The following is a 93,344-nucleotide window of genomic DNA, read 5'->3' as shown; positions in this document are numbered from 1 at the left end:
GAGCGCAGCGAGAGAACGTTGCGTCAGCAACGGCCCGCAGGGCGAGCCACGCAGTGGCGAGTCATCCTCTATCACCGACCAAATTCAGAAACCCTGCTCAACGAGCAGGGTTTTTTGCATCTGAAGCCTGACGAGGATGAGAACCTCCGGGGGCAAGAGGTTCGACTCGAGCGCAGCGAGAGAACGTTGCGTCAGCAACGGCCCGCAGGGCGAGCCACGCAGTGGCGAGTCATCCTCTATCACCGGCAGGTTGACGCTCGCACCACCAGTTCAGGCATGATCCCGTCGCTGTGGCTGACCTTCTTGCCCGCCAGCAAATCAAATAATAGTGTGATTGCCTGTCGCGCCACCTCATCAAGATGCATATTCACTGCCGTCAGCGGCGGCAGCGATTCGCGCGCGCGGATACCGTCATAGCGGGTAACCACTCGCATTTGTTCAGGTATGGCGATGTCTTGTTCCTGAAAAGCGCGTACCGCGCCGCTGGCAAAGGTATCGATCAGCACCAGCACCCCGTCAACGTCGGGATGCGCCTGTAATAGCTGCTGCGCGGCCTGGTAGCCGGCATTTTCACCCTCGCTTTCATTGAGAGAGTAGACGACGGGGGCCTGGCGCCCCGCGCACCAGCGCTGGTAAGCCGCTTCGCTCTCCAGAACTGATGTTCGCCGTGTGTTACCGACAAATAACGCACATTTGCTGGCGCCGGAGGCCTCCAGATGCGTTAGCAGAAGCTGTGCTGTTGCCGCCGAGTGCAGCTCAACCCACGGCACAGGCGTGTCGGTGCCCGGCGTGCGGCCAATGGTGACGCAGGGAATGCCCGCTTGCGCCAGAGCCTGGAGCTGCGGGTCGTTCTCCGCCGGCTCAATCAGGATCGCCGCGTCAAAGCTGACGGCATCCAGTGGATTTGCCCCCGGCGGCACCAGAATCAGCGCATGCTGTTTTTCCAGCGCCATCATCGCGGACGTTAACGCCACCTCCATCATAAATCCCAGTCGTGACGCGCCGGAGGCAATTGCCAGCGGCACCGAAGAGAGCAAAGCAATGGTATTGGTTTTGCCGGTTCGCAACTGGCGGGCGCGAATATTCGGCGTGTAGTTGAGCGCAACAATGGCCTCTTCAATACGCCGTCGCGTCTGCGGCTCGACAAAGCGGGTGTTGTGCAAGGCATTGGATACCGTCCCTGGCGACACGCCTGCATGGCGGGCAACATCAATCAACTTTGCGCGTTTTTTATTTTGAACAGCCATCTGCTTCCTGACCTTCGAAAGTTTGCGCACAGGGTAGCATATTTACCAGACGGTAACGTTTGCTTTTTTTCAGTGAGGATCGTAAAAAACTCTTCATTAAAACGTTTTAATGGGGTATTTTGGCGCAAATTTATTCCTCAGGAGGCGATGTGGCACACTTAACTCAGGATTCGACTTTCACCCTTGGACGCCGTCCGGCGGGCCTTATCTACGCTGATAATGCGAAGAGCTTTGGCGGCTATACGCTTTTTGCGCCGCAAACCGCCGAAGGGCGGGTTTACCTGGTGGACGAGCAGGGCGAAGTCGCGCATCAGTGGCAGCTTCCGGTTCGCGCCGGGCGTGATGCGGTGCTGCTGCCGAACGGTAATCTGGGTTATAACGGCAGCCACCGCACTTCAGCGAACCTCTATCCGGCGTGGGATCTCTGGCACGGCGGCGACTTCTACGAAGTGACGCCGGATAACGAAATCGTCTGGCATTACGAAGATATTTACCATCACCATGATGCGCAATGGTTGGCGAACGGTAATCTGCTGTATACCGCCGCGTCGCAGTTACCTGCCGATATCGCCGCCCGTGTTACCGGCGGCGACCCGCGCCGCGATGCGCCGGACGGCGTGATTCAGAGCGACGTCGTCAAAGAGGTCAATCGCGACGGTGAAGTGGTCTGGGAATGGCGTGCCTGGGAGCATTTGAATCCGGAAGATTTCCCGATTCATGATATTTTCGATCGCCGCCACTGGCCGATGATTAACGGCCTGTCCGTCACCCGTGATGGCCTGGTGCTGATGAGCCTGCGCACTACGTCTGGCGTCATTGCCGTGGATAAAGAGAGCGGGAAGGTTATCTGGCATGCAGGGCCGGAAGTGGTAGCGCAGCAGCACACGCCGGTTGAGATGGAGAACGGGTCGATTCTGGTTTTCGATAACGGCAACCTGCGTCCCGGCGTCACCTCGCCGCATTCCACGGTGCTGGAGTTCGATCCGCAGACCAAAGCGATTACCTGGCAGTATCGCGATATCTTCCCGTCGGCGTTTTTCTCGCCGTATATGGGGAGCGCGCAGCGGCTGGCGAACGGCAACACCTTTATCTGTGAATCGGCGTTTGGCCGCCTGTTTGAAGTCACCCCGGAAGGCGAAACGGTATGGGAATATATCATTCCGTTCTTTAATGAATATCCGGAGCACCTCAGTAAAGGCATTATTCCTGGAAAACAGAACAGCGCCTTCCGTGCGCATCGCTATGCCGCTGATGCCATTAGTTGGTTGAAATAATACAGACCGCCAGCCCGCGCTGGCGGTTATTTTTTTGATGTTTTATGGGAGTTAATCATGCCGCAACCTGGCCTTACTACGCCGGATAACGATGCATTACCCTGGCAAACCACCTTACTTTTGGCGCTTCAGCATGTGCTGGTCGTTGCCGCCACCCCCATTACCTCCGTCTTCCTGATCGCCAAAGCGCTCCACTTTACCGATACGGTGACCGCCTCGGTACTTAGCGCGACCTTTCTGATGTGCGGTCTGGGCGCTATTCTGCAAAGCCTGGGTGTGAAAGGGGTGGGCGCGCGTTTGCCGTTTATTATGGTACCGGGGGGCGCGCCGATTGCGATTTTCGTTGCGATCGCTTTACAGACCAATATCCAGACCGCGATTGGCGCCGTAATTCTGACCTCGCTGTTCTACTTTATCGCGTTGCCGATTTTCCGCCGCTGCCTGCACCATTTTCCCCCCTTTATCATTGGCATCATGCTGCTAATGGTGTCGATTAACCTTATTCGCCTGTACGGCGGGTTGATCATTGGCCAGCCAGGGAGCGCCGACTTCGCTCATCCAACCAGTATCATTTTATCGCTGGGGACTATCCTGATAACGCTGATTTTCGCGCTGGCGTTTAGCGGTATTTTGCGCCAGCTGGCGGTGATGTTCGGCCTTTTAGCGGGAACGTTGCTGGGAATGGCGCTGGGCAGCACCGATTTTAGCGGTGTTGGTCACGGGCCGCTGTTTAGTTTCCCACAGCTTTTGCCGTTCGGCTGGCCGATTTTTGATCTCTCCGCCTCGCTGCCGTTGCTGATTTACGCGGTCATCTCTATGGCTGAAGCAACCGGGCAAACGATTGCGACCGCGGAAATAGTCAATTCTACGCAAAATGTGCAGCAGGCGATTCCACGCACCATTCGTGGTGATGCGGTAATGTCGCTGCTGGGGGGGATTTTTGGCACCTCCTTAATTATCACCTCCGGCGAAAATATTGGGGTGGTACGCACCACTAATGTGAAATCGCGTTTCGTGACTGCGGCTGCCGGAGGGTTGTTAATCCTGATTGCCATATTCGCGCCGCTGGTACGTCTGGCGACCTGTTTGCCAGGTTCGGTGGTGTGCGGTACGGCGGTGATTGTCTTCAGCATTATCGGGGTCATCGGCATTGATATGATTGCGCGTGAGCCACTGCATACGCCGGGTAAAACCTACGCGCTGGCGATGGGGCTGGCCATGGGAATGCTACCTATACTGGTACCCGGCCTGTATCAGAATTTCCCGGCGGGCGTACAGATGGTCTTTGGCAACGGCATGGCAGCGGGGACGTTGACAGCGATTCTGGTGAACTCGTTGTTTAACTGGAGCGAAAAGCGCACGCAGGCCAGGGTCAAAAGTTAGTTTTTGTGATCGCGGTAGGCCGCACGACGGCCTACTTATTTACAATTTTGTGACATATTCGATGGTGTTTTTCAATGTCCGGATAACTCTTTTTTGCACACGGCTTATGGATAACCTCAGCATTTTCGCCTGTGCGTTTTAGCGTTAGTGGTATTAATCGCTCAGATAATCAACATATCGAAAGAAATTTTTCAATTAATGGCTAATTGTTAATCACTAACTGTTGCAAAATATTAAGTGAATAACTCTGCCTTTCTGCCCATAGCACAAATTTCCCTGCTGAAAATACCCTTCTGAACTTTTTTTAATCTTTGTTTGTTAATTCTCACCGTTGTTGTAAAAGCTGGTTACCTGTATTGACGTTTTGACATTCTATTGACAGATTGTAGGGAATGAGGGGCATTTTATGGAGAATCCGCACTGCAACTCAGTCGATTATGCGAACGGAATCCCCACCTCTCACTACTGACCTGACCAGGTAAAAAACAAAAAAGGCCGGGCGGTAAAAGCCTTTGCAAAGGGCAAAACAACATACATCACAATTATTGGAGCAGAAGAATGAGTATTTCCTTGAAGAAGTCAGGGATGCTGAAGCTTGGTTTGAGCCTGGTGGCCATGACCGTTGCAGCCAGCGTGCAGGCCAAAACCCTGGTTTATTGTTCAGAAGGCTCGCCGGAAGGCTTTAACCCACAGCTCTTTACGTCTGGCACCACCTATGATGCCAGCTCCGTACCTATCTATAACCGTCTGGTTGAATTCAAAACCGGCACCACGGAAGTGATCCCGGGTCTTGCTGAGAAGTGGGATATCAGCGAAGACGGTAAAACCTATACGTTCCACCTACGTAAAGGGGTGAAATGGCAATCCAGCAAGGATTTCAAACCCACGCGCGAGCTGAACGCCGATGATGTCGTGTTCTCTTTTGACCGGCAGAAAAACGAGCAGAACCCGTACCATAAAGTGTCTGGCGGCAGCTATGAATACTTTGAAGGCATGGGGCTGCCGGATCTGATTAGCGAAGTGAAGAAGGTAGACGATCACACGGTGCAGTTTGTGCTGACGCGTCCGGAAGCGCCGTTCCTTGCCGATTTAGCCATGGACTTCGCCTCTATTCTTTCTAAAGAATATGCTGACAACATGCTGAAAGCCGGTACGCCGGAAAAAGTGGATCTGAACCCGGTCGGCACTGGCCCGTTCCAACTGGTGCAATATCAGAAAGATTCCCGCATTCTCTACAAAGCTTTTGACGGCTACTGGGGCACGAAGCCGCAGATCGACCGTCTGGTCTTCTCCATCACCCCTGACGCCTCTGTGCGTTACGCCAAACTGCAGAAGAACGAATGTCAGGTGATGCCGTATCCGAACCCGGCGGATATTGCGCGCATGAAAGAAGATAAAAACATCAACCTGATGGAGCAGGCCGGTCTGAACGTGGGTTATCTCTCCTACAACGTACAGAAAAAACCGCTGGATAACGTCAAAGTTCGCCAGGCGTTGACCTATGCCGTGAATAAAGAGGCCATCATCAAAGCCGTTTATCAGGGCGCGGGCGTTGCGGCGAAAAACCTGATCCCGCCGACAATGTGGGGCTACAACGACGATATTAAAGACTACGGCTACGATCCGGAAAAAGCGAAGGCGCTGCTGAAAGAAGCCGGTCTGGAAAAAGGCTTCACCATCGATCTGTGGGCGATGCCGGTACAGCGTCCCTATAACCCGAATGCGCGTCGTATGGCGGAAATGATCCAGGCGGACTGGGCGAAGATTGGCGTTCAGGCCAAAATTGTCACCTATGAATGGGGCGAATACCTCAAGCGCGCTAAAGATGGCGAGCACCAGACGGTGATGATGGGCTGGACCGGCGATAATGGCGATCCGGATAACTTCTTCGCCACGCTGTTCAGCTGCGATGCCGCCCAGCAAGGCTCCAACTATTCAAAATGGTGCTACAAGCCGTTTGAAGACCTGATTCAGCCTGCGCGTGCGACCGATGACCACAACAAGCGTATTGAACTCTATAAACAGGCCCAGGTCGTGATGCATGACCAGGCGCCAGCGCTGATCATCGCTCACTCCACGGTTTATGAGCCAGTGCGTAAAGAAGTTAAAGGCTATGTGGTTGATCCATTAGGCAAACATCACTTCGAAAACGTCTCTGTCGAATAATTAAAAGAGCGCTGCGCCCCGGTGTTGTGTAGGCCGGATAAGCGCAGCGCCATCCGGCGTAATGCTTTATCCGCGATGCAGTTTGCGTGGGATAAGATTTGTGAGCAATACAGACTCACGGTTCCAGGCCGTGGGTCATGAGAGAGAATTCGGGTTATGTTGCAGTTCATTCTCCGACGTTTGGGACTCGTTATCCCGACGTTTATCGGTATTACCCTTCTCACCTTTGCCTTTGTCCACATGATCCCCGGCGATCCGGTGATGATCATGGCGGGTGAGCGAGGTATTTCCCCTGAGCGCCATGCTCAACTGCTGGCTGAACTCGGTCTTGATAAACCGATGTGGCAGCAGTACCTCCATTATATCTGGGGGGTGATGCATGGCGATTTAGGCATCTCGCTGAAAAGCCGAATCCCTGTGTGGGACGAGTTTGTGCCTCGCTTTAAAGCGACGCTGGAACTTGGCGTCTGCGCCATGATTTTTGCCGTCGCCGTGGGGATTCCGGTGGGCGTGCTGGCCGCAGTGAAGCGCGGTTCTATCTTCGATCACACTGCCGTTGGCCTGGCGCTGACCGGTTACTCTATGCCTATCTTCTGGTGGGGCATGATGCTGATCATGCTGGTCTCCGTCCACTGGAACCTGACGCCGGTTTCCGGGCGCGTGAGCGATATGGTGTTCCTTGATGATACCAATCCGTTGACGGGCTTTATGCTGATCGACACCGCTATCTGGGGCGAAGAGGGTAACTTTATTGATGCGCTGGCGCATATGATCCTGCCTGCGATGGTGCTCGGCACAATCCCGCTGGCCGTCATTGTGCGTATGACCCGTTCGTCGATGCTGGAAGTGCTGGGGGAGGATTACATCCGTACCGCACGCGCCAAAGGGTTGACCAGGATGCGCGTCATTATCGTCCATGCTCTGCGTAACGCCATGCTGCCAGTCGTTACCGTGATCGGCCTGCAGGTCGGGACGCTGCTGGCGGGCGCGATTCTGACAGAAACTATCTTCTCGTGGCCCGGTCTGGGGCGCTGGCTGATCGATGCGCTGCAACGCCGCGATTATCCGGTAGTGCAGGGCGGCGTGTTACTGGTAGCGACGATGATTATTCTCGTCAACCTGCTGGTAGACCTGCTGTACGGCGTGGTGAACCCGCGTATTCGGCATAAGAAGTAAGGGGCCATCATGTCACAGGTTACTGAAAATAATGTTAATGCCGCACCGGCGCCCATGACGCCATTGCGGGAGTTCTGGCACTATTTTAAACGCAACAAAGGCGCGGTCGTCGGGCTGGCGTATGTTCTCATCGTGATCCTGATTGCGGTGTTTGCCAACTTTATTGCGCCGTACAACCCGGCAGAGCAGTTCCGCGATGCGCTGCTGGCGCCGCCGGTCTGGCAGGAAGGCGGCAGTTGGGCGCATATTCTGGGAACGGATGATGTTGGTCGCGATGTCCTCTCGCGCCTGATGTATGGCGCGCGTTTGTCACTGCTGGTCGGCTGTCTGGTGGTCGTCCTGTCGCTGGTAATGGGGATTATTCTCGGCCTGGTCGCGGGCTACTTCGGCGGTCTGGTCGATAACATCATCATGCGCGTGGTCGATATTATGCTGGCCCTGCCGAGCCTGCTGCTGGCGCTGGTGCTGGTGGCGATCTTCGGCCCCTCCATCGGCAACGCTGCGCTGGCGTTGACGTTTGTGGCGCTGCCGCACTATGTCCGCTTAACCCGCGCGGCGGTTCTGGTAGAGGTGAACCGCGATTATGTGACTGCCTCCCGCGTGGCGGGCGCAGGCGCGATGCGTCAGATGTTCGTCAATATTTTCCCGAACTGCCTTGCGCCGCTGATTGTTCAGGCATCGCTCGGTTTCTCTAACGCCATTCTCGATATGGCCGCCCTCGGCTTTCTTGGCATGGGCGCACAGCCGCCAACGCCGGAGTGGGGCACCATGCTCTCTGACGTATTGCAGTTCGCGCAAAGCGCCTGGTGGGTCGTGACCTTCCCGGGGCTGGCGATTCTGCTGACGGTACTGGCATTTAACCTGATGGGTGACGGTCTGCGTGACGCGCTCGATCCCAAACTGAAGCAGTAAGAGGTTCGAGATGGCGTTATTAAATGTAGATCAATTATCGGTGCACTTCGGCGATGAAGGGACACCGTTCAAAGCCGTCGACCGCATTAGCTACAGCGTGAAGCAGGGTGAGGTGGTCGGTATTGTCGGCGAGTCTGGCTCCGGCAAATCCGTCAGCTCGCTGGCGATTATGGGGCTTATCGATTACCCAGGCCGCGTGATGGCGGAAAACCTGCTCTTTAACGGACAGGATCTGAAGCGCATTTCCGAGAAGGAACGTCGCAACCTGGTGGGCGCTGAAGTGGCGATGATTTTCCAGGACCCGATGACCAGCCTCAATCCTTGCTATACCGTTGGCTTTCAGATTATGGAAGCCATCAAGGTACATCAGGGCGGGAACAAGAAAACCCGTCGTCAGCGAGCGATTGACCTGTTGAACCAGGTGGGTATTCCCGATCCGGCTTCTCGTCTGGATGTCTATCCGCACCAGCTTTCTGGCGGCATGAGTCAGCGCGTGATGATTGCGATGGCAATAGCCTGTCGACCAAAGCTGTTAATTGCCGATGAACCGACCACGGCGCTGGATGTGACCATTCAGGCGCAAATCATTGAGCTGCTGCTGGAGTTGCAGCAAAAAGAGAACATGGCGCTGGTGCTGATTACCCATGACCTGGCGCTGGTGGCGGAAGCGGCGCACAAAATTATCGTCATGTACGCCGGGCAGGTCGTCGAAACAGGCGCTGCGCAGGATATTTTCCGCGCGCCGCGTCATCCGTATACCCAGGCATTGCTACGTGCGTTACCAGAGTTTGCGCAAGATAAAGCGCGTCTGGCGTCGCTGCCGGGCGTGGTGCCGGGGAAATATGACCGACCGACGGGCTGTCTGCTTAACCCGCGCTGCCCCTACGCCACGGACAGATGCCGTGCGGAAGAACCTGCTCTCAACCAACTGGACGATGGACGTCAGTCAAAATGTCATTACCCACTTGATGATGCCGGGAGGCCCACACTATGAGCACGCATGAGGCCACCTTGCAACAGCCGCTGTTGCGGGCTATCGACCTGAAAAAACACTATCCGGTGAAGAAGGGGATCTTTTCTCCGGAACGGCTGGTAAAAGCGCTGGACGGCGTGTCGTTTAATCTCGAACGCGGTAAAACGCTGGCCGTAGTGGGGGAGTCCGGTTGTGGAAAATCCACACTGGGCCGCCTGCTGACGATGATTGAAACGCCAACCGGCGGCGAGCTTTATTACCAGGGGCAGGATCTGCTCAAACACGATCCGCACGCGCAGAAACTGCGGCGGCAGAAAATTCAGATTGTGTTTCAGAACCCCTACGGTTCCCTGAACCCACGCAAGAAAGTGGGGCAAATTCTGGAAGAGCCGTTGCTGATCAATACCAGCCTGAGTAAAGCGCAGCGTCGTGAAAAAGCGCTGGCGATGATGGCGAAGGTGGGGCTGAAAACCGAGCACTACGACCGCTATCCGCATATGTTCTCCGGCGGCCAGCGTCAGCGTATCGCTATCGCCCGCGGTCTGATGCTTGATCCGGACGTAGTGATTGCCGACGAACCGGTCTCCGCGCTCGACGTGTCGGTGCGCGCCCAGGTGCTGAACCTGATGATGGATTTGCAACAGGATATGGGGCTGTCTTATGTCTTTATCTCGCACGACCTGTCGGTGGTGGAACACATCGCCGATGAAGTGATGGTCATGTACTTAGGCCGCTGCGTGGAGAAAGGGACCAAAGAGCAGATTTTTAACAATCCACGTCATCCCTATACCCAGGCGTTGCTCTCCGCCACGCCGCGGCTGAATCCGGACGATCGCCGTGAGCGGATTAAGCTGACCGGCGAGTTGCCGAGCCCGCTGAACCCGCCGCCGGGCTGCGCCTTCAACGCCCGCTGCAGCCGTCGCTTCGGACCCTGTACGCAGTTACAGCCGCAGCTTAAAGAGTACGACGGCCAGTTGGTGGCCTGCTTTGCCGTCGATCAGGATGAAAATCCGCAGAAACCGCTGAGTTAATTGCGTTTTATGCCGGATGGCGGCTGCGCCTTATCAAGCCTACACCGTACCTGTAGGCCTGGTAAGCGTAGCGCCACCGGGCATGGCTCTCCGGTACGACTTATTCAATCAATTTTAATAACGGCGACAGGCACAACAATATTCCATATAACAGAATAAGCCAGGTTTTCAGGCCGCGTAATTTTTCCAGTTGCGCTACTTTATAAATCAGGAAAAAGGGAATAATACACGCGACAATGCCATAAAGCGGACTGCCTAACTGGAAAAAGACCAATACTGAGACGCGAAACGAAACCCAAATAACCAGAGTCACCACGATAAAGACACAGATTCCAGATGTCAGTAACAGTGGGTTGACATTTTTGACATCCATAATACGACTCAATACATTCAGTACAATACCTTTAAGCGCTTCGTGAAAACCTAAATAAATACCAAAGAACGCGGTAAGTACGGCAAAAATATTGAGGATGGTAGAGGTAATGTGGATGATATGGCCAGGGATTACCTGAGCTGCCAGCGCAAGGGCGGAAATATTCTGCTCGAACGCTGATACCGCCTCTTCATGGCTAATCGAAAAGGTAAACGAGAACGAGAAAAAGAGAATAATGGCAATCAGCGTAATATAGCTAATGCGATGCGTGCGAATCGCCATCCGGGTGGCCAGCACACGGTCAGGTTCGCGCTTACGATAGGCGATGTTCATTGGGTTTAGTACCTGAATGAAGACCGCAGAAAAGAAGCAAAATGGGATAGTGAGCAGTACGTCGCGAAAGAAAACCGATGCGGCGGGAAAGGCGGAAATATTATCAAGATTCCAGTGTGGGATCATCGCAAAACCGAATATCAGAATGATCCCGACTTTTACCACCACCATCGGGCCGGAAATTTTAAATAATAATTTTTCCCCGCCGGAGGCAATCGCCACCAGCACGGCGAAAATCGCGACTTTATAGATAATAGACTGCGAAAGATCGGCCTCAGTAAGGCCGAAGGTTTTGATATAGGAGGCGCTATCAAACACCACCGACAGGGAGTAAATAAACACCCCGTGGATAATCATAAGAAAATAGATTACACCGAGGAAAACGCCCCAGTTTTTGCCAAGATAGTGACTGATAATATCCGTATAATCGTCACAGGTTTCGCTTTCAGATAACGTTTTTAGATAAATATCCTGCACAATATAGGTAGCGGGATAGGCGATGATAAAAGCGGTAATAAATACCCAGATCCCCTTGAGACCGATTTGCACTGGCATTAAGACGGTACCGGCGCCGATCGCCATACCGATACACAAGAGCACCCAGCCAAAATCATATTTTGTAAACGGTAATCTCGTTGAAAGCGGTGTGGTCGTAGCGTTACTGTTATTTAATGGTAATGTGTCGTCCTGCATAGAGCCCCCTGCCCAAAATATAGGCAGCTCTCTCATAAAGAATGCTGCCTATAACCAGGCTATAGTGCCTTGATACCCGATGCGGCAAACCGGTGACAGCGGTTCGCCGAGCAATCGTCAGAATGCTGCTTTTCTGCTGGCGCGTTCAAGGTCATGAATAATATCGTCGGGATCTTCAGGTCCCGCTGAAAGACGGATAAGTTCGTCGGTAATACCTGCTTTTAGCCATTCCTCTGGCGCAACAGGCGAATATGTCATAGACGCAGGATGCTGAACGAGGGTTTCGGTATCACCGGGACTGGCCGCGAGGAGGCATAATTTACAGAATTGAGCGGCTGACTGCCAGCCTCAGAAATGCTGAATGTATTCTGGCAAATAAAAGTAATCGTCTGCGAAGCGTCACGCAGATTGTACGTTAGCGCCGTGCCGGGACGGGGATTTTGCCGTAATATCAGCAGCAAGCCGGGTTTACCCGGTGAGGCGCAATGTTGCGGGGGCTTGATCCCCGGCGGCATTGGTTGCTGGAAAGAGAAAACCTCCGCACGTTGACTGGTATAAACCTGGCAACCTGACGGAGGCTAAACTTGATCCTCAACACATCAAGGATAGCCGCGAACGGTTGCCATTGCAACAAGGCGGCTATATGACGCTTACGCAGTTGGGCGTGGCCTTCTGGCACGATCTGGCGGCGCCGATCATTGCTGGCATTATCGCCAGTGTGATCGTCAACTGGCTACGTGACAGGAAGTAACGCGTTTTGAGCGTCTGTCCGCCGTAATGGCAACATGCGCCCGAACCAGGCCGCAGGGGAAACCTTGCGGCCTTTTTCGGTTACTGCGGGTAAGGCACCCAGTCGCCGCCATTCAGACGAACGTAGGGCTTACCCTGATACTGAATCACCACCGCATTAGCGTTTTCTGAAACCGGCGCGGTTTGCGGCAGATTGCTGGTCAGCTTGTTCCAGTTCACACTGTCTTCGGTAAAGAGCTTACCGTCCACGGCGCGTACGACCAGTTCGGAAATCGCCAGGTAGCTGCTCGGCTGGTTAATATCAATCGGCGCGCCCTCATGCGGGGCTTTCATGCCAAAAAATTTCACGCCCGCCGGGACGTTGGTGATGGAGGGGCTGGGAATATCGCGCAGGCCAGAGATCTGCATTCTGTCGCCCTTCAGCGCACCGCCGTGCTCCGGTACGACCACCACCATCACCTTACGCCCGGATTTCTCCAGTTCGGTAAAGAAGGCGTCCAGTTCATCGAACAGTTTCTGCGCGCGGATTTTATAATCCGCCGTTTTGCTGACGCCGGGGAAGTGGTTGCCATCGTGCAGCGGCAGCAGGTTAAAGAAAGTCGCGGAGCGGGAATTGGCTTCACGTTCTTCCCCTGTCAACCAGCGGTTCAGGACCGCCAGATCGTCATATACCGGCGAGCCGTCGAATGACAGCAGGGCGGTTGGCAGGCCGGACTGGTTCATCAGTTCGCTCTGCATACCGCCGTTTTCGCGAACTTCTTTCAGGAAGCCGCCAAATTCACCGTTATGATCCATCATCAGATGCTGAGTAAAGCCCAGTTTCGCCAGATTATCAAACAGATAACATTCGTTATCGGCTGGTTGATAAAGTCGGGTGTGCGAAGGTTGACCACAGCTGGCGCGCAGCAGACGAATGGCCGCCGGGCCGCTGTAAGACGTGCCGGAATTAAAGTGTTTAAACAAAATGTCAAAGTGCGACCATAGCGGATGTGACATCAGGCCTGCCGCTTCGACATCCGACCAGGAGAGCGAACAAATATTGATGACCAATAGGTCGAACGGCTGCGCATCAGGCGGAAGCTGCGCCGGGAACGTCGTTTTCCGCTTTTCTTCCGCGGCATAGAAGGTGTTCAACCAGGCGTTCAGATTCGCGGTCGTCGGCGGCGCGGTTTGCGCAGGCATATCGCCGATGACCGGCTTATCGCCCGCTGTCGCGACGGTAGCGGCTGCATTACCGCCAGTCGTCACCGTATCGGTTGGCTGGCCTGCCGGCCACAGCGTAAAAACCGGGCCGGTTAATGTCAGGACATTCAGCCATACCATGATGGCGACCACAAACACCGTGACCCGAATCCACTGTGATAAAAATAGCCAGGCAACCAGCAGTACGAAGATGGCGCCGATCATTTGCCAGTTAATAAAACGGGCGATCAGATCGAGCAGATAACCGGAGCTGAATTCCGCCACCTGCGTCCCCTGGCTCATAATGCTTTGCGGGCCGGGCAGCCAGGTATCGTGCCAGAACAGCGCGAAGCCGACGGGAATGGCAATCCAGTGGCGCAACTGGTGAAGGCGATACTTTGGTATTGGCATGAGCAGAAACGCCATGAATACCAGATTCAGTAAAGGATGAAAATTCAGATAGCCTGCCCACAGCAGGCCAAACTTGACCAGAAAATAGAAGTTCCAGCCGGAAAGACCGCGCCAGTATTGCCAGAGCGGAGAAGGCATTGATGGAGTTTGAGTATGCTGAGTCATTTTTTGTCTGCCTTGACTTTCGTAGCGCGGCGCAGAGTTCCGGCTGGTTTTACATAACGAGGTTTGGCAAATAGCAGCCGGGTTGTATCACTGATACGGCGTAGCGAATGACGCGCCAGATACCCCAGCGGAAAGAAAATCAGCGCGCAAAAAAGAATAATTTGCACGATATCGCTGATGGTCATCATGATGCACGCTCCGCGGTGTCGTCGAGCAATCGCAGGGGTTCAGGAATACGACGCCAGATGCGGCCATCGTGTTCGGCATTTATTACCGGGTCGGCGCGTTTTGCCAGCGGTAGCGGCGTTCCCCACAGTTCCGGCGACAATAAGCGCATCTGCACCAGCTCGGCGCTGATTTGTTTATCTTCGAACCAGACCATACGATTAGAGAAAATATCGCCCGTCGGCAAAGGGAAAATATGGTTTAACGCGGTATCCAGATCGTTGACCCGGCAGAATGATAAAAACAGCACCAGACGGTTGCCGCCGATGGTCATAATATCGCCGGTTCGGTTTGGTCGACATAATGTCAACGCCTGCTCAACCCGAATGCCCGGCACCGGGCGCAGCGCGACCAGAACGCCTTTCCCGTCGGCGGGGAGCAGGGTGTTGCTCATCATCGTATGGATGGCATCGCAGAAGGTATCCCACGGCTGAAAACCGCGCAGTTTCAACGGCTGCGTCATCGACAGTAGCGTGGTGATGTCTTCCGGTACGTAACGGCTGAACTGCTGCCCCTGCACGCTTTCAATAAGCGTCAGGCAGCGTGAAAGCGGGGCGTTCCAGGGAATGATCATATTCGCGCCGCAGCCCAGCAGCAGGCGCTCATCGGTGGCGCGCAAACTGGCGATATTTTCGCGCACGACAATTTTCAGCGCGCTTCCCCGCTGGCGCCGCAAAGTATGAATGCGACGAGCAAGCGGCTCGATTTGGTTGTTCTGTGTAAGCGAAAAAATAATTGTCGCGGCCTGCGCCGTGCGCGCGTCGTTGAATAGCGCTTCGTTATTGTCGAAAAGCGTCCAGTGTTCCGAGAGCGGCGGCGCGCCTTCAAGGACGGCGACGTGGCTAAGAATGCGTTTTTCGTCGCTACGCGGCTGAATTGCCGTCTCCTCCTGATGGGATAGCGTCCAGCGTTCGTCCTGCTGACACAGCAATAACTGCTGTCGGGCGCTGACGCCTTTTTCGTTACACCAGAAGGCAATATCGAACAAATGTTGGTCGCCCTGAAAACGTAAACTGGCGAGGCCGAAAAGTGAGCGATACTCGCCCATCAACAACGAGGACTGTTTATCGCTATTATTACAAGGGTTAATAACCAACAATGAACAGTGATGAAAACGAGTCCATTTATTCATTTTTTCCAGCCATTTATGCAGGCTTTCTGACGTTATATTCCGCCACGTGTTATTTGCACAAATAAGAATGAAAAAGTAATGCGTCGGGTTAACAGAACAAAGCAAATCGTGGGGCAAAAAGTATAGCCCTTTTTCTGAATCCGGCATGGTAAATAAGCGGATTTTCTCCGGACCGTGAGATTCATCTAATTTGATTACTTTGCCAGGATCGCCTTCCATGCCGATGACGGCGACATTTGCATTCTCCGTTTGTGACGCAATCGTTTGATTCACCAGGCTGATGGCATCTTGCTGGCGATCGGCGTTAACCCACCAGACGCCGCCGGTTGGCATATGGCGCAGTTCATCCCATAATGATGAGATGCCGAGAGAAAATACGGGGTCCACAGTGTCCCTCATGTCACTATTTTAACTGTTTATCAGTTTACTAGCGAAAGCACAGAAATAAACCTAACATTGAAATTAAAACGCATCAGATTTAGCATGTGAATCAATTTGTCCGGCAGGATGCCCTGTAACTCTGCGCTTTGCATTTTTACACATTATAAATGAAGTCACGGAAAGATGAAAAATGCGCGTTCTCCCGTATTGACGACGGGGCGTAATGCTGCCAGTGAGAAATATTTAAAAAGGAGCAACCAGAATGTATAACAATGAACCTGGCGCTCAGTCCGATCCAACGTTGGGCTACACTTTTCAAAATGATTTTCTGGCATTAAGCCAGGCGTTTTCACTACCCGAAATAGATTATACCGATATTTCCCAACGCGAACAGTTGGCGGCGGCGGTTAAAAGATGGCCACTCCTGGCTGAATTTGCGCAACCACATTCATTAAGGAAGCCATGAATGGCGATTCTGGGACTGCAGGGCGTGCGCGGCGGGGTGGGAACCACATCTCTCACCGCAGCACTCGCCTGGGCGTTACAAATCTTAGGGGAAAATGTCCTGGTGATTGACGCCAGCCCCGATAACCTGCTGCGCATGTCGTTTAACGTCGACTTTGTCCATCAGGGCGGCTGGGCGCGATCGTTGCTGGACGGCCAGGACTGGCGCGATGCCGGATTACGTTATACCTCACAGCTTGATCTACTGCCGTTTGGACAGCTCACCGCGCAAGAGCGAGAAAATCCGCAGGCCTGGCAGGAGACGCTGGGAGAGATCGGATCGGCTATCCAGGCGCTGAAAGCGAGCGGACGTTATAGCTGGATTTTACTGGACTTGCCCTACGGCGCGTCACCGCTGACACGGCAACTGGTGAGCCTCTGCGACCATACGCTGGCGGTAGCCCGGGTTGACGCTAACTGCCATATTCGCCTTCATCAGCAGGCGTTGCCTGCCGGAGCGCATATTCTGATCAATGACTTACGCATTGGCAGTCAGTTACAGGACGATCTGTACCAGGTCTGGCTGCAAAGCCAGCGCCGATTGCTGCCCATTGTGATCCATCGCGATGAGGCGATGGCGGAGTGCATGGCGTCGAAACAGCCGTTAGGCGAATATCGCAGCGATTCGTTAGCCGCCGAAGAGGTGTTAACGCTGGCGAACTGGTGCCTGCTGCATGATGCGGGCGACAAAACGTCCGCCGGGAGCCTGCGATGAGCGCCCTTTCCCGGTGGCTGCTTATCCCGCCGGTTAGCGCGCGTTTGAGCGAGCGCTATCAGGGTTACCGCCGCCACGGCGCGTCGCCGTTTAGCGCAGCGCTCGGCTGCCTGTGGATGATTCTGGCGTGGATAGTGTTTCCGCTTGAGCATCCGCGCTGGCAGCGTATTCGCGACGGGCATAAAGCGCTTTACCCGCATATTAACGCCGCCCGCCCGCGCCCGCTGGACCCGGCCCGTTACCTCATTCAGACCCTCTGGCTGGTGATGATCTCGTCGACTAAAGAACGTCATGAACCGCGCTGGCGGTCATTTGCGCGCCTGAAGGACGTTCGTGGACGTTACCATCAATGGATGGATACCTTACCGGAACGGGTGCGTCAAAAGACAACGCATCTGGAAAAGGAAAAAGAGCTGGGACATCTTAGCAACGGCGCCCGGCGTTTTATTCTGGGCGTTATCGTGACCTTTTCACTGATACTGGCGCTGATCTGTATTACGCAGCCATTTAACCCGCTATCGCAATTTATCTTTCTGCTATTGCTGTGGGGCGTTGCGCTGTTGGTACGACGTATGCCGGGACGCTTTTCCGCGCTGATGCTCATCGTGCTGTCGCTAACGGTCTCCTGTCGTTATATCTGGTGGCGCTATACCTCGACGCTAAATTGGGACGACCCGGTCAGTCTGGTGTGCGGGATGATCCTACTGTTTGCGGAAACCTACGCCTGGATTGTGCTGGTGCTGGGGTACTTCCAGGTGGTGTGGCCGTTAAATCGTCAACCGGTGCCGTTGCCGAAAGAGATGTCGCAGTGGCCGACGGTGGATATTTTTGTACCGACCTATAACGAAGACCTTAACGTGGTCAAAAATACCATTTACGCTTCGCTTGGCATTGACTGGCCGAAGGACAAGCTGAATATCTGGATCCTTGATGACGGCGGACGCGAATCATTTCGTCAGTTTGCCCGGCATGTCGGCGTGCATTACATTGCCCGCGCCACGCATGAACACGCCAAAGCCGGCAACATCAACAATGCGCTAAAACACGCGAAAGGCGAGTTTGTGGCGATCTTCGATTGCGACCATGTGCCGACACGCTCGTTTCTGCAAATGACAATGGGCTGGTTCCTGAAAGAAAAACAGCTGGCGATGATGCAGACGCCGCATCATTTCTTCTCCCCGGACCCGTTTGAGCGCAACCTGGGACGTTTTCGTAAAACGCCTAACGAAGGCACGCTGTTTTATGGACTGGTGCAGGACGGTAACGATATGTGGGACGCCACTTTCTTTTGCGGATCGTGCGCGGTGATTCGCCGTAAGCCGCTGGATGAGATTGGCGGTATCGCCGTTGAGACGGTGACGGAAGATGCGCATACTTCGCTCCGGCTGCACCGGCGAGGTTATACCTCAGCGTATATGCGCATTCCGCAGGCGGCGGGGCTGGCGACGGAAAGCCTGTCGGCGCATATCGGGCAGCGTATTCGTTGGGCGCGGGGCATGGTGCAAATTTTCCGCCTCGATAACCCTCTGTTTGGTAAAGGCTTAAAACTGGCACAGCGGCTGTGCTACCTCAACGCGATGTTCCATTTCTTGTCCGGCATTCCGCGTCTGATCTTTCTGACCGCGCCGCTGGCTTTTCTGCTGCTGCACGCCTATATCATTTATGCGCCTGCGTTGATGATTGCGCTATTTGTGATACCGCACATGGTCCACGCCAGCCTGACTAACTCGAAGATTCAGGGCAAGTATCGTCACTCTTTCTGGAGTGAAATCTATGAAACGGTACTGGCATGGTATATCGCACCGCCGACTCTGGTCGCGTTGATCAATCCGCACAAAGGGAAATTTAACGTCACGGCGAAAGGCGGGCTGGTGGAAGAGAAGTACGTCGACTGGGTAATCTCGCGTCCGTATATCTTCCTTGTCTTGCTTAACCTGCTCGGCGTGGCGGCGGGCGTATGGCGATACTATTACGGGCCGGAAAATGAAACGCTGACCGTCATCGTTAGCCTGGTGTGGGTCTTCTACAACCTGGTCATTCTCGGCGGCGCGGTTGCGGTTTCGGTAGAGAGTAAACAGGTCAGGCGCGCGCATCGGGTCGAGATTGCCATGCCGGGGGCCATCGCCCGCGAAGATGGACATTTGTTCTCCTGTACCGTACATGACTTCTCCGACGGCGGGTTAGGCATCAAGATCAACGGTCAGGCGCAGGTGCTGGAAGGGCAGAAAGTGAATCTGTTGCTTAAACGCGGGCAGCAGGAATATGTCTTTCCAACGCAGGTGGTGCGCGTAACGGGCAATGAGGTCGGACTACAACTGATGCCGCTCACCACCAAACAACATATTGATTTTGTGCAGTGTACCTTCGCGCGCGCCGATACGTGGGCGCTTTGGCAAGATAGCTTCCCGGAAGATAAACCGCTGGAAAGCTTGCTGGATATTCTGAAGCTGGGCTTCCGCGGATATCGCCACCTCGCGGAATTCGCGCCGCCTTCAGTAAAAGTAATTTTCCGATCGTTGACGGCGTTAATTGCCTGGATTGTATCGTTTATTCCGCGTCGCCCGGAGCGGCAAGCGGCGATACAGCCGTCGGATCGGGTTATGGCTCAGGCTCAACAATGATGATAATGCGATGAAAAGAAAATTGTCCTGGATGTGTGCGGCGGTAATAGGATTAAGCGCGTTTCCTGCTTTCATGACGGCGGCGGCGCCTGCTACGCCGCCATTGATAAATGCTGAACCCACCGAGCCTGCGCAGTCGCCCGCAACTGAGGCGCCCGTCGTGGCGCAGACCGCGCCTTCGCGCGAGGTCAAGCTGACCTTTGCGCAAATCGCGCCGCCGCCGGGTAGTATGGCGCTGCGTGGCGTTAACCCTAACGGCGGCATTGAATTTGGTATGCGCAGCGATGAAGTGGCGTCGAAAGCGGTGCTGAATCTGGAATATACGCCCTCGCCGTCGCTCCTGCCGGTTCAGTCGCAGCTCAAGGTTTATCTCAATGACGAACTGATGGGCGTACTGCCGGTGACAAAAGAGCAGTTGGGGAAAAAGACGCTGGCGCAGGTACCTATCAATCCGCTATTTATCACCGACTTTAACCGGGTGCGGCTGGAGTTTGTCGGCCACTATCGCGACGTGTGTGAAAACCCGGCCAGCAGTACTCTGTGGTTAGACATCGGGCGAAATAGCGCCCTGGATCTGACCTATAACATGCTGGCGGTGAATAACGATCTGTCCCACTTTCCGGTGCCGTTTTTCGATCCGCGGGATAACCGTCCGGTGACGTTGCCGATAGTGTTTGCTGACATGCCGGATCTGACGCAGCAGCAGGCGGCTTCTATTGTCGCGTCCTGGTTTGGCTCGCGGGCGGGCTGGCGCGGTCAGCGCTTCCCGGTGTTGTATAATCACCTGCCGGATCGCAATGCGATCGTGTTCGCCACCAACGATCGACGCCCCGATTTCCTACGCGATCATCCTGCGGTTAACGCGCCGGTTATCGAGATGATGAGCCATCCGGATAATCCGTATGTGAAGTTGCTGGTTGTGTTTGGTCGAGATGATAAAGACCTGTTGCAGGCGGCAAAAGGTATCGCGCAAGGGAATATTCTCTTCCGTGGTTCCAGAGTGGTGGTCAACGATGTAAAACCGCTGCTGGCGCGCAAACCGTATGATGCGCCGAACTGGGTGCGTACCGATCGCCCGGTCACTTTTGGCGAGCTGAAAACCTATGAAGAGCAGCTCCAGTCGAGTGGGCTGGAGCCGGCGCCCATCAACGTTTCTTTGAATCTGCCGCCGGACCTCTATTTGCTGCGTAGCAACGGTATTGATATGGATCTCAACTACCGTTATACCTCGCCGCCGACCAAAGACAGTTCACGGCTGGATATCAGTCTGAATAACCAGTTCCTGCAAGCCTTTAGCCTTAATAGCACGCAGGAAACTAATCGACTCCTGTTGCGCTTGCCGGTACTTCAGGGACTGCTGGATGGTAAAACGGATGTGTCTATTCCGGCGCTCAAACTGGGGGCGATGAACCAACTACGTTTTGACTTCCGCTACATGAACCCGATGCCGGGCGGGTCGGTGGACAACTGTATTACCTTCCAGCCGGTACCGAATCATGTGGTGATAGGGGATGACTCCACTATCGATTTTTCGAAATATTACCACTTTATCGCGATGCCGGATTTACGCGCGTTCGCCAATGCGGGTTTCCCGTTCAGCCGGATGGCCGACCTGTCTGACACGCTGGCGGTGATGCCGAAGACCCCAACCGAAGCGCAAATGGAAACGCTGCTGAATACGGTCGGCGCCATTGGCGGGCAGACCGGTTTCCCGGCAATTAATCTGACCATCACCGATGATAGCGCTCAGATAGCCGACAAAGACGCCGATCTGCTGATTATTGGCGCTATTCCGGGCAAGCTAAAAGATGATAAGCGTATCGATCTGTTGGTGCAGGCGACACAAAGCTGGGTAAAAACCCCGATGCGGCAGACCGCTTTCCCGTCGATTATGCCGGATGAGGCCGATCGTGCGGCGGATGCGCAGTCCACCGTCACCGCCAGCGGCCCGATGGCGGCGGTGGTGGGCTTCCAGTCGCCGTTTAATGATCAGCGCAGCGTGATTGCTCTGCTGGCTGACAGCCCGCGCGGCTACCAGCTACTGAACGACGCCGTGAACGACAGCGGTAAACGTGCCGCGATGTTTGGTTCCGTGGCGGTGATCCGCGAGTCCGGCGTTCACAGTCTGCGCGTTGGCGATATCTATTACGTCGGACATCTGCCGTGGTTTGAGCGGCTGTGGTATGCGCTGGCGAATCACCCGGTGCTGCTGGCGGTACTGGCGGCCCTCAGTGTGGTATTACTGGCGTGGGTATTGTGGCGTCTGCTACGTATTCTCAGTCGCCGTCGTCTCGACCCTGACCATGAGTAACGCATGATGACTATGCTGCGCGGATGGATAACGATGATCGTCATGCTGACGGCAATAAATGCGCAGGCGGCCTGTAGCTGGCCTGCGTGGGAACAGTTCAAGAAAGATTACATTAGCCAGCAGGGACGCGTTATCGATCCGGGCGATGCGCGAAAAATTACCACCTCCGAAGGGCAAAGCTACGCCATGTTCTTTGCCCTGGCAGCGAACGATCGACCGGCGTTCGCGCAACTGTTTAACTGGACGCAAAACAATCTGGCGCAGGGATCGCTGCGTGAACATCTGCCCGCCTGGTTGTGGGGGCAAAAAGATCCCGACACCTGGTCGGTGCTGGACAGCAACTCCGCGTCCGACGGCGATATCTGGATGGCATGGTCGCTGCTGGAGGCCGGTCGTCTGTGGAAAGAGACGCGTTATACCGAGGTGGGCACGGCGTTGCTAAAACGCATCGCCCGCGAAGAGGTCGTGAATGTGCCGGGGCTGGGCTCAATGCTGCTACCTGGCAAAATCGGCTTTGCCGAGGCGAATAGCTGGCGTTTTAACCCAAGCTATCTGCCGCCGCAGTTGGCGCAATACTTTAGCCGTTTTGGCGCGCCGTGGTCGACGCTACGGGAAACCAATTTGCGGCTTTTGCTGGAAACCGCGCCGAAAGGTTTCTCGCCGGACTGGGTGCGTTATGAAAGCAAGCAAGGCTGGCAGTTGAAAGCGGAAAAGACGCTGATCAGTAGCTACGATGCGATTCGCGTCTATTTATGGACGGGAATGATGCATGATGGCGATCCGCAAAAAGCGCGTTTACTGGCGCGATTTAAACCGATGGCGACGTTAACGATGAAAAACGGCGTTCCACCGGAGAAAGTGGATGTCGTCAGCGGGAACGCGCAAGGGACGGGGCCGGTCGGGTTTTCCGCCGCCTTACTGCCTTTCCTGCAAAATCGCGACGCCCAGGCCGTGCAGCGACAGCGGGTCGCAGACCATTTTCCTGGCAGCGATGCCTATTACAACTATGTGCTGACTCTCTTTGGACAAGGCTGGGATCAGCACCGTTTTCGCTTCACCGTCAAAGGTGAATTATTACCTGACTGGGGCCAGGAATGCGTAAGTTCACGTTAAGTCTCATGCACGCTTTTTTGCCGGCTGGCGGTCGAAATGCCTTACCTGGCAAAAGGGGCGTTTCTCGGGCATTGTTGGGTTTATCGCTTGGTATGGCGCTAACACCGCTTGCCGGCGCAGCGACCTCCGCGCAGCAACAGTTGCTGGAGCAGGTTCGGCTGGGCGAGGCCACGCACCGTGAGGACTTAGTCCGTCAGTCGCTCTATCGCCTGGAGCTGATCGACCCCAATGATCCACAGGTTATCGCCGCCCGTTTCCGCTATCTGTTGCGTCAGGGGGATAGCGACGGGGCGCAGAAGCTACTTGACCGGCTGGCGCAACTGGCGCCGGAGTCGACGGCGTATCAATCTTCCCGCACCGCGATGCTGCTCTCCACGCCGCAAGGACGCCAGTCTTTGCAGGAGGCGCGTTTACTGGCGACGACCGGCCATACTGAACAAGCGATCGCCAGCTACGACAAGCTGTTTAAAGGTTATCCGCCGGAGGGCGAACTGGCGGTCGAATACTGGACGACCGTGGCGAAATTGCCCGCCCGCCGTCACGAAGCGATTAACCAGCTACAGAAAATCAATGCCGTCAGTCCGGGTAATAACGCTCTGCAAAATGCGCTGGCGCAACTGTTGTTCGCCAGCGGGCGGCGCGATGAGGGATTCGCGGTGCTAAAACAGATGGCGAAATCCAGTACGGGACGCAGCGCGGCCTCCGCCATCTGGTACCAGCAGATAAAAGATCTCCCGGTGAGCGACGCCAGCGTAAAAGCGTTGCAAGACTATCTGACGCAGTTTAGCGAAGGCGATAGCGTGTCTGCCGCCCGCGCCCAGCTTAGCGAGCAGCAAAAACAGTTAGCCGATCCGGCGTTCCGCGCGCGCTCGCAGGGCATCGCGGCGGTTAATGCCGGAGAAGGCGGCAACGCTATTGCGCAATTGCAGCAGGCGGTAAGCGCCCGGCAGGACGACAGCGAGGCGGTCGGCGCGCTGGGGCAGGCATACTCACAGCGTGGCGATCGCGCCCGCGCCGTCGCGCAGTTTGAAAAAGCGCTGGCGATGGCGCCGCACAGCAGCAGCCGCGATAAGTGGGAGAGTCTGCTGAAGGTCAATCGCTACTGGCTGTTAATTCAGCAGGGCGACGCGGCCTTAAAAGCGAATAATCTGGCCCAGGCGGAGCGTTTCTATCAGCAGGCGCGAGCAGTGGATAACACCGACAGCTACGCGGTGCTGGGGCTGGGGGATGTGGCGATGGCGCGCAAAGATAATGCCGCCGCCGAACGTTATTATCAGCAGACGCTGCGTATGGATAGCGGTAATACAAATGCTGTACGCGGGCTGGCGAATCTTTATCGCCAGCAGTCGCCGCAAAAAGCCGCCGCGTTTATCGCTTCTCTTTCCGCCAGCCAGCGGCGCAGTATCGACGATATCGAACGCAGTCTGGAAAATGACCGTCTGGCGCAGCAGGCGGAAACGCTGGAAAGCGAGGGCAAATGGGCGCAGGCCGCAGAACTGCACCGTCGTCGGCTGGCATTAGATCCGGGGAGCGTGTGGGTGACGTACCGACTGTCACGCGATCTGTGGCAGGCCGGGCAGCACGCCCAGGCCGATGCGCAAATGCGCTCTCTGGCGCAGCAGAAGCCAAACGATCCGGAACAGGTCTATGCTTATGGGCTTTATCTTTCCGGCAGCGATCGGGACCGGGCGGCGCTGGCGCATCTCAATACCCTGCCGACCAGCCAGTGGAACAGCAATATTCAGGAACTGGCGGGCCGATTGCAAAGTAACCAGGTGCTGGAAAGCGCTAACCGCTTGCGCGATAGCGGCAAAGAACGCGAAGCGGAAGCGTTGTTACGTCAGCAGCCTCCCTCTACGCGCATTGAGTTAACGTTGGCGGACTGGGCGCAGCAGCGTGGCGATAATGCGGCGGCCCGCGCCGCTTATGACGCCGTTCTGGCGCGGGAACCGGGTAATGTCGATGCCATGCTGGGGCGGGTGGAAATCGACATCGCACAGGGCGATAACGCCGCGGCGCGCGCTCAACTGGCGGCGCTGCCTGCGTCGCAAATCACCTCTCTTAACATGCAGCGCCGCGTCGCGCTGGCGCAGCTCCAGCTTGGCGATATCACGGCGGCGGCGCGGACCTTCAACCGCATTACGCCGCAGGCAAAAGCACAGCCGCCATCAATGGAAAGCGCGATGGTATTGCGTGACGCCGCCGCTTTTCAGGCGCAAACGGGCGAGCCGCAGTGGGCGCTGGAGACCTACAAAGAGGCAATGGTCGCCGCGGCGATTACTCCGGTTCGTCCCCAGGATAACGATACCTTTACCCGCCTGACGCGCAATGATGAAAAAGATGACTGGCTAAAACGCGGCGTGCGTAGCGATGCGGCGGAGTTGTACCGTCAGCAGGATCTCAATGTCACGTTGGAGCACGATTATTGGGGGTCGAGCGGGACTGGCGGCTACTCCGATCTGAAGGCGCATACCACGATGCTTCAGGTGGATGCGCCCTGGTCGGACGGACGGGCGTTCTTTCGTACTGATATGGTGAATATGGATGTTGGCCGCTTCTCTACGGATGCGGATGGAAAATACGATAATAACTGGGGTACCTGTACGCTGGAGAAATGCAGCGGACATCGTAGCCAGGCCGATACGGGCGCGAGCGTGGCGGTCGGCTGGCAGAATGAGACCTGGCGCTGGGATATCGGCACGACGCCGATGGGCTTTAATGTCGTTGATGTGGTCGGCGGCGTCAGCTATAGCGACGATATCGGGCCGTTGGGTTATACCCTGAATGCGCATCGTCGCCCGATCTCCAGTTCGCTGCTGGCGTTTGGTGGGCAAAAGGACGCCAGCAGCAATACCGGCACCAAATGGGGCGGCGTGCGGGCCAACGGCGGCGGCGTCAGTCTCAGCTATGATAAAGGCGAAGCAAACGGTGTCTGGGCGTCGCTCAGCGGCGACCAGTTGAGCGGTAAAAATGTGGAAGATAACTGGCGCGTGCGCTGGATGACCGGTTATTACTATAAGGTGATTAACGAGAATAACCGCCGCGTTACCGTCGGGCTGAATAACATGATCTGGCATTACGACAAGGATTTGAGCGGTTATTCACTGGGTCAGGGCGGTTATTATAGCCCGCAGGAATACCTGTCGTTTGCGGTGCCGGTGATGTGGCGGCAGCGTACGGAAAACTGGTCGTGGGAGCTAGGCGGCTCGGTATCCTGGTCGCACTCCCGCAACCGTACCATGCCGCGTTATCCGCTGATGAATTTGATCCCGGCGGATTATCAGGAGGATGCGCGTGACCAGACCAACGGCGGCGGTAGCAGCCAAGGATTTGGCTATACCGCACGGGCGCTCATTGAACGCCGGGTCACTGCCAACTGGTTTGTGGGTACGGCTGTCGATATTCAGCAGGCGAAAGACTATACCCCCAGTCATCTGCTGCTGTATGTCCGTTATTCCGCGGCGGGCTGGCAGGGGGATATGGATTTACCGCCGCAGCCTCTGGTGCCTTACGCTGACTGGTAATCATTGCGTCAGGCCTACGAATTGACAGGCATCGTAGGCCTGAGAAGCGCAGCGCCATCAGACGCTATCATTAACCGTTATTCAGAAAAGTCCTTTTCAGATACAGCCTCTCTTAATGCCGCTGCAATCGGGTATACTCAGGCGGCAGTCCGGGATATCCAGGGAGAGTCAATTTGCGCGTCAGCCGCTCGTTAACAATTAAACAGATGGCAATGGTTGCGGCCGTTGTCATGGTGTTTGTTTTTGTCTTTTGCACCGTTTTGTTGTTCCATCTGGTACAGCAGAACCGCTACAACACGGCTACGCAACTGGAAAGCATCGCGCGATCTGTTCGGGAACCTCTTTCTTCCGCGATTTTAAAAGCGGATCTCCCCGGCGCGGAAACCATTCTGGAAAGTATTAAACCTGCGGGCGTGGTGAGTCGCGCCGATGTGGTATTGCCGAATCAGTTCCAGGCGTTGCGTAAGCGCTTCATTCCTGAACGCCCCGTCCCGGTTATGGTGACGCGTCTCTTCGAACTGCCGGTACAAATTTCTTTGCCGGTTTATTCGCTGGAGCGTCCCGCCAATCCGCAACCGCTGGCCTACCTTGTATTGCAGGCGGATTCGTACCGTATGTACAAATTCGTCATGAGCGCGCTCTCTACGTTAGTGACCATTTACTTACTTTTATCGCTGATCCTGACGGTGGCCATCGCCTGGTGCGTAAACCGCCTGATTGTGCATCCGCTGCGCAAAATCGCCCGCGAGCTGAACGACATTCCGCAGCAGGAGCTGATCGGACATCAGCTGGCGTTGCCGCGTCTGCATCAGGATGATGAAATTGGGATGCTGGTGCGCAGCTATAACCTCAACCAGCAGCTTATGCAGCGTCAACGCGAGGAGCAAACGGACAACGCGATGCGTTTTCCGGTTTCCGAGCTGCCCAATAAAGCCTTTTTAATGGCGCTGCTGGAACAGGTTATCACCCGCCAACAGACCACCGCGCTTATTATCGTGACGTGCGAAACGTTGCGTGACACGGCAGGCGTGCTGCAAGAAACGCAGCGGGAGATTCTATTACTGACGTTGGTTGAGAAGCTGAAGTCGGTGCTGGCGCCGCGCATGGTGCTTACGCAGGTCAGCGGCTATGACTTTGCCATTATCGCCCACGGCGTCAAAGAGCCGTGGCACGCCATCACATTAGGTCAGCAAATACTCACTATCATTAATGAACGACTACCCATTCAGGGTATTCAACTGCGCCCAAGCTGCAGTATTGGCATTGCGATGTATTATGGCGATCTGACCGCCGAAGAGCTCTATGGTCGCGCCGTCTCCGCCGCGTTTACCGCGCGCCGAAAAGGTAAAAATCAGATCCAGTTCTTTGACCCGGCGCAGATGGAGGCCGCTCAACAGCGCCTTACCGAAGAGAGCGATATCCTTACCGCGCTGGATAACCATCAGTTTGCCATTTGGCTGCAGCCGCAGGTCGAGATGCGCAGCGGCAACGTATTAAGCGCCGAAGCCTTGTTACGTATGCAGCAGCCGGACGGTAGCTGGGAATTGCCGGAGGGGCTGATTGAGCGCATTGAATCCTGCGGCCTGATGGTCACGGTGGGCCATTGGGTGCTGGAAGAGTCCTGCCGCCAGCTTGCCGCCTGGCAGGAGCGCGGCGTGACATTGCCGCTCTCCGTCAATCTTTCCGCGTTACAGCTCATGCACCCTGGCATGGTATCGGAGCTGCTGGAATTGTTAAACCGCTATCGTATTCAACCAGGTACGCTGATTCTTGAGGTCACTGAAAGCCGCCGTATCGACGATCCGCACGCTGCCGTCGCCATCTTACGTCCGTTACGTAATGCTGGCGTGCGTATCGCACTGGATGATTTTGGCATGGGTTACGCGGGGCTGCGCCAGTTACAGCATATGAAGTCGCTACCGGTCGATATCCTTAAAATTGATAAAATGTTTGTCGATGGGTTACCAGATGATCACAGTATGGTGACGGCGATTATCCTGATGGCCCGCAGTCTTAATTTACAATTGATTGCCGAGGGCGTGGAGAACGAGGCACAACGCGCGTGGCTGGAACAGGCTGGAGTCAACGTCGCGCAAGGCTTCCTGTTTGCTCGGCCCGTTCCCGCGGATATCTTTGAAGAACGGTATCTGTCGCACGAAAATCCTGATTACAAAAGTTAAAAAAGGTCGCGCTTGTGCGAGCCAGCTCAAACTTTTTAACATTTTTGTTTCAATTATGATCCTGGCGCATTTCTGTCATGTTGTGTGGGTGTTATTTTAAGGCCGCAGGTTACTCATAACCTTACAAGACCTGTGGTTTTTACTTCAAGGACACCCTATGAAAACCTCTCTGTTCAAAAGTCTTTATTTTCAGGTCCTGACAGCAATCGCCATTGGTATTCTCCTTGGCCATTACTATCCTGAACTGGGCGCACAAATGAAACCGCTTGGCGACGCGTTCGTTAAGCTCATTAAGATGATCATCGCTCCTGTCATTTTCTGTACTGTCGTGACGGGCATCGCAGGCATGGAAAGCATGAAGGCGGTGGGCCGTACCGGCGCGGTCGCGCTGCTTTACTTTGAAATTGTCAGTACGATTGCGCTGATTATCGGTCTTATCATCGTCAACGTTGTGCAGCCTGGCGCCGGGATGAACGTCGATCCGGCAACGCTGGATGCGCAGGCGGTGGCCGTTTATGCCGCACAAGCCAAGGAGCAGGGCATTATTGCCTTCCTGATGGATGTCATTCCGGGCAGCGTGATCGGCGCGTTTGCCAGCGGCAACATTCTGCAGGTCTTACTGTTTGCGGTGTTGTTTGGTTTTGCGCTGCACCGTTTGGGCAGCAAAGGCCAGCTCATTTTCAATGTGATTGAGAGTTTTTCACAGGTCATTTTCGGCATCATCAATATGATCATGCGCCTGGCGCCGATTGGCGCATTCGGCGCGATGGCCTTCACCATCGGTAAATACGGCGTCGGTTCTCTGGTGCAACTGGGGCAGCTCATTATCTGCTTCTATATCACCTGTATTCTCTTCGTGGTGGTGGTGCTGGGGACGATTGCACGGGTAACGGGCTTTAGCATTTTTAAATTTATTCGCTATATCCGGGAAGAATTACTCATTGTGCTCGGCACCTCCTCTTCCGAGTCAGCGTTGCCGCGTATGCTCGATAAGATGGAAAAACTGGGGTGCCGTAAGTCGGTGGTAGGGCTGGTGATCCCGACGGGGTATTCGTTCAACCTCGATGGCACCTCTATCTACCTGACGATGGCGGCGGTGTTTATCGCCCAGGCGACCAACAGCCATATGGATATCTTCCACCAGATAACGCTGCTGGTCGTGCTGCTGCTATCGTCAAAAGGCGCCGCGGGCGTGACCGGAAGCGGCTTTATTGTGCTGGCGGCCACTATCTCCGCCGTAGGCCATTTACCGGTTGCGGGACTGGCGTTAATCCTCGGTATCGACCGCTTTATGTCCGAAGCGCGCGCGCTGACTAACCTGGTGGGTAACGGCGTGGCGACGGTGGTGGTTGCCAAATGGGTGAAAGAGTTAGATCACCAAAAGCTGGACGATGTGCTTAATAATCGTGCGCCGGATGGCAAAACGCACGAAATTTCCTCCTAATCTCGCCACTTATGCCCGTAGTCCCTTCCAGGACTGCGGGTGTTTGCGCATAATTGACCCCTGCGCCCAAAGCATACAGCATGATGCTTAGGGATTATTTCACTTCTTCCGTGACATTTTTAGGTTCTCGCGGTCTAACACGAAGTGTTTTTACGTCATATTCAGGCATCCCTGCCGGGGCTGTCTTTTTATTACCAGGATTGTTGATCAGGGGTTCACATGCAGGGCACAAAAATTCGACTCTTAGCGGGCAGTCTGTTGATGCTGGCCTCTGCCGGCTATGTGCAGGCAGATGCGCTCCAGCCCGATCCGGCATGGCAACAGGGGACGCTGGCTAATGGGTTACAGTGGCAAGTGTTGGCTACGCCTCAGCGCCCCAGCGATCGTATTGAAGTTCGTCTCCAGGTTAATACCGGTTCGCTCACCGAAAGTACGCAACAGAGCGGGTTCAGCCATGCGATTCCCCGTATCGCGCTGACGCAAAGCGGTGGTCTGGATGCCGCACAGGCACGTTCTTTATGGCAGCAAGGGTTTGATCCGAAACGTCCCATGCCGCCCGTTATTGTTTCTTATGATTCCACGCTCTATAACCTCAGTTTACCCAATAACCGTAACGATCTGCTGAAAGAAGCGCTGACCTATCTGGCTAACGTCTCCGGTAAATTAACCATTACGCCAGAGACGGTGAATCATGCGTTAAGCAGCGAAGATATGGTTGCGACGTGGCCAGCAGATACTAAAGAGGGCTGGTGGCGTTATCGGCTGAAAGGGTCAGCGTTATTGGGGCACGATCCCGCGGAACCGTTAAAGCAACCGGTAGACGCAGCCAAAATTCAGGCTTTCTATGAAAAATGGTACACCCCGGATGCCATGACGCTGATTGTTGTCGGCAACATTGATGCGCGCTCCGTCGCCGAGCAGATCAATAAAACGTTCGGTACGCTGAAAGGTAAACGCGAAACGCCCGCCCCGGTGCCGACGCTTTCGCCGCTGCGGGCGGAATCAGTGAGCATTATGACCGATGCGGTGCGCCAGGATCGTCTCTCCATTATGTGGGATACGCCGTGGCAACCGATTCGCGAATCGGCGGCGCTGTTGCGCTACTGGCAGGCGGATCTGGCGCGTGAAGCGCTGTTCTGGCATATCCAGCAAGAGCTTACTAAAAATAACGCGAAAGATATTGGCCTGGGGTTTGACTGCCGGGTTCTGTTCCTGCGCGCGCAGTGCGCCATCAACATTGAATCACCTAATGATAAGCTCAATACCAATTTGAGCCTGGTGGCGAATGAACTGGCGAAAGTACGCGATAAAGGTTTGTCGGAAGAGGAGTTTACTGCTCTGGTGGCGCAGAAAAATCTCGAATTGCAAAAGCTGTTCGCGACCTACGCGCGTACCGATACTGACATTTTGACTGGACAGCGTATGCGCTCGCTGCAGAATCAGGTGGTGGATATCGCGCCGGAGCAGTATCAGAAGCTGCGTCAGAATTTCCTCAACAGCCTGACCGTTGATATGCTCAATCAGAATTTACGTCAGCAGCTATCGCAGGAGATGGCATTAATTTTGCTGCAACCGCAAGGCGAGCCGGAATTTAATATGAAGGCGTTAAAGGCGACGTGGGATGAAATCATGGTCCCGACTACTGCCGCCGCTGTTGAAGCAGATGAGGCGCATCCGGAAGTGACGGAGACACCGGCGGCACAGTAAGCTGCCGCCTGTCGGCCCGGTAAGCGCAGCGCCACCGGGCAAGAGCGAATGACTTACTGCGGCATCGCGTCGTGCGGAATAATGGCCCCACGGTACTGAATCACCGTGCTGGCCGTCAGGTGTCCGCGCTTCGCGGCATCCGTCGCGCTGCCGCCCGTCAAACGAACGGCCAGATAACCGGCGCTGAAGGAGTCGCCTGCGGCAGTGGTGTCTATCACTTTCTCTTTCGGCAGTTTCACTGCCGGAACGTCAATGAGCGCCTCGCCCTGAATCGAGACCAGGCAAGAGTCCGCCCCGCGTTTTACCACCACTTCCTGTACGCCTGCCGCATGGGTGCGGGCAATGACCTCTTCCACCGGTTGCTGGCCCCATAGCGCGTCTTCATCGTCCAGTGTCAGGAAGGCGATATCAGTACATTCCAGCATCTTTTGATAGACCTGCTGCGTTTCTTCGCGACTTGTCCATAAACGCGGGCGATAGTTATTATCAAAAATGACTTTCCCGCCGTTGGCCCGACATTCACGCAATAAAGACAGCAGCTTATCACGGCTGGTCGGGCTTAAAATCGCGAGGCTAATGCCGCTCAGGTAGAGATAATCGAAGGTCGCCAGCGCCTCGCAGATAGCCGCTGACTGCTCGCTCTCCAGCCAGAATTTCGCTGCCGCTTCGTTACGCCAGTAGTAGAAGGTACGCTCGCCAGTATCATCGGTTTCGATGTAATAGAGGCCTGGCAGGCGATTTTCCATCCGCTGCGTTAGCGAGGTATCCACATTTTCATGCTGCCACGCCTCCAGCATCTGTTGGCTGAAACTGTCAGTACCCAGCGCCGTCACATAGTGAACGGCCAGAGCGGCAGAATCGGCCTGACGGGCAATATAAACGGAGGTATTCAGCGTGTCGCCGCCGAAGCCGCGCTGAACATCAGCGCCTTTCTGCGACAGCTCAATCATGCATTCGCCAATCACGGCAATCTTTTTAGACATAGTCGTGAACCTGATCTGTAAAAATTAGCGTTAGTGTGCGCTGTGGATGTTTAGTGGTCAATAATATTAAAACATCGGTCCATTATTTTTTTGAGCAAGTGCGTATTTTTGACAAGTTTCGTGGTCTGTTTTTATTTTGCCAGGGACCGAGGGTAAAGTTCTCTGCCTGAACGCCGATAACCTTTGACGAGTCCGGACAGTCACACTCCCATTAACAGGACAACTGAGATGATAAAGCAGGTTATCCAGCAGCTACGCGTTCCTGATGCAGGTATAGAGAATTTGCAGGAACGGCGCTATTGGCTGCAATGCGAGCGTGCCTATACTTACCAGCCGATATACCAGACGGATGGCCGTCTGATGGCGGTTGAACTTCTCACTGTCGTCACCCATCCTGATAACCCTTCCAGACGTATTGCCCCGGATCGTTATTTCGCGGAGTTAGCGGTTCGACACCGCATTGACGTAGTGAAAGAACAACTTCATCAGCTTGAACAAAAAGCGGATTTTTTCACTCGCCATCACTTATTGGCATCGGTCAATGTCGACGGCCCTACGCTGATTGCCATGCGACGACAGCCGGACATTCTGGCAGCGATGGAGCGCTTACCCTGGCTGCGTTTCGAACTGGTGGAACATATTCGTTTGCCGAAAGACTCCTCTTTCGCCTCGATGTGTGAGTTCGGCCCGCTGTGGCTGGATGATTTTGGTACCGGTATGGCCAATTTTTCAGCGCTGAGCGAAGTGCGTTATGACTACATTAAAGTGGCGCGCGAGCTGTTCGTCATGCTGCGTCAGTCCCCGGAGGGGCGCAACCTGTTCATTCTGCTGCTGCAACTGATGAACCGCTACTGCCGCGGCGTTATTGTCGAGGGCGTGGAGACGCTGGAAGAGTGGCGCGATGTGCAGCGTTCGCCCGCCTTTGCCGCCCAGGGCTATTTTCTTTCTCGACCCGTGCCGCTGATATCGCTCGAAGAGGTGATTCTGACCCTGTAATGCCAGACTGTTCCCGTAATACGTGGTATTACGAGGCGCGGTCATCCTCCTTTTTCGTCTGGCTGAACTATCTTTAGGACAGGCAAGGGAAGAAGTGAGGAAATAACACATGACTAAAGCAGGCAAAATAACCGCCGCCATCACAGGGACTTTCTTGTTGTTGATCGCCATAGTGATTTTGTTGATCGCAACATTTGACTGGAACCGCCTCAAACCGACCATCAACCAGAAAGTCTCTACTGAATTGAACCGGCCTTTCGCTATTCGCGGCGATTTAGGCGTGGTGTGGGAACGCCAAAAACAGGAGACCGGCTGGCGAAGCTGGGTACCGTGGCCGCATGTTCACGCGGAAGACGTCATTCTCGGCAATCCGCCGGATATTCCGAAAGTCACGATGGTACATCTGCCACGCGTTGAGGCGACGCTTGCCCCACTGGCGCTCCTGACCAAAACCGTCTGGCTGCCGTGGATCAAACTGGTGAAACCCGACGCGCGTCTTATTCGCCTGTCTGAGAAAACCAATAACTGGACCTTTAACCTCGCGCAAGACAAGAATATGGACCCCAATGCTAAACCTTCCGCCTGGTCCTTCCGGCTGGATAATATTCTCTTCGACCAGGGGCGAATCGCGCTCGATGATAAGGTCAGTAAAGCGGATATCACTATTCTGATCGATCCGTTAGGCAAACCGTTGCCGTTCAGCGAAGTGACGGGAACGAAAGGCAAAGCAGACAAATCCACCGTGGGCGACTATGTCTTCGGCCTGAAGGCGCAGGGGCGTTATAACGGGGAACCGTTGACCGGTACGGGCAAAATAGGCGGTATGCTGGCGCTACGCAGCGAAAGTACGCCTTTTCCTGTGCAGGCCGATTTCCGCTCTGGCAATACGCGGGTGGCTTTTAGCGGCGTGGTGAACGAGCCGATGAAAATGGGCGGCGTCGATCTGCGGCTTAAATTCTCTGGCGATTCACTGGGCGATTTATATGATTTAACCGGCGTGCTGCTGCCGGATACGCCGCCGTTTGAGACCGATGGGCGATTGGTGGCGAAAATTGACGCCGAAAAGTCATCGGTATTTGATTATCGCGGTTTTAACGGGCGCATTGGCGACAGTGATATCCACGGCTCCCTCACTTATACCACCGGTAAACCGCGCCCTAAACTGGAAGGCGATGTCGAATCGCGCCAGTTACGACTGGCCGATCTTGGGCCGCTGATTGGCGTGGATTCCGGGAAAGACGCTGAGCAGTCGAAACGGTCTGAACAGCGCAAAGGCGAGAAGAATGTTCAGCCGGCGGATAAAGTGTTGCCTTACGATCGCTTTGAAACCGACAAATGGGACGTTATGGACGCCGATGTCCGGTTTAAAGGCCGACGTATTGAGCATGGCGGCAGTCTACCGATTAGCGATCTTTCGACCCATATCATCCTGAAAAACGCCGACTTACGTCTACAGCCGCTGAAGTTTGGTCTGGCAGGCGGCAGTATTGTCTCCAACATCCATCTGGAAGGGGATAAAAAGCCAATGCAGGGGCGGGCGGATATACAGGCGCGTCGGCTGAAGCTTAAAGAACTGATGCCGGATGTGGAGCTGATGCAGAAAACGCTGGGCGAGCTGAACGGCGATGCGGATATTCGCGGGACGGGCAACTCGGTCGCCGCGCTGCTTGGCAACAGTAACGGCAATCTAAAATTATTGATGAATGATGGATTGATTAGCCGCAACCTGATGGAAATCGTGGGACTGAACGTCGGCAACTATATTGTCGGGCAGATTTTTGGCGATGACGAAGTGCGGGTTAACTGCGCGGCGGCGAATCTCAATATTGCGAACGGCGTGGCGCGACCGCAAATTTTTGCTTTTGATACAGAAAATGCGCTGATTAACGTGACCGGTACGGCGAGCTTCGCCTCTGAACAGCTCGATTTAACCATTGATCCGGAAAGTAAAGGGATTCGTATTATTACGCTGCGATCGCCGCTGTACGTGCGCGGGACATTTAAAAATCCGCAGGCGGGCGTCAAGCCCGGCCCGCTGATTGCGCGCGGCGCGGTTGCGGCAGCGCTGGCGACGTTGGTAACGCCCGCCGCCGCGCTATTGGCGCTCATTTCGCCCTCTGAAGGCGAAGCCAATCAGTGCCGGACGATTTTAACGCAGATGAAGCAGTAACGTGAAACGTAGCGCCGGATGATGCCATCCGGCGTCCTATTACAACGCCTGATGACGCGTCTCATGGGTTAACAGCAGTGCAATCAGCGTCAGCGCCGCCATTGACGCCAGGTAAACCCCTACCGCCGCCAGCCCGTAGTGGCTTTGCAGCCATGCGGCAATATATGGCGCGACGGAAGCGCCCAGAATTGATGACACATTGTAGGAAAACGATGCGCCGGTATAGCGCACTTCCGTCGGAAATAGCTCCGGCAGCAGCGCTCCCATTGGGCCGAAGGTCAGTCCCATCAGGCTCAGGCCTAACAACAGGAATACGAATACCAGCGCTGGATTGCCTGAACCCAGCAGCGGGGTAAAGGCGAACAACGCGAAGAGAATGATGAGCGTGGTAATGATGACCATGCTTTTCCGACGGCCAAATGCGTCCGCCAGCAGGCCGGCGACGGGCACCATCACGCCGAAACCAATCACCGCCATCATCAGCATCCACAGTATTTCATTGCGCGGCAAGCCAAGCCCTACCGGCGCGGCGGCAGTGCTGTAAGTCATGGAATAGACGGTCATGATATAGAACAGCGTGTAGGTCGCCAGCATGATAAACGTGCCGAGAATGGTTACGCGGACATGCTTCGTCAGCAACGTGCCCAGCGGTATTTTTACCTGTTTTTTCGCTGCAGCGACTTTCGCAAACACCGGCGTTTCATGCAGCGACACGCGCACATACAGGCCAATAATCACCAGCACCGCCGAGAAGATAAACGGCACGCGCCAGCCCCAGCTCATAAACTGCTCGTCGGTCAGCAGCCAGGAGAGCAACAGGAAGGTGCCATTGGCAAAAAAGAAGCCGATCGGCGCGCCCAACTGTGGGAAGGAGCCATACAGCGCGCGTTTGCGCGGCGGCGCATTCTCCGTCGCTAATAACGCTGCGCCGCCCCATTCGCCGCCCAGCCCCAGTCCCTGACCGAAACGCGCCAGCGCCAGCAGCAGCGGCGCGAAAATACCTATCGTCGCGTAGCCCGGTAACAGACCGATAATGACCGTGGAGATCCCCATCGTTAGCAGCGAAGCCACCAGCGTGACTTTGCGGCCTACCCGGTCGCCGAAGTGGCCGAATAGCGCAGAGCCGATCGGACGCGCCACAAATGCGATAGCGAAGGTGGCGAGCGATTGTAGCGTTGCCGCAGTGGGATCGCCCTGGGGGAAGAAGATAAGGGGGAACACGATCACCGCTGCGGTGGCGTAAATATAGAAGTCGAAGAACTCAATCGCGGTGCCGATAAGCGAGGCAATAACGACTTTATTGCGTGAGTTTACCGGAACATGTTCCTGCTCATGGTCGAGTGTTGTGGCGGTTGCTTGCATACTATTTTCTTATTTTTAGCGAACGAATAGCCATATTACGCACAGCAAAAGTTATATTTCAATGTGTAACAAAAGCCAAAAATGGTCAAAAAAAGCGCAAAAAGGGGATAATGTTTAAGCCAGCCATTTTGCGTCTATGAAATGCTTCACATAATTTTAGAATTGGTGGATAAAACTGGTTTCGGGTTAAATAAAAGTTAATTACTGGATTTATATGCTGAAACAATGAGATGAGGCGGAAGGACGTGCCTGATTGTACCGCCGGGTACGCTTTGCTTGCCCGGCTTGGGTACACACAGCAGTAGGCCGAATGACGACGCCGTGCGTGCCATTCGGCAGCAAGCCGCAGACTAGCGTTGTGTTTTACCCGGCATTCGCGGGTCGTCCTTATATTCGGCGGTGGCTATCCAGGCCGCGCAGAATAACGTCAGGCGGGCAAAAAAGTAGAAGAATGCCATCAGACCGAGTACGGAGCCAAACGCCGCGCCGGAAGGCGATTTCACCAGTGACGGCAGCGTATAAGTCATAATGATTTTAATCACCTCAAAACCGATAGCGGCAATAAATGTCCCGCGAATCAACGCTTTTTTACGGGGACGATGGCGAGGCAGTCGCCAGAAAATCCAGAAGAAAAGCAGATAGTTGGCAAAAATAGAGATGGCCAGACCGATCAAATGCCAGGCCGGTTTTAACCATTCGATGCTGTCGAGATACAAGGCGGAGATGATCATCTGCTGGGCGGAACCGGCGATGGAAGTAATGGACAGCGTAATGATTAAAGCGATTAATAATCCAATCAGCGAGATAAAATCGCGCAGATATTTGAGCCAGATTTTCTCCTGATCCTGCGGCTTGCGCTCCCAGACGTCCCGTGACTGGGCGCGAATCGCTTCCCGCAGGTTGCCCATCCAGTTAACGCCGGAATAGAGCGCGATACCCAGTCCGACCAGCCCTACCGTGGTACGCTGTTGAACCGCCGTATTAATCGTATTTTTAAGCGTGGACGCCAGCGTAGGATCGCTCACATTCATCAATATCTTGCTGAAAATATCTTCCAGTAGATTAGGGTGCGAGGCGAGGATAAAACCTGCTGCGGCAAAGGACACCATCATTATCGGGATCATCGACAGAAACGAAAAGTAGGTGATAGCCGCGCCAAACTGATTACCCAGTCGATCGTTAAAACGTTCGGTCGCGCGAATGAGGTGGGCCACCATTGGTTGACGCTGAATTTTTTGCACCAGGGAGGTGACGGAATGCAACGCCTGATTTGCCTTTTCGTTTTTTTCCGGGGCGTCATGCGGCTGCGTTTCTATTTTTTGTATCGGGTCGTGCTCCAGTTCCTGAATAGGGCGTTTTACGTCATTTTCCTGCATCATCAGGTCGGTAGTCCTTCATCATTAATAGAATATGTCAGTATAGCTTCTCCCCGGTGGATACTGAAAATGCGGCTACTCTGCGGCCTCTTTAATGGTTTCAGTCAGCCATACCATAAACAGGTGTACCCGGCGGGAAAGATTACGGCGATGGGGATAATGCAGCGTCACCGGCAGTGGAGCGGCGCGATATTGCGGTAAAATTTCAATGAGCGTTCCGGCGCGTAACGCCTCCCGTACAGCAATGCGCGGCGTCTGAATGATTCCTAATCCTGCCAGACAGGCCGTATGCCAGGTCTCCGTACTGTTTACCGTTAGCATTCCGCCGGTTTTTACCCACTGCATACCGTGGGGAGTTTCAAAGGCAAAACCCGGTGAAGAGACTCCCGGCGTCAATGAATAATGCACCACCGCATGTGAGGCGAGGTCGTCAAGGTTTTCTGGATACCCAAAGCGCGCCAGGTATTGTGGGCTGGCGCAGTTCACCCTTCTCAGTTTGCCAAGCGGGCGCGTCAGTATCCCTGGCGCATGTAGCGGATCTGTACGCACCACGCAGTCGAAATCTTCCCGTAGTAAATCGACCTGTCGATCGCTACTACAAAGTTCCAGCGCAATGCCGGGATATTGATGCAAAAAAGTGGGCAGGCGCGGCATGATGAGGCTGTTTGCGAGACCTGGCGGTATATCTACCCGTATTTTGCCGCTGATACTGGCGGGATCAGGCTGGAAAAGACCTTCCAGTTCATCCAGGTTACTCAACAGATCTTTTGCCCGTTCGTAGTAAACCATTCCGTCCTGAGTAAGTTGTACCCGCCGGGTGGTGCGGTGGAGCAGGCGGATGCCCAGTTGATGTTCTAACGCTTGTATTTGCCGTGAGACGCTGCCTTTGGGAAGGCCGATATCCTCTGCTGCGCGGGAAAAACTTTCCCGTTCCGCCACGCGTACAAACAATTTCATTGCATATATTTTATCCATCATCAGGCTCTATTATTGTTTTTATTGAAACAGTGACGCTGAAGCGGCTGGTTTTATTGATTTTCTAGCATCTAATAAGCCCTTTCGCAATCATTGCTCGCGTGACGAATACGTCTGATCGCGTTGCGCGGCGGATTTATCGCCTTCCGGCCAGGCTTTTTAGCGCCAAAAAGCCGATAAACGGGACGAGAGCGGTAAAACACGCTGATAGCCGCGGGTGTAGTGGGAGAGAGAAATGCATGTACATACACGGTATTGTCATTGACCCATCGTCGCGGTTTTCAGGCGGATTGATTAATTTTTTTAACAAAATGTGCTACTTTATTTTTTGTAACACATCAGGTGAAAAGCAGATATTTCCTTTGTGACGCGCCAGGCGTACTCTTCATTAAATTAATATTCAAATTAGCCTTGTCTGTTTGTACTAATAAGATATTCCTTACTTTAAAACGCTAATTTTAGTGAATTCTGTAATCCCGATGTTGAAGCTGTAAATATTCATAACCTTTCCCTTCCTCAACCAATGACTATCGGTAAAATGGCCTATACCAAATGGCGACTTCTTATTTTACCCTACGGGTAATACCCTTCCTCATCTTGAGACTATTATCTTACCCAGGTGGAGAAAAGTAATGCAGGTAATCATGTTTGACAGGCAGTCAATATTTATTCATGGAATGAAAATCAGTTTGCAGCAGCACATTCCAGGAATAAGTATCCAGAGTGTCGGTCAGGCAGAAGAACTCTGGCAAAAAATAGAAAGCGCGCCGGATGCGCTGGTCATGCTGGATAGCGGCCTGGATGCTGAATTTTGCCGCGAGGTGTTACAAAGAATCGCGCAGCAATTTCCGGAGGTGAAGATTATTATCACGGCGATGGATGGCAGTCAAAAGTGGCTGCATGAAGTCATGCAATTTAACGTTCAGGCCGTGGTGCCACGCGATTCTGATGCCGAAACCTTTGTCCTTGCGCTCAATGCTGTCGCTCGCGGGATGATGTTTTTACCGGGGGATTGGTTAAATTCAACGGAGCTGGAGTCCCGTGATATAAAAGCGTTAAGCGCCCGCCAGCGGGAAATTTTACAGATGCTTGCCGCAGGAGAATCAAATAAACAAATTGGGCGGGCGTTAAATATTAGTACCGGGACGGTTAAAGCGCATCTGGAGTCGCTTTACCGGCGGCTGGATGTAAAAAATCGTACCCAGGCCGCCATGATGTTAAATGAATCGAATTAACGACGTTAAATTCGCAGTCCGCTTATTTCTGGCTGTGAAATATCACCCGTATTGATTAATGATAAAAAACGCTGATGTCCGATGCTGAACATCAGCGCAATAAGCGTTTCACGTTGAAACCGATCATTAAGTTCCGGCGAACAATTCTGTAGCAGCATATCGCAGCTATTGAGGTCATCCAGCAAGAATGCCTCCGCCTGGTCGGGCGTAATGAACGTCAGCGTCTCATCCGGCGTCAACACATGCCCGTAACCAATCACCCAGTTACCCTGCCGATCGCGATACTTTTCCAGCGACAGACCCTGCCACTGTTTAATAAACGCGATGCAGGCGGAGCTAAAGCGAGATGAAATGTGCGGCATGGCATCTTTCTCATAAAAATCGCGATTATAAAGTGTGCTGCACGCGTGGCTAGCGGTCAGACGGCCAAACGCAGGCAGGGAAAAGGTCTATGCCGTTCAGCGTCACGCCGCGTTGACAGAATGAAAAACTGATGTTTTTGGTTAGTAACCGATCTTCTTATAAATTTGCAATCATTAAGATTAAGTCACTGAAATGTGGCTAAATCTGTTATATCTATGAAAAAACATAATTAAAAGAAAACGAAGATCTCGTCGCGGGATCGTCTTTTTAGGGAAGATAATGACGAATAGCGCTTCGCAGGCGACACGCGCGCCTTTTGAACATAGCCTGGGGATTATCCGCCAGGCATCAATAGAAATCCTGCTGCTGCTGGGTATTCATACCACAGAGGGAAAAGAGCCCCGGTGGTTCATGGAACAACTTGAGCAGGCGCGTCTTAACCTGGGCGGTTGGGGCGCGGTGGCGAAAAAATTGCGGATAAATGACGCGCAGTTGAGCCAGTTTATGCTGCAACTGCGTCACCTTCAGCAGCATGTTCCCCAGTATGACAGCGGGCAAGAGGTGAGCGAAAATCAACTCCTTGCCGCGTTGCGTTTTGTCACCTCGCTGGAACATCTACGTCAGCAGCAGCCGCTACTGACGTATCAAACTGAGCTGGAAGAACCCGACCAGGAGGCGCATCTTGAGGCGCAGCGTCAGCTTCGGGCGATAGAACTGACGTTAAAAGCGCTTATTGCGCGCGCATGGCCGGATCGGGCGTCGCTGAATCACTACCTCAAGCAACATTTTGGCCCGGACCGTTTGCGCCAGTGGTTAAAACAGGGAGAAGATCAACATGCGCTGGAGGGCATGTTGTTCAGCGAACTGGCGCTTATGGTGGTCGATAAAAAATTGTTTGCCCGTCATTACGTCAGAATTTTTAATGACGCCTCAGCGTTAACGCTGTTCGCCGAGTCGCGCACCACCCTGCGTATGTTTCTGGATGATTGCCGCCTCGCGCGAAACGAGGTTATCGCCAGGCAGCCGCTCACCTCAGCGCAGCTTATGCTGCTAAACGTTCAGTATCAGCAAATCGTTCGGCCCATCCAGCGCGCCTATGCCGAAAAACGTACCCGCGTGAATCCCGCTTCGTTTCTGCTGGCGGATGAACGTGAATTGCGCCAGTTCTGGGAAACCGCGCGGCTTAAAGATCTGCAGGCCGGGGGAGATAAGCATGAGATTAGCGAGAGCATAGAACCACCGCGTAAGCGGCCTCCGCGTACGCCTGAAGAGCGTGAGCAACTTATTTCCGGCGCTTTGTGGGGCGCGGTTGGCGTCATGACGCTGGCGATACTGGCGGGCGCGTTCTGGCTATTTAGTTCGTCGTCGCCAGGCTCCGATAACGGGCAAGCTCCCGCAATGGCGCAGGATGAACCGCCGCGCGAGGCGCCTTCCGCGCGGGAAACGCTCAATCATATGGGGATTACCTGGGATGCGTTTACCATGCGGGCGGCGATAGAGCGCAATGATACGCGGGTGACGGCGCTGTTCCTCCAGGGCGGAATGAACTGGCAGCTCGCGTGGACGGAGCAGGCGTTTGCGGCAGGACATACCGAGGTGCTGCAACTGTTGTTGCGTTATCCCGCGCTGATGGATGAGGTCAAACCCTGCCGACGATTTATCACAACGTTAAGTCATGACATGTCGAGCGGCGCGCCGCTGACCGCGATGCATAAAACCTATTTGCAAACGTTTTGCACCGTTCCGGCTGTTGTGACGCGCCAGCAGCACGATACGGAGCAGGCCCGACTGCGCGCTCAGGCCCGGCCCAGCGCAGACAATAAAAAATGGCTGAAAATTCAGTCAGCCATTTATGATGCGATTCACTGAGGCCGGAGCAGGTTAAGGCTCTCCGTAAAGGCCAATCAGGCGGCGCACCACGCCATTGGTCCAGCCGAATCCATCCTGTAGCGGATACTCGCCCCCGCCGCCTTCGCGTGGCGTACCGCCGGAAATATGGTATTTCTCGATCAGTTTATGGTGCTCCTGATAAAAATGGTTCACCGTTTTTAACCAGTTATGGGCGATTTCATCGCCCAGCATATCGTCGCCATACAGTTTGAAGCCCTGAATCGCCATCCATTGCAGCGGTGCCCAGCCGTTCGGTTTATCCCACTGTTCGCCGGTTTCGTATTCGGTCGCCATAATCCCGCCGGGCGTTAACAGACGGCTGCGCACCACATTTGCCAGACGGTCGGCCTGCTCGTGGTTCGCCATACCGACATACAGCGGCACGATACTGGCGGCGGAAAAGAGCGCCATTTCTTCGCGTCGCCAGTCATAGTCCCGATAACAGCCGTTTTCATCATCCCACAGATAATGGTTTACGGCGGCGCGTCGGTCGCTGGCTTTCTGGCGAAATAGCGCCTCGGTGTCACGTTCGCCTTTCAGTGCTGAAATATTGGCGATAGCGCTCTCCAGTTTATACAGAAAAGCGTTCAAATCGATAGGGATAAACTGGGTCGTACGTATGCTGGCAAGCCGGCCCGCATCGCGTAGCCAGCGTGAAGAATAGTCCCAGCCGGACGCCGCCCCGGCGCGCAAATCCCGGTAGACTTCATTGGGTGGACGACCGGAATGTTTTGCGGTTTCGACATCTTCCAGCCAGGACTCGTCGCGCGGCGTGTCGCGATCGTCCCAGTAGCGGTTCAGCAGGGAACCGTCCGGCATCCGCACAACGTGCCGATAAGCCTGGTTGAGTGCCAGCGATTCGGCGCCGTCCATCCAGAAGGCGTATTCCATTTTGAGATGGTCGAGATAACGCCGTGCGCCGCGCACGCCATCTTCTTCGAACAGTTCAACCATCAGGGCGAAAACCGGCGGCTGCGAGCGGCTCAGATAATAGGTCCGGTTGCCGTTGGGAATATGGCCATAGTTTTCAATCATCCAGGCGAAATTATCCGCCATACATTTAAGTAAGTCTTCGCGCCCGCTTTCCGCCAGACCCAGCATGGTAAAATAAGAGTCCCAATAATAGGTTTCGCTAAAACGGCCTCCCGGCACGATATAGGATTGCGGCAGCGCCAGCAGCGAAGACCACGGAATATGATCCTGCGGTTCGCGCGTCAGTATCGGCCAAAGCTGGTCAATATGTTCTTTGAGCGAGTTTTCGGGGTTAGAGACATACTCGCTGGATAAGGTTTCCGGTAGCCAGAAATGGTTCTCGACGAAGCGGCGTAAGTCAAAATCACGGTGGCGTCTGACCTTACGGTAGCGGATCAGGATATCAAGCGGGTCCATCTTCGGCGCGCAGTCCGGGAACGTTTTACTGTCTGGAAACAGTTTTGTTGACTGTACATGCTCGAACAGTTCGAGATACCGATCGGCAGGGGTCAGGGCGTCAGAGGCGGGAAGCCCCTCGATCATCTCCGGCTCCGGTTCCGCCTCGATCATTTCATCCAGCTTTAACTCGCACGGGTCTGTTTCATAAAGCAGATCGACATCAATAGTCAGATCTTCAGAAGGCGTGGGGTTTAATTTCTGGTTGAGCATAATGACAAGGACCTCCGGCTTGCGTCGTAAAAGATACGGGTGTTGCCCGGCTGTCTATTAAGCGTAGACATTCGCTTCGATACCTGAGTGGCAAAGTGTGCGGTAGATCACATTTTGCAATTTACCCCCTCAAGAAAAACACTTCATAAATTACTGAATGATATTGCGAAAATCCTATTTTCATGGCGCCCGTCCCAGACCTAAAATCAGAACATTCGTTTCATAGCGGTATCACTACATCGCCGCATGGCGTGGATTCACAAGCAAAGGTAACGTAAATAGTTATAATACAAGCTATGGCACCATGATAATACAAATGGATACAAATGATCGAGCAACCCGACAGTAAAAGCGCCAAACCGCTTTATAAGCAGCTTGAAGCCGCCTTAAAAGAGGCCATTGCGCGTGGAGAGTATAAACCAGGCCAGCAGATCCCGACGGAAAATGAACTGAGCGCGCGCTGGCAGGTGAGCAGGGTCACGGTCCGTAAGGCGCTGGATGCGCTGACGCGTGAAAATTTGCTGACCCGTGTCTCCGGCAAAGGCACCTTTGTCTCTGGTGAGAAATTTCAGCGCAGCATGACCGGCATCATGAGTTTCAGCGAGTTATGCCAGTCTCAGGGACGTCGCCCGGGGTCACGCACCATCAAATCCGTTTTTGAATCGGTAGACGATGAGACAAAAGCGTTACTGAATATGAACGATGGCGAAAAAGCGGTCGTCATTGAACGTATCCGCTATGCCGACGATGTGGCGGTATCGCTGGAAACCGTACATCTTCCCCCACGTTTTGCGTTTTTGCTGGACGAAGATCTTAATAATCACTCTTTGTATGAATGCTTACGCGAGAAATACCATTTATGGTTTACCCACTCCCGTAAGATGATCGAACTGGTTTATGCCAGCTTTGAAGTCGCCCATTATCTTGGCGTCAACGAGGGTTATCCGCTGATCCTGATAAAAAGTGAAATGATTGATAACAAAGGAGAACTCTCCTGCGTTTCGCAACAGTTGATTGTCGGCGATAAAATACGGTTTACCGTATGATGTCAGCATTACGCTAACGAAGAGCAGGCTGAATCGGGATCCAGATCGCGGATCCCGATTTTTTTTGGTTTCCATCTTGATCAAATGTCTTTAAATGTCATATAAAAATAATAATACATTATGAGTCATTTATGGCGAATCCTCGCCTGTATCATTGATGGAACCAGAGGAAAGCATGATGGGTATGAAAGAGACAGTTAGCAATATTGTGACCAGCCAGGCAGAGAAAGGAGGCGTTAAACACGTCTATTATGTGGCGTGCGGCGGTTCTTATGCGGCGTTCTATCCGGCGAAAGCATTTTTAGAAAAAGAAGCGAAAGCGTTGACTGTCGGTCTGTATAACAGCGGAGAATTTATTAACAACCCGCCGGTAGCGCTGGGAGAAAATGCCGTTGTGGTTGTCGCCTCCCACAAAGGTAATACGCCAGAGACAATTAAAGCGGCTGAAATCGCCCGTCAACACGGCGCGCCGGTCATTGGTTTAACCTGGGTAATGGATTCACCGTTGGTGGCGCATTGCGACTATGTGGAAACGTACACGTTTGGCGACGGTAAAGATATTGCCGGAGAGAAAACGATGAAAGGCCTGCTGAGTGCGGTCGAACTGCTCCAGCAGACGGAAGGGTATGCGCACTACGACGATTTTCAGGATGGCGTCAGCAAAATCAACCGTATCGTCTGGCGCGCTTGCGAGCAGGTTGCGGAGCGTGCGCAGGCGTTCGCGCAGGAATATAAAGACGATAAAGTCATTTACACCGTCGCCAGCGGCGCGGGCTATGGCGCAGCCTACCTACAGAGCATCTGTATCTTTATGGAAATGCAATGGATACATTCCGCCTGTATTCATAGCGGTGAGTTTTTCCACGGGCCGTTTGAAATTACCGATGCGAATACGCCTTTCTTCTTCCAGTTTTCCGAGGGCAATACGCGGGCGGTGGATGAACGCGCGTTAAACTTCCTGAAAAAATATGGCCGCCGGATTGAAGTTGTCGATGCGAAAGAGCTGGGGCTATCGACCATTAAAACCACGGTTATTGATTACTTTAACCACTCTCTCTTTAATAACGTTTATCCCGTTTACAATCGGGCGTTAGCTGAGGCGCGCCAGCATCCGTTAACGACGCGCCGCTATATGTGGAAAGTGGAATATTAATTACATCAGGATGGATAAAAAAGCAGGGACGCTTTTTATTGTAAAGACAAACAAGGAATAATGATGAGCATCAGCGTATTGGGTATTGGCGACAACGTTGTCGATAAATACCTGCATTCCGGCATCATGTACCCCGGCGGTAATGCATTAAATTTTGCTGTCTATGCGAAATTAGCAGACATCCCCAGCGCGTTTATGGGGGCGTTTGGCAATGACGACGCCGCGCAGCACGTACAGGATGTATTACACCAGCTACAGATAGATATCTCTCACAGCCGCCATTATACCGGCGAAAATGGATATGCTTGTATCCGTCTCTCGCATGGCGATCGACAATTTGTCGCCAGCAACAAAAACGGCGTATTGCGGGAACATCCTTTTAGCCTGTCTGACGATGATCTTCGCTATATATCACAATTTACATTAGTCCATTCCAGTATTAACGGCCATCTGGAATCGGAGCTGGAGAAAATTAAACAACAAACCGTCTTACTCTCTTTTGATTTTTCCGGGCGCGGTACAGACGACTATTTTGAAAAGGTATGCCCGTGGGTAGATTACGGATTTATCTCCTGCAGCGGGTTATCGCCAGATGAAATCAAAATAAAACTCAATAAACTTTATCGTTATGGCTGTCGGCATCTTATTGCCACCTGCGGGCATGAAAAAGTTTATTATTTTTCCGGCGCGGATTATCTGGAGTGGCAACCTGTTTATATCGAACCTGTCGATACGCTGGGCGCAGGCGACGCCTTCTTAACCGGTTTTTTGCTTTCCATTTTGCAATCGGGTATGGCGGAACCCGATAAAGAAAGCGTGTTACGCGCCATGTGGCAGGGCGGGAAATCGGCGGCGCAGATTTTATCTCATTACGGCGCATTTGGTTTTGGTAAACCGTTTGCACAATAGGTTACGTCCCTCAATGTAAAGCGACACTCACTCCAGATAACCCAGGAGGAAGTATGTTTTGGACGGAATTATGTTTTATCCTTGTGGCCCTGATGATAGGAGCCAGGATCGGCGGCGTATTTTTAGGGATGGTCGGCGGGTTAGGCGTCGGCGTGATGGTTTTTATTTTTGGCCTGACGCCTTCTACGCCACCGATTGATGTTATTCTGATAATTCTTTCTGTTGTCCTGGCGGCCGCATCTTTACAGGCCTCCGGCGGGCTGGATTTACTGGTCAAACTGGCGGAAAAAATTCTGCGTCGCCACCCTCGTTACATTACGTTATTAGCGCCGTTTATCTGTTATATCTTCACGTTTATGTCAGGAACGGGGCATGTCGTTTATAGCTTGCTGCCGGTTATTTCTGAAGTCGCACGGGATTCAGGTATTCGACCGGAACGTCCTTTATCTATTTCTGTTATTGCATCGCAACAGGCGATCACCGCCAGTCCTATATCTGCCGCCATGGCGGCGATGATTGGTTTAATGGCGCCGTTGGGCGTCTCTATTTCAACCATTATGATGATTTGCGTGCCCGCCACGTTAATCGGCGTAGCGATGGGGGCAATAGCGACCTTTAATAAAGGAAAAGAGTTAAAAGACGATCCGGAATATCAACGTCGGCTTGCTGAAGGGTTAATTAAACCTGCGCAGAAAGAAAGTAAAAATACGGTGGTCACTTCGCGCGCCAAATTGTCGGTGGCGTTATTTCTGACCAGCGCGATCGTTATCGTTCTCTTAGGATTGATTCCGGCGCTTCGGCCCATGGTGGAGACAGCGAAAGGGCTACAACCGCTTTCGATGTCCGCCGCTATCCAGATTACGATGCTCTCTTTTGCCTGCCTGATTGTGTTGTTATGTCGGCCGCAGGTCGATCAGATTATCAGCGGTACGGTATTTCGGGCGGGCGCGCTGGCGATTGTCTGCGCCTTCGGCCTGGCCTGGATGAGTGAGACGTTCGTGAATGGTCATATCGCGTTGATTAAGGCAGAAGTGCAAACTCTATTGCAACAGCATACCTGGCTTATCGCCATTATGATGTTTTTCGTGTCCGCTATGGTCAGCAGTCAGGCGGCAACGACGTTAATTCTGTTGCCGCTGGGGCTGGCGTTAGGGTTGCCCGCTTATGCGTTAATCGGCTCCTGGCCTGCCGTTAACGGCTATTTCTTTATTCCGGTGGCGGGGCAGTGTCTGGCGGCGCTGGCGTTTGACGATACCGGTACGACGCGTATCGGCAAATATGTGCTTAACCATAGTTTTATGCGTCCGGGATTAGTTAACGTGATTGTTTCGGTCATTGTCGGGCTGTTAATAGGAAAAATGGTTCTGGCCTGATTGTTATTCATGTTTTTATAGCACACGTCACTTATTATTTTTAATTCAGAGGAAGAAAATGAAAATTAGAGTTTTCATGGCCACCGTGTTGCTGCTCATCAGCCACTGTGTATTTAGCACAACGTCACTACCGCATATTGTTATTCTCGCGACAGGCGGTACTATCGCCGGGACGGCAGCCAATAATACGCAAACCGCCGGATATAAATCCGGTGAACTTGGCGTGCAAACATTAATAAATGCCGTGCCGGAAATGAATAATATCGCTCGCGTTGACGGCGAGCAGGTGGCGAATATTGGTAGCGAAAATATGACCAGCGATATTATCCTGAAACTTTCACAGAAGGTGAATGCGTTATTGGTGCGGGATGATGTTGACGGTGTAGTCATTACTCACGGCACTGACACGCTCGATGAAACCGCCTACTTTCTTAATTTGACAGTGAAAAGCGACAAACCGGTGGTGTTTACCGCTGCAATGCGGCCCGCGTCGGCAATCAGCGCCGATGGCGCAATGAACCTGCTGGAAGCGGTCACGGTGGCTGCTGACCCGAATGCGAAGGGGCGCGGCGTGATGGTGGTTTTAAACGATCGTATTGGTTCGGCGCGCTTTGTAACGAAAACCAATGCCACGACTCTGGATACCTTTAAAGCGCCGGAAGAGGGCTATCTGGGGGTCATCGTTAATGGTCAGCCACAGTTCGAAACGCGGGTGGAAAAAATTCATACCCTGCGCTCTGTTTTTGACGTACGTAATATCAAAAAATTACCCAATGTGGTGATTATTTACGGCTATCAGGACGACCCGGAATATATGTATGATGCGGCGATCGCCCATCACGCGGACGGTATTATTTATGCCGGAACCGGTGCAGGTTCGGTCTCGGTACGTAGCGACGCGGGGATTAAAAAAGCGGAGAAAGCCGGGATTATCGTGGTGCGCGCTTCCCGCACCGGAAACGGCGTCGTACCGTTGGATAAAGGGCAGCCAGGGCTGGTGTCTGACTCGCTCAACCCGGCGAAGGCGCGAGTCTTGCTGATGACGGCACTAACTCAGACGCGTAATCCGGAACTGATCCAGAGTTATTTCAGTACGTATTAATCATGCAGGCTTGTGCGCCCACCCTCGAAGATGGGCGCGCAAGATATTAACGCATGGTCACAAACTCTTCCGATGCGGTCGGGTGAATGGCGACGGTATTATCGAAGTCTTTCTTGGTAGCGCCCATCTTCAGCGCCACTGCGAAGCCCTGCAACATTTCATCCATGCCGAAGCCGATACCGTGGATACCCACAATTTTTTCTTCCGGCCCGACGCAGACCAGCTTCATACGGCACGGCTGGCGGTGCGTCGTTACCGCGGTATACATAGCGGTAAACGATGATTTATAGACTTTCACCTGCTCGTCGCCGTACTGCTCGCGCGCCTGCGGCTCGCTTAATCCGACGGTGCCGATAGGCGGATGGCTAAAGACCACGGTCGGGATGTTGCTGTAGTCCAGATGCTCGTCCGGCTTGTTGTTAAACAGGCGTTCGGAGAGACGGCGACCGGCGGCGACGGCGACTGGCGTTAACTCCACTGCGCCGGTGTTATCGCCAACGGCGTAAATGCCTTCTACGTTCGTGTTCTGCCATTTATCAACGATGATGTAACCTTTTTCATTGGTTTTCACGCCCGCTGCCGCCAGATTAATATTGTCGGTCGACGGTTCGCGACCAATGGCCCAGATCAGGCAATCAACGGTTTCACTGCGGCCATCTTCCAGTTCCAGAGTCAGACTGCCGTCGGCGTTTTTCACCACCGCTTTCGGCACGGCGTGAGTATGCAGTTGCGGGCCTTCGGCGTTCATCACCTCAACCAGCGTTTCGCTAATCATCGGGTCAAAACTGCGCAGCGGCGCATGTTTACGGACAAACAGATGCGTTTTCGCCCCCAGCGCGTTGATAACGCCAGCCAGTTCAACGGCGATATAACCTGCGCCTACCACCGCGACGCGCTCCGGCAAGGCAGACAGCGCAAAGAAACCGTCGGAATCAATGCCGTATTCCACGCCTGGAATCTCAGGATGGCTTGGACGGCCGCCGGTAGCGATCAAAATATGGTCGGCGGTAATGGTTTCGCCGTTCACTTCAATGGTTTTGGCATCGACAAAGCGGGCAAAGCCTTTAATCACATCCACGTTATTTTTGCCCAGCACGTTGTCGTATGAAGTATGGATGCGGTCAATATACGCGGTACGGCTGGCAATCAGCTTGCTCCAGTCGAACTGATTAATCGTGGTGTCAAAACCGTAGTCCGGGCCATACAGATGAATCGCTTCACGAATCTGCGCGGCATGCCACATCACTTTCTTCGGCACGCAGCCCACGTTAACACAGGTGCCGCCCAGCTCTTTGGCTTCGATGAGCGCGCATTTCTGGCCGTACATAGCGGCGCGGTTAATCGAGGCGATACCGCCGCTGCCGCCGCCGATAGCGATGTAATCATAGTGTTTGGTCATGACCGCTCCTTTATGTTCGTTGTCGGACGGATAGATTCTGCGCTACCCGCCAAAATATTCGCGATTGTATACCTGAAGGTGAAAGGTTCCACCGATGGCTGTGATTACTCCGGCACGATCCAGCTTACCGAAGTGTGTCCGTGACCGTTTGGCGCCAACCTGCTGTGCAGCCACGGTAGCACGTTGTTCATCTGCTGCTCCAGTTTCCACGGCGGGTTAACCACGATCATACCGGACGCCGTCATCCCGCGCTGATCGCTGTCCGGGCGGATCGCCAGCTCAATTTGCAGGATTTTACGGATGCCGGTGGCCTCCAGATCATGAATCATGCGCTTAATTTGCTGGCGGAGCACCACCGGATACCATAGCGCGTATGTACCGGTGGCGAAACGTTTATAACCCTCGCTGATGCCGCTGACTACCGCCTGGTAATCGGTTTTCATTTCATAAGGTGGGTCAATGAGGATCAGACCGCGGCGGGAAACCGGCGGCAATTTGGCTTTCAGTTGCTGATAGCCGTCAGCGCGTTCCACGCGGGCGCGGTTGTCTTTTTGAAACTCCGCGCGCAACAGTGGGAAGTCGCTGGGATGCAATTCCGTGAGTTGCAGACTGTCCTGCTCACGCAGCAACTGGCGGGCGATTAACGGGGAGCCCGGATAGTAGCGAAACTGCCCGCTGCGGTTGAAATGTTTTACGACGCTAATATACGGTTCCAGTTCGGCGGGCAGATCGTCCTGCTGCCAGATACGGGCGATGCCTTCCAGATACTCTCCGGTACGTTCAGCATGTTCGCTGCCCAACTGATAACGCCCCGCGCCCGCGTGCGTGTCCAGATAGAGAAACGGTTTTTCTTTCTCTTTTAGCGACTCGATGATCAGGCTCTGAACGGTATGTTTAAGGACGTCGGCGTGGTTGCCAGCGTGAAAGCTGTGACGATAACTGAGCATGGATGCAGATATTCCGGGAAGTAAACAAGTTAGCCGATAGTTTACCGCAGATCCGCGCAGATTACCCCAGTACCGCCATGTTGTTTCGCGCGTTGTGAAAGTATTGCAAGACGTGTTCGTATCATCAAACCGTCAACTGCGCAGGCCAGCATCGCCTGTGGGCAAGGTAGTGGTTTTGATCTGGCGTTATTCTTAATGAAAGGAACCATAATGAAACTACACATTACTGTACTGGCGTCATCTCTGGCGCTGGCGATGCCGGCACTGGCGAAAGATATTCCCCTGTCCCAGGCGGAGTCGATAGCGAAAAGCGTGACGCCCGACTCGGCGAGCGTCGCCTTTAATGACCTTGAGGCTCAATGGCTGACACAGTTGCGTAAGGCATTACAAGGCGATACCGCCGCGTTGACTCGCGACGCCCTGGCTCAGATGCGACAGAATTCCATCCAGGCGGATAATGCCTGGTTACAGGCTAGCGGTTATGATTTTCATACTACTGAGAATCAACAGATGGGGATTACCCTACTTTCCGCCTTCAATACATTGCCGGAAGCAGTATTGAAAGACAATCTGGCGACGGTGACGGCGATTAATCACGATGCCGATGTTAATACCCGTCACCAGGCGCTGGCGGATGCGGAAAGCGTGGAGTATCTCTATTTCCTGAGCGACGCAATGGGGCCACGGCTGGGGCGGGCATTTCTCGCCGCTTATGATAAAGGTGAGTTGGGCAAAGCGGCAGCGTTGATTAAAGCCTCGGAAGTCAGCACCGGCGCGGCGAAAAAATATTTTCATTACCCGCGTCCTTACCAGGTGCCGGGTAATACTATCCATTTGACGCCGGATGATGTGGTGGTAAAAGATGGTCATCCTTATACCGCAGGTGGCGGTGCTTTTCCCAGCGGACACACGAATACCGGTTATACGGATGCGCTGTTGATGGCGGAAATGATCCCGGAACGCTTTGATGCGCTGGTGATTCGTGGCGCGCGTTATGGCTATTCTCGCCTGGTCCTTGGCGTACACTATCCGCTGGATGTGATGGGCGCGCGGATGGTCGCGCAGCGTAATGTCGCGCATTATCTTAACGATCCGTATTATCGTACGTTATTCAACGAAGCTCGCGCTCAACTGCGCGAGGCGCTGGTGAAAGAGTGCGGTACGACGATTGTCGAATGCGCGGCATCGGCCGGAAAAGACGATCCGTACCGCGATCCGGCCATGCATACCTTCTACCGCTTCACCATGACTTATAACTTGCCGCAACAGAAAGGCGAGCATCAGCCGTTGAAAATACCAAAAGGCGCCGATGTTCTGCTACAGACAGCGCTGCCGAACCTGTCGCCAGCGCAGCGTCAGGCGTTAATGGAAGAGACGGCGTTACCGGCAGGATATCCGTTGTCGGGCGAGACCGAGGATCAACAGTTCTGGCAGCGTCTGGATCTGTCCGCTGCTTACGAGATGGCGAGAAAAACGCGCTGACGTTGTCACCCGGCTTATAAAACGTAAGCCGGGATGATGTTAAAGGGGCGGCTTATTGCAGCGATACCCACGTCTGTACGCTGTCCATCATTGAAATTCCCCTTACTATCCCCCATTCTAGATCTCATCGCGAGAGCGCCAAAAGCGCGCTCCACTCACCTTCTTCTACAGGACTGCGCATATGACCAATCCATTACTAACGTCTTTTTCACTGCCGCCTTTTTCTGCAATTAAACCGGAGCATGTGGTGCCTGCGGTCACCAAAGCGTTGGCCGATTGCCGGGCGGCGGTAGAAGGCGTTGTGGCGCATGGCGCGCCGTATAGCTGGGAGAACCTCTGCCAGCCGTTGGCGGAAGCCGACGATGTTCTGGGGCGTATTTTCTCGCCAATTAGCCACTTAAACTCGGTGAAAAATAGTCCGGAGCTGCGTGAAGCCTACGAACAGACGCTGCCGCTGCTGTCTGAATACAGCACCTGGGTTGGGCAACATGAAGGGTTGTACAATGCGTACCGCGACCTGCGCGACGGCGATCATTACGCCACTCTGAATACCGCGCAGAAGAAAGCGGTTGATAACGCGCTGCGTGATTTTGAACTGTCCGGCATCGGTCTGCCGAAAGAGAAACAGCAGCGTTACGGCGAAATCGCCACTCGCCTGTCTGAGCTGGGCAACCAGTACAGCAATAATGTGCTCGATGCCACCATGGGCTGGACGAAGCTCATCACCGACGAAGCCGAGCTGGCGGGAATGCCGGAAAGCGCGCTCGCCGCCGCTAAAGCCCAGGCGGAAGCCAAAGAGCAGGAAGGTTACCTGCTGACCCTGGATATCCCGAGCTATCTGCCGGTCATGACCTACTGCGACAACCAGGCGTTGCGCGAAGAGATGTATCGCGCCTATTCCACTCGCGCCTCCGACCAGGGGCCGAACGCCGGTAAGTGGGATAACAGCCCGGTGATGGAAGAAATTCTTGCGCTGCGCCATGAACTGGCGCAACTGCTGGGCTTCGAAAATTATGCCCATGAATCGCTGGCCACCAAAATGGCGGAAAATCCGCAGCAGGTGCTCGATTTCTTAACCGATCTGGCGAAACGCGCCCGTCCGCAGGGGGAAAAAGAGCTGGCCCAGCTGCGTGCCTTCGCCAAAGCCGAATTTGGCGTTGAGGAGCTGCAACCGTGGGATATCGCGTACTACAGTGAAAAGCAAAAACAGCACCTGTACAGCATCAGCGATGAGCAGCTACGTCCGTACTTCCCGGAAAACAAAGCCGTGAATGGCCTGTTTGAAGTGGTGAAACGTATTTACGGCATCACTGCCAAAGAGCGTACTGACGTTGATGTCTGGCACCCGGAAGTGCGTTTCTTTGAACTGTATGACGAAAATAACGAGCTGCGCGGCAGCTTCTACCTTGACCTGTACGCACGCGAACACAAACGCGGCGGGGCGTGGATGGACGACTGTGTCGGCCAGATGCGTAAAGCGGACGGCACATTGCAAAAGCCGGTCGCTTATCTGACCTGTAATTTCAACCGTCCGGTGAACGGTAAACCCGCTCTGTTTACCCATGACGAAGTGATCACCCTGTTCCACGAGTTTGGTCATGGCCTGCATCATATGCTGACCCGCATTGAGACTGCCGGGGTCTCCGGTATCAGCGGCGTGCCGTGGGACGCGGTCGAACTGCCAAGTCAGTTTATGGAAAACTGGTGCTGGGAGCCGGAAGCGCTGGCGTTTATCTCCGGCCACTATGAAACCGGCGAACCGCTGCCGAAGGAGCTGCTGGATAAAATGCTGGCGGCGAAAAACTATCAGGCGGCGCTGTTTATTCTGCGTCAGCTGGAGTTCGGTCTGTTTGATTTCCGTCTGCATGCGGAATTTAACCCGCAGCAAGGGGCGAAAATTCTTGAGACGCTCTTTGAAATTAAAAAACAGGTCGCCGTGGTGCCGTCACCGACATGGGGCCGCTTCCCACATGCATTCAGCCATATCTTTGCTGGCGGCTATGCGGCAGGCTACTACAGCTATCTGTGGGCCGACGTACTGGCGGCGGACGCGTATTCCCGCTTTGAGGAGGAAGGCATTTTCAACCGTGAGACCGGTCAGTCATTCCTTGATAACATCCTGACTCGCGGTGGTTCTGAAGAGCCGATGGAACTCTTTAAACGCTTCCGTGGCCGTGAACCACAACTGGACGCGATGCTGGAGCATTACGGGATTAAAGGCTGATTTTACGTGCAAATCTGCTTAATGGATGAAACGGGCGCCACAAACGGCGCCTTATCTGTTCTGGCTGCCCGCTGGGGACTGGAGCATGACGAAGACAATCTAATGGCGCTGGTATTGACGCCGCAACATCTGGAGCTGCGCAAGCGCGACGAACCGAAGCTTGGCGGCATTTTCGTCGATTTTGTCGGCGGCGCGATGGCCCATCGACGTAAGTTCGGCGGTGGGCGCGGTGAAGCGGTGGCGAAAGCCGTCGGTATCAAAGGCGATTATCTGCCGGATGTGGTTGATGCCACGGCCGGACTGGGGCGCGATGCGTTTGTGCTGGCCTCCGTCGGTTGCCGCGTGCGGATGCTGGAGCGTAACCCGGTGGTTGCCGCGCTGCTCGACGACGGCCTGACGCGCGGCTACGCCGATGCGGACATTGGCGGCTGGCTTCAGGAGCGTTTGCAGCTGATTCATGCTTCCAGCCTGACGGCGTTAACCGATATCACGCCGCGCCCGCAGGTGGTCTACCTCGATCCGATGTTTCCTCACCGGCAGAAAAGCGCGCTGGTGAAGAAAGAGATGCGGGTGTTTCAGTCGCTGGTGGGGCCGGATCTCGACGCCGACGGACTGCTGGAACCGGCGCGTCAGCTAGCGACCAAACGCGTGGTGGTTAAACGTCCCGATTATGCGCCGCCGCTGGCGGATGTCGCGACGCCCAACGCCATCGTCACCAAAGGGCATCGGTTTGATATTTATGCCGGAACCCCTCTGACGGAGTAACGGATTGCCCGATGGCGCTACGCTTATCGGGCCTACGATTCTCAATTATTTGTAGGCCGGATAAGGCGTAAGCCGTATCCGGCACTGAGTATTACTGTTCGGTACCTGGCGTATTAATCATCCGGTTTAACCACGGCACCATAATGGCCATCACCACGGTGACCGCCAGCGTTACCAGACCAATTTTGCTAAAGACGCCGGTATAAATTGGCAGCGTCTGTAACGGATCGGTGATGTTTTCCGGTACGGCAGTGAAGGTCGCCACATAACCGCCGAGCAGGAAGGCGGCGGCCTGGGTCAGGAACCACATTCCCAGAATAAAGCCCATCAGATGCTGCGGCACCAGAGCGGCGACCATCGCCAGCCCCAGCGCGCTAATCAGCAGCTCGCCCAGACTCTGGAACAGATACACCAGCACGATAAACCACGGCGACGTCAATCCTTGCGCATCGGCAAACCACATCCCGGCGGCGGCGGCGGTCAGAAAACCCAGCGCGCAGAGGAACATGCCGAGCGTAAACTTCATCGGCATGGTCAGATCTTTGCCTTTGCTACCCAGTCGGGTGTAAATCGCTGCCAGTACCGGACTGGCGACGACCACCCAGAATGGGTTCAGCGCCTGAAAACTCACCGGGTTAATGGCGAATCCAAGAATTTCATGATGCACGTTATTAATCGCAAAGAAGTTCAGCGAGGTAGGCATCTGCGCATACAGAATGTAAAACAGCACGGCTTCAATCATCAGAATAAACGCCACGAACATTTTATTGCGGCCGGTTTTATCCAGACGAAACGCTTCGCGAAAGAAGAAAATAGTGACGACGATAGAAAGGACGATGAGCACCAGATTGGCAATCTTAACGTTGTGCATCAGCCAGGCGCAGAGGAAAATCATGACGACGGTGCCGAGCAGTACCAGCAGCAAATTGCGAAAACGTAGCGGTTTATGATCCGGTTCAGAACCGATATTTTTCACCATGCCACGGCAGGCGAAGTACACCAGAAGCGCAACAATTAAACCAGCGCCGCACAGATTATAGGTCACCGCATAGCCAAATTTATCGGCAATCACCGGCGCCAGCGATAGCGATAACAAAGAACCGATGTTAATCGACATATAAAACAGGGTGAAAGCGCCATCCAGCCGGGGATCTTTAGGCTGATAGCATTTAGAGAGCAGGCTGGCGGGATTGGCTTTAAATAACCCGTTGCCCACGGCAATCGTACCCAGTGCGATAAAAATCAGATCGGGATTTAATAGCGACATGCCGGTCATAAAATAGCCAATCGCCAGCACAATCGCGCCCAGGACCAGGGTGCGTTTAGTCCCTAACAGATGGTCGCCAACATAGCCGCCGATGGAGATCAGGCCATAAACCAGCGCCGCAAAAGCGCCAAAGGTAATAAAGGCCTGTTCCTGAGAAAAACCCAATTGTTTAACGAAAAAGACCGCCAGGATGCCCTGGACGCCGTAATAGCCAAATCGTTCCCATAATTCTACAAAAAAGATCATGAAGAATGGACGAGGTTGCTGCAGCAAGCCCGTAGGTGCAGTTGTATTCATATTCCTTCGCCTTTCAATGCCATCCCGAAACGTATGAACGCGTATATCAAAACGCGCCGAAAAGTCTTACCCTGATATAGACTGCGGTTATTAGCCTGATCAATAGGTTATTATACAAATGATACGCAAACTAATTAGTGGATCACACTAATTATGTTTGGTGTGATGGAATGATGTACTGAGTACTGCGAAGAAGGGGGGATAAACAAAACGCCCACATAAGCGGGCGTTGTTGTTGATAGCCGGAATTTGCCTGATGGTTCAGGCCAACCTGATTGACTATAGACCAGATGCGGTCTTAGCCGCCAGCCGGCACGGCAAGTATTACTCTTCTTCGTCGCGCAGTGGCACAATCAGCATGTCAACGTGAACGGTGTTGATCAGCTGGCGCGCAGAAGACATCAGTTTGCTCCAGAAGTCCTGGTGATGACCGCAAACGACCAGATCCATATCGTATTTCTTGATGGCGTCAACCAGCACCTGGCCCAAATCGCCGCTACCGCTCAGGGTTTCAGTGATAGGGTAGCCAGCGTTGGTAGACAGCTCGGTCAGCGCGTGGTGGGTTTCTTCGGAGATACGTTTCTGCATATCGCCCAGATTGACGTCAATCAGACCGGTGTACAGGTCTGAATAGTTCACATCAACGTGGATGAGGGAGATTTTCGCGTTGTAGGGGCGCGCCATAGAGACCGCTTTTTCAACCAGAACTTTACTTTCCGGGGAGAGATCAACTGCGATAAGAATGTGTTTATAAGCCATAGTGTTACTCCTTCCATAAGTTGTCGATGACCATTGAGCTACTGGCGTTTCTTATGCCGCCGCGTCACCCGCGTCCTGCGAACTCTATGCGCGGGGCTAGCTCAGCCGTTTACCATAACTATCCTTACATTATAGCGACCAGGATAATCCGTCAATCTGCCTTGCTTGCCAGTTAGTTAAACAAAATTTTCAGGGAATTGCATTGATAGTGATTAACCTTCTGGTAAAAAAATTAACTGATCTCCTACAATGTGTATAAGAGCCGTTCGAATGCGGAGCGCTAATATGGACGGCTTTCGTAGTACTCTTTCACTGATTGTCTGGCAGGGTATCGGGGAGCGGTAGTCCCGGAGAGGAACTCCGTGGGCGGGTCGCCGGGGAGGAGATATGATAAGCACCGTCTCACTATTCTGGGCTTTATGTGTCGTTTGCATTGTTAATATGGCGCGCTATTTCTCATCGCTACGCGCACTGTTAGTGGTACTTCGTGGTTGCGATCCTTTGCTCTATCAATATGTCGATGGCGGCGGCTTCTTTACCACGCATGGTCAGCCCAACAAACAGGTGCGCCTGGTATGGTATATCTACGCTCAGCGCTATCGCGATCATCATGATGAAGAATTTATTCGCCGTTGTGAACGCGTGCGCCGCCAGTTTCTGCTGACCAGCGCGTTATGCGGTTTGGTGGTGGTGAGCTTGATTGCGCTCATGATTTGGCACTGAATAAAAAAAGCGGGCCAGTTTCCTGACCCGCTCGTATTAGATAAGCCTCCCGGATGACAGGCTCGGCTGCCTGATGACGCCGCTTGTAGCGGCCTGTCAGGCCTGTGTCGTTTCATCCTGACAGGCCGGATTAGCGACAGCGCTATCCGGCCCATTTGGCTTAAATAATCTTCAGGGAAAGCCAGTACAGCACGCCGGAAAGAATAATCGCCGCCGGTAACGTAAATACCCAGGCCATCAGAATGCTGGTCACGGTTTTACGCTGCAACCCGCCGCCATCAACGACCATGGTTCCCGCCACTGAAGAGGAGAGTACGTGAGTGGTAGAAACTGGCATACCGGTGTAGCTGGCAAGACCGATAGAGACTGCCGCCGTCATCTGCGCCGACATTCCCTGCGCATACGTCATGCCTTTTTTACCAATTTTCTCGCCGATAGTGGTCGCCACGCGACGCCAGCCGATCATCGTACCAATACCCAGCGCCAACGCCACTGCCATAATGATCCACACCGGCGCATACTCAATGGTGCTTAACATATCGGTCTTCAGCTTTTTCAGCAGGCGCTGGTCATCGCTGCTTACGCCAGGCAATTTCACGACTTTATCGGTCGTGTCGGAAATGCACAGCATAATGCGACGCAACTGACTACGCTGTTCAACGCTTAACTTGTCGTAGCTTTCCACGTTTGCCAGCATCCCTTTCGCACGGTTAAGCGCGTTAATGGTGTTAGCCGGATGGCAGTGGAATTCAGTCGGTTCAGTCGCGCCCGGTTCCGGAGAGGGGATCAGTTGGTCAACGCCGGTGACGGCTTTCAGCAGGTCAGGACGCTGCTCAAAGTACGTTTCGACATTGTTGATAGCATCGCGCGTACGGGTGATTTCGTAGCTGGAGGCATTCATATTGACCACGAAACCCGCAGGCGCGACGCCAATCAGCACCAGCATGACCAGGCCAATGCCTTTCTGACCATCGTTCGCGCCATGCGAAAACGCCACGCCGATAGCTGAGAGGATTAGCGCGATACGCGTCCAGAACGGCGGCTTTTTCTTGCCGTCTTTCTTTTCACGTTCGGCTGGCGTCAGGTGGATACGGGCGCGTTTCTTAGTACCGCTCCAGTAGCGGCGCAGCAAGAAAATCAGACCGCCGGCGAATACCAGACCGACAATAGGGGAGATAATGAGTGAACCGAAAATATTGATAACTTTCGGGATGTTAAGCGCATCCACCACTGACGTGCCGGTCATCATCGCATTGGTTAAACCGATGCCGATAATGGCGCCAATCAGCGTGTGGGAACTGGACGCCGGCAACCCGAAATACCAGGTACCGAGGTTCCAGATAATCGCCGCCAGCAACATGGAAAAGACCATAGCGAGGCCGTGCGCGGAACCCATGTTGAGCAGGAGATCTGTCGGTAGCATATGCACAATGGCATACGCCACGCTGAGACCCCCCAGCAAAACGCCAAAAAAGTTAAACACCGCCGCCATGACAACCGCCAGCTGCGAACGCATCGCACGGGTGTAAATCACGGTTGCGACTGCATTGGCTGTGTCATGGAAGCCGTTAATCGCTTCGTAGAACAGCACAAAAGCCAGAGCAAGCAATAATAAAAGCCCGGTATGTAAATCCAGGCCAGCAAACAAATGTAGCATAGGACGTTACGCCATTTTGAGGACATGAACGCGGCGCATTATCAGTGACTTTGGCGGCGCGGGCAAAGTGAAATATAGACTTTTTTTGATGTACTTCGTGCTTTGTTTGATATCACTAAAGAATTATCTTATATATTTCAGATAAATACCATTTTCAGGCGCTTTTCGCGCTGGTGCGACCACTGAGGAAACTTTACAATTCCCGCCCGAATTTGAGAGAGGAAGGCGACGTGGAAAGGTTTGATGCCGTTATTATAGGCGCTGGCGCAGCGGGCATGTTTTGCGCCGCGCAGGCAGGACAGGCGGGTAGCCGCGTGCTGCTCATCGATAATGGCAAGAAGCCAGGACGTAAAATCCTCATGTCCGGCGGTGGGCGCTGCAACTTTACTAATCTTTATGTTGAGCCTGCTGCGTATTTGAGCCAGAACCCCCATTTTTGCAAATCAGCATTAGCCCGCTATACCCAGTGGGACTTTATCGATCTGGTCGGCAGGTATGGGATAGCCTGGCATGAGAAAACGCTGGGACAGCTTTTTTGCGATGATTCCGCCCAACGCATTGTCGATATGCTGGTTGCCGAGTGCGACAAAGGCGGCGTAACGATGCGCCTGCGTAGCGAGGTACTGAGCGTCGAGCGTGATGAGTCGGGTTTCGTACTGGCGTTGAACGGCGAGACGGTGACTACGCAAAAGCTGGTGATTGCCAGCGGCGGCCTGTCGATGCCGGGGCTTGGCGCATCGCCGTTTGGCTATAAAATCGCCGAACAGTTTGGTCTCAAGGTGTTGCCGACGCGCGCCGGGCTGGTGCCCTTTACGCTGCATAAGCCGCTGTTAGAACAGCTCCAGACGCTGTCTGGCGTCTCTGTGCCCTGCGTGATTACCGCCCGCAATGGCACGGTATTTCGGGAAAACCTACTTTTTACCCATCGTGGGCTGTCCGGCCCCGCCGTTTTACAGATTTCCAGCTACTGGCAACCGGGCGAGTTAGTGAGCATTAACTTATTGCCGGACCTCTCGCTGGAAGACGTTCTCAATGAACAGCGTAACGCGCACCCGAACCAGAGTCTGAAGAACACGCTGGCGATGCATCTGCCGAAACGGTTGGTGGAGTGTTTACAACAGTTGGGGCACATCCCGGATGTATCGCTCAGGCAGTTGAACGTTCGTGACCAGCAGGCGTTGGTTGACACGCTTACGGCCTGGCAAGTGCAGCCTAACGGCACCGAAGGCTATCGGACAGCGGAAGTGACGCTGGGCGGCGTGGATACAAACGAACTATCATCGCGGACTATGGAAGCGCGCCGCGTGCCGGGTCTCTATTTTATCGGCGAAGTGATGGACGTCACCGGCTGGTTGGGCGGCTATAACTTCCAGTGGGCGTGGTCGAGCGCCTGGGCCTGCGCGCAGGATTTGGCGGCAAAACGCTAAGTACCATTACAAACAATAAGCGAATAGACATCCCGGACAGAGGTGTTAGTATCGATTTATAGCAGTTATGAGTATGCGTGTTTCATTTACGGCCAGGAACGCTGATGATGACAACATTACTCCCTCTTTTCCGGGTACCTACATCATTCACTCCCTTTGACGGCGAGCGCTTCATCGGCGTCTGTTCGTCGTCTGGCCCCTTTTCTTTTTTCATTCTTATCCCGAATGGAAACCCCCGCTGAGCGCACGCCCGGCGGACTTTGTGACACGCATGGTTAGACAACAGGGATTACGGCGGGTCGATTATGGACAAAATGAAGCGTCATCTGGTGTGGTGGGGAGCGGGGATTCTTGTGGTGGTGGCCGCGATAGCCTGGTGGATGCTGCGCCCTGCGGGAATACCGGAGGGGTTTGCCGCCAGCAACGGCAGAATTGAAGCCACCGAAGTGGATATTGCCACTAAGATTGCCGGGCGTATTGATACCATCCTCGTTTCGGAAGGGCAGTTCGTTCGTCAGGGCGAGGTGCTGGCGAAAATGGATACCCGCGTATTGCAGGAGCAGCGGCTGGAGGCGATCGCGCAAATCAAAGAAGCCGAAAGCGCGGTTGCCGCCGCCCGTGCCTTGCTGGAGCAACGCCAGAGTGAAATGCGCGCCGCGCAGTCGGTCGTCAAACAGCGGGAAGCTGAGCTGGACTCCGTCTCTAAACGTCACGTGCGTTCCCGTTCGCTGTCGCAGCGTGGCGCGGTATCTGTACAACAGTTAGATGACGATCGCGCGGCGGCGGAAAGCGCGCGCGCCGCCCTGGAGACCGCCAAAGCGCAGGTATCTGCGGCAAAAGCGGCGATTGAGGCGGCGCGTACCAGTATTATCCAGGCGCAAACGCGCGTGGAAGCGGCGCAGGCGACCGAGCGGCGTATTGTCGCCGACATCGACGACAGCGAATTAAAAGCGCCGCGCGATGGACGCGTGCAGTACCGCGTTGCGGAGCCGGGCGAAGTGTTATCGGCTGGCGGCCGGGTGTTGAACATGGTCGATCTCAGCGACGTTTATATGACATTTTTCCTGCCGACCGAACAGGCGGGGTTGTTGAAGATCGGCGGCGAAGCGCGACTGGTGCTGGACGCCGCGCCGGATCTGCGTATTCCGGCGACGATCAGTTTTGTCGCCAGCGTGGCGCAGTTCACACCCAAAACCGTGGAAACCCACGATGAACGGTTAAAGCTGATGTTCCGCGTCAAAGCGCGTATTCCGCCAGAGCTGCTGCGACAGCATCTGGAATATGTCAAAACCGGTTTGCCGGGAATGGCATGGGTTCGTCTGGATGAGCGCGTGCCCTGGCCTGACGATCTGAACGTGAGGTTGTCGCAATGACGTCGCTGACGCTGGTGCCTGTTCCTCCCGTGGCGCAGCTTGAGGGGGTGAGCCAGCATTACGGAAAAACGGTCGCGCTGAACAATATCACGCTGGACATTCCCGCCCGTAGTATGGTCGGGCTGATTGGTCCGGACGGGGTGGGTAAGTCGAGCCTGCTGTCGCTGATTTCTGGCGCGCGGGTGATTGAGCAAGGGAACGTTATCGTCCTGGGCGGCGATATGCGCGATGCGAAACATCGCCGCGACGTCTGTCCGCGCATCGCCTGGATGCCGCAGGGGCTGGGGAAAAACCTTTATCACACGTTATCGGTTTATGAGAACGTCGATTTTTTCGCTCGCCTCTTTGGTCATGACAAAGCTGAACGCGAAGCGCGTATTACCGAGCTGCTGAACAGCACCGGCCTGGCGCCATTTCGTGACCGTCCTGCCGGGAAGCTGTCCGGTGGGATGAAACAAAAGCTGGGGCTGTGCTGTGCGCTGATTCATGACCCGGAATTGCTGATTCTTGATGAGCCTACCACCGGCGTGGACCCGCTCTCCCGCGCTCAGTTCTGGGACTTAATCGACAGTATCCGCCAACGGCAGACCAATATGAGCGTGTTGGTCGCAACGGCCTATATGGAAGAGGCGGAGCGTTTTGACTGGCTGGTGGCGATGAATGCGGGCGAGGTACTGGCAACCGGCAGCGCGCAGCAACTGCGGGCAAAAACCCATAGTGCGACGCTGGAGCAGGCGTTTATCGCCCTGTTGCCAGAAGCGCAGCGCCAGGCGCATAAGCCAGTGGTGATCCCGCCGTATCACGCTGAGCAGGAAGAGATTGCCATTGAGGCGAAAGATCTGACCATGCGCTTCGGTAAGTTCGTCGCGGTTGACCATGTTAATTTCCGCATTCCGCGCGGCGAGATTTTTGGCTTCCTTGGTTCAAACGGTTGCGGCAAATCGACCACCATGAAAATGCTGACCGGTCTGCTTCCCGCCAGCGAAGGCCAGGCCTGGCTATTTGGCCAGCCGGTAGACCCGAACGACATCGATACCCGTCGCCGGGTCGGGTATATGTCGCAGGCTTTTTCGCTCTATAACGAACTCACCGTGCGGCAGAATCTGGAACTTCATGCCCGCCTGTTTCATATTCCGCCAGCGGAGATCCCGGCGCGCGTCGCGCAGATGATCGAACGCTTTATGCTAACGGAGGTGGAAGATACGCTCCCCGCTTCGTTGCCGCTCGGTATCCGCCAGCGTTTATCGCTGGCGGTAGCGGTGATCCATCGCCCGGAAATGCTGATTCTTGATGAGCCAACGTCCGGCGTTGATCCGGTCGCCAGGGATATGTTCTGGCAGCTTATGGTCGATCTTTCGCGTCAGGATAAGGTGACGATTTTTATCTCGACCCATTTTATGAACGAAGCGGAACGTTGCGACCGAATGTCATTGATGCACGCCGGTAAAGTGCTCGCCAGCGGTACGCCGCAGGAATTGGTGCAACAGCGGGGTGCGGCCACTCTGGAGGCGGCGTTTATTTCCTGGCTACAGGAAGCTGCGGGAGCGGCGCCTGAAACCCCAATACCGCCATCCCAGACGCCCGCCGCGTCAGGTAAACCGTCGCGGCAGGGATTGAGCTTCCGGCGTTTGTTCAGCTACAGTCGCCGCGAAGCGCTGGAGCTACGCCGCGATCCGGTACGCTCGACGCTGGCGCTGCTGGGAACGGTAATTCTGATGCTGATTATGGGCTATGGCATCAGTATGGACGTGGAGAACTTGCGTTTTGCCGTACTCGACCGCGATCAAACCGTCAGTAGCCAGGCATGGTCGCTCAATCTGGCGGGATCGCGCTATTTTATCGAACAGCCGCCGCTCGCCAGCTATGACGAGCTTGACCGGCGGATGCGTTCGGGAGAGTTGGCGGTTGCCATTGAGATCCCGCCTAATTTTGGCCGCGATATTGCTCGCGGTACGCCAGCGCAGATTGGCGTCTGGGTGGATGGCGCCATGCCCAGCCGCGCCGAGACGGTGAAGGGGTACGTTCAGGCGATGCACCAAAGCTGGCTGCAGGAGGCGGCAAGTCGTCAGCCGAACCCGGTTAAACAGACCGGGCTGCTCAACATTGAAACGCGCTATCGTTATAACCCGGATGTGAAAAGTCTGCCCGCTATCGTTCCGGCGGTCATTCCGCTGCTGCTCATGATGATCCCGTCAATGCTTAGCGCCCTGAGCGTGGTGCGGGAGAAAGAGCTGGGGTCGATGATTAATCTGTACGTAACGCCGACGACGCGCAGCGAATTTTTGCTGGGTAAACAACTGCCGTATATCGCGCTGGGTATGCTGAACTTCTTGCTACTGTGCGCGCTGTCGGTCTTTGTGTTCGGCGTGCCGCTGAAAGGCAGCTTTCTCACGCTTACCCTCGCGGCGCTACTTTACGTCATCATCGCCACCGGTCTGGGGCTGCTGATCTCTACGTTTATGAAGAGCCAAATCGCCGCTATTTTTGGGACGTCGATTATTACCCTCATTCCGGCAACACAATTTTCCGGCATGATCGATCCGGTGGCTTCGCTGGAAGGACCGGGAAGATGGATCGGCGAGATCTACCCGACCAGCCATTTTCTGACGATCGCGCGCGGGACGTTTTCCAAAGCGTTGGATCTGTCCGATCTCTGGCCGTTATTTATGCCGTTACTGATTGCCGTCCCGGTGGTGATGGGTCTGAGCATTCTGCTGCTGAAAAAACAGGAGGGGTAATGCGCGGATTACGTAATATTTATAACCTCGGCGTCAAAGAACTGCGCAGTCTGCTGGGCGACAAAGCGATGCTGGCGCTGATCGTCTTCGCCTTTACGATTTCGGTTTACTCCTCCGCTACCGTCCTGCCCGGTTCGTTGCATCTTGCCCCTATCGCCATCGCCGATATGGATCAGTCGCAGTTGTCGAACCGTATTGTGAATAGTTTTTACCGCCCGTGGTTTCTGCCGCCGGAGATGATTACGGCAACGGAAATGGATGCCGGACTGGATGCCGGACGCTATACCTTTGCGGTCAATATTCCGCCGAATTTCCAGCGTGATGTGCTGGCCGGACGTCAGCCTGATATTCAGGTTAACGTCGATGCGACGCGCATGAGCCAGGCGTTTACCGGCAACAGTTATATCCAGAATATTATTAGCGGCGAGGTCAACAGCTTTGTGGCGCGCGCGCGGGGAGATAACGTTCAGCCGGTGTCGCTGGAGATTCGGATGCGCTTTAACCCGAATCTGGACCCGGCGTGGTTTGGCGGCGTGATGGCGATTATCAACAACATTACCATGCTGGCGATAGTGCTGACCGGATCGGCGCTGATCCGCGAGCGAGAACACGGCACGGTAGAGCATCTGTTGGTGATGCCGGTCACGCCCTTTGAGATCATGATGGCAAAAGTATGGTCGATGGGGCTGGTCGTGCTGGTGGTTTCCGGTTTGTCTTTGATGCTGATGGTGAAAGGCGTACTTGGCGTACCGATTGAAGGATCGATCCCATTGTTTATGTTGGGCGTAGCGCTGAGCCTGTTCGCCACCACTTCAATTGGGATTTTTATGGGCACCATCGCCCGTTCGATGCCGCAACTGGGGTTATTAATGATTCTGGTACTGTTACCGCTACAAATGCTTTCCGGCGGTTCCACGCCGCGCGAAAGTATGCCGCAGGCGGTGCAGGATATTATGCTGACCATGCCGACGACGCATTTTGTCAGCCTTGCCCAGGCTATTCTTTATCGCGGCGCAGGTTTGAGCATCGTCTGGCCGCAGTTCCTGACCCTGCTGGCGATAGGCGGCGTGTTCTTCCTGATAGCGCTGTTACGCTTCAGAAAAACGATTGGCACGATGGCGTGAACACTATTGCCGGAGGGCGGCTGCGCCTCATCCGGCCTACAAACGACGACGTGCGAGCGTAGGCCGGGCAAGCGAAGCGCCCCCGGCAAGGCGCTGGGGCGTTAGTCTTCTTTCGGCAAACACTGCAAGTGGCCGTGGCGCACGCCGCGCTGGGCGATAACATCATCGGCAAAATGCTGTACGTCGCCCATATCGCCCTTCAGAACGGCGATCTCCAGACAGTCATCGTGGTTGATATGGACGTGCAGCGTGGCGACGGATAAATCATGATGATGATGCTGGGTGGAGACGATGCGGCTGGCTAAATCCCGTTTCTCATGTTCATAAACATATGAAAGTACCGCGAAACCCTGTGTACCGTGTTCCTGGGTGGCCTCCTGCGCCAGAGCGCCGCGCAAAATATCACGGATCGCTTCGGAGCGGTTGTTATAGCCGCGTCGCTGGCTCAGGCTGTCCAGCGTTTCCAGTAAATCGTCATCGAGGGTGATGGTGACACGTTGCATCTGACTTAAACCTTTTGGTATGGCGCGTCGGCGCATGGGAAGCTCCGCATTTTGTAACACACGTCCGCCGCCAGAGGGAAAAATTAATGTGTCATAACGCTTTTGTTATCGTCTGCGGCGTCAGCGTAAACGGTGTGGGGGTACAGACTGCCAGACTGAGCGTATCGAGCTGACACTGGCTGACCGACAAGGCAGAGGGCAACGTGCTGTCCACGCTGACGATTTGCCAGGCGCTGCCGCCGCGTTGTTTTACGATGGCTTCTTTACGCGTCCAGATACGCCAGAAGGCCGCCAGTTGTCGCTCCGGACGTTCCGCTTCCATTTCAGCATGTTCGCCGAGGCTGAATACCGCATTTGCCAGCGAACGCCAGTTATCGCGCGGGCGGATCACTTCAATATCGCAGCCGACTTCACCTTCGTCGCTAAGCAACAGAGCAATAGTGTCGCCGCTATGGCTGAGGTTAAACCACAGCGGCGTTCCGGCGGAAAAAGCCGGTTTACCCTGTTCGCCATACACCATCTCCGGTAGCGGCGAGAGCGCACGGGAAAGCAGCACGCGCCCGGCCAGCCAGCTTGCCCGGCGAACGCCCTGCGGTGCCTGAGCGATTAACGCGTCGGGCAATTGACCTGCGCTTAATGTTGACACTTTTCCCAGAACGATCTGGTACATATCAGGACCAACGTTGCCTATGAAGAAGAGGAGATTGTAGCATCTGTCGCCTCATCCCGGTAAACGGCTTTTCGGTCGGCCTGGCCCCAGCAAGATCGCCAGTTTGCTGCCGCCTTTAGTAGTTTCCATCCAGATTTTGCAGACGCTGGTCAAAGGAACGGACAAGAGCATCCCGACCGGGCCTAATAGCCATCCCCAGACCAATAACGAAAGAAATACCACCAGCGTGGACATTCCCAGACGATGGCCCATCATGCGTGGCTCCATAATGTTGCCAATCACCATATGGACCACCAAAAAGAGCGCGCCGACCAGTACGCACTCGTAAAAACCGTTAAATAACAGCGCCTGAATCATGGGGGGAACGGCGGAAATCACCGAGCCGATATTAGGAACGTAATTGAGCAAAAAGGCCAGTACGCCCCACATTAGCGCAAACTGAATATCCATTAACGCCAGTCCCAGCCAGATAATCGCGCCCGTCCATAAACTGAGCAGCGTTTTCAGCGCCAGATAATGCGAGACGCCTTTCAGGGCGCGGTGCAGGCCGGCAATATGGATTTGTGGATTGTTTAGCGCGAAACGTAATTTATAAGGCACGTGACGCACCTCAAACAGCATAAAAACCACGGTCATCACCAGCAGCACAATGCTTGCCATCGCGCCCGATACGCCGGTCATTAATGTTGTGGTGAAGAGCATGATTTTATCGGAATCCATCCCGCGGAGCATACGTTCCGGCGACATATGTAAATTCAGGAAGGGCATTAACTCCTGAAGGTGTAAGACCTTACGCGTCAGCTCCTTGCTGTATTTAGGCAGCATAGCGATAAATTCATTAAGCGATGCAGCAAGCACACCCACCAGCGCGGTAAGCACGATCAGCATGACGACCACCACGATAGTAATCGCCAGCGGTCGCTTCACGCCCCGGCGAATAAACCAGGTCACTAATGGATTAAGAACAATGGCGAAAAAGAGCGCCAGCAAGAGTTGTACAATAATATCCGCCGCGGCATGAATCCCGGCGAGAATAATAACCAGGGAGGCCAGTTTCAGCAGAATATGCATACCCGTTTTGTCGGGTTGAGCGGTTGCCATGAAGTTTTCCTTGTTGTGTTTTTTTCTAAGTGTAGCGGCTGCCCTGATACCGATAATCTGAATCTCACTACTGATTTTCACCGCGCGCCATGATAGAAAAGAAAACATGTTGTAAAAATGCGGTGATACTCATGCCCGAACCCGTCGCTGAACCGGCGCTAAACGGATTGCGCCTCAATCTGCGTATTGTCTCCATTGTGATGTTTAACTTTGCCAGCTACCTGACCATCGGCCTGCCGCTCGCCGTCTTGCCAGGCTATGTGCATGATGCGATGGGATTCAGCGCGTTCTGGGCGGGGCTTATTATCAGCCTGCAATACTTCGCCACTCTGTTAAGCCGTCCCCATGCCGGGCGGTATGCGGATGTATTAGGGCCGAAAAAAATCGTTGTCTTTGGCTTATGCGGCTGTTTTTTAAGCGGACTCGGCTACCTGCTGGCGGATATCGCCAGCGCCTGGCCGCTGATCAGTTTGTTGCTACTGGGGCTGGGTCGCGTGATTTTGGGGATTGGGCAAAGTTTTGCCGGCACCGGTTCGACACTGTGGGGCGTCGGCGTCGTCGGGTCGTTGCATATTGGTCGGGTTATCTCTTGGAACGGTATCGTCACCTACGGCGCAATGGCGATGGGCGCGCCGCTGGGCGTGCTGTGTTATGCCTGGGGCGGGTTACAGGGGCTGGCGCTAACGGTGATGGGCGTGGCGCTGTTGGCGATACTGTTAGCCCTTCCACGTCCGTCGGTGAAGGCGAACAAAGGCAAGCCGCTGCCGTTTCGCGCGGTGCTGGGGCGTGTCTGGCTGTATGGTATGGCGTTGGCGCTGGCCTCGGCAGGGTTTGGCGTCATCGCGACGTTTATTACCTTATTTTATGATGCTAAAGGCTGGGATGGTGCCGCCTTTGCGCTCACGTTATTTAGCGTCGCGTTTGTCGGCACGCGTTTGCTGTTCCCTAACGGTATCAATCGTTTAGGCGGGTTGAATGTCGCCATGATCTGCTTTGGCGTGGAGATTATTGGTCTGTTACTGGTGGGAACGGCAGCCATGCCGTGGATGGCAAAAATCGGCGTTTTACTCACGGGGATGGGGTTTTCGCTGGTCTTTCCGGCGCTGGGCGTGGTGGCCGTCAAAGCCGTGCCGCCGCAGAACCAGGGCGCGGCGCTGGCGACCTATACCGTCTTTATGGATATGTCTTTGGGGGTTACCGGGCCGCTGGCGGGGCTGGTGATGACCTGGGCGGGCGTGCCGGTGATTTATCTGGCGGCAGCCGGGCTGGTAGCGATGGCGTTATTGCTGACCTGGCGCTTAAAAAAACGGCCTCCGTCTGCACTGCCGGAGGCCGCATCATCATCGTAAAGGTTACTTAATAACTAACGTATTGATGATGTTTTCAGCCGTGGTTTGCGCTTTTTGCTGATTGTCCGCAGGCAGCGTGACCTGAATCGTCAGCAATTGGTTATCCACTTTGCCCAGCACGATGGAAGAGTACGCCGTCTGGCCTTTCGCGGAGATAATGCTGTCCAGTTGTTGCAACGTATGGCCTTTGAGCTCAATAGACTTATTGGTGACGACCTGAAGCTGCGGGTCGCGGCTACGCTGTTGCTCAAGCAGGCGGTTCGCCAGCACCGGCAACGCTTCATCGGTATTATCGCCGACGATAACAATCACCGCTTTCTGGCCCGTCGGGTCAGAATAAACGTGCATATTATTCGCCTGGGTGCCCAGCTTACCGCTTTGATCGGTCATATCCGCCGGCAGTGAGAAACTGAGTTTGCCATCCATCAGGCTGATGGGCTGACCGGAGGCCTGGCTTTCTGCGGCGGCGCTTTCTGCCGACGCTTTTGTATCGTTGTTATCACAGGCCGCAAGCCCCATAACCAGCAGGCCAATACCGGCATATTTAACCAAATTGCGCATTGACTTCTTCCTTTCGATAAACGGCCATAACGGCTCATTCGCTCATCTTATCACAACTCGGAAAACGAACCTTTAACTTGCCGGTAATGGGGAAATTTCAGATTTATCTGCCAGCTTTTTCAGCAACATATTCAGTAGAACGCCGTACATCGGCAGGAAGAAAATAATGCTGATGAGCACCTTAAAGCAATAATCCACTAGCGCAATTTCCATCCAGTGCCCGGCCATAAAGGCATCGGGGCTTCGCCAGAACGCAATGAAGAAAAAGGCAAGGGTATCGCTGATATTGCCAAACAGCGTTGAAGCGGTCGGCGCCAGCCACCAGCGACGATTTTGGCGCAGGCGGTTAAACACATGGACATCAAGGATCTGTCCCAGCGCGTAGGCCATAAAGCTGGCGGCGGCGATACGGGCGACAAACAGATTAAAGTTCGCCAGCGCGGCGAAACCTTGCCAGGCGCCCATATAGAACAGCGATGACACCACATACGACACCAGCAGCGCGGGGATCATGACGGCGAAGATAATGCGGCGCGCCAGCGGTGCGCCAAAAATACGCACGGTAAGATCGGTGGCGAGAAAAATAAAAGGAAAACTAAACGCGCCCCAGGTCGTGTGGAAACCAAAAATAGTGATGGGGAGCTGCACCAGATAGTTACTGGAAATGATCACCAGTAAATGGAATAGCGATAGCCAGAACAACGCTTTTACGCGCTGTGATTGTGTAAACGGAGTCATATTGTGACCTTTTTGTTGGATGGGGTGAGGGAACCCAATAAAGAACCGCCGCATAATACTGTTTTGCGCTGGCATTGCAATGGCTAATTTTCACGCAATCGTTAACCTGCCTGGCTTACTGACGAAGATGGGCGTAAAATATCGCCGTTTTTCTACCATTGAGACGAAGATGAGCGATCTGTTTTCCTCCCCTGACCATACGCTTGACGCCCTGGGGCTGCGTTGCCCTGAACCGGTAATGATGGTGCGCAAAACGGTGCGCAACATGCAAACTGGCGAAACATTGCTGATTATCGCCGACGATCCGGCGACGACGCGTGATATTCCGGGGTTCTGTACCTTTATGGAACACGATTTGCTGGCGCAAGAGACGGAGGGTCTGCCGTACCGCTATTTATTGCGTAAAGCGCATTAACCGCACGGCAGATAGCATTCTGATTAGAAGCTTTCCCAGTTCGCCTGTTCTGCGGCGGGCTGTGGCGTTAAGCCTTTGCTTAACGGCGTCGGCGACGCCTCCCGACGAGGCTGTTTTTGGATGCGGAACGCGGCGACCGCCTGACGAAGTTCGTTAGCCTGATCTTCCAGCGCCGCCGCCGCTGCTGCGGATTCCTCTACCAGCGAGGCGTTTTGCTGCGTCACGCTGTCCATTTCCGATACCGCCTGCGCCACCTGCTCAATGCCTTTGCTTTGCTCATCGGAGGCAGAGGCGATTTCGCCCATAATATCGGTTACGCGGGTCACGGCGTTGACGATCTCTTTCATGGTTTCTCCCGCTTCGCGTACCTGCGTAGAGCCGGTATCAATGCGCGACACGGAGTTTTCAATCAGTACTTTGATCTCTTTGGCGGCCTGCGCGCTACGGCTGGCCAACGTGCGTACCTCTCCGGCGACGACCGCGAATCCTCGCCCCTGTTCGCCGGCGCGGGCGGCTTCTACCGCGGCGTTCAGCGCCAGGATATTAGTCTGGAAGGCGATACCGTCAATCACGCTGGTGATGTCCACGATTTTTTCCGAGCTTTCGGCGATATCGTTCATGGTGCTCACTACGTTATCCACCACGCGTCCTCCTTTACGCGCGGTTTCTGATGCGGTTTTCGCCAGACCCGTCGCCTGTCGTGCGTTATCGGTGTTTTGCCGTACCGTGGCGGTTAACTGTTCCATGCTGGCGGCGGTTTCCTCCAGCGCCGAGGCCTGCTGTTCGGTACGGGAAGAGAGGTCGCTGCTACCGGCGGAAATTTCGCCTGCGCCAGTATAGATAGAGTCTGCGTTATCGCGCACCGCGCTGACGGTACGGATTAACGACTGCTGCATCGTTTTGAGACCGGCGGCCAGTTGGCCCATTTCACTGCGTCCTTCGGCCTCTATCTCATGGGTAAGATCGCCGTCGGCGATAGTTTGAATGTGCGCCATAATCCGTTGCAGCGGGCGGAGTAGAACGCGTTGCAGCCCCAGCCAGATAAACGCCAGCACGATGAGTACGATAAGTAGAATTATCCCCAGCGTCCATTGCATCTGGGTAAAACTGCTCTGATTCTGATCGCTGGCTAATTTTATTAATTGCGCATTTTGAGAGAGCCACTGGTCATATACCTGCTCCATGTCATCCTGCGCTTTTTGCGCGTCAAGGTTGCCATAGGCGGCGTAATTATCGGCTTTAAGATAGTGGATAGACTGCTGCAAAACGTCATACATCTGCTTAAAGCTGGCTTCGGCCTGGGCATCCAACGCCGGATCTTTGCCCGCGATCGCTTCGGAGTTCACGTAGTTGTTGAAATGCTTTTCCGCTTCGTTGAGCGACGCGCCAGCGTTGGTTAACAGCGTGTTCATGGCGTCCAGTGAGGCGGGATCGCGCTGATTTTTTAACATGCGTATCGCCACGCGGTTAATGGTGACGCGGGTTTCGATCAATGTCTGAAAACTGCCGCCCAGTTCCTGTTGTTGGTAACTCAGCGCGCTCGCATTCTGGAAATTCAGCCGATCGCTGCTGACGGCGGAATAAAACAGTATTCCTGTCACCAACAATAAGGCGCTAAATATGCCCAGCGTCGCGATAACGCCGGTGATGACTTTGATATTTTTCATAGTGCCTAACATTCCTTATTTTGTAGACGGTATGATCAATATCGGTTGGATAAAAATTAACCTTACATCAAATCACGCTATTTCTGATTAATGTTTTGATAAGTAATAGAAAATAAATAATTTTCGCGTGAATAATATGAACAAAGAAAGGAATATCGCGGGATAACCCGGCGACACGACGCCGCCGGGTGGGAGAAGATTAGTTTTTACGCAGCAAACGTAGCGCATTGGCGGTCACCAATACCGTGGCCCCCGTATCCGCCAGGATTGCCAGCCATAGCCCGGTAAAACCCAGTAGCGTCGTCACCAGGAAAATAGCTTTCAGCCCCAGCGCAATGGTGATGTTCTGCCGGATATTCGCGTGGGTAGCGCGCGCCAGCGTAATCATCTGCGCTAACCCGCGCAGATGATTATGAGTAAGGGCGGCGTCAGCCGTTTCCAGCGCGACGTCAGTACCGCTGCCCATCGCAATTCCGATACTGGCGGCTTTCATCGCGGGCGCATCATTAATGCCGTCGCCCACCATCGCCAGCGGCGCTTGTTGGTTAAGGGCGGTGACTGCCCGCACCTTGTCTTCCGGCAGTAGTCCGGCTTTAAACGCCAGATCCAGCTCGCCGGCAATCGCTGCCGCCGCCCGTGGGTTATCGCCGGTCAGAATCACGCCGTTAACGCCTAACTGATGCAGTTCGCGGATGGCGTCGCGCGCATCGTCACGCAACGTATCCTGGAGGGCGAGGACGCCAAGTACGGTCTCGTTACGCAGCACCAGAACCACCGTCTGCCCGGCGTTTTCCAGTTCGCTAATTTGCCCGGCAAACGCTGCCGCAGGCTGTTTTCCCGCCGCGCAAATCAGAATTCGTTCGCCGTTAACCTGCGCTTCAATCCCGGTGCCGGCCAGCGTTCGCTGCGATTCCGCCGTCGGGAGCGCCAGATCGCGTGTCTGCGCTTCGCGGACAATAGCCTGCGCCAGCGGGTGCGTAGCGCCTTGTTCTACGGCTGCCGCCAGCGCCAACAGTTCAGCTTCGCTGATACCGCTTGCCGGATGAATCGCCGTCACCCGTGGTTTACCGATGGTCAACGTACCGGTTTTATCAAAGGCGACCTGCGTGATACGGCCCAGTTGCTCCAGCGCTGCGCCGCCTTTAATCAATGCGCCGCGCCGTGCCGCCGCTGCCAGCCCGGAGGTAATGGCCGCGGGCGTGGAGATCACCAGCGCGCACGGGCAACCGATGAGCAGCAGCGTCAGCCCTTTATAAATCCACTCCTGCCAGCCGCCATCGAACATCAGCGGCGGAATAAGCGTCACCAGCAGCGCGATGACCATAATGACTGGCGTATAGATGCGGCTGAAACGGTCAATAAACCGCTCAATGGGCGCACGGCGCTCTTCCGCCTCTTCAATCAGCGTCAGGATACGGTCAATCGCGCTGGCGCCAGGTTCAGATAGCACCTCCAGGGTGACGAGACGGTCAACGCTGGTCGCGCCTGCCGGGACTTTGTCGCCCGTTGCGCGCTCCACAGGGATAGACTCGCCGGTGAGCGCGCTTTCATCAAAGCTGGCGAAACCGGAAACCAGTTTACCGTCGGCGGGTAAACGCCCCCCGGCGGCGACTTCGATAATATCGCCCGGTCGCAGGGTATTAATCGCGACCTCTTCCCGCACGCCGTCGCGCAGACGGGTCGCCGTTTCCGGTTTAAGCGCCATTAACGCGCTGACGCCTTTACGGGCGCGGCTGGCGGCCCATCCTTCCAGGCGCTCGCCGATGAGGAACAGCAGCAATACCATTGCTGCTTCCGCCGTCGCGCCAATAAACAGCGCGCCAATGGCGGCGACGCTCATCAGCGTTTCAATAGCGAACCAACTGCCGCTTTTCATCAGCCGCAGCGCCTGGCGGGCAATAGGATACAGACCGACCAGAGTGGTGACGATAAAGGCCAGTTGGCCGAACGGGTGGTTAAATTGCTCCAGCCCCCAGCTTATCGCCATCATAATGATCAGCGTAATAAGCGGCAGGTTCTCTTTAAGACGAGATTCAGGCGCGGCGTCGCGCGAATCTTCACTACGCAAGGTATAACCCGCCTTCTGTACGGCGCGTTCAATTTGCGCGCGGAGGTCGGCGTCGGCATCGACCACTAACTTTTCGGTGGCGAACAGCACTTGCGCCTGGTTGACGCCGCGAATTTGGCGGACCGCATTCTCCACTTTTCGGGCGCAGGCGGCGCAGTCCATGCCGGAGATTTTCCAGGTATAGCGCGTGCCTGCCACGGCAGTAGAAACAGGCGCGCTGGACGCGCAATGTTCTTCGCAGCAGCAGCTATCGGCCTTCTGTATTGCCGGGGCTAATCTGAAGGAGGTAAAGGGCGGGACTTTTTTGCCATCGGTATCAGGGGTCGACATAACGTCCTCCGGTTGATGATAATTTTCTCATTAACCGGAGGATACACTCTGGAGTCGACTCCAGAGTCAAGCGCTATTATTTACAGGTACAGCGAGCGAACAATCAGGAAGTGTCCGGCAAAGTAGCAGGCGGCGGCAATCGCGTTATCCGCCCGGAAACGGCGGCGGTAATGGCTACCCAGCCAGACGATATTGCCGATGAACAGCAGCGTCGCGCCGGTAAAGGCCGAAAGGGCTGGCGCCGTTGGGCGGAAGAACCACAGTTCGCCCGCCAGCCAGACCATGACCAGCGTCATGGCGATAAAAGTACATACCGGCCAGCGTAGCTCCTCCAGTCGCGTCCAGATAACGGCGATAAGCAACGCGCCGACTATCAGTAACGCCAGCGGCAGCGGCCAGAAGAACGACAACGTCATTTGGCTGGCAAAGTAAATGGTGTAGAGCAGATGCGATAAGAAAAATGCCCCGACGGCGTACAGCAGGCGTTGACGCGGCAAGAGCGTTAACGCATCGCCGACCAGCGAGGCGCACAGCCCGGCCAACACAAGATAACTGATGGCGTCAAACATCGGCGCTTGCCAGGCCAGTAACAGCAACAGTAATAACGTGACGGGCTTAAAAACCCAGCGTTGCCAGGCTGGCCCGCGATAGGAGGCGTCCACATACAGCCATGCGGACAGGCAGACAGCGATAAACGACCAAAGCATCTTAATTCCTTGAATTCGTTATTTTTTCGCAAACGGTATGCTTGCGGCTCTATTATTCAGTGTAGAGGCCGTGACGGTCAGATGACAACACTATAACGGGCAGGGTATGCTTATTTCCGCATTTTCTGACAGGTTAACAGTATGAGTAAGCCACCGCTTTTCTTCATTATAATCATCGCATTAATCGTAGTTGCCGCGTCGTTCCGCTTCGTTCAGCAACGGCGGGAAAAAGCCGCTAATGAGGCGGCGCCGTTACAGCAAAAGCTGGTCGTGGTCAGCAGTAAACGGGAGAAGCCGGTTAACGACCGACGCTCTCGCCAGCAGGAAGTGAGCCCGGCGGGAACCAGTATGCGCTATGAGGCAAGTTTTAAGCCGCTCAATGGCGGTCTGGAAAAAACGTTCCGTTTACAAGCGCAGCAGTACCACGCTTTGACGGTGGGCGATCAAGGTACGCTGAGCTATAAGGGAACTCGGTTCGTCGGGTTTGTTAGCCGTACCCCGGATAACGAATAAACCGTCATCCGGCAGCAAACGTTATTTTTTGTTCTTAAACTTCTTCTGCCAGACCAGCAGCTCAAACACGCCGAACAGGAAAATGCGGATTTTCTCTCCCGTCGTCATCTGCGGGCCCTCTTTCGGTATCGTTGATTTCAGCAACGCCAACTGCATACCGTGCATCAGCGCCATGAACACCAACGCCACGTTGACGAAGATATTGAGCGGGCGCGGGAAGGGATGCACCAGATTAAGAATCAAAAATGCCCACACGAAGAGCATTAATAAGCGGCCCAGATTAATCAACATCATTTTCTCCTTGCGCGTCGCGCTGATACAGACGATAAGCGACCTGTCCGGCCACCTTTTCTCGATACAATGCCCAGTTCGCCGGAACGGGCGGCAGACCGTTTTCCACCTCGCTTTCTACGTAGATTAGCGCGTCGTCGGCCAGCCATCCCTGGGTTTCCAGCAATTGTAACGTCTCTTCCAGCAGCCCTTTACGAAACGGTGGGTCGACAAAGACGACGTGATGCGGCGTTCCCGGCTGGCTGAGGAAGGCCAGAGTATTGGTATTGACGACGCGAGCATTGTTGGCTTTCAGCGTCGCCAGATTTTTTTGCAACTGCTGCGATACGGCGCGATCCATTTCCAGTAACGTTGCCTGGGCCGCATAACGCGATAGCGCCTCCAGGCCCAGAGCGCCGCTGCCGGCAAAGCAATCCAGACAATGGGCGTCTACCATTACCGGAGCCAGCCAGTTAAATAACGTTTCGCGCACGCGATCGGTGGTGGGACGCAGACCCGGGCTGTCCGGAACCGGTAATTTACGGCCACGCCATTGCCCGCCAATAATGCGGATTTGGCCGCTGCCAGAGTGAGTCGGTTTTTTCATTTCTCTTGCTCGAACCGCCTGTTGCAAGTTATTCCAGGCGGTGATGTGAATTAAGTTAAGTGATAGACTATTTCATCATTTTTTTAGCTTCCATGTATATAGCGCCGCGAGGGGTGTAGTCGCAGATGGCAAAACAGAAAAAACGTGGCTTCTTTTCCTGGTTGGGCTTCGGTGATAAAGAGCAGAAGCAGGAACAGACCGAAGAACAGCAGATTGTTGAGGAACAACGACCGGTTGAGCCCCCTGTTGAAACGGCGGCAGACGTAGACGCGCAAACGCCCGCGCACAGCAAAGCAGAAACCGAAGCCTTTGCGGAAGAGGTGGTGGACGTTACTGAGAAAGTTCAGGAGAGCGAAAAACCGCAGCCGGTAGAGCCGGAGCCCGCGACGGCTGTTGAGACGGCAGCGCCGCAGATCGCGGTGGAACGCGAAGAATTGCCGCTGCCGGAAGAGGTCAAAGACGAGGCTATCTCGCCGGAAGAGTGGCAGGCCGAAGCGGAAACCGTAGAGGTCATTGCCGCGGTAGAAGAAGAGGGCGAAAACGCGGCGAAATTCACCGACGAAGAGCTGGAAGCGCAGGCGCTGGCCGCTCAGGCGGCGGAAGAGGCGGTGATGGTTGTTCCGCCAGCGGAAGAAGACGCGCCGGTGGAAGCGATCGTTCAGGAGCAGGAAAAACCGACTAAAGAAGGTTTCTTTGCCCGCCTGAAACGCAGCCTGCTGAAAACCAAAGAAAATCTCGGTTCCGGATTTATCAGTCTGTTCCGCGGCAAGAAAATCGACGATGATTTGTTCGAGGAGCTGGAAGAGCAGTTGCTCATCGCTGATGTCGGGGTAGAAACCACGCGTAAGATTATCGCTAATCTGACGGAAGGCGCCAGCCGCAAACAGCTTAAAGATGCCGAGGCGCTGTATGGTCTGTTGAAAGGCGAGATGGGCGAGATTCTGGCGAAGGTAGACGAACCGCTTAATATTGAAGGTAAAACGCCTTTTGTTATTCTGATGGTTGGCGTAAACGGCGTGGGTAAAACCACCACTATCGGTAAACTGGCGCGCCAGTTTGAGCAGCAGGGTAAATCAGTGATGCTGGCGGCGGGGGATACTTTCCGCGCGGCGGCGGTCGAACAGCTACAGGTCTGGGGACAGCGTAACAACATTCCGGTTATCGCCCAGCATACCGGCGCGGACTCCGCCTCGGTGATTTTTGACGCTATCCAGGCCGCGAAGGCGCGTAATGTGGATGTGTTAATTGCCGATACGGCAGGGCGTCTGCAGAACAAGTCGCACCTGATGGAAGAGCTGAAAAAAATCGTTCGTGTCATGAAAAAGCTGGACGAAGAAGCGCCACATGAAGTTATGCTGACCATTGACGCCAGCACCGGACAGAACGCGGTAAGCCAGGCCAAACTGTTCCATGAAGCGGTAGGCTTAACCGGTATTACCCTGACCAAGCTGGACGGTACGGCGAAAGGCGGGGTGATTTTCTCGGTAGCTGACCAGTTTGGTATTCCTATCCGTTACATTGGCGTGGGCGAACGTATCGAGGATTTGCGTCCGTTTAAGGCGGACGATTTTATTGAGGCACTTTTTGCCCGAGAGGATTAACAATGATTCGCTTTGAACATGTCAGCAAGGCCTATCTCGGCGGGAGACAAGCGCTGCAGGGAGTGACATTCCATATGCGGCCAGGCGAGATGGCGTTTCTGACCGGCCACTCCGGCGCGGGGAAAAGTACCCTGCTGAAGCTAATCTGTGGGATTGAGCGGCCCAGCGCCGGCAAAATCTTCTTCAGCGGGCATGATATTACGCGCCTGAAAAACCGCGAAGTGCCGTTTTTGCGCCGCCAGATTGGGATGATTTTCCAGGATCACCATCTGCTGATGGATCGCACGGTCTATGACAATGTGGCGATACCGTTAATCATTGCCGGTGCCAGCGGCGATGATATCCGTCGTCGTGTGTCGGCGGCGCTGGATAAGGTTGGACTACTGGACAAAGCGAGAAACTTCCCGATTCAACTCTCCGGAGGCGAACAACAGCGCGTGGGCATCGCCCGCGCGGTGGTCAATAAGCCAGCGGTATTGCTGGCGGATGAACCGACCGGGAACCTGGACGACGCGTTGTCGGAAGGGATTTTACGTCTGTTTGAAGAGTTTAACCGCGTAGGGGTGACGGTACTGATGGCGACGCACGATATTGGACTTATCTCCCGTCGTTCCTATAGGCAGCTCGTCCTGAGCGATGGACATCTGCATGGAGGCCTGGCCAATGAATAGGCGCGACGCGATTAACCAAATCAGGCAGTTCGGCGGACGGCTGGATCGACTGCGTAAGTCTCGCGGCGGAACAGGCGGCGGGCGCAACGCGCCAGGACGCCAGAAGCCGACGCCGAAACCGAACTCACGTAAAACGAACGTCTTTAATGAGCAGGTGCGCTATGCCTGGCACGGCGCGCTGCAGGATCTGAAAAGCAAACCGCTGGCGACGTTTCTGACGGTGATGGTGATCGCCATCTCCCTGACGCTGCCCAGCGTCTGTTACATGGTCTATAAGAACGTCAACCAGGCGGCGACTCAGTATTATCCGTCGCCGCAGATCACCGTTTATCTGCAAAAAACGCTGGATGATGATGCGGCGGCGCGGGTCGTTGGGCAGCTTCAGGCCGAGCAGGGCGTTGAGAAGGTCAACTACCTGTCCCGTGAGGACGCGCTGGGAGAATTCCGCAACTGGTCGGGTTTTGGCGGCGCGCTGGACATGCTGGAAGAGAACCCGCTGCCGGCAGTGGCGGTGGTGATCCCCAAGCTGGACTTTCAAAGTACCGCCTCGCTTAATACGCTGCGCGACCGTATCTCGCAGATTAACGGCATTGACGAAGTCCGCATGGATGATAGCTGGTTTGCGCGCCTGGCGGCGCTCACCGGGCTGGTGGGCCGTGTGTCGGCGATGATCGGCGTGCTGATGGTCGCGGCGGTCTTCCTCGTTATCGGCAACAGCGTGCGTCTGAGCATTTTTGCCCGTCGCGACACCATTAACGTGCAAAAGCTGATTGGCGCGACCGATGGCTTTATCCTGCGTCCGTTCCTCTACGGCGGCGCGTTGCTCGGTTTTTCCGGCGCGTTTCTTTCACTGATATTGTCTGAAATTTTGGTGATGCGTTTATCATCGGCGGTGACTGAAGTGGCGCAGGTCTTCGGCACGAAGTTTGATCTCAATGGCTTATCGTTCGATGAGTGCCTGTTGCTGCTGCTGGTCTGTTCCATGATTGGCTGGATCGCCGCCTGGTTGGCCACGGTGCAACATTTACGTCACTTTACTCCCGATTGATAAAATCGTGGTATAATCTTTCCCTGCAATGGGCTTCCGTTCGCAGGGAAAGAGTCCCTGTTGTCTCTTCCCCGCGCGTCATCTTTATGTCACAAGATTTGTGCAAATTATGCACAGTGTTACATTGAACTTGTGGATAAAATCACTGTCTGATAAAAGAGTGGGTGATATTCTCGTTGCTCATCGGCTTTGGCACGGTTGTTGCTCGCTGACGGTGCCAGGCAATACTGATTGAGAGGATTTGAATGACCAAAGAAATGCAAAATTTAGCTTTAGCCCCTGTTGGCAACCTGGAATCTTATATCCGGGCGGCGAACGCGTGGCCGATGTTATCGGCTGACGAGGAGCGGGCATTGGCTGAAAGGCTGCATTACCAGGGAGATCTGGAAGCAGCTAAAACGCTGATCCTGTCTCACCTGCGCTTTGTTGTTCATATTGCTCGTAACTATGCGGGCTATGGTCTGCCGCAGGCGGATTTGATCCAGGAAGGCAACATCGGCCTGATGAAAGCCGTACGTCGTTTTAACCCGGAAGTAGGCGTGCGTCTGGTCTCCTTCGCCGTACACTGGATTAAAGCAGAAATTCACGAATACGTGCTGCGTAACTGGCGTATCGTTAAAGTCGCAACCACGAAAGCGCAGCGTAAGCTGTTCTTTAATCTGCGTAAAACCAAGCAGCGTCTGGGCTGGTTTAATCAGGATGAGGTTGAAATGGTGGCGCGCGAACTGGGTGTTTCCAGTAAAGACGTGCGTGAGATGGAGTCGCGTATGGCGGCGCAGGACATGACGTTTGACATGTCTTCGGACGATGAGTCCGACAGCCAGCCAATGGCGCCGGTGCTGTATCTGCAGGATAAATCGTCTAACTTTGCCGACGGCATTGAAGACGATAACTGGGAAGAGCAGGCCGCCAACCGACTGACCGACGCGATGCAGGGGCTCGACGAGCGTAGCCAGGATATTATCCGCGCTCGCTGGCTGGACGAAGACAATAAGTCTACGTTGCAGGAGCTGGCCGATCGTTACGGCGTCTCCGCTGAGCGTGTGCGCCAGCTTGAAAAGAACGCCATGAAAAAGCTTCGCGCTGCGATCGAAGCGTAATCTTCGCGAATTGCCAATGAACCCTCGAATGTGAATTCGGGGGTTTTGTTTTTTGTAGGCCGGATAAGGCGTTTACCCTGCCATCCGGCAACACGTTTGCCCGATGGCGCTTCGCTTATCGGGCCTACGGACCCTTCCTCTCCCCCACCGACACAAATCTGTTATCTGAATGTAAATTTAGCTATTCCAAAATAATAAAAATCGGGTATGTTTTAGCAGAGTATGCTGCTAAAGCACGGGTAGCTAGCCAATAATCGAAATAAAGTGCTGAACAATAACACCACAACACACGTAACAACCAGAATAATGGGGATTATCAGGATGAATATGAAGGGTAAAACGTTATTGGCAGGATGTATCGCCCTGTCATTAAGCCATATGGCATTCGCCGAGGACATTAAAGTCGCGGTTGTCGGCGCGATGTCCGGTCCGGTGGCGCAGTATGGCGATCAGGAGTTTACCGGTGCGGAACAGGCAATTGCCGATATCAATGCGAAAGGCGGTATTAAAGGCGATAAGCTCGTCGCGGTGAAATATGACGACGCCTGTGACCCGAAACAGGCGGTAGCTGTCGCTAACAAAGTGGTGAACGACGGCATCAAGTATGTTATCGGTCACTTATGCTCCTCTTCCACACAGCCAGCGTCTGATATCTACGAAGACGAAGGCATCCTGATGATAACCCCGGCGGCGACCGCGCCGGAGCTGACCGCACGCGGCTATAACCTGATTTTGCGCACGACCGGCCTGGACTCTGACCAGGGGCCAACGGCGGCAAAGTATATTCTGGAGAAGGTAAAACCGCAGCGCATCGCGATTATCCACGATAAGCAGCAGTACGGCGAAGGGCTGGCGCGCGCGGTGCAGGACGGTCTGAAGAAAGGCGGCGTTAACGTCGTATTCTTTGACGGCATCACCGCCGGCGAAAAAGATTTCTCCACTCTGGTAGCGCGCCTGAAGAAAGAGAATATCGACTTTGTCTACTACGGCGGTTATCACCCGGAAATGGGGCAGATCCTGCGCCAGTCCCGCGCCGCAGGGCTGAAAACCCAGTTTATGGGGCCGGAAGGGGTCGCGAACGTCTCGCTGTCTAACATCGCCGGAGAGTCGGCGGAAGGCTTACTGGTCACCAAACCGAAGAACTACGATCAGGTCCCGGCGAACAAACCGATTGTGGATGCCATCAAAGCCAAGAAACAAGATCCTAGCGGCGCATTCGTGTGGACCACCTACGCCGCGCTGCAATCGTTGCAGGCGGGCCTGAACCAGTCTGACGATCCGGCGGAAATCGCCAAATACCTGAAAGGCGCCACGGTCGACACCGTAATGGGACCGCTGTCGTGGGATGAGAAAGGCGATCTGAAAGGATTTGAGTTCGGCGTGTTTGACTGGCATGCGAATGGTACGGCGACCGACGCGAAGTAATTGAGTGCCGGGTGGCGGCTTCGCCTTACCCGGCCTACATACCTGGAAAATTGCGAGGTGGTTTTTTATTTTTTTCTCCCGGCATGTAGGCCGGATAAGCGTCAGCGCCATCCGGCTTTTTTATCTTTTTTCCCAGCCATCCGCCTGTGCGGTAAAACCCAACGCCTGCATAAACGCGGCCATCACGCTGCGGTCTTCAACACCGACATCTGCCATCCACCACGACGAGACGTTGGGATTATCGCGGATGACTTCTTCTACCAGGTATTGCCCGACGCCGCGGCGGCGGGTGATTTCACGCACGCGTAAGGAATCCAGCGCGCCCTGCGTTCCGCTCAGCGTCACTCTTACGGCGCCCAACAAACGCTCGTTAAACCGCGCAGCATAAATCCGGTGCGTTTCATCTACGCTTAATGAGGAGGCGGAATATTCCGGCCAGATTTTGCCCAGATCGATCTGATCCTGAGCGCTAAAGTGTTCTAAACGAAGAATGGTCAGCTTCATCGACGGCTTGTCCCGATTTCAAAAGATGCGATCAGTGTACCGAAACAGGCAGGCCAGATGCTTTCTCTTTTTTGTGTCATTTACCAGGTTATTAATTTTTTAACAACGATAATTACAGTTTGAAGCATTAGAGAATGGAAAACAGGCAGCATAATTCCCTGAATGCTAGTGAATTATTCCGCTTAATATGCCGTTATTTTATGCTGACAAGCGTGCTTTTTTTTGTTTATCTATAGCGAAAAGCAGAATATTATCTTTTCTTAATAGACTGAAAAATAGAGATTTTAATCTTATTATGCTTTAAATGCTGCGCTAACTCATTAATGAGTCAGTAAAAAGCGCACCATTTATAAAAAGTACAGTCTGCTTTTTAACCAGCAAAAAACAAAACATATAACATCACGAATGGGGATACAGGCACATGAAACGGAAAGCGAAAACGATAATCGCAGGGATGGTTGCATTAGCAGTCTCGCAGGGGGCAATGGCAGATGATATTAAAGTCGCCATAGTCGGGGCGATGTCCGGCCCGGTAGCGCAATGGGGCGATATGGAATTTAACGGCGCGCGTCAGGCCATTAAAGACATCAACGCTAAAGGCGGTATTAAAGGCGATAAGCTGGTCGGCGTAGAGTACGATGATGCCTGCGATCCAAAACAGGCGGTGGCGGTGGCCAACAAAATCGTTAACGACGGTATTCAGTACGTTATTGGTCACTTGTGTTCTTCTTCTACTCAGCCAGCATCCGATATCTATGAAGATGAAGGTATTCTGATGATCTCCCCGGGGGCGACTAACCCGGAGCTGACCCAGCGCGGCTATCAGTACATTATGCGTACCGCCGGCCTGGACTCCTCCCAGGGGCCAACGGCCGCGAAATACATCCTGGAAACGGTGAAACCGCAGCGCATCGCTATCATTCACGATAAACAGCAATACGGCGAAGGACTGGCGCGCTCCGTGCAGGATGGCCTGAAGCAGGGCAATGCCAATATTGTCTTTTTTGATGGTATTACCGCCGGCGAAAAAGATTTCTCCGCCCTGATTGCCCGCTTGCAAAAAGAGAATATCGACTTTGTGTATTACGGCGGCTACTACCCGGAAATGGGGCAGATGCTGCGCCAGGCGCGGGCTAATGGCCTGAAAACGCAATTTATGGGGCCGGAAGGCGTGGGTAACGCGTCGCTGTCCAATATTGCGGGCGGTGCGGCGGAAGGCATGTTGGTGACGATGCCAAAACGTTATGACCAGGACCCGGCGAATAAAGCGATTGTCGAGGCGCTGAAAGCCGACAAGAAAGATCCCAGCGGTCCGTATGTCTGGATCACCTACGCCGCCGTCCAGTCACTGGCGACCGCAATGACGCGTAGCGCCAGCCATGCTCCGCTGGATCTGGTGAAAGATCTTAAAGCTAACGGGGCTGATACCGTTATTGGGCCGCTGAAATGGGATGAAAAAGGCGATCTTAAGGGATTTGAATTTGGCGTCTTCCAGTGGCACGCCGACGGCTCGTCAACCGTCGCGAAGTAATGCCAGAAGATAAGTTATCCCACCGCCCGCACGCCGGGCGGGTTTAAAAAGGTTACCTTATGTCCGAGCAGTTTCTCTATTTCTTGCAGCAGATGTTTAACGGCGTCACGCTGGGGAGCACCTACGCGCTGATTGCTATCGGTTATACGATGGTGTACGGCATCATCGGCATGATCAACTTCGCCCATGGCGAGGTGTATATGATCGGCAGCTACGTCTCTTTTATGATCATCGCCGCGCTAATGATGATGGGAATAGACACCAGTTGGCTCCTGGTGGCCGCCGGATTTATCGGCGCGATTATTATTGCCAGCGCCTACGGCTGGAGTATCGAGCGAGTCGCTTACCGGCCTGTGCGCAACTCCAAGCGCCTGATCGCCCTGATTTCCGCCATCGGGATGTCTATCTTTCTGCAAAACTACGTCAGCCTGACGGAAGGTTCGCGCGACGTGGCGTTACCCAGCCTGTTTAACGGCCAGTGGATTGTGGGCAGCAGCGAAAACTTTTCCGCGTCCATCACCACCATGCAGGCGGTTATCTGGATAGTCACCTTTCTGGCTATGCTGGCGCTCACCATTTTCATTCGCTACTCCCGGATGGGCCGCGCCTGCCGCGCCTGCGCGGAGGATCTGAAAATGGCCAGCCTGCTCGGCATTAATACCGACCGCGTCATTGCGCTAACGTTTGTTATCGGCGCGGCAATGGCGGCGGTGGCGGGTGTGCTGCTTGGGCAATTTTACGGCGTGATTAACCCCTACATCGGTTTTATGGCCGGGATGAAAGCGTTCACCGCGGCGGTGCTGGGCGGTATTGGCAGCATTCCGGGCGCGATGATCGGCGGTCTGATTTTGGGCGTCGCCGAAGCGCTCTCGTCTGCATATTTAAGTACCGAATATAAAGATGTCGTATCGTTCGCTCTGCTGATTCTGGTACTGCTGGTGATGCCGACCGGTATCCTGGGGCGTCCGGAGGTAGAGAAAGTATGAAACCGATGCATATTGCGATGGCTCTGTTCTCTGCGGCGATGTTCTTCGTTCTGGCTGGCGTCTTCATGGGCGTACAACTGGAGCTGGACGGCACCAAACTGGTGGTGGATACCGCCGCCGACATCCGCTGGCAGTGGATCTTTATCGGTACGGCAGTGGTTTTTTTCTTTCAGTTGTTGCGTCCGATGTTCCAGAAAGCGGTGAAGCACGTCTCCGGACCGAAGTTTATTCTGCCGGCGATCGATGGCTCTACCGTTAAGCAAAAGCTGTTTCTGATGGCGCTGCTGGTTATCGCCGTGGCGTGGCCGTTTATGGTGTCGCGCGGTAGCGTGGATATCGCCACTATGACCATGATTTATATCATCCTCGGTCTGGGGCTGAACGTGGTGGTGGGGCTGTCCGGCCTGCTGGTATTGGGCTACGGCGGCTTTTACGCCATCGGCGCTTATACCTTTGCGCTGCTCAACCACTATTATGGTTTGGGTTTCTGGACCTGCCTGCCGCTGGCGGGACTGGTCTCCGCCGCCGCCGGTTTCCTGCTCGGCTTCCCGGTACTGCGTCTGCGCGGCGACTATCTGGCGATTGTGACGCTCGGCTTCGGCGAAATCGTCCGTATCCTGTTGCTCAACAACACTGAAATTACCGGCGGCCCGAACGGCATCAGCCAGATCCCCAAACCGACGCTATTTGGTCTGGAGTTTAGCCGCAACACCCGCGAAGGCGGCTGGGATACCTTCAGCAATTTCTTTGGCGTGAAGTACGACCCATCCGACCGGGTCATTTTCCTCTATCTGGTGGCCCTGTTGCTGGTGGTCTTGTCGCTGTTTGTCATTAACCGCCTGCTGCGTATGCCGCTGGGCCGGGCGTGGGAAGCGTTGCGTGAAGATGAGATCGCCTGTCGCTCATTAGGTTTAAGCCCGACGCGCATCAAGCTGACCGCTTTTACTATCAGCGCCGCGTTTGCCGGTTTCGCCGGGACGTTGTTTGCCGCCCGCCAGGGCTTTGTCAGCCCGGAATCCTTCACCTTCGCCGAATCCGCCTTCGTGCTGGCGATTGTGGTGCTGGGCGGAATGGGCTCGCAGTTTGCGGTGATCCTGGCGGCGGTTCTGCTGGTGGTGTCGCGCGAGTTGATGCGCGACTTCAACGAATACAGCATGTTGATGCTCGGCGGTTTGATGGTGTTGATGATGATCTGGCGCCCGCAGGGATTGCTGCCGATGACGCGTCCGCAGTTGAAGCTGAAAAGTGGTCAGGCGAAAGGAGAGCAGGCATGAGTCAGCCATTATTAGCGGTTAACGGCCTGATGATGCGCTTTGGCGGTTTGCTGGCGGTCAACAATGTATCGCTGGAATTGCGTGAGCGGGAAATTGTGTCGCTGATTGGCCCTAACGGCGCGGGTAAAACGACGGTGTTTAACTGCCTGACCGGTTTTTATAAGCCGACAGGCGGTACGATCATGTTGCGCGAGCGGCATCTGGAAGGATTGCCGGGCCAGCAGATCGCCCGCATGGGCGTGGTACGTACTTTCCAGCATGTGCGCCTGTTTCGCGAAATGACGGTGATTGAAAACCTGCTGGTGGCGCAGCACCAGCAACTGAAAACGGGCCTCTTTTCCGGCCTGTTGAAAACGCCCGCTTTCCGCCGCGCGCAAAGCGAAGCGCTGGACCGCGCGGCGACCTGGCTTGAGCGTATTGGCCTGCTGGAACATGCCAACCGCCAGGCCAGTAATCTGGCTTACGGCGACCAGCGCCGGCTGGAGATTGCCCGCTGCATGGTGACGCAGCCAGAAATTCTGATGCTCGACGAACCGGCGGCCGGCCTTAACCCGAAAGAGACCAAAGAGCTGGATGAGCTGATTGCCGAACTACGTAACCATCACAACACTACTATCTTGCTGATTGAACACGATATGAAGCTGGTGATGGGTATTTCCGATCGCATTTATGTGGTGAACCAGGGCACGCCGCTGGCGAACGGCACGCCGGAAGAGATCCGCAACAACCCGGACGTCATCCGCGCTTATCTGGGTGAGGCATAAGATGGAAAAAACGATGTTAACGTTTGAAAAAGTCAGCGCCCACTACGGCAAGATTCAGGCGCTGCACGACGTCAGTCTGCACATCAACCAGGGGGAAATCGTTACCCTGATTGGCGCTAACGGCGCGGGGAAAACGACGCTGCTTGGCACCTTGTGCGGCGATCCGCGCGCCTCCAGCGGACGGGTGGTGTTTGACGGTAAAGACATAACCGACTGGCAGACGGCGAAAATCATGCGTGAAGCGGTGGCGATAGTGCCGGAAGGGCGGCGCGTCTTCTCGCGGATGACGGTAGAAGAGAACCTGGCGATGGGCGGTTTTTTTGCCGAGCGCGATCGGTTTCAGGAGCGTATCAAATGGGTGTACGAGCTGTTTCCGCGCCTGCATGAACGCCGTATCCAGCGAGCGGGCACCATGTCCGGCGGCGAACAGCAGATGCTGGCGATTGGCCGCGCGCTGATGAGCCAGCCGAGGCTATTGCTGCTGGATGAACCGTCGCTGGGGCTGGCGCCGATCATCATCCAGCAGATCTTCGACACCATTGAGCAGTTGCGCGAACAGGGTATGACCATCTTCCTTGTCGAGCAGAACGCCAACCAGGCGCTGAAGCTCGCCGACCGCGGTTATGTGCTGGAAAACGGCCACGTGGTGCTATCCGATACCGGTGATGCGCTGCTGGCGAACGAAGCGGTGCGCAGCGCCTATCTGGGCGGTTAGACTGTGCCAGGGGGAAGCGCGTGCGCCGCCCCCGGTAACGGCAAGCGGTAAAATTTTTCAAAAGAGCCTGATGGCTCTTTTTTTGTACATGTTTGTTGTACAATAAACATGTACAACTGGGGAGGTGTTTATGCGTACGGTTAACTATAGCGAAGCGCGGCAAAATCTGGCCGAAGTCCTGGAAAGTGCGGTGACGGGGGGGCCTGTCACCATCACGCGTCGTGGGCATAAGTCCGCAGTGATCATCAGCGCCGAGGAGTTTGAGCGTTATCAGACGGCGCGAATGGATGATGAGTTTGCTGCCATTATGGCGGTTCATGGCAATGAGCTCAGGGAGCTGGCGGATAAATGACCCTACAACTTATCTCAGCGGAAGAGATAATTCAGTTTCACGACAGGCTTCTCCGCGTTACGCCTGGTGTAACAGGTATGCCTGATCCTGGCCGCGCGGAAGCGCTAATGTACCGGGTACTCAATCAAATCGAATATGAAGGGGTGACCGACGTGTGGCTGCTGGCGGCAATGCATTTGCTCGCTATATCCCGTGGGCATATCTTCAATGATGGTAACAAACGCACCGCCTTATTTATTACGCTGCTGTTTTTAAAGCGTAACGGGGTCTCACTCGCTGCGAATCCGGATTTTGTCGATATGACAGTCGATGCGGCGGCAGGGCGGCTTACGCTGGAGCAAATTGCCGTTCGCTTACGCGCCTGAGATGTTAATCCCGGCGACGCTCCGCCTGGTTGAGTTACGGCATGTGTGCCGTCCCCGGGAATAATGTCGTACCTATCCGTGCCGTAGCTCCCACTTTTCTTTTCCGGCGCTTTCACTGCCTTGCCATCTCTCTGTCGCCTTACTATCTTTTTTTTGTAATAAAAAAGTTATTTTTCTGTCATTCGAGCATGTCATGTTACCCCCGCGAACATAAAACGCGTGATATCGCGCATCCCGGCACAAAAAGAGAGATAACCGATGATATCGTTACGACATACAGCTTTAGGACTGGCGCTGAGTCTGGCATTTACGGGTCAGGCGTTGGCCGTCACCACTATTCCATTCTGGCATTCAATGGAAGGGGAGTTAGGCAAAGAAGTTGATTCACTGGCGCAACGTTTCAACCAGGCCAATCCGGATTACAAAATCGTTCCGGTCTATAAGGGGAACTATGAACAGAACCTGAGCGCCGGGATCGCGGCATTCCGTACCGGCAACGCGCCGGCAATATTGCAGGTTTATGAGGTTGGGACAGCGACCATGATGGCCTCGAAAGCCATTAAGCCGGTTTATGAAGTGTTTAAAGACGCCGGTATTAACTTTGACGAGTCCCAGTTTGTACCAACCGTTGCAGGCTACTACACCGATGCTAAAAGCGGGCATCTGCTCTCCCAGCCCTTTAACAGCTCCACGCCGGTACTGTACTACAACAAAGACGCCTTTAAGAAAGCCGGTTTAGATCCGGAACAGCCGCCGAAAACCTGGCAGGAGCTGGCTGACTATACCGCGAAATTGAGAGCGGCAGGCATGAAATGCGGTTACGCCAG

Annotated in this window: 77 protein-coding genes, 1 other RNA gene and 2 pseudogenes (1 of these 80 cut by a window edge); 51 read left to right on the top strand and 29 right to left on the bottom strand. The window is 54.4% G+C overall.

The window, feature by feature from the left end:
* Positions 1-115: 115 nt before the first annotated feature.
* A non-coding RNA gene (locus tag NA624_RS09275) (RtT sRNA) lies at positions 116-249 on the top strand.
* On the opposite strand, the gene NA624_RS09270 is transcribed toward NA624_RS09275, so the two are convergent.
* Positions 240-1,247 (bottom strand): LacI family DNA-binding transcriptional regulator, encoded by a 1,008-nt coding sequence (locus NA624_RS09270; RefSeq protein WP_000290707.1) that lies wholly within the window; start codon positions 1,245-1,247, stop codon positions 240-242. The genes NA624_RS09275 and NA624_RS09270 overlap by 10 nt on opposite strands.
* 149 nt (positions 1,248-1,396) lie before the next feature.
* Here NA624_RS09270 and NA624_RS09265 point away from each other — a divergent pair, with 149 nt between their 5' ends.
* From NA624_RS09265 to dppF, 7 genes are all read left to right on the top strand, one after another.
* Positions 1,397-2,521, top strand: a complete 1,125-nt coding sequence (locus tag NA624_RS09265) for an aryl-sulfate sulfotransferase (protein ID WP_000940832.1) — start codon at positions 1,397-1,399, stop codon at positions 2,519-2,521.
* 57 nt (positions 2,522-2,578) lie between these two features.
* Positions 2,579-3,904 (top strand): uracil-xanthine permease family protein, encoded by a 1,326-nt coding sequence (locus tag NA624_RS09260; protein ID WP_001136076.1) that lies wholly within the window; start codon positions 2,579-2,581, stop codon positions 3,902-3,904.
* Positions 3,905-4,462: 558 nt separating this feature from the next.
* On the top strand, positions 4,463-6,070 hold the full coding sequence (gene dppA, locus NA624_RS09255; protein ID WP_000028049.1) for a dipeptide ABC transporter periplasmic-binding protein DppA: 1,608 nt from the start codon (positions 4,463-4,465) through the stop codon (positions 6,068-6,070).
* A gap of 156 nt (positions 6,071-6,226) precedes the next feature.
* A complete protein-coding gene (gene dppB, locus NA624_RS09250; protein WP_000938843.1) occupies positions 6,227-7,246 on the top strand; it encodes a dipeptide ABC transporter permease DppB in 1,020 nt (339 codons plus the stop codon).
* Between the two features lie 9 nt (positions 7,247-7,255).
* Positions 7,256-8,158: a dipeptide ABC transporter permease DppC gene (dppC, locus tag NA624_RS09245; RefSeq protein ID WP_000084690.1), complete on the top strand. Its 903-nt coding sequence runs from the start codon at positions 7,256-7,258 to the stop codon at positions 8,156-8,158.
* A 10-nt stretch (positions 8,159-8,168) separates the two neighbouring features.
* On the top strand, positions 8,169-9,152 hold the full coding sequence (gene dppD, locus NA624_RS09240; RefSeq protein WP_001196509.1) for a dipeptide ABC transporter ATP-binding protein: 984 nt from the start codon (positions 8,169-8,171) through the stop codon (positions 9,150-9,152).
* The gene (gene dppF / locus NA624_RS09235; protein WP_000103563.1) at positions 9,149-10,162 is read left to right on the top strand and encodes a dipeptide ABC transporter ATP-binding subunit DppF; all 1,014 of its coding nucleotides are present in this window, start codon (positions 9,149-9,151) and stop codon (positions 10,160-10,162) included. The genes dppD and dppF overlap by 4 nt, the downstream gene beginning before the upstream one ends.
* 100 nt (positions 10,163-10,262) lie before the next feature.
* Here the strand turns inward: dppF and NA624_RS09230 are convergent, their stop codons facing one another.
* On the bottom strand, positions 10,263-11,561 hold the full coding sequence (locus NA624_RS09230) for an aromatic amino acid transport family protein (RefSeq protein ID WP_001150175.1): 1,299 nt from the start codon (positions 11,559-11,561) through the stop codon (positions 10,263-10,265).
* 117 nt (positions 11,562-11,678) lie between these two features.
* A pseudogene (locus NA624_RS09225) lies at positions 11,679-11,831 on the bottom strand (PLP-dependent transferase); the annotation flags it as partial.
* A 373-nt stretch (positions 11,832-12,204) separates the two neighbouring features.
* On the opposite strand from NA624_RS09225, the gene NA624_RS09220 reads away from it, so the two are divergent.
* Complete coding sequence (locus NA624_RS09220) at positions 12,205-12,312, top strand: type I toxin-antitoxin system toxin Ldr family protein (RefSeq protein ID WP_001537650.1); 108 nt, start codon at positions 12,205-12,207, stop codon at positions 12,310-12,312.
* Positions 12,313-12,392: 80 nt separating this feature from the next.
* Here the strand turns inward: NA624_RS09220 and bcsG are convergent, their stop codons facing one another.
* Genes bcsG through bcsE form a run of 3 tightly spaced genes read right to left on the bottom strand, consistent with a single transcriptional unit; the run spans position 12,393 to position 15,825 of the window.
* Positions 12,393-14,069, bottom strand: coding sequence for a cellulose biosynthesis protein BcsG (gene bcsG, locus NA624_RS09215; protein ID WP_000192009.1), 1,677 nt, complete (start codon positions 14,067-14,069; stop codon positions 12,393-12,395).
* Complete coding sequence (gene bcsF, locus NA624_RS09210; protein ID WP_000988321.1) at positions 14,066-14,257, bottom strand: cellulose biosynthesis protein BcsF; 192 nt, start codon at positions 14,255-14,257, stop codon at positions 14,066-14,068. Before bcsF ends, bcsG begins: the two co-directional genes overlap by 4 nt.
* Positions 14,254-15,825: a cellulose biosynthesis c-di-GMP-binding protein BcsE gene (gene bcsE, locus NA624_RS09205; protein ID WP_001205761.1), complete on the bottom strand. Its 1,572-nt coding sequence runs from the start codon at positions 15,823-15,825 to the stop codon at positions 14,254-14,256. Before bcsE ends, bcsF begins: the two co-directional genes overlap by 4 nt.
* A gap of 244 nt (positions 15,826-16,069) precedes the next feature.
* On the opposite strand from bcsE, the gene bcsR reads away from it, so the two are divergent.
* The 9 genes from bcsR to NA624_RS09160 all read left to right on the top strand — a co-directional run bounded on the left by bcsR (position 16,070) and on the right by NA624_RS09160 (position 31,926).
* Positions 16,070-16,273, top strand: coding sequence for a cellulose biosynthesis protein BcsR (gene bcsR, locus NA624_RS09200; protein ID WP_000282619.1), 204 nt, complete (start codon positions 16,070-16,072; stop codon positions 16,271-16,273).
* Complete coding sequence (gene bcsQ, locus NA624_RS09195) at positions 16,274-17,026, top strand: cellulose biosynthesis protein BcsQ (RefSeq protein WP_000996123.1); 753 nt, start codon at positions 16,274-16,276, stop codon at positions 17,024-17,026.
* A complete protein-coding gene (bcsA, locus tag NA624_RS09190; RefSeq protein ID WP_001275333.1) occupies positions 17,023-19,647 on the top strand; it encodes a UDP-forming cellulose synthase catalytic subunit in 2,625 nt (874 codons plus the stop codon). The genes bcsQ and bcsA overlap by 4 nt, the downstream gene beginning before the upstream one ends.
* A 10-nt stretch (positions 19,648-19,657) precedes the next feature.
* Positions 19,658-21,958, top strand: a complete 2,301-nt coding sequence (bcsB, locus tag NA624_RS09185; protein WP_000823821.1) for a cellulose biosynthesis cyclic di-GMP-binding regulatory protein BcsB — start codon at positions 19,658-19,660, stop codon at positions 21,956-21,958.
* 3 nt (positions 21,959-21,961) lie between these two features.
* On the top strand, positions 21,962-23,071 hold the full coding sequence (gene bcsZ, locus NA624_RS09180; protein WP_000988803.1) for a cellulose synthase complex periplasmic endoglucanase BcsZ: 1,110 nt from the start codon (positions 21,962-21,964) through the stop codon (positions 23,069-23,071).
* Positions 23,053-26,595, top strand: coding sequence for a cellulose synthase complex outer membrane protein BcsC (gene bcsC, locus NA624_RS09175; RefSeq protein WP_001225208.1), 3,543 nt, complete (start codon positions 23,053-23,055; stop codon positions 26,593-26,595). The genes bcsZ and bcsC overlap by 19 nt, the downstream gene beginning before the upstream one ends.
* A gap of 173 nt (positions 26,596-26,768) precedes the next feature.
* A complete protein-coding gene (hmsP, locus tag NA624_RS09170; RefSeq protein ID WP_001266362.1) occupies positions 26,769-28,775 on the top strand; it encodes a biofilm formation regulator HmsP in 2,007 nt (668 codons plus the stop codon).
* A gap of 157 nt (positions 28,776-28,932) precedes the next feature.
* On the top strand, positions 28,933-30,219 hold the full coding sequence (gene dctA, locus NA624_RS09165) for a C4-dicarboxylate transporter DctC (protein WP_000858228.1): 1,287 nt from the start codon (positions 28,933-28,935) through the stop codon (positions 30,217-30,219).
* A 219-nt stretch (positions 30,220-30,438) separates the two neighbouring features.
* Positions 30,439-31,926 carry a M16 family metallopeptidase gene (locus tag NA624_RS09160; RefSeq protein WP_001163182.1) on the top strand — a complete coding sequence of 496 codons (1,488 nt, stop codon included), beginning with the start codon at positions 30,439-30,441 and terminating at the stop codon, positions 31,924-31,926.
* Positions 31,927-31,979: 53 nt separating this feature from the next.
* On the opposite strand, the gene NA624_RS09155 is transcribed toward NA624_RS09160, so the two are convergent.
* A complete protein-coding gene (locus NA624_RS09155) occupies positions 31,980-32,909 on the bottom strand; it encodes a sugar kinase (RefSeq protein ID WP_000037571.1) in 930 nt (309 codons plus the stop codon).
* A 228-nt stretch (positions 32,910-33,137) separates the two neighbouring features.
* Here NA624_RS09155 and pdeH point away from each other — a divergent pair, with 228 nt between their 5' ends.
* Both pdeH and NA624_RS09145 read left to right on the top strand, forming a co-directional pair.
* Entirely contained in the window at positions 33,138-33,905 is a 768-nt protein-coding gene (gene pdeH, locus NA624_RS09150; protein ID WP_000595625.1) for a cyclic-guanylate-specific phosphodiesterase, read from the top strand.
* 109 nt (positions 33,906-34,014) lie between these two features.
* Positions 34,015-36,075 (top strand): AsmA family protein, encoded by a 2,061-nt coding sequence (locus tag NA624_RS09145; RefSeq protein ID WP_000158688.1) that lies wholly within the window; start codon positions 34,015-34,017, stop codon positions 36,073-36,075.
* Positions 36,076-36,114: 39 nt separating this feature from the next.
* Here the strand turns inward: NA624_RS09145 and NA624_RS09140 are convergent, their stop codons facing one another.
* From NA624_RS09140 to NA624_RS09130, 3 genes are all read right to left on the bottom strand, one after another.
* Positions 36,115-37,437 (bottom strand): MFS transporter, encoded by a 1,323-nt coding sequence (locus NA624_RS09140; RefSeq protein WP_001148981.1) that lies wholly within the window; start codon positions 37,435-37,437, stop codon positions 36,115-36,117.
* Between the two features lie 350 nt (positions 37,438-37,787).
* Entirely contained in the window at positions 37,788-38,816 is a 1,029-nt protein-coding gene (gene yhjD, locus NA624_RS09135) for an inner membrane protein YhjD (RefSeq protein ID WP_000983176.1), read from the bottom strand.
* A gap of 72 nt (positions 38,817-38,888) precedes the next feature.
* Positions 38,889-39,788, bottom strand: a complete 900-nt coding sequence (locus tag NA624_RS09130; RefSeq protein WP_000358048.1) for a LysR family transcriptional regulator — start codon at positions 39,786-39,788, stop codon at positions 38,889-38,891.
* A gap of 632 nt (positions 39,789-40,420) precedes the next feature.
* Between NA624_RS09130 and NA624_RS09125 the strand changes: the two genes are divergently transcribed.
* Entirely contained in the window at positions 40,421-41,023 is a 603-nt protein-coding gene (locus tag NA624_RS09125; RefSeq protein ID WP_001196081.1) for a response regulator transcription factor, read from the top strand.
* Between the two features lie 5 nt (positions 41,024-41,028).
* Here the strand turns inward: NA624_RS09125 and NA624_RS09120 are convergent, their stop codons facing one another.
* A complete protein-coding gene (locus NA624_RS09120) occupies positions 41,029-41,385 on the bottom strand; it encodes a glycoside hydrolase family protein (RefSeq protein ID WP_001120254.1) in 357 nt (118 codons plus the stop codon).
* A gap of 280 nt (positions 41,386-41,665) precedes the next feature.
* Here NA624_RS09120 and NA624_RS09115 point away from each other — a divergent pair, with 280 nt between their 5' ends.
* The gene (locus NA624_RS09115; protein ID WP_000185020.1) at positions 41,666-43,255 is read left to right on the top strand and encodes an STY4199 family HEPN domain-containing protein; all 1,590 of its coding nucleotides are present in this window, start codon (positions 41,666-41,668) and stop codon (positions 43,253-43,255) included.
* Between the two features lie 12 nt (positions 43,256-43,267).
* Here the strand turns inward: NA624_RS09115 and NA624_RS09110 are convergent, their stop codons facing one another.
* A complete protein-coding gene (locus NA624_RS09110; protein WP_000934254.1) occupies positions 43,268-44,917 on the bottom strand; it encodes an alpha,alpha-trehalase in 1,650 nt (549 codons plus the stop codon).
* A gap of 326 nt (positions 44,918-45,243) precedes the next feature.
* Between NA624_RS09110 and NA624_RS09105 the strand changes: the two genes are divergently transcribed.
* From NA624_RS09105 to fraE, 5 genes are all read left to right on the top strand, one after another.
* A complete protein-coding gene (locus NA624_RS09105) occupies positions 45,244-45,963 on the top strand; it encodes a GntR family transcriptional regulator (RefSeq protein WP_000572566.1) in 720 nt (239 codons plus the stop codon).
* A gap of 175 nt (positions 45,964-46,138) precedes the next feature.
* Positions 46,139-47,116: a 6-phosphofructose-aspartate deglycase gene (fraB, locus tag NA624_RS09100; protein WP_077905336.1), complete on the top strand. Its 978-nt coding sequence runs from the start codon at positions 46,139-46,141 to the stop codon at positions 47,114-47,116.
* Between the two features lie 63 nt (positions 47,117-47,179).
* Positions 47,180-48,025, top strand: coding sequence for a fructose-aspartate kinase (gene fraD / locus NA624_RS09095; RefSeq protein WP_000028428.1), 846 nt, complete (start codon positions 47,180-47,182; stop codon positions 48,023-48,025).
* A gap of 53 nt (positions 48,026-48,078) precedes the next feature.
* Positions 48,079-49,398, top strand: a complete 1,320-nt coding sequence (locus NA624_RS09090; RefSeq protein WP_000498935.1) for an anaerobic C4-dicarboxylate transporter family protein — start codon at positions 48,079-48,081, stop codon at positions 49,396-49,398.
* 58 nt (positions 49,399-49,456) lie between these two features.
* Positions 49,457-50,500, top strand: a complete 1,044-nt coding sequence (fraE, locus tag NA624_RS09085) for a fructose-asparagine asparaginase (RefSeq protein ID WP_000702758.1) — start codon at positions 49,457-49,459, stop codon at positions 50,498-50,500.
* A 46-nt stretch (positions 50,501-50,546) separates the two neighbouring features.
* Here fraE and gorA read toward each other — a convergent pair whose 3' ends face one another.
* Positions 50,547-51,899 carry a glutathione-disulfide reductase gene (gene gorA, locus NA624_RS09080; RefSeq protein WP_000160775.1) on the bottom strand — a complete coding sequence of 451 codons (1,353 nt, stop codon included), beginning with the start codon at positions 51,897-51,899 and terminating at the stop codon, positions 50,547-50,549.
* Positions 51,900-52,003: 104 nt separating this feature from the next.
* Complete coding sequence (locus NA624_RS09075; RefSeq protein ID WP_000954230.1) at positions 52,004-52,846, bottom strand: 23S rRNA (adenine(2030)-N(6))-methyltransferase RlmJ; 843 nt, start codon at positions 52,844-52,846, stop codon at positions 52,004-52,006.
* A 210-nt stretch (positions 52,847-53,056) separates the two neighbouring features.
* On the opposite strand from NA624_RS09075, the gene NA624_RS09070 reads away from it, so the two are divergent.
* The 3 genes from NA624_RS09070 (at position 53,057) to rsmJ (ending at position 57,317) form a co-directional block, all read left to right on the top strand.
* Positions 53,057-54,328, top strand: coding sequence for an acid phosphatase (locus NA624_RS09070; protein ID WP_000766150.1), 1,272 nt, complete (start codon positions 53,057-53,059; stop codon positions 54,326-54,328).
* Between the two features lie 181 nt (positions 54,329-54,509).
* The gene (gene prlC / locus NA624_RS09065; protein WP_000184178.1) at positions 54,510-56,552 is read left to right on the top strand and encodes an oligopeptidase A; all 2,043 of its coding nucleotides are present in this window, start codon (positions 54,510-54,512) and stop codon (positions 56,550-56,552) included.
* Between the two features lie 6 nt (positions 56,553-56,558).
* Entirely contained in the window at positions 56,559-57,317 is a 759-nt protein-coding gene (gene rsmJ / locus NA624_RS09060) for a 16S rRNA (guanine(1516)-N(2))-methyltransferase RsmJ (protein WP_001165136.1), read from the top strand.
* A gap of 91 nt (positions 57,318-57,408) precedes the next feature.
* Here the strand turns inward: rsmJ and dtpB are convergent, their stop codons facing one another.
* Positions 57,409-58,881, bottom strand: coding sequence for a dipeptide/tripeptide permease DtpB (dtpB, locus tag NA624_RS09055; RefSeq protein WP_001098275.1), 1,473 nt, complete (start codon positions 58,879-58,881; stop codon positions 57,409-57,411).
* Between the two features lie 324 nt (positions 58,882-59,205).
* On the bottom strand, positions 59,206-59,640 hold the full coding sequence (uspA, locus tag NA624_RS09050; protein ID WP_000323565.1) for a universal stress protein UspA: 435 nt from the start codon (positions 59,638-59,640) through the stop codon (positions 59,206-59,208).
* A gap of 387 nt (positions 59,641-60,027) precedes the next feature.
* Between uspA and uspB the strand changes: the two genes are divergently transcribed.
* The gene (gene uspB / locus NA624_RS09045) at positions 60,028-60,363 is read left to right on the top strand and encodes a universal stress protein UspB (RefSeq protein WP_000626193.1); all 336 of its coding nucleotides are present in this window, start codon (positions 60,028-60,030) and stop codon (positions 60,361-60,363) included.
* Positions 60,364-60,523: 160 nt separating this feature from the next.
* On the opposite strand, the gene pitA is transcribed toward uspB, so the two are convergent.
* The gene (gene pitA / locus NA624_RS09040) at positions 60,524-62,020 is read right to left on the bottom strand and encodes an inorganic phosphate transporter PitA (protein ID WP_000902764.1); all 1,497 of its coding nucleotides are present in this window, start codon (positions 62,018-62,020) and stop codon (positions 60,524-60,526) included.
* 230 nt (positions 62,021-62,250) lie between these two features.
* Here pitA and NA624_RS09035 point away from each other — a divergent pair, with 230 nt between their 5' ends.
* The 4 genes from NA624_RS09035 to NA624_RS09020 all read left to right on the top strand — a co-directional run bounded on the left by NA624_RS09035 (position 62,251) and on the right by NA624_RS09020 (position 68,682).
* The gene (locus NA624_RS09035; RefSeq protein WP_000439230.1) at positions 62,251-63,447 is read left to right on the top strand and encodes an NAD(P)/FAD-dependent oxidoreductase; all 1,197 of its coding nucleotides are present in this window, start codon (positions 62,251-62,253) and stop codon (positions 63,445-63,447) included.
* A 305-nt stretch (positions 63,448-63,752) separates the two neighbouring features.
* Entirely contained in the window at positions 63,753-64,820 is a 1,068-nt protein-coding gene (locus tag NA624_RS09030) for an HlyD family secretion protein (protein WP_000359845.1), read from the top strand.
* Entirely contained in the window at positions 64,817-67,558 is a 2,742-nt protein-coding gene (gene rbbA, locus NA624_RS09025) for a ribosome-associated ATPase/putative transporter RbbA (protein ID WP_000202932.1), read from the top strand. The genes NA624_RS09030 and rbbA overlap by 4 nt, the downstream gene beginning before the upstream one ends.
* Positions 67,558-68,682, top strand: coding sequence for an ABC transporter permease (locus NA624_RS09020; RefSeq protein ID WP_001214750.1), 1,125 nt, complete (start codon positions 67,558-67,560; stop codon positions 68,680-68,682). Before rbbA ends, NA624_RS09020 begins: the two co-directional genes overlap by 1 nt.
* Before the next feature lie 101 nt (positions 68,683-68,783).
* On the opposite strand, the gene nikR is transcribed toward NA624_RS09020, so the two are convergent.
* The 3 genes from nikR to NA624_RS09005 all read right to left on the bottom strand — a co-directional run bounded on the left by nikR (position 68,784) and on the right by NA624_RS09005 (position 70,956).
* Positions 68,784-69,185 carry a nickel-responsive transcriptional regulator NikR gene (gene nikR / locus NA624_RS09015; RefSeq protein ID WP_001190057.1) on the bottom strand — a complete coding sequence of 134 codons (402 nt, stop codon included), beginning with the start codon at positions 69,183-69,185 and terminating at the stop codon, positions 68,784-68,786.
* A 91-nt stretch (positions 69,186-69,276) separates the two neighbouring features.
* Positions 69,277-69,855 carry a 4'-phosphopantetheinyl transferase AcpT gene (gene acpT, locus NA624_RS09010; RefSeq protein ID WP_000284366.1) on the bottom strand — a complete coding sequence of 193 codons (579 nt, stop codon included), beginning with the start codon at positions 69,853-69,855 and terminating at the stop codon, positions 69,277-69,279.
* A 51-nt stretch (positions 69,856-69,906) separates the two neighbouring features.
* Complete coding sequence (locus NA624_RS09005; protein ID WP_000179588.1) at positions 69,907-70,956, bottom strand: AI-2E family transporter; 1,050 nt, start codon at positions 70,954-70,956, stop codon at positions 69,907-69,909.
* A gap of 89 nt (positions 70,957-71,045) precedes the next feature.
* On the opposite strand from NA624_RS09005, the gene NA624_RS09000 reads away from it, so the two are divergent.
* Positions 71,046-72,305 carry an MFS transporter gene (locus NA624_RS09000; protein WP_077905455.1) on the top strand — a complete coding sequence of 420 codons (1,260 nt, stop codon included), beginning with the start codon at positions 71,046-71,048 and terminating at the stop codon, positions 72,303-72,305.
* Positions 72,306-72,308: 3 nt separating this feature from the next.
* Here NA624_RS09000 and NA624_RS08995 read toward each other — a convergent pair whose 3' ends face one another.
* Both NA624_RS08995 and NA624_RS08990 read right to left on the bottom strand, forming a co-directional pair.
* A complete protein-coding gene (locus tag NA624_RS08995; RefSeq protein WP_001245277.1) occupies positions 72,309-72,866 on the bottom strand; it encodes a DcrB family lipoprotein in 558 nt (185 codons plus the stop codon).
* A gap of 72 nt (positions 72,867-72,938) precedes the next feature.
* Entirely contained in the window at positions 72,939-73,604 is a 666-nt protein-coding gene (locus NA624_RS08990) for a 7-cyano-7-deazaguanine/7-aminomethyl-7-deazaguanine transporter (protein WP_001518097.1), read from the bottom strand.
* A 169-nt stretch (positions 73,605-73,773) separates the two neighbouring features.
* Between NA624_RS08990 and tusA the strand changes: the two genes are divergently transcribed.
* Positions 73,774-74,019, top strand: a complete 246-nt coding sequence (gene tusA, locus NA624_RS08985) for a sulfurtransferase TusA (protein WP_001541054.1) — start codon at positions 73,774-73,776, stop codon at positions 74,017-74,019.
* Between the two features lie 23 nt (positions 74,020-74,042).
* On the opposite strand, the gene tcp is transcribed toward tusA, so the two are convergent.
* The 3 genes from tcp to NA624_RS08970 form a co-directional block, all read right to left on the bottom strand.
* A complete protein-coding gene (tcp, locus tag NA624_RS08980; protein WP_000789682.1) occupies positions 74,043-75,686 on the bottom strand; it encodes a methyl-accepting chemotaxis citrate transducer in 1,644 nt (547 codons plus the stop codon).
* 199 nt (positions 75,687-75,885) lie between these two features.
* Complete coding sequence (gene zntA, locus NA624_RS08975) at positions 75,886-78,084, bottom strand: Zn(II)/Cd(II)/Pb(II) translocating P-type ATPase ZntA (protein ID WP_439040262.1); 2,199 nt, start codon at positions 78,082-78,084, stop codon at positions 75,886-75,888.
* 80 nt (positions 78,085-78,164) lie between these two features.
* The gene (locus NA624_RS08970; protein WP_000964735.1) at positions 78,165-78,791 is read right to left on the bottom strand and encodes a lysoplasmalogenase; all 627 of its coding nucleotides are present in this window, start codon (positions 78,789-78,791) and stop codon (positions 78,165-78,167) included.
* Between the two features lie 141 nt (positions 78,792-78,932).
* Here NA624_RS08970 and NA624_RS08965 point away from each other — a divergent pair, with 141 nt between their 5' ends.
* Entirely contained in the window at positions 78,933-79,304 is a 372-nt protein-coding gene (locus NA624_RS08965) for a DUF2500 domain-containing protein (RefSeq protein ID WP_000042852.1), read from the top strand.
* 21 nt (positions 79,305-79,325) lie between these two features.
* Here the strand turns inward: NA624_RS08965 and NA624_RS08960 are convergent, their stop codons facing one another.
* Both NA624_RS08960 and rsmD read right to left on the bottom strand, forming a co-directional pair.
* Positions 79,326-79,595 (bottom strand): DUF1145 family protein, encoded by a 270-nt coding sequence (locus NA624_RS08960; RefSeq protein ID WP_000906759.1) that lies wholly within the window; start codon positions 79,593-79,595, stop codon positions 79,326-79,328.
* Positions 79,585-80,181, bottom strand: a complete 597-nt coding sequence (gene rsmD / locus NA624_RS08955; protein ID WP_000743275.1) for a 16S rRNA (guanine(966)-N(2))-methyltransferase — start codon at positions 80,179-80,181, stop codon at positions 79,585-79,587. The genes NA624_RS08960 and rsmD overlap by 11 nt, the downstream gene beginning before the upstream one ends.
* Positions 80,182-80,306: 125 nt before the next feature.
* Here rsmD and ftsY point away from each other — a divergent pair, with 125 nt between their 5' ends.
* The 5 genes from ftsY (at position 80,307) to livJ (ending at position 86,026) form a co-directional block, all read left to right on the top strand.
* On the top strand, positions 80,307-81,782 hold the full coding sequence (ftsY, locus tag NA624_RS08950) for a signal recognition particle-docking protein FtsY (protein ID WP_001118699.1): 1,476 nt from the start codon (positions 80,307-80,309) through the stop codon (positions 81,780-81,782).
* A gap of 2 nt (positions 81,783-81,784) precedes the next feature.
* A complete protein-coding gene (ftsE, locus tag NA624_RS08945) occupies positions 81,785-82,453 on the top strand; it encodes a cell division ATP-binding protein FtsE (RefSeq protein WP_000617729.1) in 669 nt (222 codons plus the stop codon).
* Positions 82,446-83,501, top strand: coding sequence for a permease-like cell division protein FtsX (gene ftsX / locus NA624_RS08940; protein WP_001081707.1), 1,056 nt, complete (start codon positions 82,446-82,448; stop codon positions 83,499-83,501). The genes ftsE and ftsX overlap by 8 nt, the downstream gene beginning before the upstream one ends.
* Before the next feature lie 245 nt (positions 83,502-83,746).
* Positions 83,747-84,601, top strand: a complete 855-nt coding sequence (rpoH, locus tag NA624_RS08935; RefSeq protein WP_000159621.1) for an RNA polymerase sigma factor RpoH — start codon at positions 83,747-83,749, stop codon at positions 84,599-84,601.
* Between the two features lie 321 nt (positions 84,602-84,922).
* Positions 84,923-86,026 (top strand): branched chain amino acid ABC transporter substrate-binding protein LivJ, encoded by a 1,104-nt coding sequence (gene livJ / locus NA624_RS08930; protein ID WP_001533929.1) that lies wholly within the window; start codon positions 84,923-84,925, stop codon positions 86,024-86,026.
* 41 nt (positions 86,027-86,067) lie between these two features.
* Here the strand turns inward: livJ and NA624_RS08925 are convergent.
* Both NA624_RS08925 and panM read right to left on the bottom strand, forming a co-directional pair.
* Positions 86,068-86,162: pseudogene (locus tag NA624_RS08925) on the bottom strand (hypothetical protein); the annotation flags it as partial.
* Positions 86,147-86,530: an aspartate 1-decarboxylase autocleavage activator PanM gene (gene panM, locus NA624_RS08920; protein WP_000778872.1), complete on the bottom strand. Its 384-nt coding sequence runs from the start codon at positions 86,528-86,530 to the stop codon at positions 86,147-86,149. The pseudogene NA624_RS08925 and the gene panM, both read right to left, overlap by 16 nt.
* A gap of 421 nt (positions 86,531-86,951) precedes the next feature.
* Between panM and livK the strand changes: the two genes are divergently transcribed.
* From livK to ugpB, 8 genes are all read left to right on the top strand, one after another.
* Positions 86,952-88,061, top strand: coding sequence for a high-affinity branched-chain amino acid ABC transporter substrate-binding protein LivK (gene livK / locus NA624_RS08915; protein WP_000822983.1), 1,110 nt, complete (start codon positions 86,952-86,954; stop codon positions 88,059-88,061).
* A gap of 59 nt (positions 88,062-88,120) precedes the next feature.
* Positions 88,121-89,047: a high-affinity branched-chain amino acid ABC transporter permease LivH gene (gene livH, locus NA624_RS08910; protein WP_000003007.1), complete on the top strand. Its 927-nt coding sequence runs from the start codon at positions 88,121-88,123 to the stop codon at positions 89,045-89,047.
* Positions 89,044-90,321, top strand: a complete 1,278-nt coding sequence (livM, locus tag NA624_RS08905) for a branched chain amino acid ABC transporter permease LivM (RefSeq protein WP_000803764.1) — start codon at positions 89,044-89,046, stop codon at positions 90,319-90,321. Before livH ends, livM begins: the two co-directional genes overlap by 4 nt.
* Positions 90,318-91,085, top strand: a complete 768-nt coding sequence (livG, locus tag NA624_RS08900) for a high-affinity branched-chain amino acid ABC transporter ATP-binding protein LivG (protein WP_000082080.1) — start codon at positions 90,318-90,320, stop codon at positions 91,083-91,085. The genes livM and livG overlap by 4 nt, the downstream gene beginning before the upstream one ends.
* 1 nt (position 91,086) lies before the next feature.
* Positions 91,087-91,800 carry a high-affinity branched-chain amino acid ABC transporter ATP-binding protein LivF gene (gene livF, locus NA624_RS08895; RefSeq protein WP_000416114.1) on the top strand — a complete coding sequence of 238 codons (714 nt, stop codon included), beginning with the start codon at positions 91,087-91,089 and terminating at the stop codon, positions 91,798-91,800.
* A gap of 130 nt (positions 91,801-91,930) precedes the next feature.
* Positions 91,931-92,152 carry a type II toxin-antitoxin system Phd/YefM family antitoxin gene (locus NA624_RS08890; protein WP_001520924.1) on the top strand — a complete coding sequence of 74 codons (222 nt, stop codon included), beginning with the start codon at positions 91,931-91,933 and terminating at the stop codon, positions 92,150-92,152.
* Positions 92,149-92,517: a type II toxin-antitoxin system death-on-curing family toxin gene (locus tag NA624_RS08885; protein WP_001549713.1), complete on the top strand. Its 369-nt coding sequence runs from the start codon at positions 92,149-92,151 to the stop codon at positions 92,515-92,517. The genes NA624_RS08890 and NA624_RS08885 overlap by 4 nt, the downstream gene beginning before the upstream one ends.
* A 258-nt stretch (positions 92,518-92,775) precedes the next feature.
* Positions 92,776-93,344 carry the beginning of a sn-glycerol-3-phosphate ABC transporter substrate-binding protein UgpB gene (gene ugpB / locus NA624_RS08880; RefSeq protein WP_000624747.1) on the top strand. 748 nt of this gene lie beyond the right edge of the window, so only the first 569 of its 1,317 coding nucleotides appear in the window; its start codon is at positions 92,776-92,778; its stop codon lies off the right edge, out of view.

Source organism: Salmonella sp. NW38 (genome assembly GCF_051807745.1).
GTDB lineage: Bacteria > Pseudomonadota > Gammaproteobacteria > Enterobacterales > Enterobacteriaceae > Salmonella > Salmonella enterica.
Note: the sequence above shows the minus strand (reverse complement) of the source record. Positions and strands in the feature narration are given on the sequence as shown.

Coding starts and splice junctions, on each gene's coding strand:
- zntA (WP_439040262.1), bottom strand. CDS start 78,084: ATGTCGACCCCTGATACCGATGGCAAAAAAGTCCCGCCCTTTACCTCC.
- tcp (WP_000789682.1), bottom strand. CDS start 75,686: ATGAAAAATATCAAAGTCATCACCGGCGTTATCGCGACGCTGGGCATA.
- dctA (WP_000858228.1), top strand. CDS start 28,933: ATGAAAACCTCTCTGTTCAAAAGTCTTTATTTTCAGGTCCTGACAGCA.
- NA624_RS09140 (WP_001148981.1), bottom strand. CDS start 37,437: ATGCAAGCAACCGCCACAACACTCGACCATGAGCAGGAACATGTTCCG.
- dtpB (WP_001098275.1), bottom strand. CDS start 58,881: ATGAATACAACTGCACCTACGGGCTTGCTGCAGCAACCTCGTCCATTC.
- NA624_RS09145 (WP_000158688.1), top strand. CDS start 34,015: ATGACTAAAGCAGGCAAAATAACCGCCGCCATCACAGGGACTTTCTTG.
- rsmD (WP_000743275.1), bottom strand. CDS start 80,181: ATGAAAAAACCGACTCACTCTGGCAGCGGCCAAATCCGCATTATTGGC.
- fraD (WP_000028428.1), top strand. CDS start 47,180: ATGAGCATCAGCGTATTGGGTATTGGCGACAACGTTGTCGATAAATAC.
- NA624_RS09125 (WP_001196081.1), top strand. CDS start 40,421: ATGCAGGTAATCATGTTTGACAGGCAGTCAATATTTATTCATGGAATG.
- NA624_RS08890 (WP_001520924.1), top strand. CDS start 91,931: ATGCGTACGGTTAACTATAGCGAAGCGCGGCAAAATCTGGCCGAAGTC.
- NA624_RS09110 (WP_000934254.1), bottom strand. CDS start 44,917: ATGCTCAACCAGAAATTAAACCCCACGCCTTCTGAAGATCTGACTATT.
- NA624_RS09075 (WP_000954230.1), bottom strand. CDS start 52,846: ATGCTCAGTTATCGTCACAGCTTTCACGCTGGCAACCACGCCGACGTC.
- prlC (WP_000184178.1), top strand. CDS start 54,510: ATGACCAATCCATTACTAACGTCTTTTTCACTGCCGCCTTTTTCTGCA.
- NA624_RS09000 (WP_077905455.1), top strand. CDS start 71,046: ATGATAGAAAAGAAAACATGTTGTAAAAATGCGGTGATACTCATGCCC.
- dppA (WP_000028049.1), top strand. CDS start 4,463: ATGAGTATTTCCTTGAAGAAGTCAGGGATGCTGAAGCTTGGTTTGAGC.
- NA624_RS08885 (WP_001549713.1), top strand. CDS start 92,149: ATGACCCTACAACTTATCTCAGCGGAAGAGATAATTCAGTTTCACGAC.
- NA624_RS09220 (WP_001537650.1), top strand. CDS start 12,205: ATGACGCTTACGCAGTTGGGCGTGGCCTTCTGGCACGATCTGGCGGCG.
- NA624_RS09005 (WP_000179588.1), bottom strand. CDS start 70,956: ATGGCAACCGCTCAACCCGACAAAACGGGTATGCATATTCTGCTGAAA.
- livF (WP_000416114.1), top strand. CDS start 91,087: ATGGAAAAAACGATGTTAACGTTTGAAAAAGTCAGCGCCCACTACGGC.
- tusA (WP_001541054.1), top strand. CDS start 73,774: ATGAGCGATCTGTTTTCCTCCCCTGACCATACGCTTGACGCCCTGGGG.
- livG (WP_000082080.1), top strand. CDS start 90,318: ATGAGTCAGCCATTATTAGCGGTTAACGGCCTGATGATGCGCTTTGGC.
- bcsG (WP_000192009.1), bottom strand. CDS start 14,069: ATGACTCAGCATACTCAAACTCCATCAATGCCTTCTCCGCTCTGGCAA.
- NA624_RS09070 (WP_000766150.1), top strand. CDS start 53,057: ATGAAACTACACATTACTGTACTGGCGTCATCTCTGGCGCTGGCGATG.
- NA624_RS09260 (WP_001136076.1), top strand. CDS start 2,579: ATGCCGCAACCTGGCCTTACTACGCCGGATAACGATGCATTACCCTGG.
- NA624_RS09030 (WP_000359845.1), top strand. CDS start 63,753: ATGGACAAAATGAAGCGTCATCTGGTGTGGTGGGGAGCGGGGATTCTT.
- livM (WP_000803764.1), top strand. CDS start 89,044: ATGAAACCGATGCATATTGCGATGGCTCTGTTCTCTGCGGCGATGTTC.
- bcsF (WP_000988321.1), bottom strand. CDS start 14,257: ATGATGACCATCAGCGATATCGTGCAAATTATTCTTTTTTGCGCGCTG.
- bcsQ (WP_000996123.1), top strand. CDS start 16,274: ATGGCGATTCTGGGACTGCAGGGCGTGCGCGGCGGGGTGGGAACCACA.
- uspB (WP_000626193.1), top strand. CDS start 60,028: ATGATAAGCACCGTCTCACTATTCTGGGCTTTATGTGTCGTTTGCATT.
- NA624_RS09090 (WP_000498935.1), top strand. CDS start 48,079: ATGTTTTGGACGGAATTATGTTTTATCCTTGTGGCCCTGATGATAGGA.
- rpoH (WP_000159621.1), top strand. CDS start 83,747: ATGACCAAAGAAATGCAAAATTTAGCTTTAGCCCCTGTTGGCAACCTG.
- NA624_RS09155 (WP_000037571.1), bottom strand. CDS start 32,909: ATGTCTAAAAAGATTGCCGTGATTGGCGAATGCATGATTGAGCTGTCG.
- bcsC (WP_001225208.1), top strand. CDS start 23,053: ATGCGTAAGTTCACGTTAAGTCTCATGCACGCTTTTTTGCCGGCTGGC.
- NA624_RS09120 (WP_001120254.1), bottom strand. CDS start 41,385: ATGCCGCACATTTCATCTCGCTTTAGCTCCGCCTGCATCGCGTTTATT.
- livH (WP_000003007.1), top strand. CDS start 88,121: ATGTCCGAGCAGTTTCTCTATTTCTTGCAGCAGATGTTTAACGGCGTC.
- dppF (WP_000103563.1), top strand. CDS start 9,149: ATGAGCACGCATGAGGCCACCTTGCAACAGCCGCTGTTGCGGGCTATC.
- livJ (WP_001533929.1), top strand. CDS start 84,923: ATGAATATGAAGGGTAAAACGTTATTGGCAGGATGTATCGCCCTGTCA.
- NA624_RS09230 (WP_001150175.1), bottom strand. CDS start 11,561: ATGCAGGACGACACATTACCATTAAATAACAGTAACGCTACGACCACA.
- acpT (WP_000284366.1), bottom strand. CDS start 69,855: ATGTACCAGATCGTTCTGGGAAAAGTGTCAACATTAAGCGCAGGTCAA.
- dppD (WP_001196509.1), top strand. CDS start 8,169: ATGGCGTTATTAAATGTAGATCAATTATCGGTGCACTTCGGCGATGAA.
- fraB (WP_077905336.1), top strand. CDS start 46,139: ATGATGGGTATGAAAGAGACAGTTAGCAATATTGTGACCAGCCAGGCA.
- NA624_RS08995 (WP_001245277.1), bottom strand. CDS start 72,866: ATGCGCAATTTGGTTAAATATGCCGGTATTGGCCTGCTGGTTATGGGG.
- fraE (WP_000702758.1), top strand. CDS start 49,457: ATGAAAATTAGAGTTTTCATGGCCACCGTGTTGCTGCTCATCAGCCAC.
- yhjD (WP_000983176.1), bottom strand. CDS start 38,816: ATGATGCAGGAAAATGACGTAAAACGCCCTATTCAGGAACTGGAGCAC.
- rbbA (WP_000202932.1), top strand. CDS start 64,817: ATGACGTCGCTGACGCTGGTGCCTGTTCCTCCCGTGGCGCAGCTTGAG.
- NA624_RS09115 (WP_000185020.1), top strand. CDS start 41,666: ATGACGAATAGCGCTTCGCAGGCGACACGCGCGCCTTTTGAACATAGC.
- NA624_RS08960 (WP_000906759.1), bottom strand. CDS start 79,595: ATGTTGATTAATCTGGGCCGCTTATTAATGCTCTTCGTGTGGGCATTT.
- NA624_RS08970 (WP_000964735.1), bottom strand. CDS start 78,791: ATGCTTTGGTCGTTTATCGCTGTCTGCCTGTCCGCATGGCTGTATGTG.
- ftsE (WP_000617729.1), top strand. CDS start 81,785: ATGATTCGCTTTGAACATGTCAGCAAGGCCTATCTCGGCGGGAGACAA.
- NA624_RS08965 (WP_000042852.1), top strand. CDS start 78,933: ATGAGTAAGCCACCGCTTTTCTTCATTATAATCATCGCATTAATCGTA.
- bcsE (WP_001205761.1), bottom strand. CDS start 15,825: ATGAGGGACACTGTGGACCCCGTATTTTCTCTCGGCATCTCATCATTA.
- bcsR (WP_000282619.1), top strand. CDS start 16,070: ATGTATAACAATGAACCTGGCGCTCAGTCCGATCCAACGTTGGGCTAC.
- bcsA (WP_001275333.1), top strand. CDS start 17,023: ATGAGCGCCCTTTCCCGGTGGCTGCTTATCCCGCCGGTTAGCGCGCGT.
- dppC (WP_000084690.1), top strand. CDS start 7,256: ATGTCACAGGTTACTGAAAATAATGTTAATGCCGCACCGGCGCCCATG.
- NA624_RS09270 (WP_000290707.1), bottom strand. CDS start 1,247: ATGGCTGTTCAAAATAAAAAACGCGCAAAGTTGATTGATGTTGCCCGC.
- bcsZ (WP_000988803.1), top strand. CDS start 21,962: ATGATGACTATGCTGCGCGGATGGATAACGATGATCGTCATGCTGACG.
- pitA (WP_000902764.1), bottom strand. CDS start 62,020: ATGCTACATTTGTTTGCTGGCCTGGATTTACATACCGGGCTTTTATTA.
- gorA (WP_000160775.1), bottom strand. CDS start 51,899: ATGACCAAACACTATGATTACATCGCTATCGGCGGCGGCAGCGGCGGT.
- NA624_RS09105 (WP_000572566.1), top strand. CDS start 45,244: ATGATCGAGCAACCCGACAGTAAAAGCGCCAAACCGCTTTATAAGCAG.
- nikR (WP_001190057.1), bottom strand. CDS start 69,185: ATGCAACGTGTCACCATCACCCTCGATGACGATTTACTGGAAACGCTG.
- livK (WP_000822983.1), top strand. CDS start 86,952: ATGAAACGGAAAGCGAAAACGATAATCGCAGGGATGGTTGCATTAGCA.
- NA624_RS09020 (WP_001214750.1), top strand. CDS start 67,558: ATGCGCGGATTACGTAATATTTATAACCTCGGCGTCAAAGAACTGCGC.
- pdeH (WP_000595625.1), top strand. CDS start 33,138: ATGATAAAGCAGGTTATCCAGCAGCTACGCGTTCCTGATGCAGGTATA.
- ftsX (WP_001081707.1), top strand. CDS start 82,446: ATGAATAGGCGCGACGCGATTAACCAAATCAGGCAGTTCGGCGGACGG.
- panM (WP_000778872.1), bottom strand. CDS start 86,530: ATGAAGCTGACCATTCTTCGTTTAGAACACTTTAGCGCTCAGGATCAG.
- NA624_RS09130 (WP_000358048.1), bottom strand. CDS start 39,788: ATGGATAAAATATATGCAATGAAATTGTTTGTACGCGTGGCGGAACGG.
- bcsB (WP_000823821.1), top strand. CDS start 19,658: ATGAAAAGAAAATTGTCCTGGATGTGTGCGGCGGTAATAGGATTAAGC.
- ftsY (WP_001118699.1), top strand. CDS start 80,307: ATGGCAAAACAGAAAAAACGTGGCTTCTTTTCCTGGTTGGGCTTCGGT.
- dppB (WP_000938843.1), top strand. CDS start 6,227: ATGTTGCAGTTCATTCTCCGACGTTTGGGACTCGTTATCCCGACGTTT.
- NA624_RS09160 (WP_001163182.1), top strand. CDS start 30,439: ATGCAGGGCACAAAAATTCGACTCTTAGCGGGCAGTCTGTTGATGCTG.
- NA624_RS08990 (WP_001518097.1), bottom strand. CDS start 73,604: ATGACTCCGTTTACACAATCACAGCGCGTAAAAGCGTTGTTCTGGCTA.
- uspA (WP_000323565.1), bottom strand. CDS start 59,640: ATGGCTTATAAACACATTCTTATCGCAGTTGATCTCTCCCCGGAAAGT.